Source organism: Geobacillus zalihae NBRC 101842 (assembly GCF_001544135.1).
GTDB lineage: Bacteria > Bacillota > Bacilli > Bacillales > Anoxybacillaceae > Geobacillus > Geobacillus zalihae.
Map to the genome: position 1 here is coordinate 1 of NZ_BCPV01000009.1, position 83,645 is coordinate 83,645.

The window sequence follows — 83,645 nt, forward strand, 5'->3', positions numbered from 1 at the left end:
GATGCAATTTGAAGCATGAACATTTGCAAATTTTACTAGGCATTTGATCGACTGTCGGGCGACCGAACAACGCCGCTTTCAGACCCATGTATGGGTCTGTGAAGCGGGTGGTTGTTCGGTCTTCCAAGCCACAGGCTTGCCTTCGACAGTCGAAAAATGGACAAACGGCTTTTCCGTCAAGGATATGTGAAACGTTTTCGTTGCCATCTATTCTATATAAGTTGAAATTTTGTTTTACATCCAGCCGATCACTCGCCACGTTATATCATAGTCGACTTGTATGGAGATAAATATAGAAACGAAAAATCGGAAATTCTTTATATATGCAATAGGCAAAAAAAACGGGGCTTCTAGCTCCCTAGCGGCACCAATTCGATATAAGCGGCGAGCGCCTCGAGCAGCTGTTGCTGGGCTTTGGCCAACAGCGCTTCATCCCGTCGCTCTTTGTATGCGGCAAGGGCGACATACGCCTGCTTCAGCGCTTCAACATACCGACCGACTGTTTTGTCGCTTGAAGCATTGCTTTTTTCTAACGCGTCATACGCCTTTTGGAGCGCCTGCCAGTCATCTTCTCCTGCTTTCCTGCCGCCAAGCAAAGCCGCGGAGACCGCTGCCATATTTTCATACAAAACCTCCCCTTTTTGGATGGCCTCCGACCGGCGCGCCGCCGCTTCGGCGGCAAACGACAGCTCTTTGACATACGTGCTTGGCACCCTTTGGCGGTATTGGTCGTTGACCGTCCGCAACGTTTCCTTATCCGCGCCGACGGCGATATAGAGCGCTGCCGGTTTTTGCCCCGCGACGACGACCGGCACGCCTGCTGTTTTGATCGATTCGGACGCCTGCTTGGCCGCCGCCGCATTCGAATAGACGCCCGCTTGAATGACCGCAATGGAAAACGGCGCTCGTACGACGCTTTCTCTTCCTTCTTCGCCCGCCGCTGTTTCAGGCTTTGTCAATTCCGTCATCGCTTCAGATGCCGGCGACGAAGCCAATTTTTCCTTCGGAATGATGCGCAGCACCGTCATGCCAAACGCCATGCCGACCAACGCAGCGACCAACGCGGCGGCGAGCAGCGACTTGGCTTGAGCCGGCAGCCGCCATGTCCGACGTCTGGCGCTTTTCTTTTGTTGCATCGCCTCGGAAACGGAAATGACCCGTTCATCCGCCTCAAGGGCGGCCGCCTCTTCCCAACCCGTCGTTTCAACATCTTCTCGAACTTGCCCATCCTCCACAACCCACAGGCCTGTTGATGGCTTGCCTGCGGATGGCCCGCCTTCTTGAAACGCGCTCACTTGGCGGCTGTCATCCGCCTCGTTTTTGGCTCGCTGTCCTTTCCCTAGATGGCTGTCCACCGGATATCCACCCGACTCCTCGGACGGCCGTCCTTCCGACGAACGCTCCACGGTAAATGGGCGGGGCTTGCCGTTGATATTCACCATAATGCGCATGCGCTGCTTGTCCATTTTGCCACCGTCCTTTTTCACACTTCGATTTCTTTCGCCTATCTTACCATAAAGAGAAAAAAAAAAGAACAAGACATTTGTCGCCTTGTTCCTGCTTCTTTTCTTCATTTTCCGACATTATCGGTCACGAATCATCTCCGTCCCCAGCGCTTCGACAGGAATCGGCTGCTCGCGCCCCTCATAGGTGCAAAGCTGCTTTGTCTCGCCTTTCAAGCAAACGGCGTAATCGATCCCGCCGTCTTCCCGCTTCGTGGCAAGCACGTACGATGGATTCGTTTCCGGCGGCAATACATTTCCGGTAAACGGATCTTCGATTGGATCCAGCAAACCGTTGCCCACCAATTCTCCATACGACAATATGGCAGAAGAACGGGCTGGCAAAAATTCCACTTTCTCGGCGCCGACATACAGCCGCGCCGCTTCATACAAGCCATAAGCATCCGAAACAAACGCCCGCTCGCGCGCCCGATCAATCACCGTCCACATGGCAAGACCGACGATCATCGCCACAATGCCGATGATCACCAACACAGCCAAAAGCTCAATGAGGGTCATCCCCCGCTTCATGCGAATGAGCATATCGGACTTCCACCATCCCCGCTACCGGCCCGAAGACGGCGCCATTTCCACGAGCGGATTGTCTTTGCCGCTTGGCGGAGGGACATCGCGAACGGGAGACAACTGTTTCCATTTCTCAAGCTTCGGAGCATAAAACGCACGAACGGTCACCGAATACGTCAACGGTTGGACTTCATCAGCGATGGACATCAGCTCCGGAGGCCCAGTGACGGTCAACCCTTCAATCGCCACGATGCGCTCCGACTGCTCCAACACCTCTAAAAACCGTTCAAGCTGATAATAGGAAGGCGACTGCACGGTCAGTTGGGCGGTGATGGATTGAATGCTGCTTGGCGGAGAAACCGCTCGATTTCCTTCGCTTCCGTTGTTCGTTCCACTGTCGTTCTGCTGTGAAGATGCTGCTCCTTCATCAGAAAAATTGACGCTCACCAGCTGGCTGTCAGCGATATATTCCGCTTTCTGAAACAAGAGCAACAACTGGTCCGTAAGCGGATGGACAGGGACTTTTTTTTGCAATGAAGCAACGGTTTGTGCTGTTTCCTCTGAAGAAGGAGGCAGCTTTTGCTTCAAAGCGGCGAGCACCTTTTTCTCGCTTTGCACCGTTTGCTCCATCTGCTCGAGCTGGCTGTAGCGAGGCATGACCAGCCATGAATAGGCGGCCGCAAACAAAAGCGCGGTGACCGCAGCCATTGCCGCAACAAGAAGCGGCCATTTGCCAAAGCGGCTCATGATTTTTTTCCCTCCCCATCAGCCTATTGCAGCTCCAGCTCATATTGCGCCATATATCTTGGCACGACTTGATGATCTTCCGGTTCGCCACTCGTCTCGCTATTGGCCGCCACATTGACCAGTTTGACGTTTTTCACCATTCTCACTTTTTCTAATCGATCCAAATAATAGGCCGCCTCTTCCGGCGCATCAAACTGCACCACCATGGTCATCTTTGTCTGATCCGAGTACGTCACATTCATCATGAATCCGCGTTCGGGAAGCTGCTTTGTCAATGCCCGCAGCAACGGCACTGATTTCAGCGGATAGCGTTCCGCCCATTTCACCGCCTTCGCCAGCTCTTCTTGCTCCTTCTGTTCGTCTATATTTTTCATTTTCGCCGCCAGTACATCTTGCTCCGCTCGCACTTTTTTTAATTCCGCCTCCAACATGGCCTGGCGATGATCCGCACGATCGATCAACCAATACAGCACCGAACCGGCTAGGAGAAGCAGCGCCGCCCCGAACAACAAAACGAGACGGATCGGCTGCCTCGTTTCTTTTTTCGGCAATAAATTGATTTCAGCGATCATCGTCAGCCCTTCCTTCTTTCAACGCCAATCCCCAGGCGAGATGAAAGCGGTCCGGCAGCGGATCAAGAGACGCGCTGAGCCGTTCTACAGGCACTTCAAGCCGCTCTGTCAAAGCCGTGAACACATGGCCCAACTCTGGATGATCGCCGGCGAGAAACAGGCGTGTGATGGACTGTTTGCCTTGTTGGAGGGAAAACGAATAAAAGCTCATGATCCGTTCCATTTCCTTATACACATCGACGAACGGATCCACAATCGCCGCCGTCCGGTCACGATAGGCTTCAAGCGGCAAATGGCGCATAAACAACGGCAAATGACGATGAAACACGCTCAAATTCACGGCGGATTCGTCAAACTGCACAAGCAAAATATGATCGTCCGGCGCAGCTTGTCCCGCCGCATAAAACGGACGATAAGCGCAAAGCGGCGATACATCCGCGGCCACCGGGCGCAAATCGGCTTCTTCCAAAAGCGCCGCGTATTCCGACACCGCCTCTTCCGGCGCGGCAAACAACAGCACGTTCAGCACCTCGTTTGTTCTCTCGGCCACGACGTAGTCAAACACCGGATCGGCGAACGGAAGCGGAATCGATTCACCAAGCTCCATAAACAAATAGCCGCGGATGTCCTCGTCCGACAAATGAGCGGGAAGCGGCAAATGGCGGATCATCACAAACGGATCGGGAACGACAAAGCGGACACGCCGCCCGTCAAGTTTCCATTCGTCAACACATTCGTCCAAAATCATCGCCAACGTTTCCCGATCGGCGATTTTTCCATCGCGAATGATGCCGGGCGGCAAGGCTCGCTCGCCCCATCGCCTCGCCTCGGGCGGCTGTCCCGGCTTTGCTTCCACATAGCGGAGGACATGATCTTTGATGATGATGTTCGCCTGTTTCGCCTTTCGCCGCCATAACGCCATCTTCATTCCGCTTCCTTTCTGCCGTCTTTACATCATGAGTGAAATATACGCGCGCACGATCGCTTCTCCGAAGAAAAACGCGGTCAACGCCCCGAGTGCGATCGCCGGCGCAAACGGCATCGGCTTGCCGCGCCGCACGCGCCCCAGCGCCATGCCAATCAGCCCGATGATCGTTCCATACAACGTCGCCAAAAAAAAGGCGAGCAACACCATTTTCCAGCCAAGCACCATTCCCAAAACCGCAAACAGCTTCACATCGCCGCCCCCCATCCCGCCATTGGACAAAACGGCAATCAGCCATAAAAGCGAAAATCCGACCGCCGCCCCAAGGAGCATATCGACCCACGGCAAAAACGGGATCACAAGCCGCTCCATCAAAAACAAACCGGCAAACACCAAAAGCACCCGGTCGGGGATGAGCATGTAGCGAAGGTCGGAGACGACAATGATGGCAAACAAGCTGATCAACGTCCACGCCACAACGAGCCGCCCGCCCCAGCCGACCCACATCGGCGCGGCCGTCAACAAAGCGGCGGTTGTCAATTCCATCAAAGGGTAAAGGGGGGAGATGCGCCCCCCGCACCCTTTGCATCTTCCTTTTTGCGCGACATACGACACAACCGGGATGAGCTCCCCAGCCGATAGCGTCCGTCCGCACGCCGGGCAATGCGACCGCGGGCGGACGATCGACTCCCCGACCGGCACCCGCAGCCCGACGACGTTAAAGAAGGAGCCGAGGAGGAGAGCGATAATAAAGACGAAGATGACCATCATACTATTAGTTAAGATCTACATCATCTCTTGTCAAATCACTAGCATCTTTGTCGCCTTTAATATACACATGTTTGCCATCATTGTCCACGAGTTTAACATGATATTCAATTCCTATTACCTTATTATTCGAATCGGTTTTTTGCACAATTTCTACTTTACTTTCGGTTGCATGATATTGTTTGGTCGACACCTTTCCGGGTGATTTCGGAATATTTTCCAAGTAACCCCCGTCATACAATTGTTGCAACGTATACACCGATTGCGTGTTTTTATCAGCAGTCACCGCTAAACGAGCGGCACTCACAATTTGCTGCGCATTAGCAATATGGGCATCCTTTTTCGAATTGTCCATAATCGCCCCAATTGCCGGAATCGCAATCGCCGCGATAATCCCTAAAATGACAATGACGGCGAGCAGTTCGATGAGCGTCAAGCCGCGCTCGTTTTTGATGATGCGTTTCAACATCACTTTCCTCTCCCTTTCTTTTTTAATGTTTTAGCACGATTTCCCTATTATTCTACAATATAGTCCAAAAAATAGGAAGATATTCTTAATATAAATTATTATTGTTGAATGTGATTAAAGATGTCGTACATCGGGACGATGATGGAGGTGACGATCGTCCCCACGACGCCGGCAAGCAGCACAATCATCAGCGGCTCGATGAGCGACTTGAGGCGATCGGTGCCGGCGTCGACTTCCGCTTCGTAAAAGTCGGCGACTTTGCCAAGCATGGCGTCAAGCGAACCGGTTTGCTCGCCGATCGTGATCATTTGCGCCACGAGCGGCGGAAACGCCCAATGGCGGCGGAGCGGCTCGGCGAGCGACTGGCCGCGCTCAAGAGCGGTTCGCGCTTCATCAAGGACGGACGCGATCACTTCATTTTCTACGACGCGCTCGGAAATGGACAGCGCCTCTAAAATCGGCACGGAGCTTGACACGAGTGAGCTCAATGTCCTCGTGACGCGCGCCAATGCCGCTTTTTGGACAAGGGTTCCGAAAATGGGCAGCCGCATGGCCGCATAGTCCAAATAATATTTCGTGCGCTTTTGCCGGCGCAGCGCGGTGAACAAAAGGAACACCCCGATCGCCAGCAACGTTATCATCCACCAATAATGCTGCATAAATGCGCTCGCTTTCAGCACAAACTTTGTGATCGCCGGCAATTCGGCGTGAAAATCGGCAAACATGTCGACAAACGTCGGCACGACCGAGACAAGCAAAAAGATGACAACCGCAACGGCGATGATGGCGACAGCCACTGGATAGGCAAGCGCCGAGACGATTTTTTGCCTTGTTCGATGCACTTTTTCAAAATGGTCGGCAAGCCGGTCGAGCGTTTCATCGAGCGTGCCGCTCGCTTCACCGGCGCGCACCATATTGACAAACAATGGCGGGAAAATGCGGGGATGCTTTGCGGCTGCGGCAGAAAGCGGATTCCCTTCTCGGAGATGCTGTTCCATATCGTCGAGTGCACGAGCAAGCGCTTTGCTTTCCGTTTGCTCCGCCAAAATGCGGATCGAATCAACGATCGTCACCCCGGCGCGCACAAGCGTTGCAAACTGGCGCAAAAAGACGACGAAGTGTTGCAGCTTGACGGCTCGTCCTATGGAAATTTCTTTGTTCCAAACAGATGACGGCACCTCGGCGATCACAATGGGGCGAATGCCTTTCTCCCTCAATTTCAGGACAGCCTCACGGCGGGAGTTTGCGGCAATCGTCCCGGATTTTTTCCGTCCGCTTCGGTCGCGCCCCTCATACTTAAATTGCGCCATCCGCTCCACGCTCCCTTGTCAAATACGCTTCCGCGGCCAATGGATCAATACGGCCAGCGGCCACAAGCTCCCTGACGCTCATTTCCATCGTCTGCATGCCCACACTGCGGCCCGTCTGCATAATATTGATGATTTGATGCTCTTTTTCATTGCGGATCAAATTGGCCACTGCGGCATTGTTGATTAAAATTTCCATAGCCGCCGTCCGTCCTCTCTTCCGACCGTCGGGAAATAAACGTTGGGCCATGACGGCAACAAGGACGGAAGCGAGCTGCAGCCGAATTTGCGCCTGCTGGGCTGACGGAAAGACGTCAATCATCCGTTCGATCGCCGCTGGGGCGCTCGCCGTATGAAGGGTGCCAAGCACTAAATGACCCGTTTCCGCGGCAGTGATCGCGGTTTGGATCGTTTCCAAATCGCGCATTTCCCCGACTAAAATCACATCCGGATCTTGACGAAGCGCAGCGCGCAATCCGGCGGCAAAACTGTTCGTGTCAAAGCCAACTTCCCGCTGGTCGATGATCGATTTTCCGTGCTGATGCAAATATTCAATCGGATCTTCCAGCGTAATGATATGTCTAGACATCGTTTTGTTCATGTAGTCGATCATCGCCGCCAATGTGGTCGATTTGCCGCTGCCGGTCGGCCCGGTGACAAGCACAAGCCCGTGCGGCTTTTCCGCGATGCGCTTTAACACGCTTGGCAAGCCGAGCTCTTCTAATGTCGGAATGCACGGCGGGATGAGGCGCACGGCGAGCGAGACGCATGACCGCTGTTTAAACACGTTTAAGCGAAAGCGGGAAACGCCGGCAATGCCATACGAAAAATCAAGCTCTCCGGTTTCCTGAAACTGCTGCCAAAGCGGCGCCGGAATGACGGCTTTCGCCATTTGCTCTGTTTCCTCCGGGTGCAGGCGCTCATGGCCGTAAGCTCTCAACTCCCCGTTCACGCGAAAAATCGGCGGCGCACCGACGGTCAAATGCACGTCGGAAGCGCGGCATTCAAAGGCCGCGCGCAATAACGCCTCAAGCTTTTCCTTCATCCGTCTCACCCATCAATGCAAAATGGCCACTTTCAGCACTTCTTCAAGCGTGGTCAACCCTTGCTTCACTTTCAACAGCCCATCATCCAGCAAAAAAATCATTTTGTTTTGCAGGGCAAGCTCTCGCAATTTCGAAAACGGCTCGTTGTTTAAAATGACGCGCCGCATCTCATCGGTGACAACAAGCAGCTCGTGAATCGCCAGCCGTCCGCGGTAACCGGTCATGTTGCACATCGGGCAGCCGCGGCCGCGGACAAGTTGATGAACCTCAATGCCGCGGCGGGCGAAAATGTCCCGCTCCCGCTTCGTCGGCTCATACACCTCTTGGCAGTCGCGGCAGACGCGGCGCACAAGCCGCTGCGAGACAACGCCGGCGAGCGATGTGGCCACTAAAAACGGCTCAATCCCCATATCGATCAGGCGGGTGATCGTGCTTAATGCATCGTTCGTATGGAGCGTGCTCAACACTAAATGACCGGTGAGCGAAGCGCGGATCGCCACTTCCGCCGTCTCGCGGTCGCGAATCTCCCCAACCATGATGATGTTCGGGTCTTGACGCAAAATCGAGCGGAGCCCTTGGGCGAACGTCAAGCCGACATTCGGGTTGACTTGAATTTGGTTGACGCCCTCGATCTGATATTCGACTGGATCTTCAATCGTAATAATGTTCACGTGCTCGCTGTTTAAATGGTTGAGCGCCGCATAGAGCGTCGACGATTTCCCCGAACCGGTCGGTCCGGTGATCAAGACGATGCCGTTCGGCCGCTCGATCAAGCGGATGAACCGATCTAAATTGACCGGGTTGAAACCAAGTTTATGAATATCGTTTAAAGCTGCGCCCAAGTCGAGGACGCGCATGACGATTTTCTCACCGTATACGGTCGGCAGCGTTGAAACGCGCAAATCGACCGGATGAAAATCGATGTCCATTTTGATCCGCCCGTCTTGCGGCACGCGGTGTTCGGTGATGTCCATATTGGCCAAAATTTTAATTCTCGCCGTCAACATGCTTTGCATATGTTTCGGCAGCGCGCGTTCGGTGCGAAGCAGGCCGTCGATCCGATAGCGGATGAGCACTTTCGTCTCCTGTGGATCGATATGAATGTCGCTCGCCCGCTGTTCAACAGCAAGCTGCAAAATTTGGTTCACCAAACGAACGATGGGAGAATCGTCCTCAGCAGCCCGCTCGTCGTCGCGCACCTCAGGCGGCGGCGTTTGCAAAAAATCCTCAAATGCTTCGTCGATGTCGTAATATTTATTGATCGCCCGCAAAATATCGTCTTTTGAAGCGATCGCCGTTTCAATTTGAAACCCGGTCGACAGGCGCAAATCGTCGATGGCAAAAAAGTCCATTGGATCGGCCATGGCAACGAGCAGCCGATCGCCTTCCACCTTGAGCGGCATGACCATATGGCGGCGGGCAAACTCTTTCGGCACGAGGTTTGTCGCTTTCGGATCGATCGGGTACCGGTACAAACTGACGTGCGGAATGCCGAGCTGAAACTCGAGCGCCTCAATCAGCTGCTGTTCCGTGATGTAGCCGCGCTGCAACAAGGCGTCGCCGAGCTTTTGCCCGGGCGCCTTCTCGCGCAGCGCCTCGGCCAGCTGGCTTTCGGTGATCAATCCCGCTTCGACAAGCAAATCACCAAGCCGTTTCCGTTCCTGCTTTTTGCTCATTTTTCCTCCCCTCCGCCCGCATCCGTCTTCTCTTCACTGCCAGCGGCGGGGGCCGATTCCCCGTTGCTCGCCTCATCGCCTTTCTTTGACGCGGTCCGGCTCTCTATATTCCCACCGCTGTTTTTCGCAGTCGAATTCGGTTGGTTCGCCGCTCCGTTGTTTTCCGTCACCCCATTCGCCGGCTCCATCGTTCCGCCTTCTCCGTCGCCGCTTTGCCCAACATTGCTTTCCGGCACTTCAAGGCCGCGCACGTGAATCGTATACGTTGGCGGATAAAAATCTTCGCTTATCGTTTCTTTGCGCACGAGCCGAGCGCCGTCGCGCACTTCGCGTTCCACCGTCACAACCAGCCCCGGCCGCCCGATCTGTTCCGTCCTCTTCTCGTCCGGCGCCAGGCGCGCGTCATAGCGGACGATGACACGCGGTTCGATAGACTCCGCCTCGCCCAGGCGAATGATATATTGATAGGCAAACGGCAACCCGATAATGGCAACACGCACCTTTCGTCCATCATGCCGGAGAAGAAGCGTGTAGTCGGTCGTGTTGGGGTTGAACCATTCCAAATCGCGGCCGCCGCTAATGGCCGCCTCAAAACCGGGCGTCACTCCATCCGGCAACATACGGCTCGTATAGCGCTCCACGACAGTGAAATTGGTCGCCAGCACCGCCCGGTACACCGCTGAAGCGATCGCATCGGCCGCTTCATCGGACAAATCGGCCTTCGCCTTTTTCATATAATCGCCAAACGAAAACAGCTGTTTCGCCTTGATCACCGCGCGCCGCTCGCCAGACAGCCAGCGGACGGCCGAAGAGTCAGGCACCGATGCGGCCGCTTCGCTGACGACCAGCTGCCGGCCGTTTGCCAACGATATGTAGCGAGCCAAGTCGATCGGAGATGATGACTTTTGCAGCTGAGCCGCCTGTCCCTCTAAATCCGCCCCAAGCTTCTTGATGTCAAGCGCCGATAACGCCGCCGGCGGAACGATGGCTGCCGCCGCTTGGAGGCATTTTTCTAAATCAGCGATCACAAACAGCGGCGTGCGCCTCCCGTCGACAAACCGCTTCGTGCTCTCGGCAAGACGGAACGCAAACGCGTCTGCCGGCAGGTCAATGCGCTTTTCTTGGTACTGTAAAGAAATGGAAGCGGTCGCCCGCCACTCGTTCACCCGCTCGACAACCGCCTGTCGGGCTCTTTCCGGCGTCATGCCGGAGAGTGACACCGGACCGACCGCCGTGCCCGGGCCAAGGCGGCCGTCATCCGGGGCCAAAACATCATAGGCGAAGGTGCCCAGATGCGAAAAAGCGATAAAATAAACGGTGCAAACAGCCATGACAACAAACAATTTCCACGCGGCAGCCTTTTTCACCGCCGACCCTCCTCCATTACGCCTCCACATTCATCGAGACATCGACGATGACGCTTGGCCCCGCCTCTTGCGCCTTGCGCACATCCTCTTCGCCAAGCAGAGTGCCCGCTTTAAACAGCAGGCGGCCGTCTGCATCATAAATATCTTTTGTCAGCCGCTTTCCAGCTAACAGCGCAACTTGTTTTTCCCTCAGCGACTGCAGCGCTTCAACATTTTCCACGCTTTCGGCCATCGCCTCCATTTGCGCGGAAACGTCCTCTTCCGCCATGCCGCCGGTTGGCTCGATGCTCTCTGCCTTCAATAACTGCGCCGGGTCATCAAGAAGCGACTCGTTCGCTCCGTCGTTGATGATCAAAATATCTTTGCCGTACGTCAACACTTCCGAGGCCGGCAGCACCGCTTCCCCTTTCTCGAGCTGAAGAGCGATGCCGACAATATCCCCTGACTCTTCATCGACGAAAAACTCGCGGGCTTCGCCGAGCAGCTGCCCTTTGCGCGTGATAGTTTTCGTATTTTTAATGCGGATTTGCTTATTGACGAGCTGATTGGCGATCGGAATTTCCGAGAGGTCAATTACATCGTGCCCTTGCTCCACCGTCACGGCAAACTCGCCGATGCCGACGACTTTTTTAAACGGAATGGCCTTTAAACTGAGTTGCACATCGTCTTGTTCGACGGTCAAAAAATCGATCGATCCTTTGTCCGGGTTGATCACCAAACTTTTCACCGTGCCGATTTGTGCACCGTCAGCAATGCTGATGATCGGCAGCCCAATGATTTGCGCGCTAGCTTTCATCTTGTTCACCCCAACTGTTTAGTGTTGCGGCAAACTGCCGCCAAAGCGCCAACTCTTCGGCCACAGCCGGATAGGCGCGAAAACGGTCAGCGAGCTCCTCGAGCCACGCTGCGAGCTTGCCGTACTGTTGTTCTACTACATAATGTTCCATTAACAAACGGGCCAATACGTAATAGTCGCGGTCAGAAAGCGGAGCGTCCAAACAGCGGCGTATGCAGCGCTCGTAATCGGCGGCGCCCAAACGACGGCGGTTGAGGCGCAATTCAAGAACGACCGCCTGCACGACTTCCGGACCGATCATTCGCGCTGGCCGTTCGCTCTCTTCCTCCCGCCCTCGCTGTTCTGGTTGTTGGCTCTCCTCCAGCCGATAGAGCAGTTGCTCCTCCTCCTGCCAGTGATGTTCTAGTTGTTGTCCTTCTCCTTGCCGGTGCAGCTGTTCTTCCGTTGCGCTGGCATTTTTCCCATATCCGGCAACATCACTCATTTCCAAATGCGGAACCCGCTCCATGTCCAGCGGTTCTTCCCCGAAAAGCGCCAATGCCGGCGGCGTTTCCGGTTCAAGAACCGGAAACGGTCCGCTTTCATCGGCAGAAACGCTCACCGGTTCAAGGCGCACCGGCGCGAGGCCCGCCCCGCGCTTTTCCCCGCTGTCAATGTCAAGCAGCCACAACGGACTCCGGTCATCGCTGCCGCCGGCTGGGCCGCTGACGGCCGCGCCGGCTTGCAGCACTACCGCTTCGATGTCCGGCGTCACGGCGACCGGCAGCTCATCAAGCCAGTCGTGCGGACAGCGCAACGGTTCAATCGGCGCTTCTTCCTGTTGCTCTCCCGCTTCATATTCAACTGTTCGTTCACCCGTTGCCGGTTCCAAAGGGAAAAGCGCGCTTTGCTCCGCACCGTCGGCCAGCTCCGGCAACGGGGCTTTGAAAAATTCGGGATACATTTCTTTGCGCTCGACTGCTCCGTCGTCCTTCGCTGCCAATTCCGGTTCATCCAAGGCGGGTTCTCCGACTTTTCGTTCGCCATGCCGCGACGCTTCCTCATCTGGCCAAGCTGCTTGAAACGCGACCAGTTCGGCTTCCTGTTCGGATGCTGTTTGCCTAGACCAATCGTTTAGGCCGTTCGCTTCATGCTGATGGGCCGTTTTGCCGCCATCGTCAACCGCCGGCTCCACTGGGCGCGCGGTGCTTCCTTTCCGTTGTTCCTTCCGCCCAGTCATCTCTTCCTTTTCCGCCGCCGATCGATAGAGGACCGTTCCAAACCAGCGGTCGAGCAAATAGGAAACCGCGAGCAACAGCAGTACAAGCAACAGCGCGACTTGCCAAAGCGGCACAACCGATTCGGCCAGCTTTGCCAGGGCCGCGGCCAGAAGCGCCGCCGCAACGACCGCCGCTCCCCCGATCCGGCTGAAGCCGAGCGGCAACAGCCAAACAGCGAAAAGCGCCGGCACGAACGCAACGAAATAAATGACCGCCTGTTTCAACATGCCACCCCGTTCCTTCCCGGCATATGTTTTACAAAGAGGCCATAGACCCACCATCCGTCGTCCTCTTATCCTAAAAATCTACATCATTCGACTCTAACATATTGTATAATAAAGTTACATATTTTGAAAGAAGGTTGTGGCAAATGACCGGAAACAATTTTTCGCCGTCTAGCCATTCCGAAGGATTTACGCTTGTGGAAACGCTGCTTGCGCTCACCCTTTTATCCGCGGTGGCGATCAGTTTATTTTACTTTTTTACGAACGCAATGGCATATACGTCCTACAACCAAGGGCGGACAGTGGCGGTCAACGTCGCCCGCGGCGTCGCCGCTTATATGGAGCGGCTTGATTTTTCGCAACTAAAAAACTACGTCACGTCGCAAAACGAGTTTGTCCAACTGACTAGCGACGATTGCGAAAGGCAGGAGAAGATTTTTCCCGATAGACAACTATGTCAGGCCCAACTAGCCCCTACCATCAACAATGTTCATTACGATCAAGGGCGGGTCGCAGTGTTTCTCATCCCATACGATCCGGCCGTTTGGGAGCGGCTCAAATCTTCTCCGCCTGAATCGTTTCCGCGTTCGCTACGCGATCGTATCAATGAAGAAACAGACGAAATCAAACAGTCTGACCCTAGATTGGGACAGTATTTGCTCAAAATGTATGTTCTTGTCCGCTGGGGGGATCGGATCGAGGAAGCCGAATGGGTTGAAGGGGTGATCACCGATGAGACGATCCGCTGACCGCCAAGCCGGGATGACGCTTGTGGAGCTGCTGGCCGCCATCGCCATTTCCCTGCTCATCATCGGCGCAGTGCACACTGTCTTTCTCAGCGGCATCCGCGCCTATCAACGCATCGGCATTGAAAACGAACTGCGCAGCGAAGCGGACTATGCCGTTGCCATGGTGATGAACAAGCTGTACGAATTCGCTCCAGACGGCATTGATACTGATGCTGCCAAAAGCAACCATCACCAGCTCACCTTCGTTAATGATCAGGAGCCGACGATCGACGTAGGAACGGGAATTATCGCTCCAAAAACGACGGCTCCTACGGAGCTGACAATCGAGCTTCAAAATGGAGCGCTGGCGATCAACGGCAAAGCCGTCTCATCGTCGCGCCTATTGTTGGATGACCAATCACAATTATCATTCCGCTGTTTGCGGCAAGAAGGAATGATTTGCCGCAGCGGCGTCATCACAATCGAGCTTTCCGTAAAAGACCCGAACCACGCCGACCCGGACAGCTGGCTGTATATACGCCCGTTTACATTAAAAACCGAATTTGGCTTTTAAGGGGGAACAATGATGAACCGCCTGCGATCGAAGGAAGCCGGCTACAGTTTAATCACTACAATGCTTGTCATCACCATCTTCTTCTTGCTCGGCTTAACCGTTTTATCCGTCGCCATCCAGCAGGCTCGCGTTACCGAGGTGCGCGTTGAAGATGTCGAATCGCTGCACGAAGCGAAAACGGCTCTCGATGAGGCTATTGGGACATTAAAAGCTAAATTATCGGCCGAGCCTAATCAGTCCTTTTTTACCGAACATCAAATCTTTTCTCCAGCAGATTTGGACCGGTTTCTTAATGATGTGCAAAACGAACTAAAACAACAGTATGACGTCTCCTGGAAAGATATATCGTATGACGAGTACAACATCCCGACGAATAAAGTCTTTATCCGTGCGGTGGATCTTTCCAAAACGTTTGCCGACGGCAGCCGGCAGCGGACGGTCAAACGGCGCGTGTTTTTAACAAACACGCCGAGCTTTCTGAAATATGCGCTTGGGTCGAAAGAAAACGTCATCATCAACGGCGGCGCCTATATTGAGCAAGGGGACGTGTACGCTGGCAACGAAGCGTACGTGAGCAATGCGACAAATTATATTCGCCGCGACGGCACACTCGAAACCGCCCATGTCAACGGCGGTTTAGCCGCCTCTGCCCCCGGTGCGATTTGGTATGTCAACAGCGGGCTGTTATCATGCAACAACCAAGAGCAATGTTACAAGAGAGAGGGAGGACGCTTCATCCGGCAACGGGATTTTTTTTCAGCTGGCTGGCCAGAAAATGCCGCCGGGCCAGTGGTCCAAAAAGAAAATGAAGATTTCATCGATGTCGATTTCGACTGGACGGTGAAAGACAAATTGTTGAATGCAGCTGGCATCTCGCCTGTCAATGATCAACAGGAATATGTCAATTGGATCAACAATGAAACGTATCAAACCCCTCAACAATTAGCTGACCAATTAAAAAAAGAAGGGTTTTTTACCGTCATCGTGAAAAACGACGATACGCCAATCGCCCAAATCATCAATGACACAACCCAACAGACCGACCGGCCGCTTTGGCTTGAGGGTGACATCGATATAGCCGATTTTGACAGCTTAACCATCAAAACAAACGGAGATGAAAAACAATGGCTGATTGTCAACGGCAATCTTCGGCTTTATGGCCCATCAACAAAGTCAGCCGACTCATCGACAGTGCGTGGCAATCTCATTGTGTTCGGCAATTTGGAGCTGCATGGAAATATTTCGTTTAACTCAACCGTTTACGTCCTTGGCACTACGTATATTTACAATGCGAAAATTAGCGAAGCGGACCAAAAAGAATTGGTGCTCTTGTCAAAAGGAATGCTGGATATCGCCCGCATTAACGAATTTGAAAATCCGGATACCGCCAACTTAACCCCGAATTTAAAAGGGTATTTTTATACAGACAACAATGCGACCATTTACGCCGTCGGCTCTTATTTGTATATTGAAGGCGGGCTGTTCGCTCGCGGCGGCGGCATCTGCCCCCGAGACAACGATTGGAGCAGCTGCGCCCCAGATGCCGATCTCAGTGGATTGGTCATCAACGCGTTCCGCGGGCAAGTGCAAGAACAAAACGATGAACCTGGTCAATTGGAGAGGAGCGATGAACAACGGGCCTCTCGCTTAATTGTTAAGTATAATCCAAACGTGTTAGTCGACCAAGGGGAAGGGCTGCCATTTGTCCATACATTGTCACTCGTCGTTGAAGAGCTGGTCGTGCAATAAAAAACCGGGCCTGCCGTCCGGCCCAGTTTTCCGGCCTCCATTGCTAGGAGGCCGTTTTTTATAATACTCTGCTTTTTACCAGCGCCCTCTGCTGCCGCTTCCGCCTCCGCCGCTATCCGATGTCCGGTCACGGACGATGACGGTCACCGTTGCTCGAATCGGCTTCCCATCTGCGGTTGCCGCATTGGCTGTCGCTGTCACCGTCGCATAGCCGACATCGTTTGCTTCTAAATACCATGTGCCGTTTTTGTTGACGGCGTTGACATACTCTGGAGCAGACGATTCAACCGAACGAATGCGCTGATCGGTCGCATTGCTCGGTGTAAAGCGAAGCTGCGGCACCACTTCAAGACGCTCGCCTACCGTCATATAAAGCACCGTGCTGCGGAACGCCATCCCTTCAAGCGGCATGTACGGATCGCGAACGGTGATCGTCGCCGTCGCCGACGCGTTGCCGCCATCGGTCGAGCGAACGGTGATCGTCACCGTTCCCGGTCTGAGCGCTGTCACTGTTCCATCATCGGCCACGGAAGCGACATCCGGATCGCTTGATGTCCACTCAAGCGTTTTGTTCGTCGCATCGCTTGGGATGACCGTCACTGGGATCGTCTGCGTGTCGTGGACGTTCATCGTCTCTTCGTAGTCGCCAAGCGCCAGTTCGCGAACGAGCTTCACGTAGCGGAATGACACCCTCGCCGTCCCGTCTCCGCGCGTCAACCCGCCATCGGAGCGCACGGACACGATATACTCTCCATCATCGGAAATGGAAATCGCATACGGCGAAGCGAGCGGCTGCCAGTCCGAAGTCGAACCGTTGCGCACGATTTGGTAGTCGTACGCCACCTCTTCGCCGGCGACAAGCCCGATTACCTTCACCGTTGGCGCCTCGTTCACCATGGCGCCGTTTTCCGCCGGACCGTTTGCGGTTTCAATCGACAAATGCGGTTTCAAATAGATGCGCACTGTCCGATCATCGCTGTACGTGACGAGCAGCACCCCGTCATCGTCCGCATCGTACTGCAGCGCCTTGATGGGCATCATCAGCAAGCCGTAGTCGTTCGGATGCTTCGTCGTCCCGACGACATTTGTTGTTTCTCCAAATCTTTCCCATTTGGATATTAATCCGCGCTGGTCTCCCTCATAATAAAAATTAGGAAAATCGTCAAGCCGCACTTTCATGCCAATCCGCTCGGCAGGCGGCGTTAACGCCGACATCCGTTCGCCGTAGCGGCTGTCGGTAAACGCCACGGCCGCTGGCAGCAGCTGCACGCTATCCATCGCCCAATCGGCTTGCATCGTCAGCCGCGCCGATAACGTTGTGCGGCCAAGCTGCGAGTAATCAATCGTCCGATTCGGGAACGTAATCTTCGCATAGCGGACGCCGTCTTGGCTATAGGTCGTTACGTTGTCCCCGGGCAGGACAGTGATGCCATCCGGAAGCGGCTGAATGAGCGCGATGTCGCTGATCGTGCCGGAAGCGCCGCCGACATAGCCGGTTGGCGTCAACCAATAGACGGCCTGGAACCGGTTGTCATCTCCGTTCGATGCCCCGTGTTTAATTAAGCTGCCGACATCGCGGCTCACTCCTTGAAGCGCAACTGTTCCGGTAAACGACGGCGGTACTTCATCTTTTACCACCACGGTGACCGATTTGGTGGCCGTCGGCTGCAATTGCCCGTATACGTCGCGATATGTCAGTTCGGCGGTAAACGTATACGTCCCCTTTTCTTTAAATGACGCGAAAACCGGAATGGTGATCGGAGGCGGCGCTGGCTGGCCGATTTGATACGGAATCGAAAAGGAAATGTAGGCGTTTTGTTTATTTTCGTCCAGCCATACTTGCCCGCTTTCTTTGATCTCAACTTTGCCGGCGAAGGAGGAAAGCGGGATGCGCACCGTCCCAGTGAGCGCTGGAGTTGTTGCCAGCTGTGAAAATGTTTGAAACAGCTCGGTCAAGTTTTGCGTTGTCCCGCGTTTCGCCTCGCCCCCAGCTGTTGCCGACAAGCTTTGCAAATAGCCCATATCAATGTCATCATTTGTGCCAAAACCGATGGAGTAAAGGGTTATATTGTTTAAACCAAGTGTTTTGGCGATGGTAAGAGCATGGTTGCGAATTTTTGTTTCTGTATCAATGTAAGTAAACGGATATCGACTCTTGCCAAGAGGAATGATGGAATCCTCCACATAATCCCATCCATCACTTTTGAATAAGCGAGAGAACCCGTTATTATCAATAAAACGAATACCGGCCGTTCCGCTTACATACAATTCATACGTTAACGGCAGCGATTCCGTTATTTTTTTCCCTGTATAGTAATAGAGCAAAAGAAGCCGTTCCACTTCCCAGTATGTGATCGGTTCCGTTACATTGAGCACTGTCGGCATCCCGTCAGTCAGAAAAATGATATATTTTTTACGCTCTGGATCGTTAAAATACGACTGGGCGAGCGACAACGCCGCCGAATAGTTCGTCCCGCCGCCAGCCGGTAAACTGTTGCCGGCTGATCGAATTTCCTCAAGCTGATCGGCGACATTCGCCTTATAAGAAAAGGGAACAACGTTTTTCACTGTATCGGAAAACGGGATAAGCGCAAAGCGGTCATTCGGATTCGAATGGGTTTTAAAATAATCGATCGCCGACCGAAGCGCCGCTTTGGCGCTTTCAAGCTTCGCCCATGTCATCGAGCCGGAAATGTCAAACACAAAGACGACATCAATCGGCGGGCGAACGGGCGAATCTACCTTTCCTTGCGGCGTCAACGTAATGTCAAGCCGGCCTTCGGCATCGCCGTTTGGCGGTTTTGCATACTCCGGCTGTGAGGAGGTGATGGAAAAATCCAATTTGGCATTGCTTGCTTCATTTGGCTTCGTATATTCATAAGGCGGCGTCGGGAATGAGAAATACAAGTCTTTTTGTTCATTTCCTAAAATCCGGTAAGCGTCCACAACGATTTCGTAAACGGCCGTTGCCTCCGGAGCCGATGGCCACTTGCCGCGCATATCGAGCGAAAACGTGTATTTTTTCTCTCCGTTCCGGTCCGCCGGCACTTCTACCGCACCAACGCGATAGGTTTCCGCAGTGCCGTTTGCTCCTTTCAACTGGATGTGGACATCGAAAAAGCGAATGCTATTGCCTCTCCCATCGCCGCTTCCCGGGGCCGTTGCCCATCCTTCAATTTTCTCGTCCGAAACGAAAGTAATCTTCCCTTCCGGCTGATCAGCGTGAGCGACACCCGCTCTAATCGGTAATACACTCACAATTAACAACAACAGCAACCAACATGACAGTTGGCCGCACCACCGCTTCATGCGCCTCCCCTCCCGCGCCAAAAGAACTATCTTTCTTCCATTATATCAATCCTTTTCATCGCTTGGCATTATTTTTTTAAACGTTTTCGCACTTCAGATATAAAGTAAAGCGATCCTGTAATGAGCATCAACTCATCGCTCCCCATTTGGTTTTTCTTTTCACTGATCCAGCCGACCCAATCACCTGTCACCGCTTTCTGCGGATGGGACGAAAGGTCCGCCAACTGTTCCGCCGCTGCCGCGCGCGGAAAATCAAACGTGGTAAACGTGATCGTATCCGCGAGCTCATCAAGCCGTTGAATCATCCGCTCCAGCGGCTTGTCTGTCAGCGCGGCGAACAAGACATGGACGCGTTTGTCAGGATAATGGGCGCGCACCGTCTCCACGAGCGAGCGAATGCCGGCTTCGTTATGGGCGCCGTCGAGAATGATGAGCGGTTTGCCGCTCACCCGCTCAAACCGGCCGGGCCAAGCAGCAGTGGCCAGCCCATCGGCGATATGCTCCGGCTCGATTAAAAACGAATAGCCAAGGCGCAACAATTCTGCCGCCATCACCGCCACCGCCGCATTGTCGACTTGATGGGCGCCGGGCATTTGAATGCGCAAATCGCGGTATTCGGCAAACGGCGTGGCGAGGGAAAACTGCTCTCCTTCGGCGATCGTTTTCCAGTCTGTTACAGTAAAATCAACGCCGAGACGATATGTTTTCGCTTTCCGCTCCGCCGCCGTCTTGGCGATCACATCCCACGCCTCGGGCTCGTTGACCGCTGTCACAAGCGGAATCCCTGATTTAATGATCCCCGCTTTTTCCGCGGCGATCTGATCGAGCGTATCGCCTAAGATGTTCATATGATCGTAGCTGACGTTCGTAATGACGGAAAGGAGCGGATAAATGATGTTGGTTGAGTCCAAGCGGCCGCCGAGCCCGACTTCAATGAGCACGATGTCTTGGATGTTTTGTTTGCCGAAATAATACAACATCATCGCCGTGATCACTTCAAACTCGGTCGGTCCGCCAAGTTCCGTCTGTTCCAATTCGTCCGCAAGCGGTTTGATCGTTTGCACGAGCTCTACGATCTCTTCATCGCGAATCGGTTGGCCGTTTATGCTGATTCGTTCGTTAAACTGCTCGACATACGGCGAGGTGAACGTGCCGACCGAATAGCCCGCCGCCTGCAAAATCGAGCGCAAATAGGCGACCGTTGACCCTTTGCCGTTCGTTCCCCCGATATGGACGGCGCGGACGCGGCGTTCCGGGTGGCCGAGTTGTTCCATCATCCATTCCATCCGTTTCAATCCCGGTTTCATGCCGAGCCGCAGCCGCCCGTGAATCCAGGAGACCGCTTCGTCATAAGTTCGAACCATGTTCATCCTCCTCCTTGTTCGTTGTTGTCTTGTCCTGCTTCCGGTTTCATGCGGCAATCGGGGCCAAGACTCGATCGTATATGTCGAAGGCATGTTCCTTCGGCATCATCATCCCTATCGAAAAAGACGAACCCGCCCGCAAGCGGATTCGTCTTCATCATAATCAACAGCTAGATCGTTTGTCTACCGTTTGAGCTCGGCGAGGCGCGCCTTGACGGCTTCGCGTTTTTCCATGTAATCTTGCCGCTTGCGCCGCTCTTCTTCGACGACATGAGCCGGCGCTTTCGCCAAAAATCCTTCGTTCGCCAGTTTCTTTTCGACGCGCTCGACTTCTTTGTTCCATTTGTCAAGCTCTTTTTCAAGCCGCTTAATTTCCTCCTCAATATTGATCAATCCTTCAAGCGGCATGATGAGCTCGGCGCCGGTGACGACCGCCGTCATCGCTTTGTCCGGCGCGGGAACGTTTGTATCGATCAAGAGCTCGCTCGGGTTGCAGAACCGCTCAAGATAGGCGCGGTTTTTCATGAGCGCCGCCCGCACTTGTTCATCTTTCACCTTAATATAGAGCGCAATCGGCTTGCTCGGCGGCGTGTTCACTTCGGCGCGGACGTTGCGGACGGCGCGGATGATGTCGACGAGCATCCGCATTTCTTCCGCGGCTTCTTCGTTCGACAGCTCAGGGCGCACTTGCGGCCACGGAGCGACGGTGATCGATTCGCCTTCATGCGGCAAGTTTTGCCAAATTTCCTCGGTAATGAACGGCATGAACGGGTGAAGCAGGCGCATCGTGTTGTCGAGCACATACGCCAACACCGAACGTGTCGTCTTTTTCGCCGCCTCGTCATCACCGTACAGCGGCAGCTTTGCCATTTCGATATACCAGTCGCACAAGTCGTCCCAAATAAAGTTGTACAGCGTACGCCCCGCTTCGCCGAATTCGTATTTCTCAGCGAGCTTCGTCACCGTATCGATCGTTTCGTTGAGACGCGTTAAAATCCAATGGTCGGCGACCGTTTTTTCGCCGCTCAAATCAAGCTCCTCGTACGCCATGCCACCCATGTTCATCAAGGCAAAGCGCGAGGCGTTCCAAATTTTGTTGGCAAAATTCCACGTCGCTTCGACTTTTTCGGTGCTGAAGCGCAAGTCTTGCCCCGGCGAGCTGCCGGTCGCCAAGAAATAGCGGAGCGCATCGGCGCCGTACTGGTCGATCACATCCATCGGATCGACGCCGTTGCCGAGCGATTTGCTCATTTTCCGCCCTTGGGCGTCGCGGACGAGGCCGTGGATGAGCACGTCTTTGAACGGACGCTTTCCGGTGAATTCAAGCCCTTGGAAAATCATGCGCGACACCCAGAAGAAAATGATGTCATAGCCGGTGACAAGCACATCGGTCGGGTAGTAGCGCTTGTAATCCGGCGATTCCACATCCGGCCATCCCATTGTCGAGAACGGCCAAAGCGCCGAACTGAACCATGTATCAAGCACATCCGGGTCTTGTTCCCAATTTTCAATGTCCGCTGGCGGTTCATGGTCGACGTAAATTTCGCCTGTTTCTTTATGGTACCACGCCGGAATCCGGTGCCCCCACCAAAGCTGGCGTGAAATGCACCAGTCGCGGATGTTCTCAAGCCAATGCAAATACGTTTTTTCAAACCGTTCCGGCACGAACTGCACTTTGCCGTCGGTTTGCTGGAGCTTGATGGCGGCTTCGGCGAGCGGCTTCATTTTCACGAACCATTGCGTCGACAAATACGGCTCAACGACCGCGCCGCTCCGTTCGCTATGACCGACGGAGTGCACGTGCTCTTCGATTTTGAACAAAACGCCTTGCTCTTGCAAATCGCGGACGATTTGCTTCCGGCATTCAAACCGGTCAAGCCCCTGGTATTGCATGGCGTTTTCATTCATCGTGCCGTCTTCGTTCATGACAAGAATGCGCGGCAAATTGTGGCGGTTGCCGATTTCAAAGTCGTTCGGGTCGTGCGCCGGCGTAATTTTGACCGCCCCGGAGCCGAACTCCATGTCGACGTACTCATCGGCAATGATCGGAATTTCACGGCCAACGATCGGCAGTTTCACCATTTTGCCGATCAAGTGCTTGTACCGCTCGTCATCCGGATGCACGGCAACGGCCGTATCGCCGAGCATCGTTTCCGGACGGGTCGTCGCCACTTCAATGCAGCCGGAGCCGTCGGCGAGCGGATAGCGCAAATGGTAGAGCGCGCCTTTTACTTCTTTATAAACAACCTCAATGTCCGACAAAGCGGTTTTCGTCACCGGGTCCCAGTTGATGATGTACTCGCCGCGGTAAATAAGCCCTTTCCGGTAGAGCGAGACGAACACTTCGCGCACCGCTTTTGAGAGCCCTTCATCGAGTGTGAACCGCTCGCGCGTGTAATCGAGGCCAAGCCCCAACTTCGCCCATTGGCTGCGAATATGGCCGGCGTATTCTTCCTTCCACTTCCACGTTTCTTCTAAAAATTTTTCCCGGCCTAAATCATAGCGCGACAGCCCTTGGCTGCGCAATTTTTCCTCCACTTTCGCCTGGGTGGCGATGCCGGCGTGATCCATTCCCGGAAGCCACAAAACGTCATACCCTTGCATCCGCTTCATGCGCGTAATGATGTCTTGCAGCGTCGTATCCCACGCGTGCCCCAGATGCAGTTTGCCGGTGACGTTGGGCGGTGGAATGACGATCGTAAACGGTCGTTTGTTCGGATCACCGGTCGCTTCAAAAAATTTTCCTTTCAGCCACCATTCGTAGCGCCCCGCTTCGACCGCGCGGTGGTCGTATTTGGGCGGCATCGACACTTCGTGCTGTGCCATGTTTCATTTCCCTCCTTCAACATGATGGACAATGCGGCCGACGGCGGCTTCCCATTGAGCAATGCCGCACAGCCGGCAAGCAAAAAAGCCCCTTTCATCCCAAAAGGACGAAAGGAGCTGCTTTCGCGGTACCACCTTTTTTCTTAAGCCCAAAGGCTTAAGCGCTTCATTGGCATAACGGCATGATGCCGGCTTCCTCTACTCGGCAGCAGCGCCTTTCAAAGAAGCAGCTCAAGGGCGACCTTCCAGCAGCCGTCATCCTAGGAAATCTCGCAGCTTCTGATTCCCCTCTCTGCAGGCGCGGACCGCTGTACTCCTCCCCGTCTTCGCTTTTGTCATCATGGTTCGATTATTATACTACCATTGTCCATCATCTTTGCCAAGTTTTTATTTATTTATTCCATCCGTGTGCATTTGGTGACAAACCATCGCACGTTTCATATTGTATAGTAAACCGGAGAAGGAGGGAATGTCGATGCGGCGATTCAACCCGTATTCGTGGCCGCCGTGGCTGAGGCAAGTGCGCGCCGTCTGCGCCCAAGTGATCATCCCGCTCACCATTTTTCAAGCGATCCGCACCATTTTTCTGCCAACGACGTTTGATGTCATTTTATTGGCCATCTTCGTTTTCATTGCCGTGGCGCTCCATCTGGAATGGATTTAGTGCGACGCCGTTTTGTTTGGGCTGCATTCAAAACCCATTTAATCATTGCTGCTTTCATCCGCCGGCGGTTCGTTGTCTACCGCTTCTTCCTGCTGCCGCACGGCGTCGCGTTGGACAAGGTGCATAACGAGCGCCTCCATATTTTTGAACGCCAAATAACGACGCTGCAACGCGGCCACATATTCCCGTTCGTTCCGCTCGTTTCGCGAAGCGGCCTCATACCGCTCCAAACAGCGGACAAACCCACGCGGCTCCGCCAAATGGCTGTATAAAAACGCCCGCTCCCCGTCGGACAGCGGCAACTCCTTCTCGTACTCCTCCATTCCTTCAAGCCACTCGCGCCCAAGCGGCGGCATTGTCTGTACGTGAAAACGGAGCGCGGCGATCACATCAAAGAGCGGCGAATTCCAATGCGCCCGCTCCCAACTGATCCAATACGGCGGGATATAGTGGGAGAGGCGCGCTTTGCCGTGCACCCAAGCGATGCGCCATTGCTTCGTCTCTTTGAGCGTCTCTTCCCACACATCGAGCCGTTCTTCAGCGAACGAGTACGCGCGCATCACCTCATGAAAATACGTGCAGCATTGGAGCTGAAACGGAGACATGTACCACGCCGCTTCGTACCGCTCAATCCGTTCTTCCCACACCGTCCGCGCCCGTTGCCATTCGTCCTTTTTTTTCTTTCGGTACGCCGCCGCCTCTTCCTCACTCACCTCGATCGTGCGGACGGTGGTGCGATGGAGGCGGGCGAGCTCGCGAAAAAAGGCGTCCACGGCATCCTTCTCCACCTTTGATTCGCCGTCATGCCATGCTTGCAAATAATAAAGACGGCCGCCTTCTGTGGCAAACAGCGACCGCCGCCGCGTCAGGTAAAGCGGGAGACAACGGGGGCCGCCATGCTGAAGAGACTGCCAAACGGCGGCGGCTTCTTGCTCGCTTTCAAGCGTCTTTAAAGCGAAAACGCCGCGGTTCGTGTATACCTTGACGGCTTTGCCTCGCTGCTCCATGCGCACTGGACGAAGCCCATACTGGACGAGCACAGCATCATATCGGTCAGCCTGTGCGGCCATTTGTTACGCCCCCTTATCGGCAAAAGAAACGGAAAGCGTCCCTTTTATGAGAAAGGACGGCTTCCCGCCATGGCCGGAATATACAAAAGCTGCCCCTCGTGCACGTCATCTGGGCTTTCCAAATCATTGGCGCGCAAAAGCTGCGAGACGGTCACATCATACCGTTCGGCAATCTTGTCCAATGAATCTCCTTGCTGGACGATGCAAATTTTCAGTTTCGTAAACTCTTCCGCCTCGCTTTTCGCAAACAGTTTCGTCAAGTAAAGCGCATTTTCGCTTTTTGTTTTCGTTTCTTCTTCCTCTTCTTCCTCAACCGCCTTTTTCGTCGCCCCGATCGATACCTTCGCCTCAGTTGGCGGCAGCAGCGAAGCGATGTCTTCCTCCGTCTGTGCGCTGACCGCCTTCGTTTCCGTCTCAAGCGGCAAAAACGGCTCTTTGGCCTCCTCTTCTTCCTCAGCCTCCGTTTCTTCATGACGCATGGCGGCCGGCTCCATGACGGAAACCGTCGTTTCGTCGGCGGCAAAAGCCGGCTGTTCATCCGCCTCATCGGTGAGATCATCCACGGAAGCAAACGCTTCCTCACCGGCCGCTTCCTTGCGGGCGATCGATTCAAACGGGGCAAACAGCGGCTCATCGTCCTCCTCATCGTCCGGCAAATCATCGCCAAGCGGCGCTTCACTGATGCCGCTGATCGAAATGTCGGCAGTGATCAGCAATCTTCCGTTTTCATCCAAATCATAATCAAACGATTCAACCGTCACGTACACATCCTCAAGGGAACGAATGCGGTTTTTTGGAATCGTAATATCGATTGGAAAGCGGTGCGACAGTTCGCTGATCCCGTCTTCGCGCACCGAAATGTGCTGAATGAACCGATAACCAGCCAGCTCAAACACGTCGTCATCCGCTTCAGCCTGCCCTTCGCCCGCTTGGCGGAATTCGCCGCTCAACTCAAGCGCGCCGCGGATCGTAATATATTGGTCGTACTCATCGACGGAAATGACCGGATCAAGAGAAATGGATAAAAACTCGGCGACTTCCTGTCCTCTTTTAAACCAGACCGATTCTTCCAATGAAAAACGCAAATACGATTGCTCCAACCGGGCCTCCTCCTTCCGTCCCTTTGGCAAATGGTTTCTATGACATTATCCATTGTATGAACGGAAACGAGGCGGTATGATAAAAAATTGGGCTGCCGACGGTCGGCAGCCCCTTTCCTTATCCGCGCAGACGGGCAAACACCCGCTCAGCAGCGGCAATCGTATATTCAATATCATCATCACTGTGCGCCGTCGACAAAAACAGCCCTTCAAATTGCGACGGCGGCAGGAAAATGCCTTCATTCGCCATTTCCCGATAATAGGCGGCAAACAGCTCCAAGTCGGACGTTTTCGCTGTCTCGTAGTTGACCACCGGCTCGTTCGTGAAGAAAAAGCCGATCATCGACCCAGCGCGGTTGATCGTATGCGGGATGTCGTATTTCTCTGCTGCCTGATGAAGCCCATCCGCAAGGCGCGCCGCTTTGCGGCCAAGCTCTTCGTACGTTTCCGGCGTCAGCTGGCGTAGCGTCTCGTACCCGGCCGTCATGGCGAGCGGATTGCCGGAGAGCGTGCCGGCTTGGTACACCGGCCCGCTCGGCGCGACAAGCTCCATGATCTCGGCTTTGCCCCCGTACGCCCCGACCGGCAAGCCGCCGCCGATCACTTTGCCAAGGCACGTCAAATCCGGCTCAATGCCATAATACCCTTGGGCGCAGTGGTAATCGACGCGGAACCCGGTCATGACCTCGTCGAAAATCAATAAGGCTCCGTATTGTTTCGTCACCTCGCGCAGCCCTTCCAAAAAGCCAGGCACTGGCGGAACGACGCCCATGTTGCCGGCGACCGGTTCGACGATCACCGCGGCGATGTCTTCGCCAAACCGCTCAAACGCATAGCGGACGCTGTCCAAATCGTTGTACGGCACCGTGATGGTATGCTGGGCGACCGATTCCGGCACGCCCGGGCTGTCCGGCAGGCCGAGCGTCGCCACGCCAGAGCCGGCTTTAATGAGCAGCGAATCGCCATGGCCATGGTAGCTGCCTTCAAATTTGATAATTTTGTTGCGCTTCGTGTAGCCGCGCGCTAAGCGGAGGGCGCTCATCGTCGCCTCGGTGCCGGAGTTGACCATCCGCACGATTTCCACCGACGGCACCCGCTCAATCACGAGCTTGGCGAGCTCATTTTCAAGCAATGTCGGAGCGCCAAAGCTCGTCCCTTGTTCCGCCACGCGCTTCAACGCTTCCACGACCTGCGGGTTGGCATGCCCTAAAATGAGCGGCCCCCATGACAGTACGTAATCAATGTACTCATTGCCGTCAATATCGTAAATTTTCGCTCCTTGGCCGCGCGCCATGAAAATCGGCGTCATCCCGACCGACTTGAAGGCGCGCACCGGGCTGTTCACCCCGCCCGGCATCAATTTCACCGCTTCTTCGTATGCTGCCTTTGACCGTTCATAGCTCCGCATCATTCCGCCCTCCTCTCTATTCAGCCAGCCAGCGGGCGACATCTTTGGCAAAATACGTAATGATCAAATCCGCGCCCGCCCGTTTCATCCCTGTCAACATTTCCATGACGACCGGCTTCTCATCGATCCAGCCGTTTTGCGCCGCCGCTTTGACCATCGCATACTCGCCGCTCACGTTATAGGCGACAAGCGGAAGCGGAAAACGGTTTTTGACGTCGCGGATAATATCCATGTAGGCAAGCGCTGGCTTCACCATCAAGAAATCAGCGCCTTCTTTGACATCCGACTCCGCCTCGCGAAACGCCTCAAGGCGGTTGGCCGGATCCATTTGGTACGTCTTCCGGTCGCCAAACTGCGGCGCGCTGTCGGCGGCATCACGGAACGGGCCGTAAAACGCCGAAGCGTATTTGATTGCATACGACATGATCGGCACATACTCAAACCCTGCTTCATCAAGCCCACGGCGAATGGCGGCGACAAAGCCGTCCATCATGTTCGACGGCGCGATGATGTCGGCGCCGGCTTGCGCTTGGCTCACCGCCGTTTTGGTGAGGAGCTCGAGCGACGGGTCGTTCAGCACGCGCTCGTTTTCGACGACGCCGCAATGGCCGTGGCTCGTATATTCACATAAACACGTATCCGCAATGACGACTAGATCTTTGTGTTCGGCTTTGATTTGGCGGATCGCCCGCTGAACAATCCCTGTTTCGCAATACGCCTGCGAACCGACTTCATCTTTTTCATTCGGCACGCCAAACACCATGACGGCGGGAATGCCAAGCTTGGCGATGTCGTCCACTTCCTCGGATAAACGGTCAAGCGATAAATGGTAAACCCCTGGCATCGACGGCACTTCCCGCTTAATGCCGCTTCCCTCGACCACAAACAGCGGATAAATGAGATCCTCGACACGAAGATGCGTCTCACGCACCATCGCCCGAATCGCAGCCGTTTGCCGCAAACGGCGATGGCGGTCAAATGACAGTGCCATTCATCGTCCCTCCATGGAAAAATATTGTTCCATCGCTTTGATTATACCATCCGTGGTGTAATCCGTCGGACAAATATGGACCGGAATGCCCGCCCGCTCGGCCGCTTCTTTCGTCACCGGTCCGATGCAGGCGACCGCAACACCGGAAAGAAGGGCATCCGCTTCTTTGTCGAGAAGGCGGACAAGGCTGTCAACCGCCGACGGGCTCATCAAGGTGACCGCATCAAGCTCCCGCCGGCGCAACAGCGACAACAACCGCTCCCGGCCGCTTTCATCAGGCTCGGTCTCATACACCGTGAGCTCGTCGACCGCGGCGCCGGCGTTTCGCAACGCCTCAGGCAAGGTCGGGCGCGCCAAATTGCCTTTGACAAACAGCACCCGGTCGCCTTGTTTGACGCGCGGCATGAGCAAGTCAGCCAGCCGCCTAGCGGTGTAATCATCCGGCACGAGCGCCGGGGAAAGACCATGCTCGGCGAGCGCCGCCGCTGTTTTCCGGCCGACGACAGCCATCTCCGGCAGCGGCCGCGGCAACGAAACATGTGGAAAAAAGAAGCGGACGGCGTTCGCGCTTGTGAAAACGAGCCAACGGTATTCGCCAAGCCGCTCAACCATAGAAGCGATTTCTTCCGGCGCCGCCGGTCGGATGGCAATGAGCGGGATCTCGACCGGCACGGCGCCGACAGCGCGCAGCTTGGCAGAAAACGATGCCGCCTGCTCTTTGCCGCGCGTCACAAGCACCGTTTTGCCGGCGAGCGCGCTGTGTGTCATGATTGGCTCAACTCCTGTTTCACCCGCTCGATGAGCGCTTTCGCCCCTTGTTCGATCAAGACAGCGGCCGCCTGCCGGCCGACGGCCTCCGGATCGGCGCCCGTTACCATTTCTTTATACTTTTCTTTTCCATCCGGTGAAGCGACAAGGGCCGTGAGGCGCACCATGCCACCGTCTGCTTCAGCGTAGCCGGCAATCGGCACTTGACAGCCGCCTTCCATTTGCTGCAAAAAGGTGCGCTCCGCCCGAACAGCCCGCTCGGTTTGCTCGTCGTTTAACCGGCTGAGCCATTGGCGCAATTCGTCATCATCCTCCCGGCATTCGACCGCCAGCGCCCCTTGGCCGACCGCCGGAACACAGACATCAAAAGGAAGATAGTCGCTGATGACGTCATCGCCCCAACCCATGCGCGCAAGACCCGCCGCCGCCAGCACGATCGCATCGTACTCTTCGCTTTCGAGCTTCGCCAACCTTGTGTCAATATTGCCGCGAATCCATTTGATCGTCAAATCCGGGCGATAGGCAAGCAACTGCGCCGAACGGCGCAAGCTGCTCGTGCCAATGACCGACCCAGGCGGCAAGTCGGAGAGCATCCGGTTTCCTTTGCTGACAAGCACATCGCGTGCATCTTCGCGGCGCGGAACCGCACCGATCACTAAACCTTCGGGCAGCACAGCCGGCATATCTTTCATGCTATGGACCGCCATATCGATGCCGCCGGCGAGCAATTCATGCTCAATCTCTTTCACAAACAACCCTTTGCCCCCGACTTTCGAGAGCGTAACATCAAGCACCCGATCTCCTTTCGTGACGATTTCTTTCACTTCAAACGTAAACGGCGCCCCAAGCTGTTTCAATTCGTTGATCACCCACTTCGTCTGGGTCAAGGCAAGCTTGCTGCGCCGCGAGCCAACGACAATGTTCCGCATTTCGTTCCTCCCCAGTTACGCATACCAAAAATGAAATTTTGACAAACTGCCAAACAAGAAAAAGTTGACAAGCAAAAATAAAAACGAGCCGATGTTCCATAACGCGATCGCCTTTCCTTGCATCTGCCGGACGACCCGTTTGTAAAAGTAGATGCCATAAACAAGAAGAACGACAAACGATCCGAGCACTTTCGCGTCATACCAATGGAAGTGGTCAATTTGGATGTACGCCCAGATGACGCCGAGAATCAGCCCTAGTAACAACATAGGCAAACCGAGCAAATTTAAAACATACGACAAAAAATCGAGCTTCGCCAAATCGGCCATCCGCCATAGGCGCGCCCCCCATTTTTTTCTTTTCAGCAAACTGTATTGCAACATGTACAGCACCGAAAAAATAAAGGACAACGAAAACGCGGCGTATGCTCCGAGCGCGAGCGTAATATGGATGATCAAGAGCTCCGAGACGAGCCGTTCGGCGATGGCCGGCGACTGCGACGACGGCACGAACGTGTGAATGGCCAAAATAAAAAAGGCAAGAACATTCGTGAAAAAAACGATAAAATCAACGCGCAGCAGCCGATTGATCACGAGCGACAGCGTAATGAGCAGCCAAGCGTAAAAATAAAGCCCTTCCGACATCGTTAAAATCGGAAAGCGCTTCGTCTCCATGATGCGGGAAACAAACGTCACGGTCTGCAAAAGCCACACAATAGAAAGCAACCAGAAGGCGATGTCGTTCGCCTTCCGGTTTTGCTGCAAAAAATCAATGAAGTATAGCAGGATGGACGCAATGTAAAGCAAAATCGACAGTTCGTACAACGGCGCCACAACCATCCCACCTTACAGCTGCCACGATGGGCGGGCCGCTTCCGCTTGCTGCCGGTCGTTCCGCACGGTTTCTTCCCGTTTCATCCCTTGCTGCTGCGCTTTCACCGCATCTTCGATATTGAAAATTTTCATAAACAGCAAAAGCGCCTCCTCGGCATTCGGGCCGGCGGCGAGTTCCTTCGCCTGCAAAATCGGATCGCGGAGCAGCTGGTTAATAATGCTTTTCGTATGCTTATTCAACACTTTCCAGTCGCGCTCCGACAAATGCGGCAGTTTCCGCTCCAAACTTTTCATCGTTTCCGCTTGGATGGCCAGCGCCTTTTCGCGCAATGCGGCAATGACTGGCACGACGCCGAGCGTCTGCAGCCATTGGCTGAACGCCATCAGTTCCGCTTCGATCATCATTTCAATGCGAGCCGCTGCCTTTTGCCGTTCCGCCAAGTTGGCCGCCACCACATCTTGCAAATCGTCAATGTCGTACAAAAACACCGTTTCCAAATCAGCCAACGCCGGATCCAAATCGCGCGGCACCGCGATGTCAACCATAAAGAGCGGGCGGCCTTTGCGCATTTTCTCAAGCGGCGCCACCATTTCCTTCGTCAAAATATAGCCTTTGGCTCCCGTCGAGCTGATGACGATATCCGCTTCCAGAAGCGCACACGACAGCTCACTGAGCGGCTTCGCTTCGCCGGCAAACTGCTTCGCAAGCTGTTTCGCTTTTTCAAGCGTCCGGTTGACGACTGTGACTTTGCCAACGCCGCTGCCGTACAAGTTTTGCGCCGCCAGCGTCCCCATTTTGCCGGCCCCGATAATCAAGACGTGCTTGCCGGCAAGGCGGCCGAAAATCTTCTTCGCCAGCTCAACCGCCGCATAGCTGACCGATACAGCGTGCGCACCGATGCCCGTTTCCGAGTGGGCGCGCTTCGCAAACGTCACCGCCTGCTTGAACAGATGATTGAAAATCGTGCCGCTCGTCCCGACCTCTTGAGCGAGCAAATAGCTGTCTTTCACTTGCCCTAAAATTTGCGTTTCCCCAAGCACCATCGAATCAAGGCCGGCCGCCACGCGGAACAAATGCTTGATGGCCGCCTCTCCTTCAAGCACACGCAAATACGGAGCAATCGCTTCCACTTTGACGCCAAACCATTCGGCTAAAAATGCTTTCATATAGTAACGGCCGGTATGCAGTTGATCAACCACTGCATAAACTTCCGTCCGGTTGCACGTCGAGACGATCACATTTTCGAGCACGCTTTTTTGCTTGGCGAGCTGTTTCATCGCCGCACCGAGTTCCGCTTCCGCAAACGCGAGCTTTTCGCGGATTTCTACAGGGGCGGTTTTATAGTCGACGCCAACGACTACGATTTGCACGATGCCATCCCCCTTATTGACCGAATCCCTTCCATCATTATATCACAACCGTCCATCGTTCCGGTTTGAAAAAATTGTGAACATGCCTCCAAAGCTATGCTAAACTGTAGACAGTGATCATTCTATCATAAACATGTCCAAAAGGGAAACGGAGGACGCGACGATCATGAAAACCCGAACGGTATTCGCCGGCATCTTGTTCATCGGCCTCGGGCTGTATTTTCTCGCCGGACAGTTGGAATCCCCCCTTTTCCATTTCTTCCAAGGGTGGCCGGCCTTGCTTGCCATTTGCGGCGCGGCTTTGCTTGGCCAGGCGCATTCAGCGCGCGAATATGCTTACCTTTTCCCCGGCTTTCTTTTACTCGGATTTGGCGTTGAACTGCTCCTTGCGAGTGCATTTTCGGCCTGGCCCCGCGGCGTGAACATGTTTTTTTTCCTCATCGCGCTCGCTTTTTTCGCCAGCAGCCGCAAACAAAAAGGCGGGGCCGGCTTTGGCGTGCTTTTTTTGCTTCTCGCTGTCGTGCTGACGTTTTCCGGGCGCGGCCAGCCATTCTTTCACCTCGTCCAAGCCGGACTTTCCTCTGTCTGGAAGTTTTGGCCGCTCGGACTCATCGCCATCGGCGTCTATATATTATGGACTAGGCGAAAATAGCCTTGGAAGTGAAAACACCAGCGGAATCGCTGGTGTTTTCGTCATGAGGCCACAAACGGCAAAAGCGCCGCCCATGCTTCGTCTTTCCCTTGTCCGGTCTCGGCGGAAAACAAAATGAGCGGGTCGCCGTCCGCCATCCGCAGCGTCTCGCGCGCGATTTTCGCGTGTTTTTGATGCTTGCCGCGCGGCACTTTATCCGCTTTCGTCGCAATGACGATCACCGGGATCTCGTAATGTTTTAAAAACTCGTACATCATCACATCGTCTTTCGTCGGCGGATGGCGCAAATCAACGAGCAGGACCGCCGCCTTCAGCACCTCGCGCGTCGTAAAGTACGTCTCCATCATGTTCCCCCATTTTTGCCGCTCCTGCTTCGACACGCGGGCGAACCCATAACCTGGCACGTCCACAAAGTAAAACGAGTCGTTAATCAAATAAAAATTCAACGTTTGCGTTTTCCCTGGCTTTGAGGAGGTGCGCGCCAAGTTTTTCCGGTTGATCATTTTGTTGATGAATGATGATTTGCCGACGTTCGAACGGCCGGCGAGCGCCACCTCCGGCCGTCCGCCGTCCGGATATTGTTCCGGCTTGACGGCACTGGTCACAAGCTCTGCTTTCTTCACATTCATCGCTTCCACCCCACCAGCGCGTGCGGCAGCACCTCATCGAGATGAGAGACAAGCACAAAGCGCAAGTCGCGCTTCACCGTTTCCGGAATGTCAGCCAAATCTTTTTCATTGTCTTTCGGCAAAATGACGGTTTTCAATCCGGCACGATGGGCGCTTAACGTTTTCTCTTTCAGCCCCCCGATCGCAAGAACGCGGCCGCGCAGCGTAATTTCCCCGGTCATGCCGACAAAGCGGCTCACCGGCTTGCCCGTCAAAGCGGAAATGAGTGCGGTCGCAATCGTAATGCCGGCCGATGGCCCGTCTTTCGGCACCGCTCCTTCCGGAACGTGGATGTGAATATCATATTTCTCATGGAACTTCGGATCAATGTCAAGCTCCTCAGCGCGCGACCGCACGTAGCTGAACGCCGCTTGCGCTGATTCTTTCATGACATCGCCGAGCTTGCCGGTCAGCACGAGTTTCCCATTGCCTGGCGCGAGCGACACTTCGATGGCGAGCGTATCGCCGCCAAACGCCGTATACGCCAGCCCGGTCGCCACGCCAACTTGGTCTTCCGCCTCCGCTCGGCCGTAGCGGTATTTTCGCTTCCCTAAAAATTCCTCAAGATTGTTTTCTGTGATCACAACCCGCTTTTTCTCGCCGGAAACGATGAGGCGGGCCGCTTTTCGGCAGATAGCGGCGAGCTGCCGCTCAAGCTCCCGCACCCCGGCTTCGCGCGTATAATGGCGGATGATATCGAGCATCGCGTCATCGCGAATTTGCAACGCCGCCTTTTTCAGCCCGTGCTCGGTGATTTGTTTCGGCAGCAAATGCCGCTTGGCGATATGCAGCTTCTCCACTTCTGTGTAGCCTGGTATGTGGATCACTTCCATCCGGTCCAAGAGCGGCTGCGGAATCGCCGCCAAATGGTTGGCCGTGGCGATAAACATGACTTTCGATAGATCGTACGGCTCTTCAATGTAATGGTCGCTGAACGTATGATTTTGCTCTGGATCCAGCACCTCCAGCATGGCCGCCGATGGATCGCCGCGGAAATCGCTCGACATTTTGTCGATTTCATCAAGCAAGAAGACGGGGTTGATCGTGCCTGCTTTTTTCATCCCCTGGATAATGCGTCCCGGCATGGCGCCGACATACGTGCGGCGATGGCCGCGAATTTCCGATTCGTCGCGGACGCCGCCGAGCGAAACGCGGACGAAGCGGCGGCCGAGCGCTTTGGCGATCGAGCGGGCGAGCGACGTTTTGCCGACCCCCGGCGGTCCGGCGAGGCAAAGAATCGGACCTTTTAACGATTTCGTCAGCTGCTTGACGGATAAAAATTCAAGCACCCGTTCTTTCACTTTATCGAGCCCGTAATGCTCCTCGTTTAAAATCGCTTCCGCCCGCTTAATGTCGTGGATGTCTTCCGTTTCTTTCGACCACGGCAAGGCGATGAGCCAATCGAGGTAGTTGCGAATGACTGCGCTTTCCGCTGAGGTCGCCGGAATTTTTTCATAGCGGTCAAGCTCTTTCAATGCCGTTTGTTTCACATGCTCCGGCATGCCGGCCGCCTCGATTTTTTCTTTCAGCTCCTCGACTTCGCCCGTTTTTCCTTCTTTTTCGCCAAGCTCTTTTTGAATCGCCTTCATTTGCTCGCGCAAATAATACTCTTTTTGCGTCCGCTCCATCGACTGCTTGACGCGGGCGCTGATCTTTTTCTCAAGCTGGAGCACTTCTTTTTCGTTGTGCAAAATTTGGATGATTTTATTGAGGCGCTCTTTCACGTCGATCGTTTCTAAAATGCGCTGCTTTTCCTCAAGCTTAAGCGGCAAGTGCGAGGCGATGATGTCCGCCATTCGCCCCGGCTCATCGATGTCGACGATCGAGGCGTAAATGTCGACCGACAGCCGCTTGGACAAGTTTATGTACTGCTCGAAATATTCAAGCATCGTCCGCTTGAGCGCCTCATCTTCTAAATCTTTCGCCGCCCGATCAGCAAACTTTTCGACTTTGACGAGAAAGTACGGCTCCTCGCTGATCACTTCCGTAATGAGCGCCCGAGCGACGCCTTCGACAAGCACGCGGAACGTGCCGTTCGGGAGTTTTAGAAGTTGCTTGACGCGCGCGATCGTTCCCATTTTATATAAGTCATCCATGTCCGGTTCGTCGATGGCAACGTCTTTTTGCGACGTCAGCAAAATCATATGATCCTCAACCATGGCTTGTTCGAGCGCTTTGACCGATTTCTCGCGCCCGACATCCAAATGGAGCACCATCGTCGGAAACACGAGCAGCCCACGCAGCGGCAAAAGCGGAACGACCGTCTCCTTTTTCTTTCCGTTCACGCCGAACACCTCCATCTCTCGCTTCTATTCGTTTATTGTATAGTACGGCAGCAGGGTTTGTAAAATTTGACGAACGAAAAAGCGCGCGGCGCTCCGTCTGCAGGCAAAGAAAAACCGACTTCAGCGACGATCCGCTTGCGCCGAAGCCGTACATAAAAGAGAGGCCGGGCGAACCGCCCGACTCGGTTGCGAGCGGACCGCCCGCTTTCGTTGCCAACCGTTCGCCTTGCCGCCGTTTCCTTTGGCTAGACGAGCTTTTTCTCCGAGCGGTCCATAGCCGCTGGCAGCAGCGCGGGGCCTCGGCGGAGCGCCTCTTCGCCGAACACATGGACGAGCACTTCCTCGAGGCGGCGGACGGCGATGATTTGAATGCCGCTGACTTCGCCTAGCAACGATTGCATATTCTCAATCGGGATGATGACTTTTTTCGCCCCGGCTTGTTTGGCCGCTTTGATTTTGGCGAACACGCCGCCGACCGGTTTCACGCAGCCACGGATGCTGATTTCTCCGGTCATCGCGACCGTATGATCGACTGGCAGCTGGTAGATGGCGGAATAAATGCCGACGGCAATCGCCACCCCGGCTGACGGGCCGTCAACCGGCACCCCGCCCGGAAAGTTGACATGAATGTCGTAGCGGTCCGCTGGCACGCCCATCGCCCGCAACACCGTAATGACGTTTTCCGCCGAGCCGCGCGCCATGCTTTTGCGCCGCACCGATTTTTCTGCACTGCCGATGCTTTCCTCCTCGACAATGCCGGTGACATTGATCGACCCTTTCCCTTTGGCCGGCAAAGCGGTCACCTCAATTTCCAACAGCGCGCCGGTGTTCGGGCCGTACACGGCAAGGCCATTGACGACGCCGACCGCCGGAGCGGAAGCGATTTTCTTCTCATAGCGCGGAGTCATTTGGCTCGATTGAATGACCCATTCAATATCTTTGTCCAAAATGTGTTCTCGGTTTTCCGTGATGGCTAGGCCAGCGGCAATTTGCATCATGTTGACCGCCTCCCGCCCGTTGCGCGCATAGGCGGCAAGGAGGCGAATGCCGCTTTCTGACACGTTCAAGCGGATTTTTTCCGCCGCCTTTTTCGCGATGAGGGCGATTTCATCTTGGTCCAATTCACGGAAAAATACTTCCAGGCAGCGAGAGCGAATGGCCGGAGGAATTTCGTTCGGCGTGCGCGTCGTCGCCCCGACAAGACGGAAATCAGCCGGCAGTCCATTTTGGAAAATATCGTGAATATGGCTTGGGATTTGCGGATTTTCTTTGCTGTAATAGGCGCTTTCAAAAAATACTTTCCGGTCCTCAAGCACTTTCAACAACTTGTTCATTTGGATCGGATGAAGCTCGCCGATTTCGTCGATGAATAAAACGCCCCCGTGGGCGTTCGTCACCGCCCCTTGCTTCGGCTGAGGAATGCCGGCTTGCCCCATCGCCCCGGCCCCTTGGTAAATCGGGTCGTGCACCGAGCCGATGAGGGGGTCGGCGATGCCGCGCTCGTCAAAGCGCGCCGTCGTCGCGTCAAGCTCCACGAATACCGCATTTTTCTTAAACGGGGAGAGCGGATTTTTTTTCGCTTCCTCAAGCACGAGCCGAGCAGCTGCCGTCTTGCCGACGCCGGGCGGCCCGTAAATGATGACATGTTGCGGGTTGGGGCCGCATAAAGCAGCTTTTAACGCCTTGATGCCGTCTTCCTGACCGACGATGTCGTCAAAACTTTTCGGCCGCACTTTTTCCGCCAGCGGCTCGGTGAGCGAAATCGAACGCAGCTTGCGGAGTTGTTCCATCTCTTTGCGCGACTCTTTATCAATCGAAACTTTTTGCACACGCTGCCCTCTTAGCAAATTCCAAAAATAAAGGCCGATGATGACCCCGAAAAACAGCTGGATGACCAGTACGATGTTCGTCCAATCCATGCCCCGATATCCTCCTGCCTTTAGATGGTATGTAGTATGATAGTATCTCCGCGAACTGGCGGGAATAAACCAAAAAAGCGCCAGCGGGCGCGCGGGGCATGGGCGGCAAAAAAAGAAACCGCCGAAAAAAGGCGGTTTTCCCATCAGGCAGATGTTTTCCGTTCCAGCTCGATGACGGTGCCATCATGACGGATCAGCGTCGGCGGCTTTGTGCCGCGCACCGTGTCGAGCGTGATGATGCACTTTTGCACATCTTCGCGCGACGGCAGCTCAAACATCACATCGAGCATAATGCCTTCGATGATCGAGCGAAGGCCGCGCGCGCCCGTTTTCCGCTCAATCGCTTTTTTCGCGATTTCACGGAGCGCCGCTTCTTCAAACTCGAGCTCAACGCCGTCAAGCTCCAGCATTTTTTGGTATTGCTTCACAATGGCATTTTTCGGTTTCGTCAAAATGTCGATCAACGCCTGTTCGTCGAGCGGCTCGAGCGTCGTAATGACCGGCAGACGGCCGATGAACTCCGGAATAAGTCCGAATTTGAGCAAGTCTTCCGGCAGCACTTTCGACAACAAGTTTTTCTCGTCGACATCCGTCTGGTTCATTTCCGCGCCAAAACCGATCACTTTTTTGCCAAGACGGCGCTTGATGATCGGCTCAATGCCATCAAACGCTCCACCGCAAATGAACAAAATGTTCGTCGTATCGATTTGAATGAATTCTTGATGCGGATGTTTGCGGCCGCCCTGCGGCGGAACGCTGGCAATGGTGCCTTCTAAAATCTTGAGCAGCGCCTGTTGCACCCCTTCGCCGGATACGTCGCGAGTGATGGAAGGGTTTTCCGATTTGCGGGCGATTTTGTCAATTTCATCGATGTAAATAATGCCTTTTTCCGCCCGTTCGACGTCATAATCAGCCGCTTGGATGAGCTTTAACAAAATGTTTTCGACGTCTTCGCCAACATAGCCGGCCTCTGTAAGCGAGGTGGCATCGGCGATGGCAAACGGCACGTTCAAAATGCGCGCCAGTGTTTGCGCCAGCAGCGTTTTCCCGCTCCCGGTCGGCCCGATCATCAAAATGTTGCTTTTCGACAGCTCGACATCATCGATTTTGCTGCCGGAATTGATCCGTTTATAATGATTGTAAACCGCAACGGCGAGCGATTTTTTCGCCTCATCTTGACCGATGACGTACTCATCTAGAATTTCCCGAATTTCCAACGGTTTCGGCACGTCTTTAAATTCAAATTCCTCTTCATTGCCGAGCTCCTCTTCAACAATTTCCGTGCATAGCTCAATGCACTCGTCGCAAATGTAAACCCCCGGACCGGCAACGAGCTTTCGGACTTGGTCTTGTGTTTTGCCGCAGAACGAACATTTCAATTGCCCTTTTTCATCATTAAACTTAAACATGTCATTTCACCCCTTGCCAACGAAATCGCGCCTGCTTATGTATCCATGTCCGCCATCTCTTATGTCGTAAAAATGTATGTATTCGCTATTTTACCATACATGTTCCTGAGAAAGCGAATGAAAAAACCGTCGTCCATTTGGAAAAGTTTGAAAATTGCCGTTCAGGCGCCATGGTTGTGGATAAAGAACAAGGCACGAAGTCTCGCGCCTTGTTCCTTCCTTAAGATATATTATGCCGCAACCTTGCTGTGCTCTACAAGAAAATCGACTGTTTTCCGCCATTTCAAATCTTCTTTGACGCCATCTAAGCTGCCGAGCAGCTCTTTCAGCTTGTCCACGCTCAGCTTGTAGACTTCCGCCATTTTTTCGAGCTCTTTGTTTACTTCCTCGTCGGTTACTTCAATGTTTTCGGCCTTCGCGATCGCTTCAAGCGTCAACGCCGCGCGCACCCGTTTTTCGGCATCTTCTTTCATTTGCTCGCGCAACGACGCTTCATCTTGGCCGGAGAATTGGTAATACAACTGCAAGTTCAGACCTTGCATTTGCAGGCGTTGGTCAAATTCGCGAAGCATCCGGTCGGTTTCATTTTTGATCATGACCTCTGGAATATCCATTTCGGCGTTGGCTGCCGCTTTTTCGACAACCGCATTGCGCAAGGCAGTCTCCGCCTCGTTCTTTTTCTCCTCTTCCAAACGGGCGCGAATTTTCGCCTTCAGTTCGTCAAGCGTTTCGACTTCTTCATCGACGTCTTTGGCAAACTCATCGTCAAGCGCCGGCAACTGTTTCGCTTTCACTTCATGCACTTGCACTTTGAACGTCGCCGGTTTGCCGGCCAATTGCTTCGCGTGGTATTCATCCGGGAATGTGACTTGGATTTCTTTTTCCTCGCCGGCTTTCATGCCGACAAGCTGTTCTTCAAACCCCGGAATGAACGTTCCAGAACCGATTTCAAGCGAATAGTTCTCCGCCTTGCCGCCTTCAAACGGCTCGCCGTCGACAAATCCTTCGAAATCGATGACGACCGTATCACCGTTTTCCACTGTCCCGTCTTCTTTCACGACAAGTTCAGCGTAATCTTCTTGCAGGCGTTTCAGTTCGTTTTCGACATCTTCGTCCGTCACGGTTGTATCCATTTTTTCCACTTCAAGCCCTTTGTATTGACCGAGCTTCACTTCCGGCTTTACGGTCACTTTCGCTTTGAAAATTAAGCTTTTGCCTTTTTCCATTTGCTCAATGTCAATCTCCGGCATTGACACCGGTTCGATGCCTGCCTCTTCGACGGCTTTGGCATACGCCTCTGGCAGCAAAATGTCGAGCGCATCTTGATAGAGCGCTTCGACGCCGAAGCGTTTTTCAAACAGAACGCGCGGCACTTTCCCCTTGCGGAAGCCCGGAAGCGTGATGTTTTTCACCACTTTTTTAAACGCGGCGTCCAAGCCTTTGTTCACTTTCTCGGCGTCGACCTCAACGGTCAATACGCCTTCGTTCCCTTCAAGCTTTTCCCATTTGACTGACATCCTTGTTCCCTCCACCTGAAATCATTGCTCGGACCATAGCGCACTCCGCTTGTCCAGATCTTTTTATGATGCCCGATTATGTAGACAAGTATGCGAAAACAGATACATAGCACAGCCATTATATTATACCATACAACAGCCATGTTTCAACAGAGAACGAGCCATTAGAGGGAGGAAAGTTCCTCTATTTCATATAGTTTTTGGCAAAGCCTTGCCATCTCCGCCGCCTCCACACCGTAGCGGTCGGCCAAGGCGGCCGCGTCAGCATCCAAGCCTAAAAACCGGCTCGCCATCCAATGGAGAGCAGCAAGCCAGGCCGCTGCATCCGCCGGCTCCGGCGGAAACGGATACAACACATATGCATAGCGAAGCCAAATTTCCGCCGCCGTTTCGTATAAGCTCGGGCTTTCCGCCGCGAGCTGCTGCTCAAGCCGGCCCAGCAGTTCGGAAGCAAATTCCGTTTCCGTCTGTTCGTCCAACGCTGACGGGACGACCTCCATGCAACGGCCAAATTTTTCAACCGTCACCGTTTCATTGACTCGCTTCCCTGTCAACAGGCGAAGAAGCATCGTTTTCGCCATCGGGCTTTTTTCCGGTGCGCGTAAATATTGCTTGAGCAACGGCAGCACCGGATCGATGTCTTCTTTTTCCAGTTGTTTAATCAGTTGCAGCTGCTCAGCAATGTCCCCGGACTCAAGCAGCCGTCTCACCCGCTTCCACTCCGCGGGCGGAAGCGTGCGGGCATTCATTTTTTCACTGAATCGAAGCAGCTGGTGAAGCTGTTCGCGCAGCGAAACGGATAGCGACGGACGGCGCAAGGCGTGGCGGATCACGGTTTCGGCCTTGCTGTATCGATTCGTTTGCAACAATATGGCAATATACATTTGCAACAGTTCACCGTTGCCCGGTTGCTCGTCAAGCAAACCGGCAAGACGCCGCTCCGCCTCATCATATTCCCCAAGCTCATAGCAACAGACAGCCAGCCCAAGCCGAACCGGAAAGCTGTGGTCGCCAAGCTGTTCGGCGGCGCGCAAAAAGCGGAGCGCTTCTTTATATCGCTTCGCCTCGAGCGCAGCAAACGCCTCTTCCATAAGCCGTTCTTTTGTTTGCGGAAACATGATGATTTTTCCTTTTTTCCCGGCCATCTTCGCCCGCTCCCATTTGCATTTACCATCAGTGTAACAAGTTTTCCCTCGCGAAACAACCCGCGTCTTGCTGGGTAACACAAGCCGCTTGTTTGCCGAAAAGCAGCCGGCCTCTGGACGCAGACGCCGTCAAACGCGAAAAAGGCTGCTCCCGCCGATTGGCAGAGCAACCCATCTCTCCTTGCCGCCCGGAACACATGGCGCTTACGGCCGTGGACAATGCCGTCGTTCGTAGGCGGCGATATGCGCTTCGTACACAAACGTCAAATCAATTTCGTCCCATCCTTTTAGCAACAGCTGTTTTCGATACGGGTCGATGTCAAACGGACGCGAAAATCCTTCATCGTCAAATACCCGCTGTTCTTCAAGCGAAACCGTCAGTTCATAGTCTGCGCGCTCGCTTTGGCGCAGCAAGTAGCGGACATCCTCTTTATCCAGCCGGATCGGCAACAGTCCATTTTTTAAGCAGTTGTTGTAAAAAATGTCGGCAAACGATGGGGCAATGATGACGCGGAATCCGTAATCTTGCAGCGCCCACGGCGCATGTTCGCGCGATGAGCCGCAACCGAAGTTTTCATCGGCGACTAAAATCGTCGCCCCTTCGTTTTCCGGGCGGTTGAGCTCAAACTCCGGATTTGGCGTGCCGTCGCTCAAATACCGCCAATCGTAAAAGAGAAACTGGCCAAAGCCGGTGCGTTCAATCCGTTTCAAAAACTGCTTTGGAATGATTTGATCGGTATCAATATTCGCCCGATCGATGCCGGCGGTTTTTCCGCGATGGATCGTAAACGGCTTCATCGTCCTTTCCCCCTTCCGTTATGGATGTCACTGATGGCAAAGGAGCTCGGTTTCCTAGGATGCCGCGCCGCCTCTTTTGCCATCACGATCGTCAATTTAACAGACCGGCTCGGCTTCAAGCTGGCGCACATCGACAAAATGTCCGTAAATCGCAGCCGCCGCCGCCATCACCGGGCTGACGAGATGCGTGCGCGCCCCTTTTCCTTGCCGCCCTTCAAAGTTGCGGTTCGACGTTGACGCACAGTGCTCGCCTTCTGGGATGATGTCCGGGTTCATGCCCAAACAGGCGCTGCAGCCGGAGTCGCGCCATTCAAAACCGGCGTCGATGAAAATTTGTGCCAACCCTTCCGCTTCGGCTTGTTTTTTCACTTGCTGCGATCCAGGCACGACGAGCGCCCGTACACCAGGAGCCACTTTTTTCCCTTTCACGATGCTCGCCGCCGCGCGCAAATCGCTGAGGCGTGAGTTGGTGCACGAACCGATGAAGACGTGCTGCACCGGAATATCCGTAATCGGCGTGCCCGGTCTAAGCCCCATGTACTCAAGCGCCCGGCGCACCGCGTTTTGCTCTGTTTTGCTTTCAAATTGCTCGGGATGCGGCACGACGCCATCGACGGAAGTGCTCATCGCGGGGTTCGTCCCCCACGTCACCATCGGAGCGATCGTCGACGCATCGATTTCAATCGTTTTATCGTATTTTGCCCCCTCATCGCTGGCTAACGCCCGCCACCGTTCCACCGCCTTGTCAAACTCCTCGCCTTTTGGTGCATATTTGCGGCCGCGCAAATAGGCGAACGTCGTTTCATCCGGACTGATGAGGCCGGCTCTCGCCCCAGCTTCAATCGACATGTTGCAAATCGTCATTCGCTCTTCCATCGACATGCGTCGGATCGCTTCGCCTGTAAATTCGATAATATAACCGGTGCCGACGCCAACGCCATAGCGGCCGATAATGGCCAAGATGACGTCTTTGGCGGTCACTCCTTTGCCGAGGCGGCCGTTGATGCAGATTTGCAGCGTTTTCGGCTTATGCTGCCAAAGCGTTTGTGTAGCCAATACATGCTCGACTTCGCTCGTGCCGATGCCAAACGCCAAGGCGCCAAACGCCCCGTGCGTCGACGTATGGCTGTCGCCGCAAACGATCGTTTTTCCCGGCTGGGTCAACCCGAGCTCTGGGCCGATGACGTGAACGATTCCTTGCTCTTCGCTGTTCAGGTCGGCGAGCGGAATGCCGAACTCGCGGCAGTTGCGCTCAAGCGCAGCGATTTGGTTGCGCGCCACTTCGTCGGTAATCACAAATCGGTTAACGGTTGGCACGTTATGGTCCATCGTCGCAAAGGTCAAATCCGGCCGCCGCACCTTCCGTCCTTTTTGCCGCAACCCTTCAAACGCTTGCGGCGAGGTCACTTCATGCACTAAGTGCAAATCGATGTACAATAAATCCGGTTTGCCCTCCTCACGGTAGACGACGTGGTTTTCCCAAATTTTATCGATGATCGTTTTCGGCTTCATTGGCTTTCACCTCGCACGTCTTAGGCATAAACGGTCATAATTTGAGCAATGGCCGTATAATCCAGCACCGCTGTTTTGATTTCTTCGACCATTTCGTTCGTTGATACGATGCGGCCGCCGCTTGGCGCCAAGTCGGCGGTGCGCAAACCTTGATCGAGCGCCTGCCGCACCGCGTGCTCTACCGCCTCCGCTTCCGCGGTGAGCCCGAACGACAGGCGAAGCATCATCGCGGCTGACAAAATCGCCGCAATCGGATTGGCTTTGTTCATGCCGGCGATATCAGGCGCTGAACCGTGCACCGGCTCATACAAGCTCGGACCGGAAGCGGATAAGCTGGCTGACGGCAGCATCCCGAGCGAACCGGACAACATGGAGGCTTCATCGCTTAAAATGTCGCCAAACATGTTTTCTGTCACAATGACATCAAACTGCTTCGGCGCGCAGATGAGCTGCATCGCGGCATTGTCAACAAGCATATGCTCAAGCGTGACGTCCGGAAACTGCTTCGCCACCTCTTCGGCCACTTCCCGCCATAGACGGCTTGACGAAAGGACGTTCGCCTTGTCGACCGAAGTCACTTTTTTCTTCCGCCCGCGTGCGAGTATAAACGCCATGCGGACGATCCGCTCAATTTCTTCTTTTTTATATAACAAGGTGTCCACTGCTTTTTCTTCGCCGTTTTCGACGACGCGGCCGCTCGGCTGGCCGAAGTAAATGCCGCCGGTCAGCTCGCGGACGATGACAAAATCGACGTCTTGCACGAGATCCGGTTTTAACGGCGAAGCGGAAACCAAACTGTCATAGCAAACAACCGGCCGCAAGTTGGCATATAAGTCGAGCTGCTTGCGAATGGCAAGCAATCCTTTTTCCGGGCGCAAATGCGGAGGGTTGTCATCCCACTTCGGACCGCCGACCGCCCCAAGCAGCACCGCATCGCTTTCTCGGCAAAGGCGGAGCGTTTCCTCGGGGAGCGGCGTCCCCGCCTCATCGATCGCCGCTCCACCGATCAATCCATATTCAAACGTAAACTCGTGGCCAAACCGGATGCCGACCGCTTTCAATACCTCGACCGCTCCGGACGTCACTTCTTTGCCGATGCCATCCCCTGGCAAGACGGCAATCCGATAGTTTCCCATTCTGAATCCCCCCGTTTTATGGTGTTGCCACTTTCTCGTTTTCGCCGCGCATCGCTTCGATCATAAACACACGGTTGATGGCGTTGATGTACGCTTTCGCCGATGCTTCCAACACGTCTTGTGCAGTGCCGCGCCCGCTCGTCTCGATGTCATGGGCGCGCACTTTGACGAACACTTGGGCCAACGCATCGCGGCCGCCGCCGACCGATTCGATCCGGTAGTCAAGCAGCGTCACCGGCGTTTGGAAGCAACGTTCCAATGTATTGTACAGCGCCTCGACGCTGCCCGCGCCGGTCGCCGCTTCTTGGATTTCATTCCCCTTCCCGTCTTTCAGTACAACGACCGCTGTCGGAATTTGATTCGTCCCGTATTGCACTTGGATGGAAGACAATTGGTAAAAATCTTTAAAGTGGTCGAACTTCTCTTCGAAAATCAACGCGATTAAATCATCATCGGTAATGTCCTTCTTTTTGTCAGCCAATTCTTTAAAACGGACAAACAGCTGATTGATTTCTTCATCGGACAACGTGTAGCCGAGCTCCTCGACCCGGTTGCGAAGCGCATGGCGGCCGGAATGTTTGCCGAGCACCATCGAATTCGACGGCACGCCGACGAGCTCCGGCGAAATGATTTCGTATGTCGTTTTTTCTTTTAAGACGCCGTCTTGATGGATGCCCGATTCGTGGGCAAACGCATTTTTGCCGACGACCGCTTTGTTGGGTGGAACGACGACCCCGGTCAGCTTGCTGACAAGATTGCTTGTGCGCTTAATTTCCTGCAAATTGAGGCGCGTTTCCACTTGATAGTAGTCTTTGCGGATGTGAAGGGCCACAGCGATTTCCTCAAGCGCCGCATTGCCGGCCCGCTCGCCGATGCCGTTGATCGTGCACTCGACCTGCGTCGCTCCATGTTCAATGGCCGATAGCGAGTTCACCACCGCCATGCCCAAGTCATCATGACAATGAGCGGAGAGTGAAACATTTTCAATATTCGGAACATTGTTTTGCAAATAGAGGAAAATTTCCCCGTATTCTTTCGGCGTAATATAGCCGACCGTATCCGGAATGTTGATCACCGAGGCGCCGGCTTTGATCACTTCGGCGACGATTTTCGCCAAAAACGGCAACTCGCTTCGGCACGCATCTTCCGCCGACCATTGGACGATCGGGAAAAAGCGCTTCGCGTATTTCACCGCCTCAACCGCCGCTTCAATCACTTGTTCCGGCGTCATCCGCAATTTATGCACCATATGGATCGGCGAGGTGGCGATGAATAGGTGGAGCCGCGGCTCCGCGCCGCCTTTTAACGCCTCCCACGCCGCATCAATATCGCTTCGGACCGAGCGCGACAGCCCGGTGACCGAGCATGTTCTCACCGTTTCGGCGATTTGTTTGACCGCCTCAAAATCGCCTTTCGATGAGGCGGGGAAACCCGCCTCGATGATGTCAACCCGCAGCCGTTCAAGCTGACGGGCAATTTCCAACTTTTCTTGCAAATTCAAGTTCACACCAGCAGATTGTTCCCCGTCACGCAATGTGGTATCAAAAAACTTAATTTTTCGCACCTGGCACCACCGCCTCGACTTGTTTTGCCTTCACAAACGGCATCATGCTTCGCAGTTCGCGTCCGACAATCTCAATCAAATGCTCATTCTCACGCCGGTTGATGGCGTTGAACTCCGGACGGTTCGCTTGGTTTTCCAAAATCCAGCTCTTCGCGAATTTGCCCGTTTGAATGTCATCGAGCACCTTTTTCATTTCCGCTTTCACAGCGTCGTTAATAATGCGCGGGCCGGTGATAAAGTCGCCCCATTGCGCCGTATCGGAAATCGAATAGCGCATCCACGACAAACCGCCTTCGTAAAGGAGATCGACGATGAGCTTCATCTCATGCAAACACTCAAAATAGGCGACTTCCGGCTGATACCCGGCTTCAACGAGCGTTTCAAACCCGGCTTTGATGAGCGCCGTCAGCCCACCGCACAGCACCGCTTGTTCACCGAACAAGTCGGTTTCCGTCTCTTCTTTGAACGTCGTCTCCAACACCCCAGCTCGAGCAGCGCCGATCGCTTTCGCGTAGGCGAGCGCCGTTTCTCTCGCGTGTCCGGTCACATCTTGGTAGACGGCGATGAGCGCCGGCACGCCCGCTCCTTCCGTATATGTGCGCCGCACGAGATGGCCTGGGCCTTTCGGCGCAACCAAGAAGACGTCAACATGATTCGGCGGGACGATTTGGCTGAAATGGATGTTAAAGCCGTGCGCAAACACAAGCGCATTGCCTGGCTCGAGTTCCGGCTCGATTTCCTCTTTGTACACGGCCGGCTGCTTCTCATCCGGCAGCAGCACCATGACGATATCAGCCTGCTTCGCCGCTTCGCGGACGGAATACACCTCAAACCCGTCTTGCTCCGCTTGCTCCCACGATTTTCCTTTTCGCAGCCCGACGATGACGCGGACGCCGCTGTCGCGCAAGTTTTGCGCATGGGCGTGGCCTTGTGAGCCGTAGCCGATGATCGCGACCGTTTTCCCTTGCAAATATTGTTCGTTTGCATCCCCGTTATAGTAGACTTTTGCCATGATTACCCTCTCCTTTGTCCTGTAGATAAATGTTGGTCAAGAAACAGCGCAAATGCTGCGATGGCGCCATGACTGCGCATGGGTGCGGTTTTGTATTGATGGTTGTTAAATGATAAACGCCGTTTTCTGGTTCGTGGTCGCTTTTTGCGCCCCGCGGGTGAACGCGGTTGTTCCCGTGCGCGCCACTTCCTTAATGCCGTACGGGCGCAATAGTTCAATCAACGCCTCGACTTTCTCCGGCTCGCCGGTCACTTGAATGACGAGGCTGTCTTTGCTTACGTCGACGATCGAGGCGCGGAACGGCTCGATGAGCGTGTAAATTTCCTGGCGGACCGCCGGAGGAGCGGCAACTTTAATGAGCGCCAGCTCGCGGGCGACGATCGCTTGGTCGGTGATGTCATTCACCTTCAACACATCAATCTGCTTGTTCAGCTGCTTAATGATTTGCTCCGCCGTCCGTTCATCGTCAACGTTGACGACGAACGTCATCCGCGAAACGCCCTCGATTTCCGTATGCCCGACCGTAATGCTTTCGATATTGTAATGCCGCTTCGTAAACAGCCCGGTAATGCGGTTTAACACGCCCGGGCGGTTGTTGACTGTCATCGTGATAATTCTTCGCACGCTTTCACCCCCACCATTTCATGAAGCCCTTTGCCGGGCGCCACCATCGGATAGACGTTCTCGTCGGCGCGGACATGGAAATCAAGCAGCACCGGCCCATCCATCGCAAACGCTTGTTTTAACACTTCAGCTGCTTCCGCCTCCGTCTTCGCCCGCAGCCCCGGTATGCCGTATGCTTCAGCGAGTTTTACAAAATCCGGCTGATTCGGGATGAGCGAATGGGAGTACCGTTTTTCGTAAAACAGCTCCTGCCATTGCCGCACCATGCCGAGCGCCTGGTTGTTGACGATGACGATTTTAATTGGCAACCCCAGCTCTTGAATGACCGACAGTTCTTGGAACGTCATTTGGAAGCCGCCGTCGCCGACGATCGAAACGACCGTAGCGCTCCGGTCGGCGAGCTGGGCGCCGATCGCTGCCGGAAGCCCGAAGCCCATCGTGCCGAGCCCCCCGGACGTCACCCACCGGTGCGGTCGATTGAACTTGTAATATTGCGCCGCCCACATTTGGTGCTGGCCGACGTCCGTCGTCACGATCGCCTCGCCGTTTGTCATTTCATAGATCATCTCGATCAGTTTTTGCGGTTTGATCGTGCCGGCTTCCGGCTCATAATGGAGCGGGAAGCGCCGCTTCCATTCGTCAAGCTGCTCAAGCCACGCCGCGGTGTCCGCCGGCTTGCCTTGCTGGGCGATCAGCTCTTGCAAGGCGGCTTTCGCATCGCTGACGATTGGAATTTTGGTCGGCACGTTTTTGCCGATTTCCGCCGGATCGATGTCGATATGGGCGACGGTCGCTTTCGGCGCGAAATAGTTTAAATTGCCGGTGACCCGGTCATCGAAGCGGGCGCCGATGTTGATGAGCAAATCGCATTCACACAGCGCCATATTCGCCGTATACGTACCGTGCATGCCGGCCATGCCTAAAAACAGCGGATGGTCGGCCGGGAAACCGCCAAGGCCAAGGAGCGTATGAATGACCGGAATGTTTTGCTGTTCGGCGTATTGCCGCAATTCATTGGACGCATTGGCGTGCAAGACGCCAGCGCCGGCTAAAATGACCGGCCGCTTTGATTGGCTGACCGCCTCGACAAGCCGGCGGATTTGCCAATGGTTCGGCTGCGTCGTCGGCTGATAGCCAGGCAAATGAACGTCTTGATCGTAATCAAACTCCCCTTCGGCCGTCGTAATGTCTTTTGGAATATCGATCAACACCGGTCCGGGGCGCCCGGTCGTCGCGATGTGAAACGCCTCTTTAATGATTCTCGGCAGCTCGCTGATGTCGCGCACTTGGTAGTTGTGTTTCGTAATCGGCATCGTAATGCCGACAACGTCCGCCTCCTGAAACGCATCCGAACCGATGACGCTTGTCGCCACTTGCCCGGTAAAGACGACGAGCGGCAGCGAATCCATCATCGCGTCGGTCAACCCGGTGACGATGTTGGTCGCTCCCGGGCCGGAGGTGGCGATGACGACCCCCGGTTTTCCAGAAATGCGCGCATATCCTTCCGCCGCATGGATGGCCCCTTGCTCATGCCGCGTCAGCACGTGGAACACGCCGGCTTTATACAACTCGTCATACAGCGGGAGCACCGCCCCCCCTGGATAGCCGAAGATGACTTCGACTTTTTCTTCCTTGAGCGCTTCAATGAGCATCAGCGACCCGCTCATTCTCGCCTTCGTCCTCGCTTTTTCTTGTTCCTCGACTTTCATTTTTGTCATCGTCGATCCTCCCTGTGATTTGTCATCCATATAAAAAACCTTTCCGCCCACGATGGCTGTCATTTCCAGCCAAAGGGGCGAAAAGGTTTCCTTTCCGCGGTACCACCCTTCTTCACGGCCGTGACGGCCGCCTCAGGAGCGGCCAGCCGAAGCCGGCCGCTCATTTTGGTAACGAGTGAAGCGCGCGTCTCCACTCGTCCAGCCCTACTAGCCGTCCGGCGTTCAGGCTGGCGCTCAGAGGTGAGTTCATCAAGCGGCAACATCACCGGTTCGCAGCTCCCCCGGCTCTCTGTGGATGTTGGCCCCGCTGACTACTTATCCTCGTCAACGCTTTTTCGCTATCCACTTGTCATGGACGATCAACCGACATTGGCGTTCGTCGGATACACCTTTACTCCTTCGACGACCACGCGGCGGCGGAATTCTTCAAGCAACCGCTTGGTATGCGGTCCCGGCGTCCCGTCGCCGATCGTCCGGCCATCGACTTTAATGACCGAAATGACTTCGGCCGCCGTCCCCGTCAAAAACACTTCATCCGCGACATAGACGTCATGGCGGGTAAACGGCTCCTCTTTCACCGTATAGCCGAGATCCTCCGCGATTTCGATGATCGCTTGGCGCGTAATGCCTTCAAGCGCCCCGACATACCCAGGCGGCGTGTAAATGACGCCGTTTTTGATGATGAAAACATTGTCTCCCGAACCTTCCGCGACATAGCCTTGATCGTTTAAGATCAGCGCTTCGCTTACGTTCGCCAAATGCGCCTCGATTTTGACAAGCACATTGTTTAGGTAGTTGAGCGATTTGACTTTCGGGCTCAGCACATCAGAGCGGTTGCGGCGCGTCGCCACTGTCACCACTTCGATGCCGGTTTCATATAAATGCTTCGGGAAGAGCGCGAGCGGCTCGACGATAATCACGATTTGCGGCGTTTTGCATTTGTACGGATCCAGTCCTAAATCGCCGACCCCGCGCGAAACAACCAGGCGGATGTACGCATCTTGATAGCCGTTGCGGCGGATCGTTTCGAGCACGTGGCCAATCATTTCTTCCTTCGTGTACGGAATGTCGAGCAAAATCGATTTCGCGGAATTGTATAGCCGATCTATATGTTCTTCGAGGCGGAATACGTTGCCGCTATAGACACGAATGCCTTCAAATACCCCGTCGCCATACAAAAATCCATGGTCATACACGGAAATTTTGGCGTTTTCTTTTGTCACAAATTCTCCGTTTAAAAAGATCCATTGTTCGCCCACTTCGGTTCCCCTCTTCCTTGATCAGTCAGCAGTTGCTTTGAACGGCTTGATCATTGTATTGAGTCGTTTCTCTTATTTGAAAATTATAATAATCCGAAACCTTTGCGCCGTCAATAACGTTTTTCGAAAATTCCGATTGGTCAAACTATTTGAATGCGCTTACATTATGATAGAATCAAGGTTTTGCCGATTCAAAAATTTTTTCTTTCTTGGCGGCTCATAGAAAGCGGACGCGCTCTAACTGCCAAAGACGAAAAACAAAAAATAGCGGACGTTTTGTCCGCTTAGATCGAAAAGGTTCGTTCCATTCCGGAAACGGGCTGCCCATTCACTTCATAAAATTGGACATGCACGCGCCCGCCGCCGATGGTCAACACCGCGTACGTTTTTTCTTTTCTTCCGCGCGGCAAAGCAATGCTGCCGGGGTTGATGAACAACCGCCCATCCATTTGCTCGGCGCCGGCCAAATGCGAGTGGCCGAAACAAACGACGTGAGCCCCTGTTTCTTGCGCGCGATAGGATAAACGCAAAAGCGACGTTTTCACCCCGTATAAATGGCCGTGGGTGACAAACAACCGAACGCCGCCTGCCTCTTCGATGCGCTCAGCAGGAAACGCGGCGAAATCGCAGTTGCCGCGCACGACGGCAAACGGGGCGATCTCGTCCGCCCCCACCTCCAACTCCGAGTCACCGCAATGGATAAACAAATCCGCTTCATGGCGATGACGGTTGACAATTTCAGCAAGTTCGGCAGTCAGCCCATGGCTGTCGCTCACAATCACCGCCTTCATTCCGTCCGCCCCTTTCCACCGACGATCTCCTCCCACTGCTCATCGAGCTTCGTCAGCGCCTTGGCGCGATGACTGATTTGATTTTTTTCCTCCGGCGCAAGCTCCGCCATCGTTTTTCCCCACTCCGGAAGGTAAAAGATTGGATCATAGCCAAAGCCCCCCTCCCCACGCGGCACTTCGGCGATATAACCATCGCATGTCGCTTCGACAACGGCGGTCGGCCGCCCTGGGATCGCGACGGCGAGCGCGCAATGAAAACGAGCCGTGCGCTGCTCCATCGGCACCCCGTCAAGCTCGCGAAGCAGCTTGGCGATGTTGCGTGCATCGTTTTTATCTTCCCCGGCATAACGGGCCGAATGAACGCCCGGCCGGCCGCCGAGCGCATCGACCACGAGCCCGGAATCATCGGCGATCACCGGCCGCTTTAGACGCCGCGACGCCGCTTCTGCTTTGAGCACGGCATTGTCCGCAAACGTGCTTCCCGTTTCTGCGACATCCGGAGCGTCCGGAAAGTCAAGCAACGATTTCACTTCGACGCCCCGCTTGGCAAACAAAGCGGCGAACTCGCGCACTTTGCCAGCGTTTTTGGTCGCGATGACGATCTCCTTCACTCTGTGTCCTCCTCTGCCGCTTCTTTTTTTTCGCCGATGCGCGCCGCCCACTCGCCCAATGCGCGGCGCTGAACGGCGATGAGCTGCTCGATGCCGATTTGCGCCGCTTCAAGCAATTCATCAAGCTCGGCGCGCGAAAAAACTGCTTCCTCTCCGGTTCCTTGAATCTCAACAAATTGACCGGCTCCGGTCATGACGACGTTCATATCCACTTTCGCCCGCGCATCCTCGTTGTAATCTAAATCAAGAATCACCCCATGCTCCGGATCGATGCCGACCGAGGTAGCGGCGAGAAAATCGCGGATCGGAAGCGCCTCGAGCTTCCCTTCTTCCACCAGTCTGGCAAGCGCCAACACAAGCGCCACATACGCACCAGTGATCGACGCCGTCCGCGTTCCGCCATCCGCCTGAATGACGTCGCAATCGATCCAAATGGTCCGCTCGCCAAGCTGTTCAAGATCAACAACCGAGCGAAGCGCGCGGCCGATTAAGCGCTGAATTTCCATCGTCCGCCCCGACACTTTTCCTTTGCTCGCTTCCCTCACATTCCGCTGCTCTGTCGCCCGCGGCAGCATCCCATATTCGGCCGTAATCCATCCTTTGCCGCCGCCGCGCATAAACGACGGCACTTTCTCTTCGACCGTCGCCGTGCAAATGACTTTCGTGTCGCCGATTTCAATGAGCACCGACCCTTCAGCGTGCTTCATGTAATGCGGGTGTATATGTACAGGGCGCAGCTCGCAACTGCTTCGTCCGTCCGCTCTCATCAACTGAGTCCTCCTTTTCTCCATCTTCAACGGAATGCCAGACGCCGCATTTCTTTCCGCCTAGCGAAAAAAAGAAAGAGGCAGAATACGTTTCCACCTCTTTGTTATACCATAACGTCCTATTCGTTTCCAGCCAGTCAGCACCAACCGGTTAAAATGTCCCGGTATTGACGTTTTGCGGCCGAGCGACCGGTTTGGTGAGCGGCTTGCCATCTTCCGTGACAAGATTGGCTTTGCCATTGACGGTGATCGCCACGCTTTCGACTCCTTTTTGCTCCGTGAGCGACAAAACGAGAGAATTCAACACGACGTCGGAAATGACATTTTTCTTGTTGCTTCCATAAATGCCTTCGTTAAAGTTGAGCGTCACTTTGCCATCCTCGTATTTCGGGGCATCGACAAGCTTCGCGTCCGGCTGAAAGACGCCGACAAGCCCGCTCCCTTGCTCTGGTCCTTGAATCAGTTCGTTGACGGCCGCGGCAATATCATCTTTCTCCTTATTGGACACACGCCGTGTCACCGGCACATAGTATGTGCTGTTCCCTTGTTGGGCGACAAAATAAACGGTGACCGGATGCGTATTCGTAATGTCTGGCACGCCGTTCGCTTCCATATTGATGCCATCGGCGCGGCTTACCCCATCTTGGATCGGCGTTTTATTGACCGGCATCACGTTTTGATCGTAGCCGTTGATGCGGATTTTGACGCGCTTGATATTGTCAAATTGCGTCAATGTCCACGTAATGGACTGCAAAATTCGTTTTTCGTCCTCCGGCTTATAGTTTTTAAATTCCGGCGAAAAGTCAGCGATCAACGTTCCGTCTTTTTCCAATTTTGTGCCAAGCACCGTCGTTCCGGCCGGAATGACCGCGCGGAAGCCGTTCGGTAACATTTCTGACACGGGTCCGTCTTCAACCAAATATTCGAGTACTTGTTTCGCCACGGCCTGCGTTTTCGGCAATTCCACTGTTTGCGGCACGACAAAGCCGTTTTTGTCAATCAAGTACAGCTCTCTTTTCACCGTCTCGGTGGCCTTCGCTTTCTCTTTCCCTTCCTTTTGGCTTTCCGTCGCTTCCTGAAGCGCTTGGCCGTCTTTGACATAACTCGTCTCTTGCGGCGGATCGATCTCCTTCACCGCCTCATCTCGCCCAAACAAACCGCAGCCGCCAAGCAACAACAGCGAGGCGAGCAGCGGCGCCGCCCATATGTGAGTCGTCCGTTTCATTGACGTTCCCTCCTACTCGTAGTTTGTACTACTATGTATACGAGCCGTTTTCCAAAATAGAATAAAAAAATCCTTTAGCGCATGGACGCTAAAGGATTGGTTGGTTACAGCCGAATCGCTTCGACCGTGCCGATCGGCTTGCCAAACCACTTCCCGGAAATCTTTTCAAACAGCTCTTTCGGCCCGGTCGTGAAAAACAAATGCTCCGGTTCGCGCTCGCCGGTGTAAAGGAGCTGGCTGTGGTGCAAAATCGCGCTCACTTCACGAGCCGTCTCACCGCCCGAGCAAATGAGCTTCACGCGTTTGCCCATATACGTGCGAATGAGCGGCGCGAGCAACGGATAATGCGTGCAGCCTAAAATCAGCACATCGATCGGCAGCGGACGGAGCGGAGCGAGCGATTCGGCGACGATCGCCATCGCCTCCTGCCCTTCAAAGTCGCCGCTTTCCACAAGCGGAACGAATTTCGGACAGGCCAAGCTCTCGACTTGGACGCGCGGATTGATGGATTGAAGCGCCTTTTCATACGCCCGGCTTCGGATCGTGCCAATCGTGCCGATGACGCCGATGTGCCCGCGCCTAGTCGCTTTCAGGGCCGCGCGAGCGCCGGGATGAATAACGCCAAGCACAGGAATGTCAAGCTTCGCCCGCACGTCGTCAAGCGCGACCGCCGTCGCGGTGTTGCAGGCGATAACAAGCATTTTCAAGGGATATTGCCGCAAGTAATCAATCATTTGCCACGTAAATCGACGGACTTCTTCCACCGGCCGCGGCCCGTACGGGCAACGGGCGGTGTCGCCTAAGTAAATAATTTGTTCTTTCGGCAGCTGCCTCATAATTTCTTTGGCGACGGTCAAACCGCCGACTCCTGAGTCAATGACACCAATTGCTCTTTCCAAGTGATCGCCTCATTCTTTCGTCATTTCTTGATGCAATTTGCGCAAACAACGCTCAAAGAGAACGATTTCCTCTTCAGAAAAATTTTCCAACACTTTAGCTAAATCTCTCTGGCGTTTTTCAATCACTTCCTCAATGATGCGCTCGCCTTTTTCCAACAAGTGAATGCGGACGACGCGGCGGTCGTGTTCATCGCGGACTCTGGCGACAAGTCCGTTCCGCTCCATACGGTCGACCAAGTCGGTCGTCGTGCTGCACGCCAAATACATTTTGTTCGATAACTCGCCGACCGTCAAGTCCCCTTCTTCAAGCAGCCACTGCAGGGCGACAAATTGCGGTGGGGTGATCGGATAGTTGGTTAAAATTTCACGGCCGCGCTGTTTCAAATTGGCGGCGATATAGCGAAGCAATTTTTCCAACTCGGCGACCGTTTGTTCATTCATCGCAGACGGCATATCATCTCTCCTTGATCGTTTCCGCGGCCAGCCTCAAACGGCGGCTTGCGTCGACAGCTATTCTTACTTTTCATTTTACAACACCGGCAAAGATAATCAACAAAAAAATGCGGCGGCCGCCGCGGACGAAGGCCGGACGGGCGCCAAGCCTCGTCCGGCCGCAAGGGAACATAACAGCCGGCTGTCCAACAAGGAAAGCCGGCATCGTTTATAGTTCAAGTTCGCCCATTCGAAGCAATTCAATGACAGCTTGCGAGCGCCCCTTGACCCCAAGCTTTTGCATCGCATTCGAAATATGGTTGCGGACCGTTTTCTCGCTGATAAACAGCTCTTGGGCGATCTCTTTCGTCGTCTTGTCTTGCACGAGCAATTCGAAGACTTCTTTTTCTCTTTTTGTCAAAAGCGGCTTCGATTGAAATGATTTGTCCTTCAACGGTTGTAACCCTCCTTGCTCTCAATGGGCCCGAACTGCCGGATGGGTATTTCCTCGCCATATCGTATGTGAGAGCAAGAGCGGCGGTGACGAAAATTTGCTTATCTAATAGAAAAATGGGTCTTTTTTTTTCGGTTCATCACCAAATGACTTTTAAAGACAAACATGATAGCAATGTTGTTCAAAGAGATGTGTGGTATAAAAAGGAAAAAATGCTGTTTTGGTTTTTCTTTATCATGATCGTCTTTCTTTTTCAAGTACACTTTGTGATGAAGAGCCTTTTCTTCTTTATCTTTCGATTCGCCGGAGACGGTTGGCTGCCGCTTGTCCAGCAAAACAAAAAATCCCCCTCATGTCTGTTCGAATGAAGGGGATTTTGATTCTGCCGCTACACTTCGTCGCTGCCAAAGAAATCGCGGAACATTTGAATCGTCGTTTCGCGGTTTAACGCCGCGATCGATGTCGTCAACGGAATGCCCTTCGGGCACGATTGCACGCAGTTTTGCGAGTTGCCGCAGTTGGCCAGTCCGCCGTCGCCCATAATCGCCCGCAACCGTTCGGCTTTATGCATCGCCCCGGTCGGATGGGCGTTAAACAGCCGCACTTGCGACAGCGGCGCCGGGCCGATAAAGTTCGACTTGCTGTTGACGTTCGGGCACGCTTCCAGGCAGACGCCGCACGTCATGCATTTGGACAGCTCGTACGCCCATTGCCGCTTCCGCTCCGGCATGCGCGGCCCCGGGCCCAAGTCGTACGTTCCGTCGATCGGAATCCATGCTTTCACTCGCTTCAACGCATCAAACATCCGGCTCCGGTCGATGACCAAGTCGCGGATGACAGGGAATGTGCGCATCGGCTCAAGGCGGATCGGCTGCTCGAGTTTGTCAATGAGTGCGGCGCACGCCTGGCGCGGTTTGCCGTTAATGACCATCGAACAGGCTCCGCATACTTCTTCCAGACAGTTCATTTCCCAAGCGACCGGCGTCGTTTTTTCCCCTTTGGCGTTGACCGGATTGCGGCGAATTTCCATGAGCGCCGAAATGACGTTCATGTTCGGGCGGTACGGAATGACAAACTCCTCTTCATACGGAGCAGAATCCGGACGATCTTGACGGGTGATGATGAATCGAACCGTTTTGTTCTCGCTCATCTTACTTCACTTCCTCTTTCTTTTTGCTGTAGTCGCGCTTGCGCGGTTTAATCAACGAGACGTCAACGTCTTCATAATGGAACGCCGGACCGTCTGGCGTGTAGCGGGCCATCGTCGTTTTCAGCCATTCTTCGTCGTTGCGCTCCGGAAACTCCGGCTTGTAGTGCGCGCCGCGGCTTTCATTGCGATAGTAAGCGCCAAGCGTAATGACGCGGGCGAGCTGCAGCATGTTGTACAGCTGGCGGATAAACGTCGCTCCTTGGTTGCTCCATCTCGACGTATCGGTGACGCTGATGTTTTTATACCGCTCCATCAGCTCTTGAATTTTCTCATCGGTCTTCAGCAGCCGGTCGTTGTAGCGGACGATCGTCACGTTTGCCGTCATCCATTCACCGAGCTCTTTATGCAGCACGTAGGCGTTTTCCGTGCCGTCCATCGCCAAAATGTTTTCCCACTTTTCTTGCTCCCGTTTCACATAGCTGTCGTATAACGTCGACGGCATCGCATCGGCCGATTTCTCGAGACCGCGGATGTAGCGGACGGCGTTCGGGCCGGCGACCATTCCGCCGTAAATCGCCGACAGAAGCGAGTTTGCCCCGAGGCGGTTCGCGCCGTGAATCGAATAATCGCACTCGCCGGCAGCAAACAACCCTTTGATGTTCGTCATTTGGTCATAGTCGACCCATAAGCCGCCCATCGAGTAGTGAACGGCCGGGAACACCTTCATTGGCACTTTGCGCGGGTCTTCGCCCATGAACTTCTCGTAAATTTCGATAATGCCGCCGAGCTTGACATCCAACTCTTTCGGATCTTTATGTGACAAATCCAAATACACCATGTTTTCGCCGTTGATGCCGAGCTTCAAATCGACGCAGACGTGGAAAATTTCCCGGGCGGCGATGTCGCGCGGCACCAAGTTTCCGTAAGCCGGATATTTTTCCTCAAGGAAGTACCACGGTTTCCCGTCCTTATACGTCCAAATGCGTCCGCCTTCCCCGCGCGCCGATTCGCTCATCAACCGAAGCTTGTCATCGCCTGGGATCGCGGTCGGGTGAATTTGGATGAACTCGCCGTTCGCGTAGTAAACGCCTTGCTGATAGGCGATCGAAGCCGCTGAACCAGTGTTGATGACCGAGTTCGTCGATTTCCCAAAAATGATCCCCGGGCCGCCGGTCGCCAAAATGACGGCATCGGCTGGAAACGCTTTGATTTCCATGGACCGCAAATCTTGTGCGACGATGCCGCGGCAAATTTGCTCGTCATCCAAAACGACGCCTAAAAACTCCCAATGCTCGTACTTCGTGACGAGCCCGGCCACTTCATGGCGGCGCACCTGTTCATCAAGTGCATACAAAATTTGCTGCCCGGTCGTGGCTCCAGCATAGGCGGTCCGGTGATGCTGCGTCCCCCCGAAACGACGGAAATCAAGCAACCCTTCCGGCGTCCGGTTGAACATGACGCCCATCCGATCGAGCATGTAAATGATCCCCGGCGCCGCTTCACACATCGCTTTGACCGGAGGCTGGTTCGCCAAGAAGTCCCCGCCATAGACGGTGTCGTCAAAATGCTCCCACGGCGAGTCGCCTTCCCCTTTCGTGTTGACCGCTCCGTTAATGCCGCCTTGGGCACAGACGGAGTGAGAACGCTTTACCGGAACGAGCGAAAACAGTTCGACAGGCACTCCTGCTTCGGCGATTTTAATCGTGGCCATCAAACCGGCCAACCCACCGCCAACAACGATGATTTTCCCTTTTTTCATAGCTACTCACTCCCTAATAGATTGCTGCTTTTGCTTGCATGCCGCACGTTTTGCCTTGCCGGCCCGCCATCGACCAAGCGATCGTTCGGCGAACGGCTAGAGCACGTTTGTCACGAGCCAACGCAGCAGTTCATCGTTGAATCATTCCTTAGGAATGGAACGCTTGTCTTACGCAAACGCCAAGATGGCGCGAATGCCGACAATGGAAAGCGCGATGAAAATGATCATCGTAATGTACGTAAATACTTGCTGCGAACGAGGGGACACCGTCAACCCCCAGCTGACGCAGAACGACCATAAGCCGTTGGCGAAGTGAAAGACCGTGGACAAGATTCCAACAATATAAAATCCGAGCATAAACGGATTGTCGACAATGTTGGCCATCATGTCGTAGTTCACTTCGGCGCCGAATGCAGCATGCACCCGCGTTTCATACACATGCCAGACGACAAAAATCAATGTAATGATGCCGGTGATCCGCTGAAGCATGAACATCCAGTTGCGGAAATAGCCGTACTGGCGAGTGTTGAATTTGGCTGTAAACGCGATATAAATGCCGTATACAGCGTGGAACAACAATGGAAGAAAAATAACAAAAATTTCAAGAAAATAGCGGAACGGCAAGTTTTCCATAAACGCCGCCGCCCGGTTAAACGCTTCCGGCCCACGGGTCGCAAAATGGTTGACGACCAAGTGCTGCACTAAAAAGATGCCGACGGGAACAACCCCCAGCAGCGAATGGAGCCGGCGATAGTAAAACTCGCGATTCCCTGCCATTATGTAAACCCCCTTCAATTGAATAAAAAATATGTCCCTCTCGCTCGCCATGCGGAAACGGAAACGTCTTCCATTCCCCTATTCGCTTGTCACATTCATTGTACTCCCACATTGTACAAGCGTCAAGAAAACACTGACACAAAATGTTCAAACATTCTCATAGTTGCGCCACCTTAGGAAAGAGGATGCACTCCGGCAGCAATTCAGCTATAATGGGGAAATGGATAGAAAGAGGGGAAAACGATGAAACAGCCACCATTAGAGGACCAATATCAAATGTTTGGGTCAATTGCGCTTTCCGCCTTCGGGACTGAGCTGCTTCGCCATTCGCTTCTTCCCGAGCTGCTTGGCAAAGATGCCGCTTCGCTGCTGTACTGGGCCGGCAAACAGCTGGCGCGGCGCTACCCGCTCGGAACGCTCGATGACGTCGCCGTATTTTTTGAACGGGCGGGCTGGGGGGAGCTATCAACCGGCGAAGAGCGAAACGACGAACTCTATATCGAGCTGTCGGGCCCCATCATCGCCGCCCGCTTTTCCTTGTACGGCAGCTGCTCGTTCCAGCTTGAGGCTGGATTTCTCGCCCAGCAAATCGAACAACAAAAGCGGTTCGTCACCGAAGCGGTCGAACTGCCGCCAAAGCGGGACGGCAAAGCGCGCATTTTGGTGAAATGGGATCGGAAGCAGGCGATCGAATGACATGCAAAGAACGGGCGTCCGCTCGCAAAACGGGCGTCCGTTCAGCCATTATTCATGCAGTTTTTCATAGATTTTCTCCGCCACCGCCCGTGGAATGTTCGCCCGTTGCAGCTCATCAACGGTCGCCTCTTTCATCTTTTTGACTGATCCGAAATAGTTTAACAGCGCTTTTTTCCGCTTTTCCCCGACGCCGGGAATGTCATCAAGCACGGAATGGAACATCGTTTTCTGCCGCGTCTTTCGGTGAAACATAACGGCAAACCGATGCACTTCATCCTGGATGCGCTGCAATAAATAAAACTCTTGGCTTTGCCGGTCAAGCGGCACGACATCCGGCGGGTCGCCGGCCAAAAGCTCTGATGTGCGATGTTTTTCGTCTTTCGCCAATCCAGCCAGCGGCACATCCAGTCCAAGTTCGTTTTCGAGCACATCCCGCACCGCCGACAAGTGTCCTTTGCCGCCGTCGATGATGATCAAATCGGGAAGCGGCAATCCTTCTTTCAACACGCGCGTATAGCGGCGGCGCACGACTTCGCGCATCGTTTCATAATCGTTCGGCCCCGCGACCGTTTTCACCTTATATTTTCGGTATTCTTTTTTCGCCGGCTTGCCATCGAGGAAAACGACGAGCGCCGAGACCGGATCGGCCCCGTAAATGTTCGAGTTGTCAAACGCCTCGATGCGGCGCGGCGCCGGAATGCCAAGACGCTCTCCGAGACGTTCGACCGCTTTGATCGTCCGTTCTTCGTCCCGCTCGATGAAATAAAATTTTTCTTTCAGAGCAATGGCCGCGTTTTTGCTCGCCAGCTCCACAAGCTCTTTTTTCTTCCCTTTTTTCGGCTGGACGACGGCAACGCCGAGCAATTCGCGGGCGAGCTCGCCGTCAATGTCGGACGGGAGGACGACTTCTTTTGGCTTCAAATGATGCGCTTTCGCATAAAACTGACCCAAAAACGTAAGCATTTCCTCATCCGGGTCTTGGTAAAGCGGGAAGATCGACACGTCGCGCTCGATCAGCTTTCCTTGGCGGAGGAAAAACACTTGCACGCACATCCAGCCTTTGTCGTACGCATAGCCGAATACATCGCGGTCGATGAAGTCGTTGAGCATCATTTTTTGCTTTTCCATCGTCATCTCAATCGCTGCGATTTGATCGCGGTATTCTTTCGCCCGTTCAAACTCGAGCGCTTCCGCCGCCTCGTGCATTTTCTCGGCCAACTCCCGCTTCACGTCTTCATACCCGCCGTTTAAAAAGCGGACGATTTGTTCAACCATCGCCTTATTTTGTTCGTCCGACACCGGGTGGACGCACGGGGCGAGGCATTGGCCCATATGGTAATACAAACAGGCGCGCGAAGGCAGCGTCGAACATTTGCGGAGCGGATATAAGCGGTCGAGCAGCTTTTTCGTTTCGTTCGCCGCCTGCACGTTTGGATACGGGCCGAAATATTTGCTCCCGTCTTTTTTCACTTTGCGGGTGATCAGCAGGCGCGGATGCTTTTCTGCGGTGATTTTAATAAACGGGTAGCTTTTATCATCTTTCAGCATGACGTTGTATTTCGGATCATGCTTTTTGATCAAATTCATCTCCAAAATGAGCGCCTCGGCGTTTGACGAGGTGACGATGTATTCGAAATCGGCGATCTCCTCAACAAGCCGCTGCGTCTTGCCGTCATGCGTCCCGGTGAAATACGAGCGGACGCGCGCTTTCAGCGACTTCGCTTTGCCGACGTAAATGACCGTTCCGTGTTTGTCTTTCATCAAATAGCAACCCGGCTGTTCCGGCAGCACGGCCAGCTTTTCTTTCAGCCGCTCGTTCATTGGCCATCACCTCACTCTCCATCCACCCATTCGTACAGCGTAATCGTCCCATACACCGGATCAGCAAGCAGACTGGAACGATACGTTTTCACTTTGCGCACATGGCGGGAAACATCGATCCCTTGAGCCTCGAACCCTTGGACAACGTGATTGGTCATATATATCGCAGCATGGCGGTAGTTTTCTTTGTCTTGCAAAAAGAAGGAAAAATGGAGCACGTCTTTATGTGGAAAGGGCACGTTCAAATAGTCTAGGACGCGCGTCTCTTCCCACGTATATACCACAAACGGCTGCCGTTTGTCACGCAAATCGTCCGCAAGCTGATACACTGCCGGCGGCGTCTTTGCCTGCTCGCACAGCTGCCCGATGCCGATTGCAGCCTGCAGCAGCACAACCGCCGCCGCCAACACATGCTTCCATGATCGCGGTGCAGCCAATACGCGCCCCCACACGAAAACGAGCGCAATGTGAACGAGCGGAAGGAGATGACGCGGCTTGTCAATGTTTTGTCCGAAAAGCGCCCACAAAGCATACAGCAACGCGGAAACGACAAGCGGGCGCGGCAGCCGAAACGGCCCAGTGCGCCAGGCGATGGCGCCGACCACTGCATAGGCAGCCAGCAGCCAAGCATTTCGGCTGGCCATGCCGGTCCAAAGAAAGTTGTCAAGGACAAAGCGGAGCACCCGCTCCCAAAATGGAAGCGGGCTCGCCGCCGCCGTTCCCCCCCAGTCGCTGAAATGACCGACGACAAACGCCCAGCCAAGCTTGAAAAACGGCCAAAGGCCGCCTTCCGTCGCCGCGACCGCCGCCACCCAAACAAATTGAAAGGCGGCCGCCGCCAACAGCGATGCCGCCACGCGGCCGAGGCGGCGGTGCGTTTTCCAGTCTTCATGCCAAAGGATCAACAACGCAGCAGCAAACGGGGCATAAGACAAACGGATGCCCATGAGGATGCTGAACAACGCGGCCGGCCAAAGCTGCGCCATCCATGTTGTTCGCCGCCGCGCCCATTCCACCGCCCATATGTACCACCAAAGCACGCCAAGCGCCGCGCCGTCCGACATCGGTCTGGCGGCGGCAAGGAGCACGTAGCTTGAAGAAAGCACCGAAAGCGCCGCCCATAGCGCCGCTGAACGCGGCATATGGCGAGCGAGCAGCCAAACGATGGGAAAGGCGGCGGAAAACAACACGAGCACATTCAAGATCGAAAGCGCTTTGGCCGGATTGGCGACCAGAGCGTGCACTGCCATGCCGCCAAGAATCAAATACGGATAGCCCGGGAAATGCGGCTGCATGGCCAATAAATCATAGCGTTCCAGCGCCCGCGCAAAGTCAACTTCGTCCCACGAGGCCGCATACGGGTTCGCCCCATACAAACCGGCGCCGGCCAACAAAGCAGCCATTCCGACACCAAAGCTCATCCAAAAGCGATCATCGCCCAACCGTTTGTCCACCGTGTTTCCCTCCAAAGAAAACGTACAAGGCGCAGCGTCCTTGTACGTTACATGACGTTTTTGGCTTGTTCCTCCAACGAGGCAACCGCCGGCTTCTCAACCACGGCCTTCTTTTGACCGCGGCGGCTCACCACCAACAAATACACGACGACGAAGTAGCCGATATAGGCCAACACTTCTTCAAGCGACGGCATTGAAGAATAACCGAACAGCGCTTTTAAAAAGACGCCGACTTCGCCGGAAAAGACAGGGGCGACGCCATGGTCGCGCACGTAATGTTCGTAATCGATCGGATGTTCCGGAAGCAGCCACGTCAAATCGTATACGTGCGGCATGACGCTGCCGATGAGGCCGATGTCCTGCATCATCGAAATGGCTTGCACGAGCAGTCCGGCGGCAATTAGGACGATAAACGCGCCAGTCACTTTAAAGAACGTCTTCAACGGAATGCGCATCGTCCCTTTAAAGAAGAAGTAGCTGACAAAAGCGGCAATGACGACCCCGGTCGCCGCTCCCCAGCCTTGCATCGCCGCGCCGATGTTGCCGTGCGTAATGGCGGCGAAGAAGAAGACCGTTTCCACTCCTTCGCGCAGCACGACCAAAAACGAGTGGATGACCATGCCGGCGACATTGCCGGCGGTGACAAACTGATCCATTTTCCCTTCCACGCTTTTTTTCATGTCCCGACTATGTTCGGCCATCCAGAACACCATTTGCGTCAAGAGCAACGCGGAAATGACCATGATGCCGATTTTCAAATACGTCTCGCTTCCCATTGCCGCAAAACCGGTAAAGACGAGCTGAAACAACATGGCGACGCCGACGCTCGCCGCCACAGCAAGAGCGGCGCCAAGCCATACATATTTCGTGTATTCACGGTGACCGACCCGTTTCAAATACGATGTAATGATGCCGACAATCAGCAGCGCTTCCAGCGCTTCACGAAACGTGATAAGCAGCGCTTGAACTTCCATGCCCCCGCCTCCCATTCAGTTTAGACTAAGCACGCTTCCGGCGACGTGCGTAAATCAAGACAGTCCCGATGATCACCACAGCGATGACGATGAGCGGAATCCAGTTTTTGGCCTCGGACAAATCGGTCCACTCTTTCTTTTGCACTGCATCCGGCTTTTCCGTGGCGCTTTCCGAAAAATGGCCGACTTTTAGGCTTTTGAGGCCAAATTGCTTTTGCAACGCCGATAAAATGGTTTCCTTGCTTTTCTTGAACGTTTCGATGTCTGATTTTTTCTCGCCGACGCCAAACAGCCCCGGGTTGCCAAGCGACTGAAGCGCCTTGTCAAACTCGGTGCGCAGCTGTTTGTCAAGCGCAGGGTCTTTCCCTTGGATGATCGGCGACAGCGCCTCATACGTCGCAAACGCCTTCGCCAACAGCCGCTTGCTCGTGTCGTACTGATCAAAGTTCGCCTCAATATTGTCCAAACGTCGGGCGATATTGAGCACTAAAATTTTTTCCATGTCTTTGATCACCGCCTGGCGGTCCTTCGCTTCGATGGCTGCAAGCACCGCCTTGGACGGCTCAGGCCCCATGTGCATGTCGATTTCTTCTTTTATGGTTCCGAAAATTTCCTTCGCTGCGGCAAAGTTCGGCGGCTGCTCGTTCAACTTTTCTTTCATCTCTTTATACGCCTCAGCAACCGCTTCTTTGTTCGGATCTCCATACGAATAGGCGAACGCTTTCAGCGGAATGAGATTGAGAATAATGATCACTGCTATGTAAAAAAAGAAACGGGATGTTTTCACGTTTCTGATCCCCCTCCATCAAGATCAATGATAATCATTATCACCATCATTGTCAATATTGGAAAAATGGCCGGCGGCCCAAGGCGGCCGCCTCACGAACAATAGCGCTCCCGCTCCAAAGAAAGCAGATGCGCTTTTCGGTCAATGACCGCTTTTGTTACCGGGCGGCGCATTTCCTTCCAGATGGCCGGGATGACCGCGGTCATATAGGCGGTGAACTTGATGAACGAACGGCCGGTCGTCCGCACTTGGTAGCGGATCGGCACTTCCTTTAGTCGAAACCCTTTGCGCACTAAGTTGAGCGTCAACACTTGGGCGTAATTGTAATCGTGGATGATTTCCGCCTCTTCCATCGCTTGGCGGGAAAACGCGCGCATGCCGGATTGCCCGTCGTACAGCCGCTGGCCGAGCAGGAGCGACTGCAGCCACGTAAAGGCATAGTTGCCGAGGCGGCGGTGCCATTTCATGCCGCGAATCGTGCCAAGGAAGCGCGAGCCGATCGTATAGTCGGCCTCACCGGCGAAAATCGGCGCCAAAAGGTCAGGAATTTGTTCCGGCGGATATTCGTTATCGGCATCGATCATCACGCCGATATCCGCGCCAAGACGGACACACTCTTCAAGCCCTCGCCGCACCGCCGCCCCGAGGCCGCGGTTTTCCGGCCAGCGGCAAATGTAATCGGCTCCCGCTTCTTGCGCCGCTTCAGCAGTCCGGTCGGTCGACCCGTCATCAATGACCAAGACGCTGACCTCTACATCGGGATGGAAATGACGCGGAATGCGGCGAATCACGTCCCCAATCGCCCCTTCCTCATTGTGCGCCGGCAAAAAAACGATGACGTGCTGCTGTTTCATCGCTCTCCTCCTTCCGCATTGCTTCGATCAAAACAGGGCCGCGGCTATGGCTTGGATACGGCGCGCCAAGCAAATAGGCGATCGTCGGCGCCAGCGAGACGAGGCTTCTTTTCTCATCAACCCGTTTCCCTGCCTCAATCGCCGGACCGTACATGAAAAACGGCACATACCGCTCCCCTTCATCGAGATGGCCGTGGCCGCCGATGCCATCCGCTTGGCCATGGTCGGCGCAGACGATCAGCGTCGCGCGCTCAAGCTCGCCTCGCTCCTCAAGCCAGGCGACAAACTCGGCGATCAGCGCATCGGCTTCTTCAATTTTTTCAATATACTCGTCATACAGCACCCCGCGGCTATGGCCGGTCTGGTCGGTGGCGATCAATTGTACGACAAGCAAGTCCGGGTGCTGCTCTTCCACAATGCGTTTCGCCCGCTCGATAATATAGCGGTCAGCTAGTTCGTTAGGCATGACGGCCGTCACCGTTTCGACATCATCTCCGAACGAATCGACCAAATGAGCGATGCCAAGCAAGCGGCCTGTTTTCCCTACTTTGCGGAGCGAGTCAAAGATCGTTTCCACTTTCGCTCCGAGCTTCCATACCATATTCGAGCGAATCCCGTGCTCAAACGGATACGTGCCCGTCAACATCGATGTAAAGCAAACGACCGTACGCGCCGGGTACACGGTCTCCATTTGCGCAAATTCCGTCCCTTGCGCGCGCAGCCGTTTCAAAAACGGGGCGTTGGCCGCTTCAAACCGGTCTTTGCGCATCCCATCAATCACGATGACATACACTTTGTCACTGATCGGCACGGTTGGACTCGGCACATTGTTCGTATAAGTCGGAATGATCTCGGGCTGCCAGTCGAACAAATTCCGATGCAAAATCCATGAAAACAGCCACACCAAAGCAGCAAACAGCCAAAGCGCCCCGCACAGCGGCGCCAAATCCGCCCCTCGTTCCACTTGGATCGACGCATATTCCCAAACAGATAAAAGGAGAAAGACTTTCGGCAGCTGCTCTTGAGCGTTGCCGCTCGTCGAATCGCTGTTTTTCAGCACGAGCTTCCAAAAGCGGGTGAAATTCCACCATGACGTGCCGATGCGCAAATGGTAATAGAGCGTTCCCCAAAAAAAGACGGTAAAGAAAAAGTAAAGCCCCGACGCCAACAGCAGCAGCGCCGCATCAGCAAACGACCAAACGATGAGAAACACAACGTAAGGAATCCATAAATAATTGCGCAAAAACAGCGGATAATCATAGACATAGTAGATGACAAACAGCGGCAGCGCCGCCGCCAGACCAAGCATCCATCCCCATGAGCCGCCCATCCAATCAGCGGCATGGTAGATCGTCATCGTTCCCGCGACAAAAATCGGCGTAAACGGCTTTCCTTCATTCAGCAAATTCCAGCAGCGCGCCGCCATTTTTTCGAATCGTGACGCTTCTTTCATCGCCTCTCCCTTTCCTTTTTCCATACACCCCGCACCATCTGCCAATCGGACCGCCAAAGCAACAATACCATGGCCCCGGCGGCGTAAGAAAACAAAAACTTAAACGCATGGGTCAACACTGCCGCCGCATACGCTTTCTCCCATGGTGCGCCGAGCCGGGTCAACGCAAACGCCATCACCGCCTCATACGTTCCGATCCCGCCGGGGACGACTTGGGCGATCTGGCCGGAAACGGCCGCGCTGTTTGCCCACACCGCCTGTCCAAAGGAAAGCGGGATGCCGACTGCTTTGGCGATCACGCCAATGACGGCCGCTTCACACAACCAGCTCGCCGCCACAGCCGCAGCGATCTCCGCGCCGCGGCGGCCCTGCAACACCGTCCGCCATCGGCGCCATAACCGTTCGAGGCGGAGCGGACGGCGAAACATCACGAGCACAAGCGCCCCCCCTGCGGCAGCGGCCGCCCCCACCAGCGGAAGGCCGGGAATCCGATGCATGTACACATACACCCCCGCTGCCGCAAAACCGCCCAGCACCGCCATGTCCAATAACCGCATGACCGCAACCGACTCGATCGCCTCAGCGGCGGAAACACCCGGCTGGCGGGCAAGCACAGCGACGCGGGCGGCATCGCCCATTTTGACGGGGACGAGATGATTGATCAACAAGCTGAGCAACACCCCACGCCAATAGACGGCAAAGGCGATCGGTTTCCCGACATATTGCTTCCATGCCCATGCCCGCAGCCAAAAGGACGCGCCATACACGAAAACGGCGGCAGCCATATCCGCCGGATGGCGGGCCAGCCCGGCGAGATGCCGAAGCAACGCACGGCCGTCAAAATAGCGATACGTCATCCAACCAAACAGAACAACCATGGCCACCCCGGCGGCCTGCAGCCCCGCCTTGGCCGCCCTACCGCTCATATTCGCGCGCCCACGCCACCGTGCGGGCGAGCCCTTCGGCAAACGCCACCTTCGGCTTGTAACCAAACGCCCGCTCCGCCTTTGTGATGTCCGCCCATGTCGCTTTCACATCGCCTTTCCGCTCCGGCGCGTGCACGATTTTCATATCGGGAAAGTGCTTCCGCAACTCAGCGAGCAGTTGCTCCATGGTGACGGGCGCCCCGGCGCCCAAGTTGAACACTTCGCTTCGCCCGCCGCTGCGGTGAAGCGCCGCGGCCATGCCGGCGACAATATCATCGATGTACGTATAATCGCGCGCCGTCCCCTTGCCATACACGACAATCTCCTCGCCCACCAACAATCGGCGCAAAAACGTGCCGATCGCCATATCCGGACGACCCCACGGCCCGTAAACGGTGAAATAGCGGAAAATCGTCATTTGGTAGCCATACAAATGGGCATAGGCATGACAAAACGATTCCGCTCCGTATTTCGCCGCCGCATACGGCGACACGACGCGGCCATCAGCCATTTCTTCTTTCAGCGGCACGTTGCCGCGGTCGCCATAGACGGATGACGACGAAGCAAACAGCACATGGCTGACTCCCGCTTCCCCCGCCGCCGCCAACACATTGACCGTCGCTTTGATGTCATAATCGATATACGCGAACGGCTCCTCGAGGGAATACGGCACGCCCGGCAGCGCCGCCAAATGGTAGACGACATCGGGGCGAAACTCGACCAGCCACCTTTTCGTTCGCTCCCCATCAAGCAAATCCAAGCGGACAAGCGGCACCCGACCGCCGGTGAGTGTCTGAAACTGCCGCTCTTTCCGTTCAGCCGAATAGTACGGATGAAAGCAGTCGACGGCTATTACGTCATATCCTTGCTTGCTGAGATGGGCCGCGAGGTGGCTGCCGATAAACCCCGCTCCCCCGGTCACCACTACTTTCACAGTCGTCACCCCATTATCAAATTCACTGTCCATTAAGCATCTTACCATAGCGGCCGGCAAAAGTCGCGGATTGCAGGCAAAAGCGAAAAGCATCCGCCAAAGCGCATTCTCAGCCGGGACAAGCCGAAAGGGCGTTTGTGAAAAAAGGGCGTCCTTGGGGACACCCTCCTTCGTCATTATTTCGCCTTTTCCACTACTTGCTGCAGCGCAGCTTCAATTTGCGGCAGCCATTTGTCAGCTTCAGCTTTGTTTTTCGCCTTTGCTGCTTCCAAGTAGCGCGCCGCCTGATCGTTCAACGTGCTGTACGCCTTGTCGCCGAGCAGCGTTTTGATATCATTTTCGATCATGTTAATAAAGAGCGCGCCTTCTAAGGCGGTGATCACCGACTTGTCTTGCCCCCAATTTTCTTTGCTTTCTTCATATTCGTGAAGCGCCACTTTCGCCCATCCGCGCACGAACGCATGGTTCACCGCTTTCGGATCGAGCGTTTTGACATCGGTTTGCAGGTCAAACTGTTTCAAAATGTAGTCCGCCTCCTCCGCGGCATGCCGTTTCATATACGGATAGACGGACTGATAAAACGCCCAGCCTTCCGCCTGCTCCACTTTGGCTTCTTCGGCGTTTTCCTTGGCCGCAGCCGCCGCCTTCGCCGCATAGCCGTGCGGCAACGCTCCGCTCGCTAAATAGAATGTTTTCATCAATGTTTTGTCCACGACTTGCTTGCCGAGGGCAAATGAGAGCGCATCATCGTTTTGCACCGCTTGCTCCATTTGGGCAAACGCCCCGTTGATCGCGTCAACCAACTTCGTTCCGTAAGCCACATCGCGCTTTTCCACGGTCGACTGCAAAATCGCGTAAAATGCCTTCGCTTCCTCAAGCTCTTCCTTTACTTCTTCCTTATTGGCCCAATGCTCTTCTGCTTCGGTAAACTCATGTTTGATCGTCGTGTAAAACACTTTTTGCATCAGCTTGTCAAAAATTTGCTTGACAACCAACGGCTCAAGCGACCCGTCTTTGCCGGCGGCCAGTGCGTTGGTAATATGTTGGTCAAGCGTATCTTCAAATTCCGCGTCACGTTTTTGTACAAGCGGCTGCAGCTTTTCTTTGTAGATGCTCTCCACTTTGCCGAAGTCGACCGCCCCGCCTTGCTTCGCCTTCTCAAGCTCCGCGAGCGCTTCGCTGAACGCTCCCGCATAATCGACTTCCGCTTCTTCCTTCTCGTTCTCCGTCTTCTCTTCCTCTTTCGGCTTTTCTTGTTTTTCCACAGCCGTTTGGTTGCTGCTTTCTTTTTCTGTTCCCGCCGTCTGTTTGCTCTGGCCGCACGCGCCAAGCGCCAACGCCGCGGCGGCGAACACGGCGAGCCACTTCCATTTCCATGACATGATCGATCCCCCCATAGACCATTAAAAATGATAATCAATATCACACAAGCACGATTATAAAAGAACATGAATTTCAAAGTCAATCAAAAATAAAAAAGGATGGATGCTCTTTTGCAGCGCATCCCCCTTTTTTAGAACCGATCACACCTTAATCACATTTGGAAAAAACTCGTGACCCACTACCTCGCCGCGAATGGAAGAAGAAGGAACATCCAATGACAACAACGGGAATAACAATTCCGCCACGCGATACGCCTCTTCCAAATGCGGATAACCTGATAAAATGAAGTAACGGATGCCGAGTTGCTCGTATTCACGGAGACGTTCAGCCACTGTTTCCGGATCACCGACAAGCGCGGTGCCCGCGCCGCCGCGAACGAGCCCAATCCCCGCCCAAAGGTTTGGGCTGATCTCCAACGACTCTTTCCTCCCCCTGTGCAGCTCGCGCATCCGTTGCTGCCCGACAGAGTCATAACGGGAAAACACCCGCTGCGCCTCTTCAATCGTCCGGTCATCTACATACTGAATCAATCGCTCTGCCGCTTCCCACGCTTCTTTTTCTGTTTCGCGAACAATGATGTGGAGACGAATGCCAAATTCGATTTCTCTCCCTTCTTGGCGAGCGAGTTCCCTTACCCGTTCTATTTTTTCTTTCACCTGTCTAGGCGGCTCCCCCCAAGTCAAGTAGACGTCCGCATGGCGGGCGGCAACCTGTTGGCCGGCATCCGACGATCCGCCGAAAAAGAGGCGCGGATACGGTTTTTGCACAGCCGGGAACAACAATTTCGCCCCTTTGACTGACACGTGCTTTCCTGCAAACGTCACTTCTTCTCCTTCCAGCAATCGGCGCCAAATCGTCAAAAACTCGTCCGTCGCTTCATACCGTTCGTCATGCGACAAAAACAGCCCATCCCCCGCCAACTCAACGGGGTCGCCGCCGGTGACGACATTTACAAGCAGCCGGCCATCGGAAATGCGATCGAACGTGGAGGCCATGCGCGCCGCCAATGTTGGCGTCATCAATCCTGGGCGAACAGCGACAAGAAAACGCAATCGCCTCGTTTCCGCTGCCAGCGCTGCCGCCAACAGCCATGGATCTTCGCACGATTTCCCCGTTGGAATGAGCACCCCTTCGTATCCCAATCGATCAGCCGCTTGGGCCACTTGTTTGAAATAGCTGTATTCCGGCGAGCGGCCGCCTTTTGCCGTCCCTAAATACCGTCCGTCGCCATGAGAAGGAATAAACCAAAGGACTTTCATATTGTTTTCCTCCTTATCTCATGATCGTTTTTTCAGAGCCATGGGAAATGGAATGAATCACCTCTTCCATCCTCGACAACAAGTCGTCCGAAAACACGAGGCGGCCTTCGTCATCATGCCCCAATGTCCAATCCAAAATAAAGACGCCATGCAAGATTTCCCGCGCTCCCAAAATGGAGAAAATGGGTTTGAGCGCGTATTCGAGAGCCAACAGATGAGCAATGGTCCCCCCCGTAACAATCGGCACAACTAGCTTCCCAGCAAACGCCTTTTCCGGCAGCAAATCCAAATACGCTTTTAAAATGCCGGTGTAACTTCCCTTATACACTGGACTTAGTACAACCACCACTCGTGACTGGCGGATCCAATCATGTGTTTTCACAATCGAATCGCTTGATGAATGCGCATAAAGCAAATCTTCCGCCGGCAAATCGCGCAATCGGATGAAATATACCGTATGGCCGATCCGTTGCAATTGCTCGCTCACCCATTCGGCCACTCGATTCGTTTTCGAGGCGCGCGACGGACTTCCAGAAATAATGGCCACCGTTGTCATTTGTTTTCCCCCCACATTCTTTTATGCCCCGCTGTCCTTAACATCCCCTTGGAAGAGCGTTGTTCAAGGGGAATTCGGCTTTTCACAATGCCCTATCATTTTCAGTGGAACAGCTTGTATTGATGAAGTGTGAATGTTACAGGATTTCCTTATTGTCCCTTTATGACGACCACAGCGTCTTCCACTTTGACCCGTTTTGGAATCACCCCGGCCTCATAAAAACGATCCGCAATGCGTTGCTGGGCGTCGACCACCTCCTTCGTCAGCGGAAACACCCCATATCCTCTTCGGCTCAACGTCCGTTTCCAAATCTCTTCGCCAATTTTCGTTTCTTTAACCAATAGTTTGGCGGCTTCATCGGGAGAGGAGTGGATTTCTTGATGAACTTTATTCAGTTGTGCAATGACCGTCTTCGCTACATCTGCATACTGCTTCACATACCCATTCCGTCCTACGATAAATCCATATTGTTCGGGAAGTCCTTTCGCATCCATCAAAATGCGCGCACCGCCGTTCACTTCGGCATCGGCCAAGAACGGATCCCAAATGACCCAGGCGTCCACATCACCACGCTCAAACGCAGTTCGCGCTTCAGACGGCTGCAAATACACCGGAGTAATGTCGTTAAGTGTCAATCCAGCTGTCTCTAATGCCGTCAATAGTGTATAATGGGCGCTTGATCCTTTGCCGAAAGCCACTTTTTTTCCTTTCAAATCAGCAACGGTTTGAATCGACGATGTTTTGGGCACAATGATCGCCCGCGCAACTTCCGGTTCGTAGGCAAGATACACCAACTGTGAATCCGGGTTCGCCTGCGCCAACACCGCGGGAGCCCCGCCGACATAACCGATGTCGATTTGTCCGGCATTCAACGCTTCCAGAAGGGGGGGACCGGATTGGAATTCAAACCATTTGACTTGAACACCATGCTTTTGTAATTGTTTTTCCAAGTATCCTTTTTCTTTCAAAAATAGTGAAAACGATGATTTTTGATAGCCAATATGCAGCTCTTTCGGCCATGAATCGGCTGACGCCGAATCCTTGGACGAGGCGGGGGAGGCGCCTCGTTCTTGCCCGCAAGCCGCCAGCAGCAGGCATAAGCATGCGCTTAACACAGATAGCCAAACCAACCGTTTTTTCATCTACAACGCCCTCCTTTTCTCACCGATGGAAACTGAAGCGATCGCTCTCTCCTCCGGCTTTGTGCCTAAAATGCGACGCAAAATCGTATCCACCAAATCGGCGAACGCCGCATCGCCGCGCTGGCGCGGCCGCGGCAGACGCACAGGCACATCAAGTGTGCACACCCCGTCTTCGATGAGGATTACTCGATCCGCCAGCATCACCGCTTCATCAACATCGTGCGTAACAAGCAAAGCCGTAAACTTCTGTTCAAGCCAAAGCCGTTCAATGAGACGCTGCATGTCAATCCGAGTGAGCGCATCAAGAGCTCCAAGTGGTTCATCGAGCAACAGTAGCTGCGGATGGCTGATGAGGGCGCGGGCAAGGGCCACGCGCTGGCGCTGTCCTCCTGACAGCACGGTCGGCCAATCGTCCGCACGGTCAGCCAGCCCCACTTGCTCGAGCACCTCCAGCGCTTTCGGCTCCCATTCCCCTTTCAATCCGAGCCCGACGTTATCCATGACGCGCCGCCACGGCAGCAAGCGGGCGTCCTGAAACATGACACGTGCCTTCTCATTGAGCCCACGCAGCTCCTCCCCATCCACCAGGATCCGGCCGGACGTCGGCTCCTCCAATCCGGCGGCCAAGCGCAACAGAGTGCTTTTGCCGCATCCGCTGCGGCCAATGATGGCGACAAACTCTCCCCTCTTCACCACCAAATTGACGCGGCGCAACGCGTGTTTGTCCCCAAACTGTTTTCCCACTTGTTCCAAAATCAACTCCGCCCCTCGTCCCGGTCCCATTCATTGATCCTCCTTCCAACATTCGTTTCCAAGCCTTATGGACATTTGTTGAAGCGCCTGACATTGTTTGGCGATTTTCATATATGCTGATAATTGACGTTCCAACGAAGCCATCTTCTTTCTAGAAAACGGGCGATGCTGTCGGCCAGCTTGCCGAACAGCGCGTAAAGCAAAATGCTGAAAACAACGACATCGGTCTGCATAAACTCGCGCGCATTCATGGCCAAATATCCAATGCCGCGGTCGGCCGCGATCGTTTCCGCGACGATGAGCGTCAACCACATAATGCCAAGGGCATAGCGCAATCCAACTAAAATCGAAGGCAACGCACCAGGCAGCCAAATGCGCCAAAACAGCTGCCATGGTCCAAGCCCATAGACGCGCCCCATTTCCAGCAAGCCGGCGTCGACATTGCGGATGCCGTGCAAGGTGTTGACATACATCGGGAACAGCACGCCTAACGCGACAAGAAACACTTTCGCCTCCTCTCCAATGCCAAACCATAAGATAACGAGCGGGATCAATGCTAAATGCGGAATATTGCGAATCATTTGGATCGATGTGTCCAACAATCGCTCAGCCGGACGAAACACTCCATTGAGCAAGCCGAGAAGAAATCCGATCGATCCGCCGATGGCAAAGCCAGTCAGCGCTCTCCAAAAACTGACGGACAAATGTTTCCATAATTCTCCGTTCGAAGCAAGATTCCACGCCGCAACAATCACATCAGTCGGCGCCGGCAGCACTCGCGAAGACAGCCAACCAGCTGCTGCTGCCGCTTGCCATGCAGCGAGTAGACCGATCGGCAACGCCCACGGCACAGCCTTCCCCCCAGCCCATCCCGTCCACCTTGATAATTTCACTTCATTTCCACTCCTTTCCGTCGATTCTCGTCCAAAAGTTGTCTGCCCTTTCAGCCTGTTGGATGACGCATTCGAACCTAACCACGATCATGTTGTCAAGGAGGCAGACCGGCTTTCTATCATACATTCAGCCTCTCATCACTCTTGTGCGCATTTCTTCATTTCCCCTCACGCCAAACCGCCTCTTTCACGTCTATTTTCTTTGGCAGCAGCCCTAACTGAAAAAACTGGTCGGCGATTTGCTGCTGTTGAGCCACGACTTCATCGGTGACCGGCTCAATGTTGTATGTGCGCCGTTTGGCTGCCGTCTCCAGCGCCTGTTCATCAATGCCGAGCTCCGGAGCCAAAAACGCGGCTACTCCTTTCGGATCATTGCTTGCCCAGCGATCGACCTTCTTCAGCTCTTCCAAAATGATGTTGACAACATCCGCATGCTTTTCCGCAAACGATCGAGAAGCAAAGAAAAACTCCCGGTTGGCTGCTAATCCTTGCCCGTCTGCTATGACACGCGCTTTTCCGCCTTGCTCCGCCGCGGCGTAGAACGGATCCCAAATGACCCACGCATCGACGCTTCCTTGCTCAAAAGCAGCGCGCGCGTCTGCGGGAGGCAAATAAACGGGCTGGATGTCAGAAAGTTTCAATCCTGCTTTTTCCAACGCCTGGACAAGCAAATAGTGAACGTTCGATCCTTTGTTCAACGCCACTTTTTTCCCTTTCAAGTCCGCGATCGTGCGAATTGGCGAATTTTTGGGGACTAAAATCGCTTCAGCAGCCGGATTCGGCGGCGTGGTCGCCACGTATAAAAGCGGTGTTCCAGCTGCTTGGGCAAATACAGGCGGCGCTTCACCTGTATGGCCAAAATCCAAGCTGCCCGCGTTCATCGCCTCAAGCAGTTGGGGCCCACCGGGAAACAGCGACCATTGCACCGTATACCCCAACTTTTTCAATCGTTTTTCCAAATCCCCGCGCGCTTTTAGCATATTGAGCGTGCCATATTTTTGATAGCCGATCCGAATGACCTCGCTTGCTTCCCCTTTTTGCGACGAAGCAGATCCTTTGTCTTCCTTCCCGCTATGTGCGTCGCATCCGGAGCCCATCCATAACAAAAAGACGATGGCCAGCATCCATAGTGCTTTCTTCTGTTTTAACCATTGATCCATCATTGTCCCTCCTCGTTTTCCTCATCTAATTCGCAACGGAATAAAGCGAAGCGGCATCACCTCCCAAAAATAAACTATAACTATAGAAAAACTATGAATAAAAAATGTATAATTCCTATATAACCAATATGAATTGTTGGTTATTAATATAAAGAAAATGCTTCCTGTTGTCAATCATTTTTTGAGGCCATCAAAAAAATCCAGAGGTCCCTCCCTCTGGATTTTTGGTCATCGACATTACGCATGCTTGCTCACAAACTCCACAAGCGCCTCTTTCGGCTGATAGCCGATCGCTTTGTCGACAAGTTGGCCATCTTTGAACAGAAGCAGCGTCGGGATGCTCATGACGCCGAACTTCGACGCTGTTTCTTGGTTTTCATCGACATTCACTTTGACGATTTTCACTTTGTCGCCCATTTCGCGGTCAAGCTCTTCCAGCACCGGAGCGATCATGCGGCACGGTCCGCACCATGGCGCCCAAAAGTCAACGAGCGTGAGGCCGTCTTTCGTTTCTGCGGCGAACGTTTGGTCAGTGGCGTTGACAATCGCCATATGGATTCCCTCCCATCTTCTTGAATGCTGCAAGCAAAGTATACCATGGAATGCAAGTCTGCGCGAATGTTTTGCTTCGTTTCTACTATTCGCTTTTGCCGCGGAATTTATCCGTCAAAAAACGGACGGCTGCAGCCGCCCGTGTTGTTCATTACGAATGCACTTTCAGTTTTTTGAACTCTTCGGTGAGGAGCGGAACGACTTCGAACAAATCGCCGACAATGCCGTAGTCCGCGACTTTAAAGATGTTGGCTTCCGGGTCTTTGTTAATGGCGACGATGACTTTCGAGTTGGACATCCCCGCTAAATGCTGGATGGCGCCTGAGATGCCGCAGGCGATGTAAAGGTCCGGCGTGACGACTTTTCCCGTTTGTCCGATTTGCAGCGAGTAGTCGCAATAGCCGGCATCGCACGCCCCGCGCGAAGCGCCGACCGCGCCGCCCAACACTTCGGCGAGCTCTTTGAGCGGCTTGAAGCCTTCGGCGCTTTTGACGCCTCGGCCGCCGGCGACGATCACTTTCGCCTCGGTCAAGTCGACGCCTTCCGCCGTTTTGCGGACGACTTCTTTGACAATCGCGCGCAAGTCTTTAATCTCGACGGCGAGCGCTTCCACGCTGCCTGTGCGCGACTCGTCGCGCTCAAGCGGCGCGATGTTGTTCGGACGCACGGTCGCGAAGATGATGCCATCGGTGACAATTTTCTTTTCAAACGCCTTGCCGGAGTAGATCGGACGGGTAAAGACGATGTTGCCGCCCGCCTCTTCGACGGCGATGACGTCGGAAACGAGGCCGGCGTCGAGCTTGATGGCCAATTTCGGCGACAAGTCTTTGCCGAGCGCCGTATGGCCGAAGACGATGCCTTCCGGCTGCTCTTTGTCAATCACGGCTTTTAACGCTTGCGAATAGCCATCTGATGTATAAAATTTCAAATTCGGATGTTCGATGACGACGACGCGGTCGGCACCGCGGTAAATGAGTTCGTTCGCATGCGCCTGCACTTGGTCGCCGACGAGCACCGAGACGACTTCCCCGCCTTCGGCGATCGTTTTGGCCGCTGCAATGGCTTCAAACGAAACGTTCCGCAGCGATCCATCCCGCACTTCTGCTAAGGTCAATACTTTACGTGCCATGTTTCAGTCCCCCTATCCTTTGATTCCCCGTTGTGCTTCATCCGAACGCCGACAGCGGTTTCCGCTTATACCACTTTCGCTTCGGAGCGGAGCAGCTGAACGAGTTCCTTCACTTGATCAGCGATCTCGCCTTGCAAAATTTTGCCCGCTTCGCGCTTCGGCGGCAAGAACACTTCGATCGTTTTCGTTTTTGCTTCGACATCCTCTTCATCAAGATCCAGGTCGTCAAGCTCCAACTCGTCAAGCGGCTTTTTCTTCGCCTTCATAATGCCCGGCAACGACGGATAGCGCGGTTCATTCAGCCCTTGTTGAGCGGTGACAAGGAGCGGCAGCGACGTTTCGATGATTTCCTCATCCCCCTCGACGTCGCGCACAACGGTCACTTTGCCGCCGTCGGCAATGTCGAGCTTCGTGATCGTCGTCACATACGGAATGCCGAGCAATTCCGCAACGCGCGGGCCGACTTGCCCGGAACCGCCGTCAATAGCGACGTTGCCGGCTAAAATCAAGTCCGGGTTTTTGTCTTTTAAGTATTCAGCGAGCACTTTCGCCGTCGTATATTGGTCTTGTTCTTCGACATCATCGTCAATGTTGATGAGCACCGCTTTATCGCAGCCCATGGCGAGCGCCGTGCGCAGCTCTTTTTCCGCTTCCTCGCTGCCGACGGTGACGACCGTCACTTCACCGCCGTGTTTGTCGCGGACTTGAATGGCTTCTTCAATGGCGTATTCGTCGTACGGGTTGATGATGAATTCAGCGCCTTCCTCGTTGATCTTGCCATTGACGATGGAGATTTTTTCTTCCGTGTCAAAGGTGCGTTTCATCAACACAAAAATGTTCATGTCGTTCCCCTCCTCGGTTTGGTCGAACATTGTTTCATGTTCCAACATTCAGATATTTACAGGGATCATTTCCCTTTAAAGACAGGCGGCCGTTTTTCCAAAAACGCCTGCACGCCTTCTTTTGCATCCTCGGATCCAAACACGCGGCCAAACCATTCCGCTTCCTCGCGCACTGCCTCGGCAAACGATTTTTCCTTCGCGGTGTTGAGCAGTTCAATCGTCGCACGGACGGAAAGCGGACTTTTGGCGGCGATCTTTTTCGCCAACGCTTTTGCTTCATCAAGAAGCCGCTCTTCCGGCACCGCCTTGTTGGCAAGCCCCCATTCAACCGCTTCGAGTCCGGTGATCGGCTCGCTCGTCCACATCATTTCCGCCGCTTTGCCAAAGCCGACGTAGCGCACAAGCCGCTGCGTGCCAGCAAATCCAGGGATGATGCCAAGCTGCAGCTCCGGAAGGCCGAGTTTGGCGTTTTCCGCCACCACGCGAATGTGGCAGCTCATAGCCAGCTCCAACCCACCGCCTAATGCGGCGCCGTGAATCGCCGCAATGACTGGTTTGGAAAAGCGTTCGATCCGCTCCATCACGAGTTGGCCGTTGCGCGACAAGCCGGATGCCTCCTCAGCGGAAGCGATGGACGTGAATTCTTTAATATCGGCGCCGGCTGAGAAAAATCTTCCTTCGCCATGAAGCAGCACGACGCGTACTTCCGGATCGGTCTCGAGCTCGTCCAACACGGTTGAAAACTCTTTCAAAACCGCTGATGAAAGGGCGTTCGCCGGCGGCCGCGAAAACGTCACGACGGCGACGAACTCCTCTTTCGCTATGCGAAAATGCTCCATGAAGCCTCTCCCCTTTCTGCCTTTCCTAACGCCCGGCGGCGCACCCTTTGACGAGCAGTTCGTACACCGGATCGGCGAGGGCGGCCAAGTCATACTTTTGCTCGTTCATCACCCACGTCGTCACCGTTTCATCCAGGGTGCCAAAGATCATTTGCCGAGTGAGCCGGACGTCTAAATCTTGGCGAAACTCCCCTTTTTCCATCCCCTCCATGATGATGCGGTCGATGAGCCGCAAATATCCTTTCAGCACGTCATTAATGCGATGGCGCAGCTCTTTGTTCGACTGACGCAGCTCAAGCTGCGTCACGACCGCCATATGCGGATCAGCAGCGAGGGTGGAAAAATGAGTTTTCACCAACACATACAATTTCTCTAGGGGGCTTGAAATTCCTTCTGTCTCTTGTTCAATTTTCTCGATGAACGCCCCCATCTTTTCCTGAAAAAGCGAAATTAAAATATCCTCTTTGTTTTTAAAATAAAGGTAGATCGTGCCGTCGGCGACACCGGCCTGCTTGGCGATTTTCGACACCTGTGCTTGATGGTAGCCGTGCTCGGCGATGACGACGACGGCAGCGTCAATGATTTGCTTAAATTTCGGCTTTTCCCTCCGCAATATGGATTCTCCTTTTCTCACGTTCCATCCGCCAAATGAATGAACCATCATTCATATTTTCATTTTACGGGCAATTCTGCCGATTTGTCAAGCTTCTTTTTCTCCTCTTCCACCAACACGCGGCGCGAAATTTTGCCGACCGCCGTCTTCGGCAATTCGCTGCGGAACTCGTAGATGCGCGGCACTTTGTAAGCAGCCAGGCGCTGGCGCATAAAGGCGTCAAGCTCCTGTTCGCTGCACATCTCCCCCGGCTTTAACACGACGAACGCTTTCACCGTCTCGCCGCGGTACGGATCGGGAACGCCGATCACGGCCGCTTCCTGCACTTTCGGGTGCTCATACAGCGCTTCTTCGACTTCGCGCGGGTAAATGTTGTAACCGCCGGCGATAATGACATCTTTCTTGCGGTCGACGATATAAAAATACCCCCGCTCATCCATATAGCCGATGTCACCTGTATACAGCCAACCGTCGCGCAGCACTTGCTCGGTCTCCTCCGGACGGTTCCAATAGCCTTTCATCACTTGCGGCCCGCGCACGACGAGTTCTCCACGCTCGCCGGGCTTTGCTTCCTCACCCGTTTCCAAGGAAATGATTTTCGCGTCCGTATCCGGCCACGGAACGCCGATGCTTCCTTTCACCCGCTCCCCGTCCCAAAGGAAGTTGCTATGGGTGACAGGGGATGCCTCGGTCAACCCGTATCCTTCAATCAATTTTCCGCCCGTCACCTGTTCAAACTGCTCCTGCACCTCAACCGGTAGCGGAGCGGATCCGCTGATGCAGACGTTGATCGAAGATAAATCATATTTCGGCAAATCCGGATGGTTCAACAAAGCGATGTACATCGTCGGCGCGCCTGGGAACATCGTCGGGCGGGTGCGTTCGATCGTCTTCAACGTTTGCTTCACGTCAAAGCGAGGAAGCAACACCATTTTGCTCGCCATCATCACAGACAAATTCATCACCGTCGTCATGCCGTACACGTGGAAAAACGGAAGCACGCCGAGCACCGTTTCTTTTCCTTTTTCGCATTTATACACCCAATGGGCGCACATGAGCATATTGGCGATCAAATTGCGATGCGTCAACATGGCCGCTTTCGGACGCCCCGTCGTGCCGCCTGTATATTGCAGCAGCGCCACATCTTCCACCGGATCGATGTCCACCCCGATCGGAGCGGTTTCCTTGCGGCTCATGATCGTGCGGAACATATGAACGGTTTCGCTTTCCTCGATGCGGACGATGGGCATGTTTTGCTTCCGCTGCACAAGCGGATACAGCCATTTCTTCACCGTGGGCAAATAATCTTGCATTCTCGTGACAATCCAATGTTTGACCGGCGTCCTCCCTTTCACCTTTTCCGCCTTTGGATACAGAAGATCCATCGTCACGAGCACCGAGGCGCCGCTGTCGTTCAGCTGGTATTCAAGCTCATACTCGGTGTAAAGCGGGTTCGTCTGCACGACGATGCCGCCGGCTAGGAGCGTCCCGTAGTAGCTGATGACGGCCTGCGGGCAGTTCGGCAGCATAATCGCCACCCGATCCCCTTTTTTCAATCCGATCGTCCGCAAATAATGCGCGAATGTCAACGCTTGCTCGTACAGCTCGCGAAACGTCATCGTCTTTCCGAAAAAGTCGATCGCCTCATGGTCTCCGAATTGTTCCGCCGTCTCCCGC

The 83,645-nt window shown here is 54.3% G+C and carries 76 protein-coding genes and 2 other annotated features; of the genes, 6 read left to right on the plus strand and 70 right to left on the minus strand.

Going from position 1 to position 83,645, the window contains the following annotated elements; translation table 11 throughout:
* Positions 1–350: 350 nt before the first annotated feature.
* The 13 genes from GZ1_RS04525 to GZ1_RS04585 all read right to left on the minus strand — a co-directional run bounded on the left by GZ1_RS04525 (position 351) and on the right by GZ1_RS04585 (position 13,186).
* Positions 351–1,466: a hypothetical protein gene (locus tag GZ1_RS04525; RefSeq protein ID WP_060788011.1), complete on the minus strand. Its 1,116-nt coding sequence runs from the start codon at positions 1,464–1,466 to the stop codon at positions 351–353.
* Positions 1,467–1,583: 117 nt separating this feature from the next.
* On the minus strand, positions 1,584–2,045 hold the full coding sequence (locus GZ1_RS04530; protein WP_060787982.1) for a type II secretion system protein: 462 nt from the start codon (positions 2,043–2,045) through the stop codon (positions 1,584–1,586).
* 21 nt (positions 2,046–2,066) lie between these two features.
* On the minus strand, positions 2,067–2,774 hold the full coding sequence (locus tag GZ1_RS04535; RefSeq protein WP_011232098.1) for a hypothetical protein: 708 nt from the start codon (positions 2,772–2,774) through the stop codon (positions 2,067–2,069).
* A 23-nt stretch (positions 2,775–2,797) separates the two neighbouring features.
* Positions 2,798–3,346 (minus strand): PilN family protein, encoded by a 549-nt coding sequence (locus GZ1_RS04540; protein ID WP_060787983.1) that lies wholly within the window; start codon positions 3,344–3,346, stop codon positions 2,798–2,800.
* A complete protein-coding gene (pilM, locus tag GZ1_RS04545; protein WP_174520669.1) occupies positions 3,336–4,274 on the minus strand; it encodes a type IV pilus biogenesis protein PilM in 939 nt (312 codons plus the stop codon). The genes GZ1_RS04540 and pilM overlap by 11 nt, the downstream gene beginning before the upstream one ends.
* 21 nt (positions 4,275–4,295) lie before the next feature.
* Positions 4,296–5,042, minus strand: a complete 747-nt coding sequence (locus GZ1_RS04550) for a prepilin peptidase (protein ID WP_060787985.1) — start codon at positions 5,040–5,042, stop codon at positions 4,296–4,298.
* Positions 5,043–5,046: 4 nt separating this feature from the next.
* Positions 5,047–5,508 carry a prepilin-type N-terminal cleavage/methylation domain-containing protein gene (locus tag GZ1_RS04555; RefSeq protein ID WP_033025923.1) on the minus strand — a complete coding sequence of 154 codons (462 nt, stop codon included), beginning with the start codon at positions 5,506–5,508 and terminating at the stop codon, positions 5,047–5,049.
* Positions 5,509–5,606: 98 nt separating this feature from the next.
* The gene (locus GZ1_RS04560; RefSeq protein WP_021321856.1) at positions 5,607–6,818 is read right to left on the minus strand and encodes a type II secretion system F family protein; all 1,212 of its coding nucleotides are present in this window, start codon (positions 6,816–6,818) and stop codon (positions 5,607–5,609) included.
* Positions 6,805–7,860 (minus strand): type IV pilus twitching motility protein PilT, encoded by a 1,056-nt coding sequence (locus GZ1_RS04565; protein ID WP_060787986.1) that lies wholly within the window; start codon positions 7,858–7,860, stop codon positions 6,805–6,807. The genes GZ1_RS04560 and GZ1_RS04565 overlap by 14 nt, the downstream gene beginning before the upstream one ends.
* 12 nt (positions 7,861–7,872) lie before the next feature.
* Complete coding sequence (locus GZ1_RS04570; RefSeq protein WP_023633503.1) at positions 7,873–9,537, minus strand: GspE/PulE family protein; 1,665 nt, start codon at positions 9,535–9,537, stop codon at positions 7,873–7,875.
* The gene (locus GZ1_RS04575; RefSeq protein WP_060787987.1) at positions 9,534–10,904 is read right to left on the minus strand and encodes a G5 domain-containing protein; all 1,371 of its coding nucleotides are present in this window, start codon (positions 10,902–10,904) and stop codon (positions 9,534–9,536) included. Before GZ1_RS04575 ends, GZ1_RS04570 begins: the two co-directional genes overlap by 4 nt.
* Positions 10,905–10,920: 16 nt before the next feature.
* Positions 10,921–11,700 (minus strand): PRC-barrel domain-containing protein, encoded by a 780-nt coding sequence (locus GZ1_RS04580; RefSeq protein ID WP_060787988.1) that lies wholly within the window; start codon positions 11,698–11,700, stop codon positions 10,921–10,923.
* The gene (locus GZ1_RS04585; protein ID WP_060787989.1) at positions 11,690–13,186 is read right to left on the minus strand and encodes a hypothetical protein; all 1,497 of its coding nucleotides are present in this window, start codon (positions 13,184–13,186) and stop codon (positions 11,690–11,692) included. The genes GZ1_RS04580 and GZ1_RS04585 overlap by 11 nt, the downstream gene beginning before the upstream one ends.
* 143 nt (positions 13,187–13,329) lie before the next feature.
* Here GZ1_RS04585 and GZ1_RS04590 point away from each other — a divergent pair, with 143 nt between their 5' ends.
* The 3 genes from GZ1_RS04590 to GZ1_RS04600 are packed head-to-tail and all read left to right on the plus strand — an operon-like array spanning position 13,330 to position 16,234.
* Positions 13,330–13,932: a prepilin-type N-terminal cleavage/methylation domain-containing protein gene (locus GZ1_RS04590; protein WP_060787990.1), complete on the plus strand. Its 603-nt coding sequence runs from the start codon at positions 13,330–13,332 to the stop codon at positions 13,930–13,932.
* Complete coding sequence (locus tag GZ1_RS04595) at positions 13,916–14,485, plus strand: PilW family protein (protein ID WP_060787991.1); 570 nt, start codon at positions 13,916–13,918, stop codon at positions 14,483–14,485. Before GZ1_RS04590 ends, GZ1_RS04595 begins: the two co-directional genes overlap by 17 nt.
* Before the next feature lie 12 nt (positions 14,486–14,497).
* Positions 14,498–16,234: a PulJ/GspJ family protein gene (locus GZ1_RS04600; RefSeq protein WP_060787992.1), complete on the plus strand. Its 1,737-nt coding sequence runs from the start codon at positions 14,498–14,500 to the stop codon at positions 16,232–16,234.
* 75 nt (positions 16,235–16,309) lie between these two features.
* Here GZ1_RS04600 and GZ1_RS04605 read toward each other — a convergent pair whose 3' ends face one another.
* The 3 genes from GZ1_RS04605 to GZ1_RS04615 all read right to left on the minus strand — a co-directional run bounded on the left by GZ1_RS04605 (position 16,310) and on the right by GZ1_RS04615 (position 23,733).
* Entirely contained in the window at positions 16,310–19,543 is a 3,234-nt protein-coding gene (locus GZ1_RS04605; RefSeq protein ID WP_060787993.1) for a vWA domain-containing protein, read from the minus strand.
* A 68-nt stretch (positions 19,544–19,611) separates the two neighbouring features.
* A complete protein-coding gene (locus GZ1_RS04610; RefSeq protein ID WP_060787994.1) occupies positions 19,612–20,907 on the minus strand; it encodes a bifunctional folylpolyglutamate synthase/dihydrofolate synthase in 1,296 nt (431 codons plus the stop codon).
* A gap of 183 nt (positions 20,908–21,090) precedes the next feature.
* Entirely contained in the window at positions 21,091–23,733 is a 2,643-nt protein-coding gene (locus tag GZ1_RS04615; protein ID WP_060787995.1) for a valine--tRNA ligase, read from the minus strand.
* A gap of 100 nt (positions 23,734–23,833) precedes the next feature.
* Positions 23,834–24,069: a binding site (T-box leader), on the minus strand.
* A 139-nt stretch (positions 24,070–24,208) separates the two neighbouring features.
* Between GZ1_RS04615 and GZ1_RS04620 the strand changes: the two genes are divergently transcribed.
* Complete coding sequence (locus tag GZ1_RS04620; protein ID WP_011232115.1) at positions 24,209–24,397, plus strand: YszA family small membrane protein; 189 nt, start codon at positions 24,209–24,211, stop codon at positions 24,395–24,397.
* Between the two features lie 38 nt (positions 24,398–24,435).
* Here the strand turns inward: GZ1_RS04620 and ysxE are convergent, their stop codons facing one another.
* The 8 genes from ysxE to hemA all read right to left on the minus strand — a co-directional run bounded on the left by ysxE (position 24,436) and on the right by hemA (position 32,865).
* Positions 24,436–25,467 (minus strand): spore coat protein YsxE, encoded by a 1,032-nt coding sequence (gene ysxE / locus GZ1_RS04625; RefSeq protein WP_060787996.1) that lies wholly within the window; start codon positions 25,465–25,467, stop codon positions 24,436–24,438.
* Between the two features lie 44 nt (positions 25,468–25,511).
* A complete protein-coding gene (gene spoVID, locus GZ1_RS04630) occupies positions 25,512–26,567 on the minus strand; it encodes a stage VI sporulation protein D (RefSeq protein ID WP_060787997.1) in 1,056 nt (351 codons plus the stop codon).
* A gap of 118 nt (positions 26,568–26,685) precedes the next feature.
* The gene (gene hemL / locus GZ1_RS04635) at positions 26,686–27,975 is read right to left on the minus strand and encodes a glutamate-1-semialdehyde 2,1-aminomutase (RefSeq protein WP_013144589.1); all 1,290 of its coding nucleotides are present in this window, start codon (positions 27,973–27,975) and stop codon (positions 26,686–26,688) included.
* A 16-nt stretch (positions 27,976–27,991) separates the two neighbouring features.
* Complete coding sequence (gene hemB / locus GZ1_RS04640; protein ID WP_013144588.1) at positions 27,992–28,966, minus strand: porphobilinogen synthase; 975 nt, start codon at positions 28,964–28,966, stop codon at positions 27,992–27,994.
* Positions 28,967–29,734, minus strand: coding sequence for a uroporphyrinogen-III synthase (locus GZ1_RS04645; protein WP_060787998.1), 768 nt, complete (start codon positions 29,732–29,734; stop codon positions 28,967–28,969).
* Complete coding sequence (hemC, locus tag GZ1_RS04650; protein WP_020754245.1) at positions 29,731–30,663, minus strand: hydroxymethylbilane synthase; 933 nt, start codon at positions 30,661–30,663, stop codon at positions 29,731–29,733. The genes GZ1_RS04645 and hemC overlap by 4 nt, the downstream gene beginning before the upstream one ends.
* Positions 30,664–30,678: 15 nt before the next feature.
* On the minus strand, positions 30,679–31,500 hold the full coding sequence (gene ccsA / locus GZ1_RS04655) for a cytochrome c biogenesis protein (protein ID WP_060787999.1): 822 nt from the start codon (positions 31,498–31,500) through the stop codon (positions 30,679–30,681).
* A gap of 6 nt (positions 31,501–31,506) precedes the next feature.
* The gene (gene hemA / locus GZ1_RS04660; protein ID WP_060788000.1) at positions 31,507–32,865 is read right to left on the minus strand and encodes a glutamyl-tRNA reductase; all 1,359 of its coding nucleotides are present in this window, start codon (positions 32,863–32,865) and stop codon (positions 31,507–31,509) included.
* A gap of 166 nt (positions 32,866–33,031) precedes the next feature.
* Here hemA and GZ1_RS04665 point away from each other — a divergent pair, with 166 nt between their 5' ends.
* Entirely contained in the window at positions 33,032–33,517 is a 486-nt protein-coding gene (locus GZ1_RS04665; protein ID WP_011232124.1) for a LiaI-LiaF-like domain-containing protein, read from the plus strand.
* 41 nt (positions 33,518–33,558) lie between these two features.
* Here GZ1_RS04665 and yihA read toward each other — a convergent pair whose 3' ends face one another.
* From yihA to GZ1_RS04795, 25 genes are all read right to left on the minus strand, one after another.
* Positions 33,559–34,146: a ribosome biogenesis GTP-binding protein YihA/YsxC gene (yihA, locus tag GZ1_RS04670; protein WP_013144582.1), complete on the minus strand. Its 588-nt coding sequence runs from the start codon at positions 34,144–34,146 to the stop codon at positions 33,559–33,561.
* Positions 34,143–36,485 carry an endopeptidase La gene (gene lon / locus GZ1_RS04675; protein ID WP_031212304.1) on the minus strand — a complete coding sequence of 781 codons (2,343 nt, stop codon included), beginning with the start codon at positions 36,483–36,485 and terminating at the stop codon, positions 34,143–34,145. Before lon ends, yihA begins: the two co-directional genes overlap by 4 nt.
* A 230-nt stretch (positions 36,486–36,715) precedes the next feature.
* Entirely contained in the window at positions 36,716–38,389 is a 1,674-nt protein-coding gene (gene lonB / locus GZ1_RS04680) for an ATP-dependent protease LonB (protein WP_014196454.1), read from the minus strand.
* Positions 38,390–38,532: 143 nt separating this feature from the next.
* Positions 38,533–39,798, minus strand: coding sequence for an ATP-dependent protease ATP-binding subunit ClpX (clpX, locus tag GZ1_RS04685; RefSeq protein WP_011232128.1), 1,266 nt, complete (start codon positions 39,796–39,798; stop codon positions 38,533–38,535).
* A gap of 230 nt (positions 39,799–40,028) precedes the next feature.
* Positions 40,029–41,315 (minus strand): trigger factor, encoded by a 1,287-nt coding sequence (gene tig, locus GZ1_RS04690; RefSeq protein ID WP_060788001.1) that lies wholly within the window; start codon positions 41,313–41,315, stop codon positions 40,029–40,031.
* Positions 41,316–41,479: 164 nt separating this feature from the next.
* Positions 41,480–42,460, minus strand: coding sequence for a tetratricopeptide repeat protein (locus GZ1_RS04695; RefSeq protein ID WP_033025943.1), 981 nt, complete (start codon positions 42,458–42,460; stop codon positions 41,480–41,482).
* Between the two features lie 204 nt (positions 42,461–42,664).
* Positions 42,665–43,258, minus strand: a complete 594-nt coding sequence (gene leuD, locus GZ1_RS04700; protein ID WP_011232131.1) for a 3-isopropylmalate dehydratase small subunit — start codon at positions 43,256–43,258, stop codon at positions 42,665–42,667.
* A gap of 96 nt (positions 43,259–43,354) precedes the next feature.
* Positions 43,355–44,770, minus strand: coding sequence for a 3-isopropylmalate dehydratase large subunit (leuC, locus tag GZ1_RS04705; protein ID WP_020754257.1), 1,416 nt, complete (start codon positions 44,768–44,770; stop codon positions 43,355–43,357).
* A 20-nt stretch (positions 44,771–44,790) separates the two neighbouring features.
* Positions 44,791–45,906, minus strand: a complete 1,116-nt coding sequence (leuB, locus tag GZ1_RS04710) for a 3-isopropylmalate dehydrogenase (RefSeq protein ID WP_060788002.1) — start codon at positions 45,904–45,906, stop codon at positions 44,791–44,793.
* Between the two features lie 16 nt (positions 45,907–45,922).
* A complete protein-coding gene (locus GZ1_RS04715; RefSeq protein WP_011232134.1) occupies positions 45,923–47,470 on the minus strand; it encodes a 2-isopropylmalate synthase in 1,548 nt (515 codons plus the stop codon).
* A complete protein-coding gene (gene ilvC, locus GZ1_RS04720) occupies positions 47,457–48,482 on the minus strand; it encodes a ketol-acid reductoisomerase (RefSeq protein ID WP_011232135.1) in 1,026 nt (341 codons plus the stop codon). The genes GZ1_RS04715 and ilvC overlap by 14 nt, the downstream gene beginning before the upstream one ends.
* Positions 48,483–48,587: 105 nt before the next feature.
* The gene (gene ilvN, locus GZ1_RS04725; protein ID WP_013144574.1) at positions 48,588–49,106 is read right to left on the minus strand and encodes an acetolactate synthase small subunit; all 519 of its coding nucleotides are present in this window, start codon (positions 49,104–49,106) and stop codon (positions 48,588–48,590) included.
* The gene (gene ilvB, locus GZ1_RS04730; protein ID WP_015375532.1) at positions 49,085–50,824 is read right to left on the minus strand and encodes an acetolactate synthase large subunit; all 1,740 of its coding nucleotides are present in this window, start codon (positions 50,822–50,824) and stop codon (positions 49,085–49,087) included. Before ilvB ends, ilvN begins: the two co-directional genes overlap by 22 nt.
* 70 nt (positions 50,825–50,894) lie before the next feature.
* Positions 50,895–51,161 (minus strand) — a binding site (T-box leader).
* Between the two features lie 22 nt (positions 51,162–51,183).
* Entirely contained in the window at positions 51,184–52,083 is a 900-nt protein-coding gene (gene ilvE, locus GZ1_RS04740; RefSeq protein ID WP_011232138.1) for a branched-chain-amino-acid transaminase, read from the minus strand.
* A gap of 284 nt (positions 52,084–52,367) precedes the next feature.
* Entirely contained in the window at positions 52,368–52,874 is a 507-nt protein-coding gene (locus GZ1_RS04745) for a metallophosphoesterase family protein (protein ID WP_033004987.1), read from the minus strand.
* Positions 52,871–53,485 (minus strand): XTP/dITP diphosphatase, encoded by a 615-nt coding sequence (locus GZ1_RS04750; protein ID WP_015375534.1) that lies wholly within the window; start codon positions 53,483–53,485, stop codon positions 52,871–52,873. The genes GZ1_RS04745 and GZ1_RS04750 overlap by 4 nt, the downstream gene beginning before the upstream one ends.
* The gene (gene rph / locus GZ1_RS04755) at positions 53,482–54,252 is read right to left on the minus strand and encodes a ribonuclease PH (RefSeq protein ID WP_015375535.1); all 771 of its coding nucleotides are present in this window, start codon (positions 54,250–54,252) and stop codon (positions 53,482–53,484) included. Before rph ends, GZ1_RS04750 begins: the two co-directional genes overlap by 4 nt.
* A 151-nt stretch (positions 54,253–54,403) precedes the next feature.
* Positions 54,404–55,477, minus strand: coding sequence for a GerMN domain-containing protein (locus GZ1_RS04760; RefSeq protein WP_053413856.1), 1,074 nt, complete (start codon positions 55,475–55,477; stop codon positions 54,404–54,406).
* A 104-nt stretch (positions 55,478–55,581) separates the two neighbouring features.
* Complete coding sequence (racE, locus tag GZ1_RS04765) at positions 55,582–56,376, minus strand: glutamate racemase (RefSeq protein WP_011232143.1); 795 nt, start codon at positions 56,374–56,376, stop codon at positions 55,582–55,584.
* A 9-nt stretch (positions 56,377–56,385) separates the two neighbouring features.
* A complete protein-coding gene (locus GZ1_RS04770) occupies positions 56,386–56,829 on the minus strand; it encodes a MarR family winged helix-turn-helix transcriptional regulator (RefSeq protein ID WP_015375537.1) in 444 nt (147 codons plus the stop codon).
* A 208-nt stretch (positions 56,830–57,037) separates the two neighbouring features.
* On the minus strand, positions 57,038–57,262 hold the full coding sequence (locus tag GZ1_RS04775) for a helix-turn-helix domain-containing protein (RefSeq protein ID WP_020754265.1): 225 nt from the start codon (positions 57,260–57,262) through the stop codon (positions 57,038–57,040).
* Between the two features lie 101 nt (positions 57,263–57,363).
* Positions 57,364–57,597, minus strand: coding sequence for a hypothetical protein (locus GZ1_RS04780; RefSeq protein ID WP_060788003.1), 234 nt, complete (start codon positions 57,595–57,597; stop codon positions 57,364–57,366).
* A 53-nt stretch (positions 57,598–57,650) separates the two neighbouring features.
* Positions 57,651–58,412: a succinate dehydrogenase iron-sulfur subunit gene (sdhB, locus tag GZ1_RS04785; RefSeq protein WP_015375538.1), complete on the minus strand. Its 762-nt coding sequence runs from the start codon at positions 58,410–58,412 to the stop codon at positions 57,651–57,653.
* A gap of 1 nt (position 58,413) precedes the next feature.
* Positions 58,414–60,171, minus strand: coding sequence for a succinate dehydrogenase flavoprotein subunit (sdhA, locus tag GZ1_RS04790; protein WP_015375539.1), 1,758 nt, complete (start codon positions 60,169–60,171; stop codon positions 58,414–58,416).
* 168 nt (positions 60,172–60,339) lie between these two features.
* A complete protein-coding gene (locus GZ1_RS04795; RefSeq protein WP_049626561.1) occupies positions 60,340–60,948 on the minus strand; it encodes a succinate dehydrogenase cytochrome b558 subunit in 609 nt (202 codons plus the stop codon).
* 243 nt (positions 60,949–61,191) lie between these two features.
* Between GZ1_RS04795 and GZ1_RS04800 the strand changes: the two genes are divergently transcribed.
* Positions 61,192–61,644 (plus strand): YslB family protein, encoded by a 453-nt coding sequence (locus tag GZ1_RS04800; protein WP_014196467.1) that lies wholly within the window; start codon positions 61,192–61,194, stop codon positions 61,642–61,644.
* A gap of 48 nt (positions 61,645–61,692) precedes the next feature.
* Here GZ1_RS04800 and uvrC read toward each other — a convergent pair whose 3' ends face one another.
* The 21 genes from uvrC to GZ1_RS04905 form a co-directional block, all read right to left on the minus strand.
* The gene (gene uvrC, locus GZ1_RS04805) at positions 61,693–63,465 is read right to left on the minus strand and encodes an excinuclease ABC subunit UvrC (protein ID WP_060788004.1); all 1,773 of its coding nucleotides are present in this window, start codon (positions 63,463–63,465) and stop codon (positions 61,693–61,695) included.
* Between the two features lie 11 nt (positions 63,466–63,476).
* Entirely contained in the window at positions 63,477–64,919 is a 1,443-nt protein-coding gene (locus GZ1_RS04810; RefSeq protein ID WP_060788005.1) for a hypothetical protein, read from the minus strand.
* 47 nt (positions 64,920–64,966) lie between these two features.
* Positions 64,967–65,893, minus strand: a complete 927-nt coding sequence (locus GZ1_RS04815; RefSeq protein ID WP_060788006.1) for an FTR1 family iron permease — start codon at positions 65,891–65,893, stop codon at positions 64,967–64,969.
* Positions 65,894–65,918: 25 nt separating this feature from the next.
* On the minus strand, positions 65,919–66,680 hold the full coding sequence (locus tag GZ1_RS04820) for a hypothetical protein (protein ID WP_015375544.1): 762 nt from the start codon (positions 66,678–66,680) through the stop codon (positions 65,919–65,921).
* A gap of 92 nt (positions 66,681–66,772) precedes the next feature.
* Positions 66,773–67,534 (minus strand): glycosyltransferase family 2 protein, encoded by a 762-nt coding sequence (locus tag GZ1_RS04825; protein WP_020755566.1) that lies wholly within the window; start codon positions 67,532–67,534, stop codon positions 66,773–66,775.
* A complete protein-coding gene (locus GZ1_RS04830) occupies positions 67,491–68,987 on the minus strand; it encodes an alkaline phosphatase family protein (protein ID WP_033005943.1) in 1,497 nt (498 codons plus the stop codon). The genes GZ1_RS04825 and GZ1_RS04830 overlap by 44 nt, the downstream gene beginning before the upstream one ends.
* Positions 68,984–69,913, minus strand: coding sequence for a lysylphosphatidylglycerol synthase transmembrane domain-containing protein (locus GZ1_RS04835; protein ID WP_033005937.1), 930 nt, complete (start codon positions 69,911–69,913; stop codon positions 68,984–68,986). Before GZ1_RS04835 ends, GZ1_RS04830 begins: the two co-directional genes overlap by 4 nt.
* A complete protein-coding gene (locus GZ1_RS04840) occupies positions 69,903–70,847 on the minus strand; it encodes an NAD-dependent epimerase/dehydratase family protein (protein WP_033005946.1) in 945 nt (314 codons plus the stop codon). The genes GZ1_RS04835 and GZ1_RS04840 overlap by 11 nt, the downstream gene beginning before the upstream one ends.
* A gap of 176 nt (positions 70,848–71,023) precedes the next feature.
* On the minus strand, positions 71,024–72,229 hold the full coding sequence (locus tag GZ1_RS04845) for a hypothetical protein (protein ID WP_033005938.1): 1,206 nt from the start codon (positions 72,227–72,229) through the stop codon (positions 71,024–71,026).
* Between the two features lie 141 nt (positions 72,230–72,370).
* Positions 72,371–73,489: an FMNH2-dependent alkanesulfonate monooxygenase gene (ssuD, locus tag GZ1_RS04850; RefSeq protein ID WP_020755571.1), complete on the minus strand. Its 1,119-nt coding sequence runs from the start codon at positions 73,487–73,489 to the stop codon at positions 72,371–72,373.
* A gap of 13 nt (positions 73,490–73,502) precedes the next feature.
* A complete protein-coding gene (ssuE, locus tag GZ1_RS04855; RefSeq protein ID WP_015375551.1) occupies positions 73,503–74,045 on the minus strand; it encodes an NADPH-dependent FMN reductase in 543 nt (180 codons plus the stop codon).
* A 149-nt stretch (positions 74,046–74,194) separates the two neighbouring features.
* Positions 74,195–75,187, minus strand: coding sequence for an aliphatic sulfonate ABC transporter substrate-binding protein (locus tag GZ1_RS04860; RefSeq protein WP_060788007.1), 993 nt, complete (start codon positions 75,185–75,187; stop codon positions 74,195–74,197).
* Positions 75,188–75,970: an ATP-binding cassette domain-containing protein gene (locus GZ1_RS04865; RefSeq protein WP_015375553.1), complete on the minus strand. Its 783-nt coding sequence runs from the start codon at positions 75,968–75,970 to the stop codon at positions 75,188–75,190.
* 77 nt (positions 75,971–76,047) lie between these two features.
* Positions 76,048–76,833, minus strand: coding sequence for an aliphatic sulfonate ABC transporter permease SsuC (ssuC, locus tag GZ1_RS04870; RefSeq protein ID WP_015375554.1), 786 nt, complete (start codon positions 76,831–76,833; stop codon positions 76,048–76,050).
* A 158-nt stretch (positions 76,834–76,991) separates the two neighbouring features.
* Complete coding sequence (locus GZ1_RS04875; protein WP_015375555.1) at positions 76,992–77,993, minus strand: sulfonate ABC transporter substrate-binding protein; 1,002 nt, start codon at positions 77,991–77,993, stop codon at positions 76,992–76,994.
* 237 nt (positions 77,994–78,230) lie between these two features.
* Complete coding sequence (trxA, locus tag GZ1_RS04880) at positions 78,231–78,545, minus strand: thioredoxin (RefSeq protein ID WP_015375556.1); 315 nt, start codon at positions 78,543–78,545, stop codon at positions 78,231–78,233.
* 151 nt (positions 78,546–78,696) lie between these two features.
* Entirely contained in the window at positions 78,697–79,674 is a 978-nt protein-coding gene (locus tag GZ1_RS04885) for an electron transfer flavoprotein subunit alpha/FixB family protein (protein ID WP_015375557.1), read from the minus strand.
* A 65-nt stretch (positions 79,675–79,739) separates the two neighbouring features.
* Positions 79,740–80,516 carry an electron transfer flavoprotein subunit beta/FixA family protein gene (locus GZ1_RS04890; RefSeq protein WP_013144555.1) on the minus strand — a complete coding sequence of 259 codons (777 nt, stop codon included), beginning with the start codon at positions 80,514–80,516 and terminating at the stop codon, positions 79,740–79,742.
* A gap of 65 nt (positions 80,517–80,581) precedes the next feature.
* Positions 80,582–81,355 (minus strand): enoyl-CoA hydratase, encoded by a 774-nt coding sequence (locus GZ1_RS04895; RefSeq protein WP_060788008.1) that lies wholly within the window; start codon positions 81,353–81,355, stop codon positions 80,582–80,584.
* 25 nt (positions 81,356–81,380) lie between these two features.
* A complete protein-coding gene (gene fadR, locus GZ1_RS04900) occupies positions 81,381–81,968 on the minus strand; it encodes a fatty acid metabolism transcriptional regulator FadR (RefSeq protein ID WP_060788009.1) in 588 nt (195 codons plus the stop codon).
* A 59-nt stretch (positions 81,969–82,027) separates the two neighbouring features.
* The coding region (locus GZ1_RS04905; RefSeq protein WP_060788010.1) for a long-chain-fatty-acid--CoA ligase at positions 82,028–83,645 on the minus strand (1,618 nt) is incomplete at its 5' end.

Coding starts and splice junctions, on each gene's coding strand:
- GZ1_RS04525 (WP_060788011.1), bottom strand. CDS start 1,466: ATGGACAAGCAGCGCATGCGCATTATGGTGAATATCAACGGCAAGCCC.
- GZ1_RS04530 (WP_060787982.1), bottom strand. CDS start 2,045: ATGCTCATTCGCATGAAGCGGGGGATGACCCTCATTGAGCTTTTGGCT.
- GZ1_RS04535 (WP_011232098.1), bottom strand. CDS start 2,774: ATGAGCCGCTTTGGCAAATGGCCGCTTCTTGTTGCGGCAATGGCTGCG.
- GZ1_RS04540 (WP_060787983.1), bottom strand. CDS start 3,346: ATGATCGCTGAAATCAATTTATTGCCGAAAAAAGAAACGAGGCAGCCG.
- pilM (WP_174520669.1), bottom strand. CDS start 4,274: ATGAAGATGGCGTTATGGCGGCGAAAGGCGAAACAGGCGAACATCATC.
- GZ1_RS04550 (WP_060787985.1), bottom strand. CDS start 5,042: ATGATGGTCATCTTCGTCTTTATTATCGCTCTCCTCCTCGGCTCCTTC.
- GZ1_RS04555 (WP_033025923.1), bottom strand. CDS start 5,508: ATGTTGAAACGCATCATCAAAAACGAGCGCGGCTTGACGCTCATCGAA.
- GZ1_RS04560 (WP_021321856.1), bottom strand. CDS start 6,818: ATGGCGCAATTTAAGTATGAGGGGCGCGACCGAAGCGGACGGAAAAAA.
- GZ1_RS04565 (WP_060787986.1), bottom strand. CDS start 7,860: ATGAAGGAAAAGCTTGAGGCGTTATTGCGCGCGGCCTTTGAATGCCGC.
- GZ1_RS04570 (WP_023633503.1), bottom strand. CDS start 9,537: ATGAGCAAAAAGCAGGAACGGAAACGGCTTGGTGATTTGCTTGTCGAA.
- GZ1_RS04580 (WP_060787988.1), bottom strand. CDS start 11,700: ATGAAAGCTAGCGCGCAAATCATTGGGCTGCCGATCATCAGCATTGCT.
- GZ1_RS04585 (WP_060787989.1), bottom strand. CDS start 13,186: ATGTTGAAACAGGCGGTCATTTATTTCGTTGCGTTCGTGCCGGCGCTT.
- GZ1_RS04590 (WP_060787990.1), top strand. CDS start 13,330: ATGACCGGAAACAATTTTTCGCCGTCTAGCCATTCCGAAGGATTTACG.
- GZ1_RS04595 (WP_060787991.1), top strand. CDS start 13,916: ATGAGACGATCCGCTGACCGCCAAGCCGGGATGACGCTTGTGGAGCTG.
- GZ1_RS04600 (WP_060787992.1), top strand. CDS start 14,498: ATGAACCGCCTGCGATCGAAGGAAGCCGGCTACAGTTTAATCACTACA.
- GZ1_RS04605 (WP_060787993.1), bottom strand. CDS start 19,543: ATGAAGCGGTGGTGCGGCCAACTGTCATGTTGGTTGCTGTTGTTGTTA.
- GZ1_RS04610 (WP_060787994.1), bottom strand. CDS start 20,907: ATGGTTCGAACTTATGACGAAGCGGTCTCCTGGATTCACGGGCGGCTG.
- GZ1_RS04615 (WP_060787995.1), bottom strand. CDS start 23,733: ATGGCACAGCACGAAGTGTCGATGCCGCCCAAATACGACCACCGCGCG.
- GZ1_RS04620 (WP_011232115.1), top strand. CDS start 24,209: ATGCGGCGATTCAACCCGTATTCGTGGCCGCCGTGGCTGAGGCAAGTG.
- ysxE (WP_060787996.1), bottom strand. CDS start 25,467: ATGGCCGCACAGGCTGACCGATATGATGCTGTGCTCGTCCAGTATGGG.
- hemL (WP_013144589.1), bottom strand. CDS start 27,975: ATGCGGAGCTATGAACGGTCAAAGGCAGCATACGAAGAAGCGGTGAAA.
- hemB (WP_013144588.1), bottom strand. CDS start 28,966: ATGGCACTGTCATTTGACCGCCATCGCCGTTTGCGGCAAACGGCTGCG.
- GZ1_RS04645 (WP_060787998.1), bottom strand. CDS start 29,734: ATGACACACAGCGCGCTCGCCGGCAAAACGGTGCTTGTGACGCGCGGC.
- hemC (WP_020754245.1), bottom strand. CDS start 30,663: ATGCGGAACATTGTCGTTGGCTCGCGGCGCAGCAAGCTTGCCTTGACC.
- ccsA (WP_060787999.1), bottom strand. CDS start 31,500: ATGGTTGTGGCGCCGTTGTACGAACTGTCGATTTTGCTTTACATTGCG.
- GZ1_RS04665 (WP_011232124.1), top strand. CDS start 33,032: ATGAAAACCCGAACGGTATTCGCCGGCATCTTGTTCATCGGCCTCGGG.
- yihA (WP_013144582.1), bottom strand. CDS start 34,146: ATGAATGTGAAGAAAGCAGAGCTTGTGACCAGTGCCGTCAAGCCGGAA.
- lon (WP_031212304.1), bottom strand. CDS start 36,485: ATGGAGGTGTTCGGCGTGAACGGAAAGAAAAAGGAGACGGTCGTTCCG.
- lonB (WP_014196454.1), bottom strand. CDS start 38,389: ATGGATTGGACGAACATCGTACTGGTCATCCAGCTGTTTTTCGGGGTC.
- clpX (WP_011232128.1), bottom strand. CDS start 39,798: ATGTTTAAGTTTAATGATGAAAAAGGGCAATTGAAATGTTCGTTCTGC.
- tig (WP_060788001.1), bottom strand. CDS start 41,315: ATGTCAGTCAAATGGGAAAAGCTTGAAGGGAACGAAGGCGTATTGACC.
- GZ1_RS04695 (WP_033025943.1), bottom strand. CDS start 42,460: ATGGCCGGGAAAAAAGGAAAAATCATCATGTTTCCGCAAACAAAAGAA.
- leuD (WP_011232131.1), bottom strand. CDS start 43,258: ATGAAGCCGTTTACGATCCATCGCGGAAAAACCGCCGGCATCGATCGG.
- leuC (WP_020754257.1), bottom strand. CDS start 44,770: ATGAAGCCGAAAACGATCATCGATAAAATTTGGGAAAACCACGTCGTC.
- leuB (WP_060788002.1), bottom strand. CDS start 45,906: ATGGGAAACTATCGGATTGCCGTCTTGCCAGGGGATGGCATCGGCAAA.
- ilvC (WP_011232135.1), bottom strand. CDS start 48,482: ATGGCAAAAGTCTACTATAACGGGGATGCAAACGAACAATATTTGCAA.
- ilvB (WP_015375532.1), bottom strand. CDS start 50,824: ATGACAAAAATGAAAGTCGAGGAACAAGAAAAAGCGAGGACGAAGGCG.
- GZ1_RS04745 (WP_033004987.1), bottom strand. CDS start 52,874: ATGAAGGCGGTGATTGTGAGCGACAGCCATGGGCTGACTGCCGAACTT.
- rph (WP_015375535.1), bottom strand. CDS start 54,252: ATGAGAGCGGACGGACGAAGCAGTTGCGAGCTGCGCCCTGTACATATA.
- GZ1_RS04760 (WP_053413856.1), bottom strand. CDS start 55,477: ATGAAACGGACGACTCACATATGGGCGGCGCCGCTGCTCGCCTCGCTG.
- GZ1_RS04770 (WP_015375537.1), bottom strand. CDS start 56,829: ATGCCGTCTGCGATGAATGAACAAACGGTCGCCGAGTTGGAAAAATTG.
- sdhB (WP_015375538.1), bottom strand. CDS start 58,412: ATGAGCGAGAACAAAACGGTTCGATTCATCATCACCCGTCAAGATCGT.
- sdhA (WP_015375539.1), bottom strand. CDS start 60,171: ATGAAAAAAGGGAAAATCATCGTTGTTGGCGGTGGGTTGGCCGGTTTG.
- GZ1_RS04795 (WP_049626561.1), bottom strand. CDS start 60,948: ATGGCAGGGAATCGCGAGTTTTACTATCGCCGGCTCCATTCGCTGCTG.
- GZ1_RS04800 (WP_014196467.1), top strand. CDS start 61,192: ATGAAACAGCCACCATTAGAGGACCAATATCAAATGTTTGGGTCAATT.
- uvrC (WP_060788004.1), bottom strand. CDS start 63,465: ATGAACGAGCGGCTGAAAGAAAAGCTGGCCGTGCTGCCGGAACAGCCG.
- GZ1_RS04815 (WP_060788006.1), bottom strand. CDS start 65,893: ATGGAAGTTCAAGCGCTGCTTATCACGTTTCGTGAAGCGCTGGAAGCG.
- GZ1_RS04825 (WP_020755566.1), bottom strand. CDS start 67,534: ATGAAACAGCAGCACGTCATCGTTTTTTTGCCGGCGCACAATGAGGAA.
- GZ1_RS04830 (WP_033005943.1), bottom strand. CDS start 68,987: ATGAAAGAAGCGTCACGATTCGAAAAAATGGCGGCGCGCTGCTGGAAT.
- GZ1_RS04835 (WP_033005937.1), bottom strand. CDS start 69,913: ATGAGCGGTAGGGCGGCCAAGGCGGGGCTGCAGGCCGCCGGGGTGGCC.
- GZ1_RS04845 (WP_033005938.1), bottom strand. CDS start 72,229: ATGTCATGGAAATGGAAGTGGCTCGCCGTGTTCGCCGCCGCGGCGTTG.
- ssuD (WP_020755571.1), bottom strand. CDS start 73,489: ATGAAAGTCCTTTGGTTTATTCCTTCTCATGGCGACGGACGGTATTTA.
- ssuE (WP_015375551.1), bottom strand. CDS start 74,045: ATGACAACGGTGGCCATTATTTCTGGAAGTCCGTCGCGCGCCTCGAAA.
- GZ1_RS04860 (WP_060788007.1), bottom strand. CDS start 75,187: ATGAAAAAACGGTTGGTTTGGCTATCTGTGTTAAGCGCATGCTTATGC.
- GZ1_RS04865 (WP_015375553.1), bottom strand. CDS start 75,970: ATGGGACCGGGACGAGGGGCGGAGTTGATTTTGGAACAAGTGGGAAAA.
- GZ1_RS04875 (WP_015375555.1), bottom strand. CDS start 77,993: ATGGATCAATGGTTAAAACAGAAGAAAGCACTATGGATGCTGGCCATC.
- trxA (WP_015375556.1), bottom strand. CDS start 78,545: ATGGCGATTGTCAACGCCACTGACCAAACGTTCGCCGCAGAAACGAAA.
- GZ1_RS04885 (WP_015375557.1), bottom strand. CDS start 79,674: ATGGCACGTAAAGTATTGACCTTAGCAGAAGTGCGGGATGGATCGCTG.
- GZ1_RS04890 (WP_013144555.1), bottom strand. CDS start 80,516: ATGAACATTTTTGTGTTGATGAAACGCACCTTTGACACGGAAGAAAAA.
- GZ1_RS04895 (WP_060788008.1), bottom strand. CDS start 81,355: ATGGAGCATTTTCGCATAGCGAAAGAGGAGTTCGTCGCCGTCGTGACG.